Source organism: Adhaeribacter aerolatus, from assembly GCF_007991635.1.
Taxonomy (GTDB): Bacteria; Bacteroidota; Bacteroidia; order Cytophagales; family Hymenobacteraceae; genus Adhaeribacter; species Adhaeribacter aerolatus.
Map to the genome: position 1 here is coordinate 1 of NZ_BJYS01000016.1, position 115,343 is coordinate 115,343.

The window sequence follows — 115,343 nt, forward strand, 5'->3', positions numbered from 1 at the left end:
TTTTCTTAAAAAGTTGGTTATTTTATTTTTTAGCTGGTTTAGCTGCTTCGGTGGCAGGCTGGTGATGCGCATGGGTAGCCGCCGGTTGCGCTGGCGGGGCAACCTGGACAGCCGAAGTACCAGACCCTTTGGGCGCTACATCGGCAATAAACGAAATATGGGTATTACCGGTAACAGAGTTAGATACCACCGTAACTACTTTCTGGTTCTGGCCGGGCTTACCGGTACTGTTAAACTGGGCGGTTACAAAGCCGGTTTCACCGGGTGCCACCGAGGTTTTGGTCCAGTCCGGCGAGGTACAGCCGCAGGTAACCCGCACTTCCGAAATTAAAAGCGGCTGGTTACCGGTATTCCGGAATTTGTAGGTGTGCTTTACAATTTCACCCTCCTGAATCTTACCAAAATCAAATTTAGTTTCGGCAAACGTAAGCACCGGGCCATCGGTAACTATTTTCTGGTTAGCAGCCGGCGCCGGGCTTGGTGAGGTAGTCTGGGCCACGGCATCGGAAAATCCGAGAGACAAACTAAGCGCTAAAAGATATATTTTTTTCATGAGCGGTAATATTTTTAAATCAACTAAACAAATATATACAATATGGTTTTATGCCACCAAAATAAATAGAACAACTAATCTACTATTAATAGCGGGTTAAAGTTTAACAGGTACAGTTCTTCGGCCGAACGGGTAACTGCAGTATACAGCCAACGGGCAAAATCGGTGTTTACCATGTCTTCTTTTAAGAACCCGTGGTCTACAAAAACGGCTTTCCATTGGCCACCCTGGGCTTTGTGGCAGGTTAGCGCGTAAGCAAATTTTACCTGCAGCGCATTTAAATACGGATTTTTCCGTAATTGTTGCGATCGTTCGCGCTTGGTACCCAAATCCGAATAATCTTTGAGTACTTCTTCGTACAGCTTTTTATTTTTATCGGCGGGCAAGGCGGGCGCTTCGGTGTACAGGGTATCGAGCAATATTTTCACTTCCATTTCGGGTTCATCCGGGTAATCTACAAACCGGATCATGACATCGGCAAACCGGAAATCGTACATATCTTCGTAGCGCACAATTTTGGTTATTTCCACAAAATCGCCGTTGGCCATAAACCCGATAGAAGAATCTGCGGGTACCCAATAGTAATTGTTTTTCACAATCATTAAATAATCGCCTACGCCAATTTCGTCTTCGGCAAAAAATATTTGCCGCCTGATGTGCTGGTTGTATAAATTGGCGTTTTTATTTGAGCGACAAATAACCGTGGTGTTTTCTATCCCAAACTTGTCGTAAGCGTAGCGCAGGCCATCTTCCAGCTTTTCGCCGGTCATGCGGTAAATATCTTTGTAAGCCCGGGTATGAAATTGCAACGCCGGTTCTTTCTGGCGTAACTGCTCGCGCAAATTGGTGGCATTCATTAATATACCCGATTCCTGCGCCTGCCGCATTACCTGGCGCAACTCTAACTCCTGCACGTTACACCGGAAATTATTAGACAAATAAGCTGCTTCTAACGACGGACTAATGGACTGGTTTACCGGCGGCAACTGGGCAGTATCGCCAATTAAAATCAATTTGTTGTTTTTACGTTCAAAAACGTAGCTGATTAAATCCTGCAGCAATCCGCTGTCGCCAAAAGATTTTTCATCCGAAATCATCGACGACTCATCCACTATAAAAACCGTATCAGCCAGTTTGTTGGGTTGCCGGTTAAACACCAGGCCATCGGAGAAAGCATTCGCCGCTTGCCGATAAATTTTTTTATGAATGGTAGACGCCGGTAATCGCGTATACGACGACATGACTTTAGCCGCCCGGCCGGTAGGTGCCAGCAGCACGTATTTGTAGCCAAAACTATTCAGAATTTTCACCAGCGCCCGTACAACGGTGGTTTTACCGGTACCGGCAAAACCTTTCAGCAGAAATACTTCGCGGTTGTTGGTTTTACCCGAAATAAATAAATCTAATTTTTTAAAAAGAGCCGCCTGGTCGGGCGTGGGCTCAAACGGAAAGTTTTTTAACAGGGCTTCTTCGGGTCGCATTAAAGTACGTTTTACGTAGTGCGTTTTACGTTTTAGAAAATTCGCTTTAAGCCATACGTTTTAAGTTATTCAGCTATATTTTGCGTAATATATGCGGCGCATTTAAACGATAGTAATACCTATAATGCCAACTGTAACCCATACAACTTACATTACACAGCCTATAACGTATCACGTAAAACGTATCACCTACAATGGAGCGGGGTAAATGGTGGCCATGGTTGTAGTGGCTTTGGCAATTAAAACCGGCTCCTCCTCCCCTTTTTTACAATAGATTTCGGCTTCACAAAAGTTCAATTGGCGGCCTTGTTTCAGAACATAGCCTTTAGCCAGCAATATATCACCTACCCCCGGGTTCAGGTAGCTTACTTTTAACTCTACGGTAACCACATGGTGGCCTTTGGGCACTAAACTAACCGCAGCAAAACCCGCCACAATATCGGCCAGGGTAGCCGTAAGCCCGCCGTGCACAAAACCCTTGTGTTGCTTGTGTTCTTCCTGTAAAGTTAGTTCGCCTTCTATTCTTCCTTCTGCTATATTTGTAACCCGAAAGCCAATAAACTTCATAAAAGTCTGGCGTTCGAGTTTTTCCAGAATCGTATTTTTAAAATCCGGGTTCAGGGTTTTTATCATCAGGTAAAACTAAGCAGAGAACATTTTGGATACAAACGAATCAGGTTACCCACCCGCCCACTACACCGGAAAATTGCGCGTGCGGGTTTGCGGTATTTTGCTACAGGATAAGAAAATATTATTGGTGCGGCATCAGGGGATTGCGGGCCAATATAACTTATGGTCGCCGCCCGGAGGTGGTTTATCTTACGGCGAAAAAATAACTGATTGCCTGGTGCGGGAATTTGGGGAAGAGACCGGTTTGGCAGTAAAGCCCAGAAGGTTTTTATTTATGCACGAATACCTGAAAGCGCCTTTGCACGCCCTGGAGTTATTTTTTGAAGTAGAAGTTATGGATGGTGCCTTAAAAGTTGGTTCGGATCCGGAATTAGAAACAGATGCCCAGCTTATTAGCGAGGTAACTTTTAAAACGCTGGCTGAAATAAGAAGCGACAGCACCGCCCAGCCCCACCAAATTTTTGAAGATTTAATTGATTTGGATGATTTGTTTATGCCGCAGCACCGCTTTATGAAATAAAAATTCTTTAACCGGAATAAAACTCAGCAGAGAACCAGTTATTATTTTTTATTAACCACAAAAATCATTTATTCAGCCTTTAGAAAAAAGCTTTGGTAAAAGAAAATAATCATTACCGGCAGGTTGTAAAAATAACGGACGAGTCTTTTGACCCGCAACAGCTTCATGCCTATAACCTTTATATTTCGTATGGCCGCGACCGGGTGCGCGTTGGCGTGGTGGATACCGACCGCAATAAATTTATTTCGCTGGAAGATTATCAGGTAAGCCATATTTATACTCCGTTGCAAGGGGCACAGGTTTTTAACGAAGTATTTTCCGGACATCCTTATGTATTTAGCCCCGATTGGCACCAGATAAAACTAGCCGTAAACAACCACAATTTTACTTTTATTCCGGATACCCTTTTTGAAGCCGATGCGGCCGCCGACTACCTTAGCCTGAACTGCGATTTTGATGCGGACCACGAAAAAATATTTACTTATAAACACACCAGCATCGAAGCCGTCAATATTTTTTCGGCAGATAAATACCTGACCCAAATCTGGGAGCGGCAATTACCCGGCAAAGAATTAAAATACCTGCACCTTACCTGCCCTTTAATTGCCAGCCTGCTGCATTACGGCGAAAGAACTTCTGAAAAAAGATTGTATGCCTATGTGCAAAATAAAAGCCTCTGCCTGCTGATAATGCAGGAAGGAAAGTTGGAATTCTGTAATTTATTCCAATGCAGCACGCCGGAAGATTTTCTTTACTTTTTTGTATTGGTAATGCAGGAGCAAAAATTAAATCCGGAACACGACCGGGTTACCTTATGGGGCGATTTGGAGCATGATTCAGCCTTGTTCACGTTGCTGCGCAGCTACATCCGGAATGTACAGTTTGGTTCGCGGCCACCCGACGTCAGTTATAGCTACAAAATAGAAGACTTATTCCAACACCACTACCTCGATGTTTTCGGCATGCATTTTTGTTGAGGAAGGAGTTAGTTATCAGTTATTAGTTATTAATCAGGGTACGGTTATGCCGGGTTTCTTAAGGTTTCTCATTATTTTAGCTTCCACATTTTTTCTAGCGTTCTCTAAAAACTTACTCCTAATTACTAATAACTTAAAATGAAACGCATCGCTATTTTTCCAGGGTCTTTTGATCCGTTTACCAATGGCCATTATGATATAGTAAAGCGTGGTATCGGATTGTTCGACCAGATAATTATTTCGATTGGGAACAACAGCACGAAGAAGCGTTATTTGCCCGTGGAGCAGATGGTGGAAATTATAGAAGATATTTTTAAAGATGAGAAGAAGGTATCGGCGCAAGCTTATAAAGGTTTAACCGCCGACTTTGCGAGAACGGTAGGCGCTAATTTCCTGTTAAGGGGCTTACGCAACACCACTGATTTTGAGTACGAAAATACCATTGCCCAGGCTAACCGGCACCTGAACAAAGATTTGGAAACGGTGTTTTTAATTACTTCCCCGCACCTGGCCGCAATTAGTTCCACCATTATCCGGGAAATTCATTCGTACGGAGGAAATGTAGATGATTTTATACCTTTCCGGATTTCGCCGCCCGCAGATAAGAACGAATCACAAACGCTATAGAAGAATAAGCTTCGGGCAGCACCGCTTCTACTTCTTCCGGCGTCATAAACTTTACTTCTTCAATAAACTCTTCGGCCTGGGGCTTCATCAGCGTATCGTCGGTGCATTGCATCACGTACCAATTGGTACGCTTTAATATTTTGTTGCCCTTGTAAGCGTAGGAATGCCAGGTTTTAGGTAATTTATCCATTACCTGCACTTTAATATTACACTCCTCCTCTACCTCGCGCACGGCCCCTTCTTTCGGAATTTCTTTTTTGTTTAGCTTACCTTTCGGTAAATCCCACATGCCCAACCGGTAAATCATCAGAATTTTACCATCCTTTATAACCAGTCCGCCGGCTGCTTTCACAATCTTAAACTGGTCTTTCAGGTGCTGAATTAATCGTTTCTTTTTATCGGTAACGAGTGTTAAAGATTTTAATTTTTTCATCTTTTTCACTTCCATTAGCCGCACAATCCGATCAACGATGGCATCATTTACATTGCGTATTAATACATCGCCCACGAGCGATTTAGACGTAAATGACTGTCCCTCATCCAGAATTAAGTCATAGTGGTGTTTGTAAACTTTTTCACCGGCTTTCTTCAGGATTAAAGGAATGTCATTAATGAAGACGTTCATCAGAATTTTTACTTAAAGAGATTACAAATCAAAAAAAATAAATCGGAAACAAAAATGTCCAAGTATAAAAAAGGCAAAATTATTATTACGTACCTTCGCGCCATGCAAAAGTCTAATACAGCCCTGCAAATAGCCGCGTACTTATTAGAAACCGGCGCTATTAAACTTCGCCCCGAAACCCCTTTTACCTGGAGTTCCGGCTGGTTTTCACCTATTTACTGCGATAATCGGGTAACCTTGTCTTACCCCGCTATACGTAGTTTTATTAAAACCGCTCTATCCGAAGAAATACGGATGCACTTTCCGGAAGCCGAAGCTATTGGCGGCGTAGCTACTGCGGGCATTGCCCAGGGAGCTTTGGTAGCCGATTTACTGGAACTGCCTTACATTTATGTACGTCCGGAGCCTAAAAGCCACGGCATGGGTAATCAGATAGAAGGCCGCCTGCTACCCGATCAGAAAGTAGTGCTCGTAGAAGATTTAATATCTACGGGCAGTAGTTCTTTAAAAGCAGCCAGTGCAGTAAATATGGCCGGCGGCAACGTAATTGGTATGGCCGCTATTTTTACTTACGGTTTCGAGAAAGCCACCCAGAATTTTATAGACGCCAATATTCCCCTGGTTTGCCTGAGCAATTATCAAAGCCTGCTGGGCATTGCGCTAGAGCAAGGTTACATTAAAACCGAAATGCTGGATACCCTGAGCAGTTGGCGCAAAGCCCCCGACAAGTGGAAAAAATAAACAGTTTTCAATAATCAGTTAACAGTTATCAGTAAACAGTTAGGCGTAAACATGGTAGCTAATTGGTATATTCCATTCTTAATTTCATTTACCAAATATAAAAGTGTTTATTACTATTATTTATTCTAATTAAAACCATTTTCTGCTAACTGTTCACTAATAACTGTTAACTGATTACTGGTCACTGTAAATGAAGATTGGATTAATTTCGGACACCCATAGTTATCTGGATGAACAGATTCTACGGCACTTGCAGGATTGTGATGAAATCTGGCACGCGGGAGATTTTGGTTCGATAGAAGTTTCAGAAACATTGGCGGCTGTGGCGCCGCTCCGGGGCGTTTACGGCAACATAGACGATCAGCAAATCCGAATAGCACATCCGAAAATACAAAGGTTTACCGTAGCCGGGTTATCGGTCCTGATGACGCACATTGGAGGCTACCCCGGTAAATATCACCCGGATATCCGCCCGGTTATTAAAGCTAATCCGCCGCAATTATTTATTACCGGCCACTCCCATATTCTGAAAATTATGCCGGATAAAATCCTGAATAATTTGCTGCACATAAATCCGGGAGCAGCCGGCCGTCATGGCTTTCATACCGTCCGGACTATGGTAAAATTTAATATAGATGCCAGCAAAATAGAGCAGTTGCAAGTAATAGAATTAGGTAAACGAACTGGATAAGCACAAAAAAAGTGTGCCGGTAAACGGGCACACTTACTAATATTTTTACACAACAGGAATATTACGCTTAAAAAGCTTTAAAGCACATCAGATTAAAACACCCGCGCTTTTACAGCAGAAATTACTCAGCAGCTTCTTTATCGTCTTTTTTCAGAACGTCTTCTACTTTATCTTTCACAGCTTCTACCACATCGCTTACTTTGTCGGCAACGGTATGAGCCGCATTACTAACAGCTTCTTTTACACTCTCCACTACGCTGGTTGGTTCAGGAGCAGTTGTGGCCGCAGGGGCAGCCGAAGTTTTACCGAATTGGGCTTTCAGTTCTTCTACGTCTACGTTTTTAATTACCGGAGTAGCCAGCAATTGCTTAATTACGCGCTGCTTGTTATTGGCTCTTGCTATATTTTTTCTGTGTTTTCTTTTTAATCTTGTAACGGCCATTGCTCAAATTTTAAATTAGAACGCAAAAGTAAGGTTTTATTTTCAGATTCTCAAAACAATAAATCTTTTTCCGGCCAGATTACAGCCAAATATACTGTAGGGCACGCGTACTTTAGAACCTAATTAATAAATTTAATTTTACCCCTGCATATTCTTTCCTGCGAGGTGATTCTTTAGTTTAGTAATTTTGTAGCTCAAGTGGGGATAACCCCACGTAAGTGCAGCGTTATTTTAATTTGCAGTAAACCCAAAAATGATAAATATTGATTTAAGGAGCGATACCGTAACCCGGCCCACGCCCGAAATGCAAAACTATATGTTCCAGGCGCCGGTTGGTGACGATGTGTTTGAAGAAGATCCTACGGTAAATGAGCTGGAAGCTAAAACAGCCGCTTTGTTTGGCATGGAAGCCGGTCTTTTTTGTCCTTCCGGCACCATGACTAATCAGATTGCCATTAAAGCCCAAACCGAGCCATTAACTGAGATAATCTGCGATTATACAGCGCACATTTACCAGTACGAAGGGGGTGGCATTGCTTTTAACTCAGCCGCATCGGTTTATTTACTCCACGGCGAACGCGGTAAAATTACGCCCGAAATGGTGCAAGGCGCTATCCGGCCCGATAATATTCATTATCCGGTTACAAAAATGGTTTCGCTGGAAAATACTTCTAATAAAGGCGGCGGCGCTTTTTACACCTTGCCGGAGATTGCCGCCATATCGGCGGTGTGCAAAGAGAACAAACTAGCACTGCACCTGGATGGGGCCCGGGTCTTTAATGCCTTATTAGCTGCAGACGAATCGCCGCAGCCTTACAGCCAATATTTTACCAGTATTTCGGTTTGTTTATCGAAAGGCTTGGGTGCTCCGGTAGGATCGGTGCTGGTAGGGAGCAAAGATTTAATCCGGAAATCGCGCCGCATCCGAAAAGCCCTGGGCGGCGGTATGCGGCAGGCCGGTTTTTTGGCGGCCGCCGGCATTTACGCCCTCGACCACCATGTAAATCGCCTGGCTCAGGATCATGCCCGTGCCCGCCTGCTCCGCGATACGCTCCAGCATTGCCCTTACGTGGAGCATGTATTACCCGTAGAAACAAACATTGTTATTTTTAAATTGAAACCTTCTGCGAGTACCCAGACTTTTTTAGCAAAGCTAAAAGAACAAGGTATACTGGCGCTGGACTTTGGTCCACATCAAATCCGGTTTGTAACCCACCTCGATTTTACTGAAGCGATGACTGAAAGAACTTGTCAGGTTTTAAGAGAAATAAAGTTTTAGTTTTATCCTAGCTGAGAGAAGGGAATTGAAGGTAAATAAATGTTAAGCAACAATAGGGTTTAATCAGAATAAACACCGGTAATAATAGCTTTGGAGAGGCTAAGCCAGTAATTTTTATTTTGATATTACACCATGATGGCAGCTAAAAAATGAAAAATAATGGGAATATCCGCCGCGCCTGAATTACCATGGGAAGCTGTTTTACTTAAGGATAAGGTCCTGGCAAATATTGTCCGCAACAGCCCGGGAATAGAACAACTGCCCCACGAGGATATATATTTGAGTTTACTCAGTTCTATTATCAGTCAGCAATTATCTACCAAAGTAGCACGGGTTATTAAAAGCCGGTTTCTGGCGCTTTTCCCAGAAAACTATCCCGATCCGGCTTTGGTTTTGGCACAGCCCGACGGGGTACTGCGCAGCGTAGGCTTGTCTTTCCAGAAGTTAGGGTATATCCGCAATGTGGCGGCCTTTGCGCAGGCCGGCAATTTGCAATTCCCAATTATTTCAACCCTGGATGATGAGGCACTGATTAAACACCTTACTCAAATAAAAGGAGTCGGTCGCTGGACCGCCGAAATGATTCTGATGTTTACGCTGGTACGTCCGGATGTTTTTCCGGTAGATGATTTGGGAATTCAGAATGCAATGAAAAAGCATTACAACTTAAGCCAAACCGGCAAGACCTTACAGACCGAAATGATTAAGATTGCGGAGGCCTGGCGGCCATATCGTACCCTCGCCAGCCGTTACTTGTGGCAATCGCTGGATAATGGATAATAATTAAGCCACAACATTCTGGTTATAATTTATACCGAGATAGTTGTGGCTGATTATTTAAATTTTAGCTTTAGTAGCTACCAGGGCAATGGAAAGCCCCATTACGGCAATAATAGAGAAAGAAACCTGCAGACTGGTAGCGCCGGCCACTAAACCAATCAGCGGCGGGCCGAACAAAAAGCCTAAGAAGCCAATGGTAGAAACAGCCGCTAAAGCTACACCCGGCGACATAACCTTAGACTTACCGGCAGCGCTATAAACCAGCGGCACCACCGACGACACCCCGGCTCCTACTAAAAAGAAACCAATAATGGCGGCTACCATGTTCGGGAATAAAACCGCAATGGCTAAACCGGCCGCCGTAAGCAAACCACTTAATTGCAAAATCCGCTTCAGTCCATAACGGCGGGTCAGGCCGTCGGCTAAAAACCGGCTTAAAGCCATGGTACACATAAAAGCCGTATATCCAGCTCCAACCCAAGCTTTTTCGGCCAGCACTACTTTCTTAAAGTAAACGCCGCTCCAGTCAAACATCGCTCCTTCGCAAATCATCGAACAAAAAGCTATAATGCCCAGGTGGATTAACGATTTATCTGGTTTAACAAAAATAGATTGGTTTTCCTGCTTATTCGTATCCTCTCTAAGGAAATAACGGGAACTTAAGGCAATAACCGACCAGGCCAATATTAAAACCAGAATAAAATGCTGATACGGCACAATGCCGGTACCAATCATTATAGTGCCCAAAGCCGCCCCTAAAAAACCAGCCAGGCTCCAAACACCATGAAAAGAAGCCATGATTGATTTTTTGTACAAAGCCTCTACGCCAACGGCCTGGGTATTAATAGCTATGTTTACCATATTGCCCGCAAACCCAAACAAAAACAAACCGCCCATTAAAGCCACCGTTGTTTCGGCCAAGCCAAGCGTAATCAGAACAAGGTTATAAAGCATAGCGGCAATAATTACCACTATCCGGCTGCCGGCCCTGGAAATTAACCAACCCGAAAAGGGTAAAGAAACCATTAAACCAACTGGCAAGGCCAGCAAAACGCCACCTAAAGCAGAATCAGAAAGATTTAAAGTTTGCTGAATAGTAGGAATCCGGGAAGCCCAACTGGCAAAGGCCAACCCTTGAATAAAGAAAATGGCCGCTACGGCATAGCGGTACATTTTTTTAGGAATAACTCTTTCCGTAGCGGTAAAAGTTATATCGTTTAAATCCAGTGCTTTGTTTATTGCCATGTTAAAAATATTATTTGCAATTATTCGGCAAAATTAAAATTTTGTTGCAAATAATTAATTAATACAAATTATTATATACAAAATATTTATCAATATGCTTTATTTCTTAATTATCAGCTTATAATATTATATATGAAATTACTAATTAACGCCATTCTGTTTTCTGAATTATTCAGAACGATATCAGAAAATATAAATGCCTTTTTTCAATTTGGCAGGGCTTACGCAAATTATAGGAATGCCGAAAGGGTGCCACTAAGGTGGGCTTTCACCAGCTAATGGCAGGTCAGAAGGCGCGGCAAGGCAAAAGCAGCGTTCAAAGAAATTATCTTTCGTTCTTTTGGGTTGAACATTACCAGGGGAAAAAAATATTTCTCCTGGCCTAAAAAAGAAAAGACGAACAGAATTCCATCCGGTTAAAGAAAGGTTAATCGGTTAAGTTATAAGTAACAGAAATTCGGCCGGACTTACTTTACCTTACTGCGCTTAATCAGGTATCCCATCAACACCTTTTCGAAAGGCTCCTGAATATCTACCGGAATAAAATCTATTTTGTACTGCCCGCATTTTAATGCCAGTTCCTGCTTAAACTGTTGCATAGCCTGTAGATATTGGGTGCGTACCTGCGATGGCTGCAACTTTATTTCTTCGCCGGTTTCTATATCTACAAACACGTAGGGCCGGTCCGGAAAATTAAAATCTTCTTCGGTACTTTTATCGGTAACATGAAAAAGCAGCACTTCGTGGTTGCGGTGTTTCAAGTGCTGCAGGGCGGCGAGCAAACCCGAAGCATCTTCGTTGCGCCCCAGCATATCGCTAAAAATTATAACCAGCGACCGCTTCTGGATTTGTTGCGCTATCTGGTTGATAACGCCCGAAACATCGGTATCTTTACCCGGCGACGGTTTGGAAATTAAATTCTGCAAATGCAGCAATAACGTATGCACATGCGAAGTGGTAGACCGCACCGGGGTTTGGGCTTCAACTTTATCCGAGAAGGTTACCAGTCCAACCGCATCGCGTTGCCGTTGCAGCATGTTGGCAATTGCCGCCGCGCATAAAGCACTAAATGTAACCTTGCCATACGTTTCTACCGGATAAAACATCGACGGCGATATATCCAGCAGCAAATGACAGCGCAGGTTGGTTTCTTCTTCGTAGCGCTTTACAAACAATTTATCTGTCCGGGCAAATACTTTCCAATCGATATGGCGGGTACTTTCGCCGCTGTTATACAGGCGGTGTTCCGAAAACTCCACCGAAAAGCCGTGGTACGGCGATTGGTGCAAACCCGTGATGAAACCTTCCACTAATTGTTTGGCCAGAAATTCCAGATTTTCAAATTTCCGTACCGTTGCCAGATCAATAATGGTTTGTTTCATAATGAGATAAATAAAGGAGTTATAAGGAATTTTAAAAATAGAAAACTTACGTGAATTTAGGCACTTGCCAACAATTTACCTGAATAATAATTTAAGATTTAAACTTAAATATTATATTTGTTGAATATTTATAAAAGAGTAGAACGCATTGATTTTGTTTAATTAGGCATGCATACGTCTTTAACAAAAAATTAAATACAAATATTTTTATAAATCATCCAAAACCATTACTTTAGCCTTACAAATAATATAAGTAACCTATATAAAAGTGGAAGAGAACAACGAAAAAGCTGAGATTTATTCACAACGAATAAGAGCTGGGAAAAGGACGTATTTTTTTGATGTGAAGTCAACTCGCTCAAATGATTACTACCTGACGATCACGGAAAGTAAAAGAAAATTCAAAGACGAAACTTATTCGTACGAGAAACACAAAATTTTCCTTTACAAAGAAGATTTCGCAAAGTTCGTTGAAGCGCTCCAAAGTACCATCGACCACGTTAAATCTGAGCTTCTAACCGAAGATGTTCTGGCAGAACTGGAAAAACAATCCCAGGAACCTGCTACCCTCGACGATGAATTGAAGTGGGAATAGGTTAACCAACTAGTTGCTAAATTGTTTCAGCTCATGTAATACATGGGCTTTTTTTGTTTCTTTTTTATTCAATAGTTACCAGAGTTATATTTGCTTACCCCGCTATCAATATATTATTTTAAGTGATGCCTGACCTACTTCTGAATTTAAAATTTGTCTTACCTTTTCTGCTAATTATTAATGTATTAACCGTGCTTTTATACCGGAAGAACTTACGGTATATAAAAGGTCCGGTGATATTTTTTATTATACTTTTTGGCGTGTTTCTGGGGTACCGCTTTCTAATTTTTCCGGTGCAGCAAGAGAAAGTGCAGGCTAGTCGCCAGGCCGAAATACAAAAACAGAAATGGGATTATTTAAACGACCCGGAAAAAGATGCAGCCTTTGCGAAGCAGGAAATAAATTACCAGCAGAATAACCTGGCTTTGTTCCGGATAACCGGTTTGCAAGCAGCTTTTAGTGCTATTTTTTCCTGCCTTGGCTTATTTCTGGCACCAGATAAAAAGGTTCATGCCGGGTTTGCGATGGGCTTTTTCTTATTAGCATTTCTCTTCCTTACTTAGATTTTAAATCTCAGGCCGGCTGCCCACCAGCAAAGCCTTTTTATTTTCAGGCCACTATTTTCACAGATTATAAAGCAGGTAAGCATCCCAGCAAAATTGTGAGTATATTTGCACCCGATTTAACAGAATAAATAAACTTAAAATATTTTCATGGGACTACGCTGCGGAATTGTTGGCCTGCCTAACGTGGGTAAATCAACTTTGTTTAACGCTATATCCAGCGCCAAAGCCGAATCGGCTAATTATCCATTCTGTACCATTGAGCCAAACGTGGGCGTAGTAACTGTACCCGACGAGCGCCTGCAAGTATTAGAAGAACTGGTACACCCGGAGCGGGTACTGCCTACTATAATCGAATTTGTAGATATAGCCGGATTGGTGAAAGGTGCCAGCAAGGGCGAAGGTTTAGGTAATAAATTTCTGGCGAATATCCGGGAAGTAGATGCCATTATTCACGTGGTGCGCTGCTTCGACGACCCCAATATTGTGCACGTAGCCGGCGGCGTGGATCCGGTTTTCGATAAAGAAGTAATTGATACCGAGTTGCAATTAAAAGACCTGGAATCAATCGATAAAAAAATTGCGAAAGTAGAACGGACGGCCAAATCGGGTGATGCCAAAGCTAAAAAAGAATTTGCCTCGCTGCAAGCTTTTAAAAACCATCTCGAAAGCGGAAAAAATGCCCGTTCTTTACATGCATCAGAAGAAGATTTAGAAGCAGTAATCGATTTGCAATTGCTTACCCTGAAGCCTGTTATTTATGTTGCCAACGTAGACGAAGGCGCGATAAACACCGGAAATAAATTTGTAGATGCCTTAAAGGAATATATTAAAGACGAATACGCCCAGGTAGTAGTTATATCCGCCGCCATCGAAGCCCAGATTGCTGAATTGACCGACCCGGAAGAAAAGGAAATGTTTTTAGCCGAGTACGGTCTGCAGGAATCGGGTTTAAACCAGTTAATAAAAGCCTCTTATTCTTTACTCAACCTGATAACTTACTTTACAGCCGGCGTTAAAGAAGTACGCGCGTGGACCATTCAGAAAGGCTGGAAAGCACCCCAGGCGGCTGGTGTTATTCACTCCGATTTTGAAAAGGGCTTTATCCGGGCGGAGGTAATAAAATTACCGGATTATCAGGAATACAAATCAGAAGCAAAAATAAAAGAAGCCGGTAAAATGGCGGTTGAAGGGAAAGAATACGTGGTGCAGGACGGCGATATTATGCACTTCCGGTTTAACGTGTAAAAGTTAAATAATCTGAATAAAAAAGAGCGCTGAGTTTTCCCAGCGCTCTTTTTTTATTTTAATTACTACTCCAACGAGCAAAATACACCAGTTGCGATATTATTAACGGTACGAAGGTTATCTGCCATTAGCCTACATCCTTGGCTAACACTTAAACAATCAGGATTCCGGATCCGCTGGCTTAATCTTTTTAAGCTTAGGCTTCTTTTTCTTCGCAACGCCGGTAAGTTCTTCTAAATGAATGACTGCATCCCTGATCTTAGAAACCAGGGCTTTACCTTCGTCTAAACCCGTTACCGAGGCCAAGGTTACACCCAAGCCTACCGCTCCCAGCAACGATAAAAGAATACGATCATCTTTAATAACAGGCTTAACGGCCCGGTAAATTACCTGGTGCTTTTTCTTTTTTTTGCCTTTTCCCATGTGCAGCGAAGAAATAAATCTTATAAAGTTTAATTTATTACGCACCTCCCCTCCTATGGTTCCGGCTGACTTGGTACCTGTGTGCTGATTTACTCGCCGTCACCTTTATTTAACCCATTAGCACACAAGTATCTACCTGCATCAATTCATAAGTAGGTTATTACGCATAAAGTAAACCGCTTTAACTTTGTAGTGAATATTGCTGTAACCACTTCTCGGCTTTGCCTTTGTCATCGAAAACCTGAGCCTGGAAAGATTTTAGTTTTGCATAAAAAATAGAGGCACTAGAGTCGGCAAATGATTCAGGAGTGGTAATCATCGCGAAAAATTTTAAACCAGACCGGGCAGCCCGCGGTGCCCAATCGTTTAAAACCCAATCCAAAGAATGGTCCCAACTTCCTAAAATTAAACGGGTATCATTCAAAACACATTTATAGCCCGCTTTCTGAAGTGCTTGGGTATAAGCTATTGCTCCGGTTTTAATATTATCTTCTGTTAAATATCCCATCCAGTTTACATGTACCCATTTGTTTTTTTCATTAACATCTATGGTTAAAAAAACACGGCCAAAGGAATTTCTAAGCTCTTGCGTCATTATATATTGCTAACTCCAGTAAAATTAATAAAAAATAACTTCCGGCAATAACTTTCCGAACTTGAAATAAAGGAAAATTTATATTTTACATATCAAACAATTCCAATATAATTATTCTGCCATTCTGTCTTATTTAAATAGAACCTTCTAAAAAATATTCCTACTCAGGCGAAATTCCAAAAGTTTAATATTTTGATAAATATTTCATCCTTTTACCTAATCATTCATCTTAATTGGGCTACTTAATTATAGCCGAGCTAGTTGATAGGTACTTTCCACTTTTACTCTCGGCGCTTTTTTGCGTTTTCCTGCTTAAGCTTTAATTATTTAATCTAATTGGGTGCTGAAACTTTAATCGAAAAATTAAGTAATGAAAAAGCTGTTCCGGTTTAGGAACAAATAAAGGTTTATAAAAAAACCTTTTAACTAAATAAATGTGTCACTTTAACCCAATAGGACTATAAGTATGCTAGCAACAAATTACCGCGGTACGCAACGGATCCGCGTCAGTCAGAAACCTATGCCCGAAATAAAGCATCCGGAGGATGCTATTGTTAGGGTAACCCGCACCTGTATTTGCGGTTCCGACCTGCATTTATATAATGGCAATGTGCCGGATACCCGGGTCGGAATGACCTTTGGGCACGAATTTACCGGAGTTGTAGAAGAAGTTGGATCCGAAGTAACCAAAATAAAAGTTGGCGACCACGTGTTGGTACCTTTTAATATTGCCTGCGGCCGTTGCCATTTTTGTAAGCAAGGCTTATTCGGAAACTGCCATGAATCTAACACGCAGGCTTCAGCCGTTGGTGGTATTTTTGGTTATTCACATACTGCGGGCGGCCATGAAGGCGGCCAGGCCGAATACGTACGTGTGCCATACGCAAATGTGGGACCTACCGTTATTCCGGCGGGCATGGATCCGGATGATGCTGTTTTGTTAACCGATGTGGTACCAACCGGCTATCAGGCGGCCGAGATGGGTGGCATTCAGCCCGGCGATACCGTGGTAGTTTTTGGTGCGGGTCCGATAGGCATTATGGCTGCCAGGTGTGCCTGGTTATTTGGAGCCGGACGGGTTATCGTTATAGATAAAATAGATTACCGCCTTGAATTTGTAAAAAACTACGCTAACTGCGAAGCTTATAATTACGAAGAATTAGGTGACCCCGTGGTATTTATAAAGAAAACTACCGACTGGATGGGCGCTGATGTAGTAATAGATGCAGTTGGGGCAGAAGCAACGGGCAGCACAATGCAAAGCATTACCGGGCGTAAATTATTGCTGCAGGCCGGTTCGGCTACAGCCTTACACTGGGCTATCAATTCGGTGAAAAAAGGCGGCATTGTTTCTATTGTGGGTGTTTATGGCCCTACTGATAACCTGGTGCCGATTGGTAATGTGGTAAACAAAGGTATTACCATTCGGGCTAACCAGGCTTCGGTAAAGCGCTTGCTACCCCGCCTGATCCAGCACGTGCAGAACGGCGTGTTGAACCCCAAAGCTTTAATTACGCACCGAATACCCTTAGAAGAAGCAGCCGATGGTTACCGGATTTTTTCTGACAAACTTGATAATTGCATTAAACCAGTTCTTATTCCGCCAAGAGCGAGAATGTAAACCAGGATAAATATGGAAAATACAACAAAAGATTATTCGCATATAAAAGGCTGGGGTATAGATGCCGACCCGGCAAACGACCCAACCTACCCCATGAAACCGCACCGTTCCGATGCAGAGCAAACCGGTTATTCGTGGGATCGGCCAACCCAACAGCCAGTTGATATTGAAGTGCTTAAATCTATTGAACGCCCGAACGTGAGCGCTGTTTTCGGCATTTCCAGCCCTCCAACCGGTTTAAGCGGCATGATTCGGCGGTTTGCTTTTAAATACAGCGAATCGAGTTATGGCCATTGGCTGCCTTTAATATTAGCTGACCGGGTTAATATAGTGGAAGGCGTTTTAGATGACTTGATGCACGGCCATGTTCCGAATATTTTTGCGGAAAAAGGCATGAAAGCAGAGTGGAAACACAACCCCAAAGGGCTTGTTCAGAAAATTGCGATTACCGCTCTTATAGTTACGGCTGCTGTTGTTTATGTAAAATCCAGAGAAGATAGTTCAGAGGATGATGATTAACCAGCAGATTTTACTTTTTAGACATTAAAAATTAGTAACTATAACACACCTGTAAAGCCGGCTTGAATTATTTAGCATATAGCTAATCATTTTCAACCTGCTTTACAGGTGTGTTTATTTTGGGCATTAAGGAATAATCTGGAATTTATTATAACACAAAATTATCAGATAAACAGCAGTTAATAATTATACCTGTTTTAACGAGATTCATTCTCCGCCGGTATTTTCATGAATTATTCTGTTCAGAAAGTCATTCTGAAACTTACCTTCGGGATCCAATTCGGATACCAATTTTCTAAAAGCCGACAGCTTTAGGTACCTGGAGTTTAATACCGATGCCGGCATGGTAAATAATTTACCCCAGTGCGGGCGCGCGTTAAAGGGTGCAAGTTCTTTTTCGATTAAAGGCAGCAATTGACTTACCGCCGGCCAATCTTGCTTCCAGGTAAAATGGATGGCTACAGTCGATTGGTTATAGCAAGGGCTCAGCCAGAGACTATCGGCGGCAATCGTGCGGATTTCGGAGACAAACAGGTACGGGCTAATTTGCTTACCTAAACGGGAAATAGCCTGAATGGCTTCTACTGCGTGGTGACTGGCCACGAAATATTCAGATTGCAGTTCCACACCACTGCTAGGAGTAAAACCCATTTTAAAATGAGGCAGCCGCTCGTACCAGGCTCCCGGAATGCCGAGCTGCTCGGTACAATTTTCGGCAGGTACGCCGGCAATCGGGTGCAGGTTTTCGGTAGCGGCAGTAGCGTCAAAGAATTCCTTCGGGGCTTCGTTAAGTTGTGTATCGGCTACTTTACTTTTTACCCAAACCTCCGTAAAATTCTCGTGCCGCCAATCGGTAAATAAACTGACGCTGTACCCAGCCGACACAATCTCCCGGAAGTTTTCCGTTAACTGCGTCAGGGGCAAATTTTCGTACACAGTTTGCTGCATCTGAAAGGCTGGTTCTAACGCTAAGGTTACTTTTGTAATTACCCCAATAGCTCCCAGGTTAACCACCACCCCATAAAACAAGGCGCCATCATTTTCCTTAGAGAAGGCTCGCACGCTGCCGTCGGCCAGAATCATTTCCAAAGCAATTACCGGCGTAGCCAGGTTACCATTATTTACCCCGGATCCGTGCGTAGCTGTAATGATTGAACCAGCTACCGAAATATGAGGCAAGGAAGCCAAATTAGGCAGCGCATAACCGTTCTTCGCCAGATACGGGGCCAGCTCGCCGTATTTAATGCCGCCTTCCACTGTAACCGTATGGGCCTGGGAATCTAAACTTACTACTTTATGCAATTCTTTGGTCGAAAGCAGAACGTCAGAGCTATCGGCTATCCGGTTGAAGCAATGCCGGGAGCCCAGCACTTTCAGCCTGGCGTGTTGTTTTACCAAGGCCTGTACCTCCTCCACCGTTTGCGGGAAATATATCTTATTCGTACTAAAAGTTATATTCCCGGCCCAGTTAAGAATACTATAATCCGACATTTCTTCGGAAACTGATGATAGAATACTTTCGGCCGACGCAGTCGCGTTTAAATTTTGATGGGGTTTATTATTCATCCTAAACGTTAATTAAGTTGGAAGAGGTCAAGGGCTCCACTATGAAAAAGATTATGGTTTTAGATTCCAGCATAAGAAGATAAATATTCATCTTCGCTTCGCATCTGGATCTCTTACGTTAGATAATTCTATGCGGCGCCTCATTTCTGCCGTTAATAATCTGCTTTTAAATTTATATAACATTCATAAAAGGTAGAACTCTTCCTTAAGCCTGGTAGTTGCGGTGTGCTTTAACCCGCAACCGGCTGATCAGTTCACAAAGCGTAGGTAGCTACCGGAGCAATACGCATTGGGGCAATAATGAATATAGTTACTTTTATGGTACCAGCTTCTTAAAAAATGGCAGTAATTCCTGGGCTAGCTTAGCATGGTCTTCTACATTGGGGTGCCCCGAACAACCACTGGCTTGCATGGGCTGAAAAAAATGTAAAGCAACCGGTTTAGCCCTTGAATTTACAGCATCAATATTTCTTTTTACGGCGGTCAGGCAATTTTGCAGGGTCTCGCGGCTTTTACCGTTTAGCATGGGGCTGCTCAATAGAGCAATTTGCGCTTTCGGGTATTTACTTTTAACCTGTTGTACAAACTTTATGTAACTGTTCACAAAGGTTGCACTATCAAAAGGCAGCCGCGCTTCTTTACCATCGCCCCCGCTAAAATCGTTGGTACCCAAGGCAATGCTAACTACCTGGGGTGTAAGCGTGTTAAAATCCCAGCGTTGCGGATTATTTGCCCGGAAATCTACTTGCTCATACACCTGCGGCATGGTTGGCCCATTGGAGTTCCAGTTGCGGTAAACGCCAATGCCGCTCACGCTGCTTAATACAAAGTTTACGCCTAACGCCCGGGCCACACGGGGTCCGTAGGCCATATAAGCGTTGTGCTGGTCGTGGTAAACGCCCGTACCGCAGGGCACTTCGGCTGGGTCGGCAGCGGCTCCGCAAGTGATGCTGTTGCCAATAAATTCAATTAAGGGCGCAGCGGGCTTCCGAAGCGGTTTAACTTTATGACCGGTAATTTTCGAAATTAATATAGGACCGGTATAGGCTTCGGTGGCCTTATACACCCAAACCGTATGTTTGCCCGCCGCTGGTGCGGTTAGCCGAATAGGTAATTTTGCTTTGCCTTCAAGGCGAATTCTTTTCTGATATACCCCATCCAGTTCGTACTGCAAATAATTATGGCCGTTAACATCCGGGATGGACGCAAATACCTGGCATTCGGCTCCTTCAAAACTAAATCCGAAATGCACAGCCGAACTGATCATTTCCAATTGCTGCTCCGGGTTCCGTACATCCCGCCCGTAAGGTTGCAAAGCAGTCGCAGATAAATTATCTTCTTTGGAGGTATTAATATTTAAGGTAGCGCAACTCAGGTAGAAAAAGCTAAGCGCCAGCATCAGTGAATTGATTTGTTTAAGCATACAGAAATAATAAAACCTTTAAAGATAGTGCCTGATTTCAAACATTTTTGGACCTCTCCAGCAAAATCAGCGAATCTTAACCGGAAAATTTAAACTCTAAAACTTACTCTACCTGGCCTGCTAATTTCCAGAAATTTACAACATCCTATACAACAGGTGAACACCAGGATTAGCAGGATAAATTCAGGCATTAATCCTTAAACTTCTGCCCTTCAGGCAATATTTTTTTATAGTTTTAAAGAGGTTGAGCACTTTTGTTGCGCCATCAAAAACAAACTCTGAATACTTTTAAAACTATTTGGTACCAGATAAATAGAAGTGCCAGGCCGGCCAAATAATTATGGACACTACGGTTTTCTGCCGGTTTAATGCAACCATCACATCTACCCCAATGTAAATATTAACTTAAAGCTGGAAGCTATAAACAAATAAATATCAGCACCCTATTTCTGTAAAAATGAAAAGCGCTGCTGCTTCAGATATCCCACTTGAAGCAACAGCGCTTTCCTTTTTAGTATTTGTAATAATCTGGAATTAAGTTTTACGGCAAAGGCAATCTGTTTGGGTCACGAAGTTATTTCTTCCGGTTAAGGCCGATAAATTAATAAGCGATTATATTCTTAATAAATTGCAATTTATTTGGTGATTTAATACATGTATTTAGCACTTTCTGTATTAAAGAGGAACATATTCAAGCTAAATAATCAAGCATATAGCTGAACCATTTTTTCCGAAAGCAGTTACAACCGATTTGCATTCAGATTATTGTACTGAATTTAATTTTTATTTCTATTTGTTTAGCCCTAGTTTTGCGCCTCCTAAAAAGACGCATTAACTAAGATATATATTTAATGATAAAACGAAGTAAAGGCCTGGCTGCCCTAATCGTACTCTCTTTCCTCATTTTTATTTCGGCCGCCCAAGTTCCCGATTTAGATATTACCAGTGTTCTTTCTAAAATCAACTCAACCGATAAGCAGCCGGCCGCTCCGCCGGTGCCAGTGACCGAAATTATACCGCCTGCCCCCATTGTGTACGGCATTCCTACCGATTCTTTAGAAATTGTAGAAGAGGTGGTGGCGCGCGGCGAAACTGTTTCCAGCATACTCAGCGCCTATAATATTTCGCCGGTTACCATTAATAACCTGGCCCAAAAAGCAAAAGGGGTATTTAACTTAAAGCGCATTCAGCCCAAGCGCAATTATATTTTACTGCACTCCCGCGACTCGGCGCAAACGGCGCAATATTTTATTTATGAACCCAACGAGCGGGAATATATTATTTACGACCTGCGCGACAGCCTGGCGGTTACCCGCCACAAGCGCGAAATGCAGATAACAGAGCGGGAACTGGCCGGCGAAATTAAAGGCTCGTTGTACGAGTCGGTGCTGGTGGCCGGCGGCTCGGCGCAACTCGTAGACCGGTTGGCCGACATTTATGCCTGGCGTATGAACCTGAACTACCTGCAGCCAGGCGATAAGTTTAAACTTATTTTTGAGGAGAAAAGCATAAACGGCAGCGTAATAGGCTACGGTGCTTTAAAGGCTGCTTTTTTAGAGCATAATGGCCAGCCCCTTTACGCCATTGCCTTCGACCAGGGCAAAGGCACCACTTACTACGACCAGGACGGTAAAAGCTTTAAAAAAGCATTTCTGAAAGAACCCCTGGAATATTCGCGGGTAAGTTCGCGGTACACGATGCGGCGGTTTCACCCGGTGCAAAAAAGGTTTAAAGCGCACCTCGGCACCGATTTTGCCGCTCCGCGGGGCACCCCAATCCGGAGCGTGGGCGAAGGCGTAGTGGTGGAATCGGCATATAACCGCGGCAACGGTTATTTTGTAAAAATAAAGCACAACAAAACGTACACTACCCAATACCTGCACCTGTCCAGGTTTGCCAAAGGCATTCGCAAGGGTAAAACGGTACTGCAAGGTCAAACCATCGGTTACGTAGGCAGCACGGGGCTGAGCACTGGTCCGCACCTTTGCTACCGCCTCTGGAAGAACGGCAAACAGGTAGATGCTTTAAAAGTTAAACTGCCGCTGGCGGAGCCGGTAAACCGGAAAAACAAAGAAGCCTTTTTAGCTGCCAAAGAAGAAATTATAAAGCGGATGGAAGCGCTGGATTTAAGCCAGCCCAATCAACAAATGCTGGCCGCTGATAAAACCCAGGTGGATAAGAAGAGTTAACAAAGCAGATCCCTTTAAGCTCATGCATGTGCCAATTAACAAACATGAATCATCCCGAACTTTAAAAAGCTGCAATTGAGAGCTGGATGGGGCATTTTTGTTGTAAAAAAAGGTGCTTCTTTGCTCTATTTTCTTAGGCTTTATAAGCCTACTGTGTGGGAAATAACGATTCAGATGATTCATTTACTGGGAAGAATAAGCCCAATAGCCTCCATTTAGAAGACCTTACGGGTAAGTGTTAGCATGAGAAAAGCGCTCTGGAAGTAACTCAGGGCGCTTTTCTGTTTTTTCTTCCCTTTACAAAAATTCGGGATGATTCCTCTTTCTATTTTAAAATATAAGTAATTTAAAATATTGCGTAGATTTAAATAAGCATAGGCAGGATCCTCCTTAAAGTTATCTTTGTTTTACTTCTTTTAACCGGTTCAGTAGCTTTACTTTATAAGACTGATACCGTATAAACTCAATGGGGCTTTCTTCGTTTTCGAGCAGATGTTCCAGGTAAAAGAGACAATCTTGTACTTCTTCCAGACTCAACTCTGTTACATCCAAATCTTCAAAAATAGTAAACTCCAATCCTTGCATGTAGAATAATGCTTCCAAAATTGATGAATCTTAAATATATAATTATTACAATATTATTAGGGTACAAATTTAAAGAATTCTTTTATTCCGGCCTATAGCTAAGTCGTTTCAGTCTCTAAAATAATTGTAAAATATTGTGATGTAGGGAGTATATTTTTTTCGTCAGGCCAAAACTTAAATTAAAGTCAGGTTATAAGCGTTTAATATGATATAAATCAGCCGCCTAGACAGATTAACTTGGTATAATTAATCAGCAATTATTCTTTTTCCATTCGTTTTTTTGCTTCAATACACCACAGCCATTCATCAGTGAAAGTTTTGGCTCGCCTTTCCGTACCAGCTTTATCCGTGGGGTTACCTTCTGGGTCAAAGCTTTCCTGCACTTTCGGTACCGGGAACATGGCCGGTACTACCCAGGCCCTTATTTTCCAGAGGATAAACTGCAACGAAGTAATTACCTGGGTGCCCCCGAAACTACCGTCCGAAACCGTAGCAATGGCAATTGGCTTCCGGCGCCATTCTTCGTAAAGGAGATCCACCACGTTTTTCAGGCTGGCCGGGTAGCCCCCGTTATACTCGGGCGTAACCATTAAAATGCCATCGGCTTGCTGGATTTTTCCAGTAAAATCCAGCACCTGCTGCGTTGGATTTTGCTGATATTTCAGGCGCTCTTCAAAAACCGGGAAATTGTATTCCTGTAAATCCAGTAATTCGACGGTACCCAGCTTATGCTCCCGGATGTAAGTCTGAAAAAACAAAGCTACTCTTCTGGAATTATTATTCGTCCGGACACTGGCAGAAATCACGGCAAGATGTGGCATATAGTTTTTGGTTAATTTAAGTATTTAAACATTTATGGCTTACGCAGAAGGATGTTAGTGAGATGGCCAGGCGGGTATAAACAGAAAGGTATTGCCTGGTAGCCGTGTTATAGGTAACGCCATACTTACGATAGAGGCTAAGACTTTTGTATTAAGTGAACATGGCTCCTTCCTGCTGATGCCACTACGTCGTTACAATGTGGCGATGCTAAACTAATATTTAGTAGAACCCAGCTATTAAGAAGATTTTTTTTTAATAGCCGCCATTAACTTTCTTGCAAAACATTCTTTTAATATATATACCATTTATTTAAAGCGATCTACATATTTGAACTTAAACCAGGAATTTAGCCGCCTAATTATTTAAAGTTACATTAAATTAATTTATTACCTGATTCGTTAGCGCTATTGCTTCCTCGTCTTCGTATTGTCGGAGTAAGGTTTGCAGCTTTGCTTTTAAGTCGGCCGTAATTTTTTCGTATTGTGATTGACCGTACAAATTATTCATTTCGTGGGGGTCTTTTTGCAAGTCGTACAGTTCCCAGGCGTTTACCCGTTTGTAAAACCGGATGAGCTTGTACCGGTTTGTTTTAATCCCAAAGTGCGGCGATACGGCATGCTCGCCGTTTTCGTAATAATGATAATAGATGGCATCCCGGCCTTTCGCAGGCTTATTCCGAAACAAAGGCAGCATAGATTTGCCCTGCACCGCCGGGGGTATTTTCACGCCGGCCGCTTCGAGCAGCGTAGGCGCAATATCTAAATTTAGAACCAGATGGTCCGAAACAGTGCCGGGCTTAATAACACCGGGGTATCGCATCACCATAGGGTTCCGGAAAGATTCTTCGTACATAAACCGTTTGTCGAACCAGCCGTGTTCGCCCATAAAAAAGCCTTGGTCCGATAAATATATTACAATGGTATTGTCGGTTAGCTTGTGCTGGTCCAGGTAATCGAGGGTGCGGCCAATATTGCGGTCTAAAGAGGCGGCGGTACTTAAATAATCGCGCATATAGCGCTGGTATTTCCACTCGGTTAAAGCTTTGCCAGATAAATGGCGGGCTAATAAATCGGCTTCAATGGGTTGGTAATACTGGTCAAATTTTTGGCGCTGCGCCGGATTCATGCGGCTAATGGTAGGTTCTTCCTTTTTAATGAAGGAAAGCATTTTTAAATCATAAGCCATCTGCATGGTTTTTTCGACAGACATATCCTGCACGCGAGCTGCCTCCCGGTGGTGGTACTGGTCGTAGAAAGTAGCCGGCAACGGAAAATTCACCTTATCAAACTTACCTAAGTCGTTAATATCCGGTATCCAGGTGCGGTGCGTGGCTTTGTGCCCGATTACGAGGCAGAAAGGTTTATTCTTATTCCGGCCATCGAGCCAGGCTTCAGCTTCCGCCGAAATAATATTGGTCACGTACCCCTCAGTGCGCTGGGTAGTGCCGTTCATGGTCAAAAAATCGGGATTATAATATTGCCCCTGGCCCGGTAATATTTTCCAGTAATCAAAGCCTTGCGGCTGGGTTTCGAGGTGCCATTTACCTATCCAGGCGGTTTGGTAACCACCTGCTCCCAATTGTTTTATAAAAGTGTACTGGCTGCCATCAAAACGTGAATTTTCGTTATCGCGGAAGCCATTTTTATGACTGTACTTGCCGGTAAGTAAAACGGCCCGGCTGGGCCCGCAGATGGAGTTGGTAACGTAAGCTTTTTTAAACAACACCCCTTCCCGGGCAATGCGGTCGATATGGGGTGTTTGCATGAGTTTACTGCCATACGCACTAATGGCCTGAAAAGCATGGTCATCGGAAATGATAATAACAATATTGGGTTTTTGCCGGGCTTCTGCCTGCCAAGCTCCCAAAAGGGAAAAAAATAAGAAAGCGAATCTTGCTTTGTAATTCATTTTAGGAATGAATATCAGCATGTTGTTTTATTAAGTTAAATTAAAACTTTATATTCTTGCGTGATAGCAAGGCTGTTTATTCTGCTACTGCTACACCCGCATTTTTCAGGCTATTAAAACCTTCCGATACGTTAATGACCTGCTTAAAACCCATTTGCTGCATTAATTTTGCCGCTTTGCTGCTGCGCCCACCCACCGCACAATATACCAGGTAAGGCCGGTTCTTATCCAGCTTGGCCAGTTGAGCCGCAAAATCCGGATGGTTAAAATTTAAGTTCAAAGCATTTTTTAAGTGTCCACCGGCATATTCGGTTGGTGTTCGTACATCCAGCACGGTAACTTTGGCGTTTTGGGCCAGCACCGCTTTAGCACCCTGGCTATCTACTGTCTGGTAGTTCGCAACCGGCTTTTGCAGCAGAGCCGGCACCGGGGCTGCACCTACGGTAGCAGGCAGACTAGTTAGGCCCAGGATAAAAAAAGAGAAAATAAAAAAGCAGGTCTTTTTCATGATTAAGCAAATGGAAATAAAAATATTGCTGCAAAATAAGCTTTATGTTCGTATTTCAAACGCTACAAGATAAACTCTCACCGTCCTTTAAAACCAATGAGATTTGTTATATTACTGCTTGTCCTAAATTTAGAAACTTATTAGGCCTGTATAGTAAAACTATTAATTCAAGAGATGCTTTCAGCAATACTAAGGGGGTTTAATTTATATGTCCTAATCGTAGCTCTAAATGCGGACGGTTCAAAACGCTTGGAAAAATATTGAGTGGGACTTTCAGGTCGTAGATTACTTCCTTTGTTAACTCAAAAGCTACTTCTAAACCGATGGTACCGGCTCCTAATCCGCCGCCACCTATATATTTTTAATAGCATTCCGGCGTTTGTCGCCAATGCCGATGCAGTCTACGATGAGGCCGCTGGGTTTGTGGCTGAACCCGGTATTTTAAATTTGCTACTAAATGCTGACTCAAGTGTGCTTACGCTACACCTTTGCGCTATCGTCAGAATATTACTCCTTCTTTTGGCTTTACTTCTCCAACTCTTCGGTATAAATTGCCCGCTCGGCTGATTTTTGGATCTGGCCTGCTTTATAATATACATCATCCAGGTCTCTTTGCCAGACCATACGGGAAGAGGTCACGGCAATGAGGGTATAGGTGGTAGTGATGCCGGGTAAATGCAGGATTACCTTTTTCGTTTTCTCCTCTCTTACCACGGAGTAAGTACCCTGCGCGGTAGTTCCATCCGGATATTTAACCCGAACCATCGTACCGTCAAAATCATATACGTTACCTTTTTCAGTCGCAATCTCCTGCTCATGGACCAAATGGCTATCCACGATGTATTGTATCTGTATCCGGCCACTCTTCCAGCTGCCTTTTATCGAATCATGCCGTTGACCAGCAACTTGCTGCTTCTCCGGATTACCTAACCCTGCTAACCAAAACAAGAGCGGAAAATAGATAAGTGTTTTCATAACTTGGCAGCAACGTATCCTTTTCTATTTATAATACGAATTGTTAATGTACCCACCCAACGAGCAGCAGAAGAATGAGCGGTATATTGCCCTCCCTTTTCTGTCTTCCCTTTCAATATTGCTAAATTTAATTTCACCTTGCCGGTCTAACCAAATATATTTATTTATAGCACTTTATTCTTCAATCTTAAATACTCCTTACCTGATAATGGTTCCTGGCAAGGTATTAAATTCTTTTTTCTTGGGCGAAACAAGTTTAACATCGGCTCCCAGGCTAACCTTACCCAACTTCCAGCCAGAATTTTCTCTGAACACAGATTTTTGTACACGATAGATTTTTTATTTACACTAACCTGTTTTTTATAACCCAGGAATTTTGAAAAAAAGCAATAAATATAAAGTATTAATTAAAGTAAAAAAGTATAAATAAATTAAAATCAATAATTTATCAAGTCATTAATTCTAACCACTCGTATAGATAAGTAGATTGTACCTTATTAAATATTATGAAAGCCAAGGCCTTTTTATTACCGCTACTTATGGGAGTATTGATGCTTCTTACTACCCAAAGTTTTGCGCAAACGACCACTACCAACCAAGACCAAAATTGGGATAAGCAAACCAAAGCCGCGCAAGACAAACAAAGACTTGATGACGCAAAGGACCTGAAAAGAGAAAGTAAAGCTGCCGCCAGGGAAACCCAGGCTAAGGCCAAAGAAGCAGATAGAATAGAAGATGATGCCTCGGATGCTGCCAAACAGGCTAAACAAGCAGTCAGAACTGAAGTAAAGGCGCAAAGAACCCGCGAAAATGCTGATAAGCAAGCGAAGAAAGCCGCCAGAGCTTCTGAAAAAGCCAATAACAATTAATTTTTTCTCTCCGTGAATTTCAATAAAACTATGAGTAAAATTGGCCCCAGTAATGGGGCTTTTTTATTAGATAGTAATAATAAAACGAAACCCTTAAAGCACAACAACTCCGATTCGTATTGGCCTTAAATAAAGATTACTAAAGGCAGGATCTATTAAGAATCAACATGAGTAATGCATTTTAAGCAGAATTGGACAGCCCCCGGGAAATAATAAATGCTCTCTCCTACCAATTGCTTCTAATTTTAAGAAAAGGAACAAAATCAGGCTAATCTAAGCCCCGGTAGTGCCATTATAAACCAACTACTATTTTCTTCTACTTTACGACCGATTCGAGTACCCGGGCAATGGCTTGCAATAACTCTATGTCTATTCTCGCGCCTTTCTCCAACTGCGCCTGGTCCAGAACCGCGCGGTAATTCCGTTCTTCGTCGGGTTCAAACATAATGAACTGCCCATCTATATCTACCTGTATTTTGTGGGTATAACCGGTCATGAGCACCTGGGCCGGAAAAACTAACTCCTCACCTCTGTAGGTAACGGGTATTTCTAAAACAGCATCCGAAGCAGCCATGTATTAAATTTTTTGGTTGAAAATATGGGAAAATAAAAAACCACTTACAGCTAGTATGCCATAAGTGGTTTTAAAGGAGCCCCCAGCCGGGATCGAACCAGCGACCTACTGATTACAAGTCAGTTGCTCTACCAGCTGAGCTATGGAGGCAATTACTGGTGTGCTTATTCTTTCAAAGCGGTAGCAAAATTAGTACTTAGTTTTAATTATGCAAACACCAGTACCGGTAATCTTTAATATTTTTTTAATTAGCTGATAATCAAAAATAAAATTTTAACTATTCCGGAAAGCATAGAGCTGCCGCTGTAATACCTGGATGCGTTGATCGGCTTCGGCAATGCGGACCTGGTACTCTTCGCGCAGCTTTTCGGCATTTTTACTCCGCCCAAAAAACTCTATATTGGTTTTTAAGGTCCGGATATCATTTTCCAGGTTCGAAATATCGCGACGGATAGCCTGCTCCTTCTGCTGAATGCGGTGCTGGGCATCGGGTCCCTGCTTAAAGCGGGTTACTTGCAACTCGGCTATAACGGCAACTTTCTCTTCGTTAGTTAAATCTACAATCGAGTTCACAAATTTTTCGAGTAAATCGAAATAGCGGTCATCGAGCTTGCCGGTGCCTTTGTTCGAAGGCAAGCCGAGCCACCGGTTCCGGAGCATTTCGTATTCTTCGTAAGAGCCCGGCTCGGTGTTTAGCGAGGTAATGCGGCTGGCCAGTTCCTCGAAATAAGTTTGCTTTATCTGCGAAGCCTGGTTTAATTCGTTTTCGCGCTGCTGCACCTGATTTTGTTTGCGGTCGAAGAACTCGTTACAAGCCGAACGGAAGCGCTGCCAGAGTTTATCGGAATATTTATCGGGAACCCGGCCAATGGTCTTCCATTTTTTCTGAAGCTGAATCAGCTTTTCTTTCGTTTCATCCCAGTCGGTGCTGTCGCGCAGGGCTTCGGCTTGCTCGCATAACTCGGTTTTTAGCCGCAGGTTCTGCATTTTCTGCTCGTCCAGGTTTTTAAAGAAAGCGTTTTTGTGGTTGAAAAAAGCTTTGTAGCTGCTCCAGAACCGCTTGTTTATTTCATCGGCCCGCTCTTTGGGTACTAAACCTACGGCATCCCATTCTTCTTTCAGTTTCTGAATTTCGTCGGTTTTGTCGCGCCAATCGTTAATACGGTCGGTGTTAAAATTCTGGAAAGCTTCCATGCGCTCCAGCAAAGCGGTTTTCTTCACCAGGTTTTCCTGCTCATGCGCCTTTCTTTCCGAAATAAATTCCTTTTTGCGGGCATGCACTTTTTCTGAAGCCTGAATAAACCGCTCCCAAATTACATCGCGCTGATCGTTGGGTACCGGGCCCACGTTTTTCCATTCTTCGTGCAACTTGCGCAGTTCTTGCAGGGCCGTATTTATCGAAGGCTGGTCTACCAAGCTTTCGGCGCGTTCGCATAACTGAACTTTGTGTTGCAGATTGCGCCGGCGGTCGAGTTCTTTCAGCTCGTAAAAAATGCTGCGGTTGTTGTAGAAAATATCCAGCAAGGCGTGGTAAGAATTCCAGAGCTGTTTCGAATCAGCGGCGGGTACCGGGCCAATGGCTTTCCACTCGTTTTGGATCTGGCGTATTTTATCACCACTGCTTTTGGTTTCCGGCGATTCTACCAGTTCGCGTAACTCGTCCAGCAGTTCTTGTTTGCGTTTGGCGTTCTTAACTTTTTGTTCTTCGTCCTGGCGTTGTTCGCGGCTGCGGTTTTCCCGGAACTGCGCGTAGGCTTTTTCTAATTCCTGGTGTTCAAAACCCAGCTGGTAATCAAAATCGTCGCTGCTGCCGCCATCGGCTACAAAACGGTCCAGTGCTTCGGTTTTTTCAACACTAAGTTTGGTTTCGTACAACCGGTACAATTCGTATATCTGCCGGGCTTCCGGCCGGCCGGCCGATTTTAGCATCTGCTTTAATTTTTGCCGCAAATCAGCTAAGCTTAAAGTGCTGTAATCAGTTTCAGATATTTCGCTGTGATGGTCGTCCTGATGGTCCTCGTCCAGGAGCATTTCGTGTTCCCGGGGAACGCTTCTGCCTTCGGATGTAGTACTACCCGCACCCATTAGAAGCGCCGATGTAGCTGCTTCAGGCGAAGCAATTGCCAAATTATCGCTTAAATCAGGGTCTGTGGCCGGAATTACACCCGCCGTACTTAAACTTTCGGGCGCAATTCTTTCCGGACCACTGCCAGTTTCGGTTACAGATTCTGTTTCGGCTGCAAGTGGCATGACTTCGTTTGTGGCCAAATCCGGATTAATACTTTCCTGGGCCGCCAGCTCATCTGTCTGTATATTTTGTGCTTCCGGAGCCGGATTATTTTCCAGAAAATTATCAGGCGAGGCCGTTGGTGCTATCGCGTTAGCAGAACTAGTAAGGTTTGATTCTGTCGGATTTACCGGGGCAGAAACTACCGGAGCAGAAGAATCGTTAAGGGGCGTCGGTACAAGCGGATCAGCCGGATTATTTCCTTCTTCTGTTCCGCTGGTACCGACCACCGGTACCGCCGGCGTAGGCGGTATTACCTCGTGCATGGCTACGGCCCCGCCCATTACATTGCCCGAGCTATTCAGATCTTCGTCCGACCGGGTCTGGCCTTCGTTTTTCCGGGCATTTAATTCCGCTAATCTTCTTTCCAGAATACGCTGCGGATTTTCGGCAGCATCGCCTGCCTGGTTATCCGTGGTATTATTTGTAGTGTCCACCATAATATTATTCTTATGTCGTTAGTAATCCGGCTTAATTAGTTTAAGCTAGGGTCTATGGGGTAATTGGCCAGTACTTTGTATTTGCCGCCCATTTGTTTCAGAATCTCGCGCCAGAGCGTATCCTGGTTCAAATTAAATAAATTATCTGTTGCTTTATTATTAACTATCCAAACATTATTTTCAATTTCTTCTTCCAACTGCCCCGGCGACCAGCCCGAATAACCTAAAAAAAACCGGATATCGTCGGCAGCAATTGAACCAATTGAAAGTAAGTATTTTAATTTTTCGTAATCGCCTCCCCAATATACACTATTTCCCAACGCAATTGCTTCTTCCAGTTCTTCCAGTTGGTGTATGTAATGCAGGGTGTTGTACTGCATGGGGCCGCCAATATTTAACTCCATGTCGGTATTATACTGTTCAATGTCCAGCACATCCGATAATTTTAAATTCGATTTCCGGTTTAACACCAGCCCAAAAGAGCCTTCTTCGTCGTGCCGGCAAATTAATACCACGGTCCGTTCAAAATTCGGATCTCCCATAAAAGGTTCGGAGATCAGAATAGTGCCACTTCTAATTTTTTTCATTTTAGCATATATTTTAAATGCTGCCCGAATTATAGCCTGTAAAATTTTTAGATTCGATTTAAGTACCGAATCTTTTTAATCATCTTACTTAAGTACGCAACTTCTTATATAATTCGTATAAAATTTAGTTTCGTTTTTTGTTTTCTACTTTAGTTAGCTGCTTTAAGTTATCAGAATTGACCTGGTACAGCACATTCTTCCGGGGCAACTTAATCGTTAAACCAGTATACAGGAAAACAAAACAGAATTCTCTATATTTCGGCGTCCAAACTTTTATCTTATGTCCGAAAAATTAAACCTGGCCGCTATCCGTAAAAATTATTCTTTACAGGGTTTAACCGAAGAGTTGGTACTTTCCGACCCTTTTGCCCAATTTAATAAATGGATGCAGGAAGCCCTGGCCGCCCAGGTAGAAGAGCCTACTGCTATGGTGCTTTCTACGGTAGATGCAGCCGGTCAGCCTTCGTCCCGGGTAGTATTGTTAAAGGCAGTGGAAGAAAATAAATTTATTTTCTTTTCGAACTACAACAGCCGCAAAGGCAAAGAAATGGCCCTAACCGGAAAAGTAGCCCTTACCTTTTTCTGGCCGGCATTGGAAAGACAAATTCGGATTGAGGGGCAGGTAACACAGGTGCAACCCGCATTATCGGATGAATATTTTGCCAGCCGGCCCCGCGGCAGTCAGATTGGCGCCTGGGCTTCGCCACAAAGCCAGACTATTGGCAACCGGCAGGAACTGGAAAAAGCTACCACCGCTATTCAGGAAAAATTTGGCGAAAACGAGCCCATTCCCCGGCCACCGCACTGGGGTGGGTTTGGCGTGTCGCCTACCTACATCGAGTTCTGGCAAGGCCGGCCCAACCGCCTCCACGACCGTCTGGCCTTTACCCGCCCTACCCCTGAAAAAAATTGGGTATTAACCCGGCTGGCTCCCTGAGTACTGCTGCTTTTGTTTTCCTCCGCAGTAAGTCTGGTGCTTTAGAAAGTTTTACCGCTAACAGTTAATTTCCTGATGCTGCAAGGAAACGGTTTGAAGTTAATTCCGAGGGACTTAAACATTGGTAACCTGCTTTTTCCGGGCAAACCGCTGGGCGATAATGCTGGCAAAAATAAGTTGCAGGGCATGGTAAATCATAATGGGCAGCAGCACCAAGCCCGCCATAGCCGCATCCGGAAATATTACTTTAGACATAACCGTACCGTGCACCAACGATTTTTTAGAACCGCAAAACAAAGCGGTAATCTGGTTTTCGCGGTTTAAGTTTAACGCCCGGCCAGCGGCGTAAACCAAAGCCATTACCAGAAAGAAGAACAACGCGAGGACTAAACCTAGTAGCAATATATCGGCGGTATTGAAATCCCTGAATAAATTACGTGCAAAAGATTCGCAAAACGAGTTAAAAACAATTATCAAAATAATAACCTGGTCGAAAAGGCGCAGTTTCTGCCGATGATTTTCCGCAAAATATCCGAAACGCTGGTGCAAGCCAATGCCGAGGGTCACCGGTAGTAATACTTGTAAGATAAGCTTACCGAATATAGATCCGAAATCGAAAGTACCGGTACTGGCCTGCAGGAACCAGCCCATCCAGAGTGGGGTTATAAAAACACCTAATAAACTGGAAATACTGGCATTAAAGATAGCCGCGGGTAAATTACCGCCGGCAATCGAAACCATCACTACCGACGACGAAACTGTAGACGGCAAAGCCGCCAGGTAAAAAGCGCCCAGCCATAATATTTCGGGTACTTGGGTTTGCCAAAGGCCTTGGGCAATCAATATTAAAACCGGAAATAAAACGAATGTCGTGCCCTGAATTAATAAATGTAAATGCCAGTTGCTTAATCCAACGCGTAGTTTCTCCGGACTTAAGCGCAATCCATAAAAGAAAAAGATGAGGGCAACGCCATAGGTAGAAATAGTTTCTAAGGGCAGCGGCCCACCCGATTTGCCTAAACCCGGCCATAAATAAGCCAAGATAATTAAACCAAGTAAAGAAAGTAAAAACCCATCCAATCCCACCCGGGCGGCTAAATCTTTAAATTTGGTGTTAATACTTACGTTCCTGGTTTCTTTTGTCACTTTTAATTTTGGTTGCTAATACTGTTAATTTTTGCCGGGTATTGGCTGTTCTCCTGGCAAAGGCATCCTCTAATACGAGCTCAAATTAAAAGCTATTAGCAACCGCCAAAAAAAGTTACCAATATTTATTATTTGCTTTTAAAAATACTATTGCCTCTGGAGAAAATTAAATTCTAAATTTTCTCCGGAGGCAATAGTATTAAAAGTTTTTTTTCAATAAACTACCTTAACAATTTAACCTTTCGCCAATACCTTGAACTTTATTTCACGGGTCAATCAACTATCTTTATTAATTTTCTTTAAACAACATTCGGTACTATATAGGGTGCGCGGTAAGGGCGGCTCAGCATGAGGTTAGCTGTATTGTCGTTTATAAATTGCTCTTTTACCGGGTCGAAATTTAAGCTGCGGCCCAGGCGGTACGAAATATTAGCCAGGTGCGCCAGGCCTGAAGCCAGGTGGCCGGTTTCGATGGGGCCGTGCAGCAGTTTTTTATCGCGGGCACGAACGGCATCAATGAAGTTCTGGAAATGGTCGCCGCCCGCATTGCCCGCAGGGCCTGGGGTGCGTTCTTTTCCCAAAAAGGTTTTAAAATCGTTGTAGCCGTTTACCACCATGTACCCTTTATCGCCGTAAAAAAAGTTACCAATTTCCACGCCATCTTCTTTATTCGTCATCCACGGACGCACCTCAAACTGAATCATTTTACCTTGTTTGGGATAATGAAAAGTAGAAGTTAAAACCTCCGGTGTTTCCTTGCAGTCTTTCCAGAGGAATTTGCCGCCGGTAGAAGAAATTACCTCGGGCAAACCTACGTCCAGGCCCCACAAACATAAATCGGTTTCGTGCACACCCTGGTTGCCAATATCGCCGTTGCCGTAGTTCCAGAACCAATGCCAGTTATAATGCACATAATTTTTACTGAAAGGTTTTTCTTCGGCCGGTCCCTGCCATAAATCCCAATTTAAATCCGCCGGTGCCGCCGAAACACCCTGGTCCCCGATATCGGGGCGCCATTTAAAGACCACGCCGCGCGCCATGTACACGTTGCCTATCAGACCGTTGCGCAGGTGCTGAATGGCCTCCCGGATGGCTACCGAACTGCGCAACTGCACGCCATGTTGTACAATGCGGTTATATTTATCTGCGGCCTCAATAATTTTGCGGCCTTCAAATAAATTATGCGAAGCTGGTTTTTCCAGGTAAACATCTTTACCGGCCTGGCAAGCCCAAATGGTAGCTAAAGCGTGCCAGTGATTGGGTGTGGCAATGCTTACGGCATCAATATTTTTATCATCAAACACCCGGCGCAAGTCCTGCTCCATTTTAACTTTTTTGCCGTACTTCTTCTCAAAATCCTTCGCGCCCTCCTGTAATACTTTTTTATCTACATCGCAAAGCGTAGCCACTTCTACATTCTGGAGTTTCTTAAAACCCGTAATATGGTCTTTTCCCCGGCTGTTAAAACCGATCACCCCTACCCGGATGCGGTCGTTGGCCCCAAAGGCACTGGCCGGAATAATGGTGGGCATGGCTAATACGGCTAAAGAACCGGTGGTGGCCGCTTTCAGGAATGTGCGGCGGGAAAGGACGGAGTTTTTCATCTGCTGGTAATTAATTATAAGTGGTGGACAAAAGGTTGGATTGGGTAAGATAGAAATTTTTACTTCCTTATTAAAGATTTCCCAATATTTTATCTGCTCTTTAATGCCCCTAATCAGTAAAGAAACGAGCGTTTATCAGGATGCAGCCGCTGGGCTCAGATAGTCCGGTTTCTCAATGTCCGGTTAAAAGGCTTTTCCGGAAAATATATTTGGACCAACTTACAAAGCCGGAAAGTTCAGTTGTAAATCTGTAAATACCGGTTTATAGAACGGTCAAAAGCAGCGCGGGCATCCTGTGCAATGTGGGGTTCAAAAGCACCGTAGATTTTTTCGAAGGCAAAACCAGCCAAGGAATCACGGATACCTATAATTTGGTGTTTTGCCAGTGGAATCAGATTGGGGTAACTGTACATAAACGAAACAGACTTACGATCCATAGCTACCTGCACCGGATCTCCGGATAACAGAATACCCTTTCCTTCGGCTCCGGCCGGCCAATGCAATACACAAGCCCCCGGAAAATGGCCACCACAATTGATTATTTTTATACCGTCCCACAAGTCCAGGTAAGTGCCTTCCCAAAGCCTGATTACCGGATCAGGACGTTGTATCCATTGTTGATCAGAGGCATGGATATAAATTGGAATATGGCCGAACGCGCGGCTCCACTCTACTACAGTGGCATAATAATGCGGATGTGAAACACCAATGGCCTGTATGCCGCCCAGTTCCTCTATTTGTTGCTGGGTTGCTTCGTCTAATAGGGTAATGCAATCCCAGAGAATATTACCCGAAGGGCTTTGCAGCAAATAAGCTTTCTGACCAATTGCAAACTTGGGTTCGGTCTGGAGCCGGTATAATTGGGGCTCTACACCGTAAATTTTATTCTTGTAATCTTTCTGAAGCGCTTCCAACGTAGTCCATTGCTGACCATTCCAATTAACGTACTGGCGGTCGTCTTCGCAAATCATACAGTGGCTGGGTTCGCTTTCGGTAGCGGCTTTTTGTACCCCGCAGGTGGTACAAATAAAATTGGTTTGCATTATTTTATTCCGGCTAAATAATAGCCTTAAATAAAACCATATATCTTAGTTTTCAAAGTATTCAGCCGGTGCAAATTACTCCTGAGCCAAATACTTTAGATAATCTATTTTTATCCTCTAAGTCATACTATACTCTTAAACACCAAACATTTTACCCTGCGCCAGACAATCGGCCAATTGCAGATACAAGCTTTTTATTTTTTCCGGCGTGGGTGCCGGTCCCAAGGCGCGCAGTAAACGATCCGATAAATTCCCTTTGTGCAATATTACTTCTAAGGCCGATTTAACTTCCGGTGGAAAAGCCACTGTGCTTAAGGTTTCCGAAAACAAATGCTGCCAGATTTCACCGGCCGTATAAGCCGGCTTAGCGTTCAGGTTAAATAAACTGCAGTAAGTTTTATTTTTAATTTCTGCCGATTGCCCCTGCTTTACCACATCCAAAAAAATAAGTAATAAGTCGTCTTCTGACCATTTTTGCTGTGTTCCCCAGGAACACCATTTTTCTGAAACTAATAATTTTAACACCGCCACCACCAACTGTAAAATGGCCAAATCAGCCAAAGGACACTCCTGGTTATCAATTATCCGGATTTCGATGGCTTGCCGCTCAAACCGGGCAATGGCACCCCGGGAATTTAAATATTCATCCTGTAATATTCCGTCCGGATCGTAAGGGGCGATATCCTGATAAACGCGGTTTAAAATGATGCTTTCATAATCCGCTTTGGTGAAAACGGCCTCCGGAATAATTTTACCGGCAATGGAAGGAATGCGGGCCTGGTTTTGCCGGTAAACTTCCAGCCGCGTATCGGCAAAATGGGTTATTTTTCCGTCCATAGCGGGCGAGGCTGCGCTCAGGGCCGGAATAAGGGGCAGCAATATCCGGATAGCTGCATGCAGGCGGCCAAATTCAATATCGTCTGCAAAAGGCAGGTTCAGGTGGGTACTCTGGAGGTTAGACCAACCATGTCCCCGGCAATCGAAAATACGATTATAGGCTTCGTAAACCGCATTGTACTCGTGCGGCCAGAGCTGGGTATCGGTAAACGGGTTCATCAGCGGATGCATACCGGTGGGCAGGAGCCTGGCCTGATGCCGTTCCAATAATTTATTAATGTGGGTAACGTGCTCCTGAAAAAAGACCGGTAAATCTGCCAAATTTTCGGCCGGGCCATTGGTTTTCAGTTCAATTACGTGCAGGACCAGTTCGTTAGACCAGGCAATTTTGGCAAATTCCACATCTGACACATAAGCTCCTACTTCGTCGTAAATTACTTTATCGGTAATGGGTTTAACAGCCAGTGTTTGGGAATCTACAATCATGTATTCCAGTTCCACGCCGTACCCCTCGAATAAATGCAGTTTAGGTGCCGGACTCATTTTTACTTACCTTTTTAGCATCCAACCTTCTTTTTATGCTTTTCATGATGGCCAGGTACAAATCTTTTTTAAGAACCTGATCTTCCCACCCATGGTCGATACTGGGGTTATCGTTCACTTCTATTACATAAGCTTTATCGCCGATTACTTTCAAATCCACGCCGTATAATCCATCGCCAATTAAATTTGCCGCTTTCAGGGCGGTGTGCATTACAAAGAACGGCACTTGTTCCATGGGCAATGTTTCTACGGTGCCGGTCGTGTCATTCTTTTTACCGTCCCAGTTATAAATCTGCCAATGATCTTTGGCCATAAAATATTTGCAGGCGTAAAGCGGCTGTTTATCCAGAATGCCAATGCGCCAATCGTATTCGGTGGGCATAAACTCCTGCCCGATGATGAGTTCGGAAGTTAGCAGCATTTGGCTTAACTGCTCTTGCAGGCTTTCTTCGTCTTTTACTTTTACAACCCCCTGCGAAAAAGAGCTGTCTGGCCGTTTTAAAACGCAGGGTAGCCCTAACTCCGGTGTCACCTGGCACCGGTTGTCTTTATGAATAATCATGGTTTTGGGAATCGGCACTTTGGCCTTGGCCAGTAATTCCGCGAGGTAAACTTTGTTCGTGCAACGTAAAATGGAGGTGGCATCATCAATCGAAACCAGACCGTCGGCTTCGGCACGGCGGGCAAACCGGTAGGTATGGTGGTTTACCGAAGTGGTTTCCCGGATAAACAAAGCATCAAACTCGGCCAGCCGGCGGTAATCGTCTTTTGAAATCAGCTCCACGTAAAAACCCAGCGATTCGGCAGCACTCACAAATAATTCCATGGCCCGCCGGTTCGAAGGCGGGGCCTGTTCGGCCGGGTTAACCAAAATAGCCAAATCATAAACGGAGCGGGAGGCGCGCACGCCCGAAAAACGGTTTTTGGCAAAGTAGGCCTTGGCAAATTTTACCACGTACCGCTGGTGTTCGTCGGGCACTTCGTTTAACGGTATAGGCTGAATACTCTGCAGAATCCATTCTTTGTTATACACAAACTGGGCCCGCAGCAATGGTGCCTGAAAGAGCGTATGCAGCTGCTTGCTCAGCTTTTCGTATTGTTTCGCCACATTCTGCCCAAAATAAATGCTGAGCGTAAAATTACGCGATTTCAGCCGTGATAAACTCTTCTGGATTAATTCGTTCAACTCCTCGGTAATGGCCCGCACAATGGTTTGGGACTTTAGATCCTGGATGGTGGTGACGTTGGGGATAGCTTTGTGCCCCCGGGCTTCGGCCAGCAACGACACGTAATACCCGGTACTCTGGTATTTATACGAACGGCATAAATTAAAAATACGGGCATTTTTTATTTCGGTAAAGGAAGAATCGGTCAGGTACGTTTTAGCCAAAACCACTTCCACTTCGTCAATAGTATTGTACTCCCAGTCTTCGGGATTATTGACCACTACAATCTTGCGCATGTTATCTTTCTAAGGATATTCGGGTGGTTCAATGACTAGTAAATTTGCATCGTAAGTTACTATGCCCAGCATAATGGCATTTAAAAGGCGGCTTATTTTTACTTCGTAATAATTATTCTGAAAAAAAGGGTTTTCCTGGTAAGGGTCGGCCACAATAATATGTTTTTCGTCCTGACTCAGGCCGCACAGAACCACAAAATGGCCCAGGGGGTAACCTCTGATATCATCGTAAATACTTTCGTTACGCTCGTTAACCCGTTCGCGGGCACAATTATAAAGGTAAGTAGCACTCAAGCCCGTCAGGACCGGCACCCCTTGTTTAAAGTAATTTTTTAGCAGCGATAAGGTTAGGTCGGCGTATTTCATTTCACCGCCCATTTCCAGAAATTCGATGTAAGCTTTGGTAGCATTATGGAGTTTCGGATCTTTTTTGTGTAGCAATTGTTCTTGTAGATTCCGGATGGTTTGGTGATTATCCGGATGCAAAAACCAGGTAGGATCAAAAACCTGAAGATTATAGGAATAAATTTTAGCTTTATAACCTCTTTTGAGCGCATGAATGCCCAGGTAAACGGCCAGCGTCCCGCCATCTTCCAGAAAAGAAACTTCCCCAATTACCTGTTCCAGGGTAATATCATCGTCGAAGTACCGGTAAACCGCATGCAGGCTGGTAGGCCCGCAGGTAGAATCGTCGGGTTGGGTTAATATTTTTAACTTGTTCAGTAATTTAACCGGTAGCACAGGTTCCTTAATTGTCTTTTCAGTACAGTATGCGATATATACGTAGGCAACAATTTTAGTTTGGCTTTACTTTTATAAACCCGAAATATTATTTACGCTTGCAATACTGATTAGGTCTAAGAACAAAAGAGAAATTGCCTTGCCTGCTGAGACCGGTTAAAGCCTGAACAAGGCTATAAGCATAACAGGACCGTAATGGCGTTTTCCTCTTTAAGTCACAAAGGTATAACGGATTAGCCGGTACTATAAAGCAATTGCGGACAGCAATAGAACAAAGGGCGGCGAATATTCCCCCAAAGCCCAACCATTCAGGTGGTATAATGCCAACGAGCTACCGGGAATTAAATAGCCAAAAAAAGAATAAAATTTAAACCCAAGTGTTTAAATTGGCCCGGCACCAGACTGCGCGAACTAAAGGCTTATAAATATTAGAGAAGATCGGTGGTGTTGTAGTTACAGGATGTTTCTACTCATAATCATAGTTATCTGAGAAATCTTTAAAAAGGTTATCCTAAACACCCAAACTTCTAGTTACTTACTACTAACCAACAATTACTAAAAGCAAACAGCTAAAAAATGGCTGAAATAAGACCCTTAAAAGGCTGGCGATACCAGGCAGCGCTGGAACCCGATATAAATGAACTTACCTCTCCCCTGTTCGATGTAGTTTCGGAAAAGCAGCGGCAGACCCTTTACCGACAGCCATACAACAGTATTCATTTATCGGTACCGGCCGGACCGAACCCCGCCGACCGGGCGGCGGCCTTACTGTCCGAATGGAAAAAAAATGAAGTGTTGCAGCAGGATGTTTTGCCCGCTATTTACGTGTATTACCAATATTTTACCTTGCCCGGCAGCCATCAGGAATATTGCCGAAAAGGCTTTATGTGCCATATTTGGGCTTATGATTGGGCCGAAAAAATAATGCTGCGCCACGAAAACACTTTGCCCGGGTCAGTTAACGACCGCCTGGAACTGCTGGATAAAACAAAAATGCAAACCAGTGCTACCCACGGCCTTTACACCGATCCGCACTGCAGCCTCGAAAAATACCTGGATGAAAGCATGCAAGCGCCGTTGTACGAAACCGAAGATTACCAGGGCGCCCGCGATGTGCTTGCGGTTATTCAGGATCTGCGGGTAATCCGGGAGTTTATGCGGGTGTTGGCCGATAAGCAAGTATTGCTGGCCGACGGGCATCACCGGTACGAAAGCTCTTTAACTTACCGGCAAAAAATGACGTCGCAAAATCCAAACCATACGGGCCGGGAAGCTTACAACTACCATTTTATTTATCTGACCAATACCGAAAATGAGGACTTAAAAATATTGCCTACCCACCGGGTTTTAACTGGTTTACCTTTCACGGACGAAGCGTTTCTGCAAAAGTTAACAACAGATTTTATTATAATACCCGTAGAAGATGCGTTTGCGCTGAACGAAATAATTGCGGGTAAAAAATGGGCTTTTGGTTTGTACCTGGGCGGGCGGGCTTTTAAAATCAGGCTAAAACCCGAAAAGTTTCCGGAACTGGACTGGAATATGCCACCGGTGGTAAAAGACTTGGATTTAACCGTACTCCATTATTTTGTGTTTGAACGGATTATGGGTATCCGGCGCAACCACCAGCGTAATTTCTCGGACCTGCAATACAACCGAAATTTTGCGCAGTGCTTAACCCTGGTAGATACCAGTCAGGCCAGGGCCGCTTTTATAACCAACGAAGTAACCATGAACGAGGTAAAACAGGTATGTTACAGCGGAGCCGTGATGCCGCCCAAGTCTACCTTTTTTTACCCAAAAGTAATTACCGGCTTTTTATTTAGCTCTATCGAACAACATGAATTCGAATCGGAAATTGATTCTTGCTTCCAACTCGCCCCGCCGCAAAGAACTGCTGGGTCAGCTGGGTTTAACATTTGAGGTAAAAGTAAAAGAGGTGGCCGAGGATTATCCCGAACATCTGCAACGCGCGCAAGTGGCCGAATACCTGGCCAATCACAAAGCGGAAGCTTACCGGGCTGACTTACAGGACGAAATTTTAATTACGGCCGATACCATCGTTTGCCTGGATAATTTAGTTTTAAACAAACCGGCCGATGAAGCCGAAGCCTGCCGGATGCTGCGCCAGCTTTCGGGCAAGGTGCACGAGGTAATTACGGGTGTTTGCCTGCTCAGCCAGGAGAAAAAAGACTTATTCCACGACATTACCCAAGTGCATTTCCGGTCGTTATCAGAAGCCGAAATCAGCTATTATGTGCAAAACTATCAGCCTTACGACAAAGCTGGCGCTTATGGAGCGCAGGAATGGATGGGTATGGTGGCCATAGACCGGATAGAAGGTTCTTACTTTAACGTGATGGGTTTACCGGTGCATTTGTTATATGCCCGGCTGGAAAAGTTTACAGGCTAAAAATCCTGGCCAAGTTTCCTTACACTGCAACTGGTTGGTATTATTATGCATTTAACTCAATATTAGCCGGTTAAAAAATGCTGCAACAGCAGATAGTCAAACATTTTGTGTGGTTTATGAATATTATAAAGCGCACCGGGCAAGGAAAAATGCCACCGGTTCCCGGCGCGCTTTATAATATTACCGCCGGATTCTTATCTTCTTCCAGAAAGTAGCATCTGAAGTTTTTACTTCAATGGAATACAAACCCGGATTTAGTTTACCAATATCCAGGGTGTGGGTCATTCCGGCTGCCGCCGGCAAAATAGAGCTGGCGTATAAAACTTTACCGGCGGTATTCTTTACCTGCAAAAATCCTGTTTCGGTTAATAATTGGTCGAACTGGAGCTGGAAGGTGCCGGTTTTTTTATTGGGTTGTACTTTAATGCCTGAGAGCGTAGATGCTTCGTGGAACCGGTATTTGGGGTTATCTTTTCCAGCCACAGTTGGTTTATCATTTCCGCCAATCGACTGAAAAGCCCAGGTATTTCCTGCTGAAAATAATAACGCCACTACCAAACCAAAACAGGCAAACAGTTGGGGTACTCTCATAATCTTAAATTTTAGGGTGAATATTGCTGGTACTGGTTAAGGCATAAACCAAATTCATTCCAATTATGAGATTTTTGCCATAAATTTTAGATTAACTTTAAGCCTGCTTAAGGAGTAAAACTATACCTGCTTTAAAACTACATTATTAAACCTAAACAATGGAATACAGAAGATTTGGCCGTACCAACTGGGAAGTAAGCGAAATTGGCTATGGCATGTGGGGACTGGCCGGCTGGACCGGCTCGGAAGCCTCGGAATACGAACGGGCCCTGGATTTATCGGTAGAACAGGGCTGCAACTTTTTTGATACGGCGTGGGGGTACGGCGCCGGCAAAAGTGAGGAAGTGCTGGGCCAGTTGCAGAAGCGTCACCCCGAAAAAAAATTATACCTGGCCACTAAAATTCCGCCTAAAAACTTTAAATGGCCCTCTAAAGCCGATTACAAACTGGAAGATTGTTTTCCGGCCGACCACATAAAAGAATATACCGAAAAAAGCCTGAAGAACTTAGGCGTTGAAACCATTGATTTGCAGCAATTTCATGTGTGGGAAGATAGCTGGGCTAATGACGAGCGCTGGCAACGCGCGGTAGAAGATTTAAAACGCGAAGGTAAAATTCGGGCGATGGGCGTAAGTGTAAACCGTTGGGAACCAAATAACTGCCTGCGTACGCTTGAAACCGGTCTCATTGATGCGGTGCAGGTAATATACAACATTTTCGACCAGGCGCCGGAAGACTTATTATTCCCAGCCTGCGAACGGCTGGATATTGGCATAATTGCCCGCGTACCTTTTGACGAAGGAACCTTAACCGGCACCCTCACGAAAGAAACTACCTTTCCGGCCGATGATTGGCGCAGCACTTATTTCGTGCCCGAAAACCTAAACGCCAGCGTAGACCATGCCGATGCTTTGAAACCTTTAATTCCGGTTGGCATGAATTTGCCCGAACTGGCTTTGCGCTTTATTCTGGCTAATAAAACCGTCGGCACCATTATACCAGGCATGCGCAAAGTCCGGAATGTGGAAGCCAATATGCGGGTAAGCGACGGCAACAATTTATCCGAAGAACTATTGGCCCAGTTAAAAGTGCACCGCTGGGACCGCCAGCCTACCGAATGGTCGCAGTAGGAATATAGGTTGAAGGTTAGGAGTTAAATCTCAACTGTCATTCGGGAGGAACCTATTTAGCAGCACGCTAATAAGTTTCTACCTGAATGGCAGAAATGCGTTCTAATCGCTAACAATATTATGGTTATTATTTAACATTATAATTTCACTTTGCCCTGCTAATAACCTTCGGCCCAGCCGGCCCGGCGGTTATCAGCTTCGGCTTCGTACCAGTCAGTTTCGGGGTTTATTAATATCGAATGCGCATCGCCCAGAAAATCTACCTCCGTAATCACATGGCCCTTGGCCGCAAGTTCTTCTACGGTGGCTTTATCCCAGCGGTCCTTCTCCAGGTAAACTGTATCGGGCATCCAGTGGTGGCTTAAACGGGGTAACTCCAAGGCTTGGCGTAGCGGTAAATTATACAAGGTAGTATTCAGAATAATCTGTAAAACCGTATTTAAGATGGTGCGCCCACCCGGCGAACCGGTTACCAGAAATGGTTTACCTTCTTTCAATACCAGCGTGGGAGTCATGGAACTAAGCATCCGCTTACGCGGTGCAATTCCGTTGGGATTGGCCGGGGTAATTCCCTGAAAGTTTGCTTGCCTGGGATTGATGTTAAAATCGTGCATTTCGCAATTCAGCAGAAATCCCAAATCTTTTACTACCGCTTTGGAGCCAAAGGCTTCTTCCAGCGTAACAGTAGTAGAAACCATATTGCCATCCTTGTCAACCACCGAAAAATGCGTGGTTTCCATATTTTCGTTGTGTACCAGCACTTTGTCGGATAATCTTTCGCTGGGAGTAGCGCGCTCCAAATCAATTTTGGCGGCAATGTTTTTTGCGTAAGCTTCGGATAATAATTTATCTATGGGTACCTCTACAAAATCTGTATCACCTAAATAGGTGGTACGGTCTAAGAAGGTGTAACGCATGGTTTGGATGAGCAGGTGCAGGTTCTGCGGCGCTAACGGAATTTGGGTATCGAGTTTAAAGTTTTTCAGCACATTTAGCATTTGCTGCACCGCAATACCACCGGAGGAGGGCAAAGGCATACCAATAATTTCATAACCCGCAAAAGTCCCTTTTACGGGTTTCCTGATTTTTGCTTCGTAGGTTTTTAAATCGGCCAGACTGATAATACCGCCATTCGCCTGCATATCGGCTACCAATTTTTCGGCTAGTTTGCCTTCGTAAAATGCTTTGGCGCCGCCTTGGGCTATTTCCCGGAGGGTTTGGGCTAAATCAGGCTGCACGAATAAATCTTTTCTGGTATATGGCCTACCATCGGGTTTAAAAAAGATCCGGACAGATTCGGGAAAACGCGCTAAATCCTTCTGATTTTTAACAAGGCTGGCTGCATCGTATTTATTCAGGTAAATTCCGTTTTGCGCCAGGTTAATAGCAGGTTGCAACAAAGTAGCCCAGGGTAAAGAGCCATATTTTTGCCAGGCCATTTCCAGCCCTTTTACCGTGCCTGGTACTGCCGCTACCAAATAACCAAAGTTACTCTTTATATAATCTACGGAGCCGTCGGTATTCAAAAACATTTCGGGAGTTGCCAAAGCGGGCGCCATCTCCCGAAAATCTATCGCGACTTCTTCGCCGGAAATTAAACGAATAAGCATAAACCCGCCCCCGCCTATATTACCGGCAAAAGGGTGCGTAACGGCCAGGACAAACGCGGTTGCTATCGCTGCATCCACGGCATTCCCTCCCTTTCTAAGCACCTCCACTCCTGCTTGGGAGGCGTATTTGTCAATCGAAACAACCGCTCCTTGGTGGGCTTTAACCGATAGTTGCTGCACTATTATATTTTATCAAACCTTTAACCTGAAGGCTCACCAGAGAATATACATTTAAAAAGAATATTAGAATAAAGCGAAAATCTATGAGCCCTTCCAATAACTAATAATTTATAACTTATAACTTTCAACTAATTACTTACCAGCCTTTAACAACACCCGCCACCATCATAAAAATAAGTTGATTCGGAAATAAAAATATCGTTACGGCCCAAGGCAGCTAAAGCTTTCGCGGTTTTGTCGCAAACGGCTAATGGCTGATTCTGCAGCAAGGTGTGGCCTTTACCATCATCAAAAAGCACCTCGTTGCCGAAGTAAATAGCTGTTTTGCCGGTAAATACACAAGGACCATCGGCCGGCATCGGGTCTTTGATGGCACAAACTTCTACACTTTGTATAAATATCAACTCATTGGTGTCGTATTGACCGGGAGCCAGAACCCGGTACGGCCGCCTGGCCCGGATTTCTACCGTTCCAAACCCTACCTCCGTAATCATTTGAATATAGGTTTGCAACGGCATGGCACCGCTCAGGCAGAGCGCCCGCAGCTTTTCATCGTTCTTCAGGTTCTCCGGCATTTCGGTTTCGCAGATAGGGTCCGACAACACCAAACGGCCGTGTGGTTTTAACACGCGGTACATTTCGCCTAATGCTTTTTTCAGGTCTTCGGCTTTAAAAATATTAAACAGGCAGTTCTGGGCCGCCACATCAATCACTTCATCTGCTACGGGCAGGTTCAGCGCGTCGCCTTTGCGCAGTTCTACAAAATCCGCTTTAAACCAAGGGTTTTCGGCTTCGGCTTGTATAAAATTATTCCGGTTGGCAGCCAGCATTTCGTCTACCACATCTACCCCAATAATGGCCTGGGGCTTGCGGCTAAAGTAAGCAAACTGTAAAAGCTCCATGCCTCCGCCTACACCTACATATAATATATTAGGGCTATTTATTAAATCGCGCGGATGTACGGTACTACCGCAGCCGTAATTCATTTCCTGCATGATACGGGGAATCCTTAAACCCGGCAATTGCCAAACGGGCGTGGTGGTACAGCATAAACCTACATCGGGCGTAAGCGCCGCTTTTTTATATACATCTTTGGTAATTTCTAAATAAGAATCCATTAGGGTGGTTAGCGTTTATATAATTATTTGTTTTTAGAAGAGCCTGAAAATTATTTGGCAGAAATACCTATATAATTTATTCGTTCAGGTTCCAGTTGTAATCGAGGTAAGTTATGCTGGCATTTGGCCGCAATTTAAAGCTGGCATATTTATTAATAAAATCTACGAGGTTGCCTTGTTTGGTAAAATCATCTTTAAACCAACTAAAAATAGAAGACAATTGCGCTTTGGCCGGCGTTATTTTATTCCGGGATGGATCATTGATAAAATCTTTGGCCTGCGCCTCCAGTTGCTGCTCCACCCGGGCAACCACAAAGGCTTCGTTTAATAATTTAGGGCAGGAAACCGAAGCACACACAATGGCAAAATGAATCCGGGGCTCGTTAAAATTTTTCCGCAGAATATCGTGCTCAATATTATTCAGGTCGTAGGTATTCCGGCCTATCCGGATAAACTTAATATCCCAGGGGGTATTTACAAAGGGTATTTTAATAATACTGCCAATATCTTTAATGCTTTTAAGTGGGTAATGGCGGATAATTAACTGTATAGTAAAGGCATTATAGGCATTTATCCAGTAAGCCAATTGGTCGTTCTTACTCCAGTTTTTCTGGGGCGGATTAGCGCTTAACTGCTTTAGGTAAACATTTAGTTGAGTACTGTCTTTGATAAAACCTTTATAGTTTACGTTGCCGGCGGTATTAACATGTTGTTTTAGCAGCCGGGTAAAAGCTTCGTGCGAAACAGGTGTTTGAGCAGCTAATTTGGTTTGTACGGCAACATATATTAAAAGAAGGAGCACTATTTTTTTCATTCAGAATGGATTTGAATATTCTTTAATCTATTTAGGTTTAGGGGATTAAACCAGGTTCTCCATTTGCCAGGCTTCTGGCTAGCTGCGCATTATTGTCTGGTTCAAGGTTTATCTTTTTTCTGCTATTATTCCTTCTTAACTGTTAGTTGCAGGTAATGTTTTATTTAAGTGAATGATGCTTCCTATTTTTAATAGCTGCAAATTGCTTTCTCATAAAATAATCTTTTTAACTCCAACTGTTAAATCACAACCAAACTAATCCGAATATAGTAAATTTACCATTACTTAAATCTACTGCGGAATTTCTGATAAAAAGGCTACTTATTTACATTTTTCATTTTAACTTTGAACAGAAATAAAAAATGAGCCAGCCTCTTTAGCTGCAAAAATTTATTCGTCAACTGAAAAACATGCGAACAATACAATTTAGAGAAGCCCTGCGCGAAGCCATGTCGGAAGAGATGCGTCGGGATGAGCGGGTATTCCTGATGGGAGAAGAAGTGGCAGAATACAATGGTGCCTACAAAGTAAGCCAGGGTATGCTGGATGAATTTGGCGCGGAACGGGTAATCGATACGCCAATCGCCGAATTAGGCTTTGCCGGTATTGGTGTGGGTGCGGCCATGAACGGCTTACGCCCTATCATCGAATTCATGACCTTTAACTTCTCGCTGGTAGCTATTGACCAGGTAATTAACTCCGCGGCCAAAATAATGTCCATGTCCGGTGGCCAGTACTCGGCGCCCATGGTATTCCGGGGCCCTACCGGTAGCGCCGGTATGTTATCGTCGCAGCACTCTCAAAACTTTGAAAACTGGTATGCCAACTGTCCTGGTTTAAAAGTAGTGGTTCCGAGTAATCCGTACGATGCCAAAGGCTTGCTTAAGTCTTGTATCCGCGACGAAGATCCGGTTATCTTTATGGAATCGGAGCAAATGTACGGCGACAAAGGCGAAGTGCCGGAAGAAGAATATTTAATTCCGATTGGGCTTGCCGATGTAAAACGACCTGGTAAAGACGTGACCATTGTTTCATTCGGGAAAATCATGAAAGTGGCGCTGGCGGCCGCCGAACAACTCGAAAAAGAAAATATTTCGTGTGAAGTAATCGACTTACGTACCGTTCGTCCGATAGATTACAAAACTGTACTGGAATCGGTTAAGAAAACCAACCGCCTGGTGGTGGTAGAAGAAGCCTGGCCTTTAGCCTCCATTTCTTCCGAAATAGCCTTTAACGTACAGCATAACGCCTTCGATTACCTGGATGCCCCGGTGAAACGCGTTACCTGCCGCGATGTGCCATTGCCTTATGCCCCAACTTTAATCGAGGCCTCGTTGCCCAACGTAGAAAGAACGGTAAAAGCCGTAAAATCGGTTTTATATAAAAAATAAACTTTTATTTCTTTCAGAACACTTCTAAAAAGAAAGGCTGCCTAATCATTGGGCAGCCTTTCTTTTAAGGAATAATTTTAGGGCAACTGGAACTGGTTCTTTAATAAGCATTTTTATCACCTTTAACCGTTTTAAATAAGGTGAGGAATATTATTTTTATATCCAGCCAAAAGGTCCAGTGCTCTACGTAGAAAATATCCATTTTAATGCGGCCTTTCATCTGGTGCGGCTCCGAGGTTTCGCCCCGGTATCCCATAACCTGTGCCAAACCAGTTACGCCCGGTTTAATTAAGTGCCGCGACATGTACCGGTCTATCAGGCTGCGGTAATCTTCGTTTAATTTTATGGGGTGCGGCCGGGGCCCTACCACCGACATATCACCAACCAATACATTAAAGAATTGCGGCAATTCATCAATACTGCTCTTTCTTAGAAAACGGCCCAACCGAGTTATCCGATCATCATTTTTAGTAGCCTGTTTCACTTCTGCATCTTCGTTAAGCCGCATACTCCTAAACTTTAAACAATCAAAAGGCTGATTTCCCTGGCCGTTACGCTTTTGAATAAAAAACACCGGACCCGGTGAATCTAATTTTATTAATATAGCAACCAGCGGCACTAACCAGGAGAGCAGGAAAATAATGATGGCAGAAGAAAAGACAATGTCGAATACCCTTTTTATAAACTGATTTAGTAAATCGTCCAGCGGAATAGGACGCAAAATCATGATAGGTAGTAAATCGTAAAAATCGATGCGCATCTGGCGGGCCTGAATCAGATTGGATTCCGGTAAAAATTTAAGTCTAATTAGATTTTCTTCCGAGAAATCTATTAATCTGGTTACCTGATGGGCACTCAACTCATAAGGGGAGCAATATATTTCGTGAACCTCCTCTTTCAGCACATACCTTTCTATATCATCAACTCTACCCAGTACCTTATGGCCATTCTTCGGATTATCATCAAAGAACCCTAAAAAGCGGTAGCCATTATCCGGATACATTTCAAAAAATTTTTTCAACTGGATGGGCCCTTTGCCATAACCCGCAATTACTACCTTTTTGTAATTGCCACCTTTAGAGCGATAATATTTTAACAAGTAAGTTAAACCTACCCGCCAGCTGGCACTCAGAAAAGTAAGAAAGATGTAAGAATAAGTAAGAAAACTACGGGAATAAAAGCCGTTTTTCGTAATGTTTAAGGTAGCTTCTACTACCAGAATAAATAATACCACCTGTTTTATCAGGTTGTTAATAATATGAGTAATACGGGTTACCCGCTTTATATTATAAGAATTTAATATAGAGGCAGAAGTAATCCAGGCAAAGTTAAAGTATAAAAGTAAAGTGAGGCTACCAGAATCGAGAAAGCCTTGAAAACTACCATACTTAAGGAGGTAACTAGCTGAAGCGGCCGTATTTAATAAAAGTAAATCACCAATGGTATTAATAACTTTTATATATTTCTCGTTCTGCCCAGGCATTAAAGTTTCTAGCTAATTCCGCAACAAATTTAACAAATAATAACCGCCGGTAAATACTAGTTATAAATTAAAAGCTGCCGTTAAGGGCTGGTTGTGCTTATCCCGGAATTTATCTGATACAAAAAGGCGGATAGCCTTTATAAAGTTAGTTTCATCGAACCGAAGCGCATTCTTCCGAATAAATTCCGGATCAAATTGCGCATATATTTTCTCCATGGTTTCAATGGCATCCATTAAGCTCTCAGAATTCTGCTCTTCAAAAAACATGGCAGTGCTTCTTTTAGGATTTCCTTCATAAGGAATCATGGTATTAAGTACCCCTCCTTGTCCGAAAGCTATTACCGGCCTTCCGGAAGCATTGGCTTCCAGTGGCGTAATACCAAAATCTTCGTATTGCGGAAATACCAGTGCTTTGCACCCTGCGTATAATTCTCTCAGCTCTGTTACCGATAATCCGTTTTTAAAAATAATATTGTCTTTGGCGGCAGCTTTCAGTTCGGCCTCTTTCGTGCCTTTACCCACAATAATTAACTTATAACCTAAATGGTTAAAAGCCTCAATTGCTAAATCTACCCGCTTGTAGTACTCCAAACGGGTAACCATCAGGTAATAATCCTGCACGTTCTCGACCACCTGAAAATTATCAGCAACCACTGGCGGGAAAATAACCGGAATATGATTTTTGTAATCGTATTTTTCTTTAATTTTTTGGCTTGTTTCAGCGGTGTTGGCGATAAAATAATCCGTCCGCTGAGCAGCCTGATAGTCAATTAATTTCAGGCATTTAATCATAGCCTTTAAAACCATTTTTTTAAGGCCGTGTGTGTGTAAATATTCTGAATAAGACTCTGGAAACCAGGCTAACCGGAAAGGTTGATGACAATAATTAATTACAATAGCCTTGGGCGAAACCTTTACATATTTTGCACAATAAGTAGATGAAACAAGAACCACTTCATATTCAGTAACATCCAGTTGCTTCATAGCCATAACACCCAATGGGAAAAATAGCTTTTTCATCTGATGCTCATCTTTCACTAAGCGCTGGTACCAGGATGTATGAACAACACACCCTTTAAAATCAGGATAAGTATCTTCGGGACTATAGCACAAGGTAAAAATGGGCGCTTCCGGAAAAGCATAGTGAAAACAACGGGCCACCTGCTCTGCTCCTCCCCGCCGCATTAAATCATCGTGCACAATGGCTAGTTTCATGCAAAGAATATAAAAAATATAAATAACTCATTTTTCTGGCCCTAGCTTAAATCTAATTACAGATTAAATAGGCTAATTTGTAGTAAGTCTACTAACCCGAGCAAAAAATTAGATCTTGTTCTGGAGGTTACGTTGGTATTGCAGCGATTCTACATCTTTTGTATCTTCCTCATTTCTGTTTTGAACCAGCGGGGCAGCCAATAGAGCGTTGAAAAAAGCGTAAAAAATTACTCCTTTTTGCCGGTTCAATATCGATTCGGTAATGCAGGCAAATGTAAATATTAAAAGGAAGTACATGTAAAGTAAATGCGTTCTCTTTATTGCCAATACCAACGGAAAAGTAAGAGTTAGCAAAAGCAGAACTAAACCTACTAAACCATGGCGTGTCATTTCTTCTAAAAACTCGTTATGTAAGTTGTAGTTATACAAGTGCCCCCAGAACTTTTTATCCTGGTAGCAAGCTTGTAAAAGAGGTTTTACATCGCCCGTACCAACTCCTTGCAGCCAGGCTTGATTGGCATCTAAAATATCAAAAGCGCAGGACCACTGAATTAAACGAGGAGTAAAAGGATGATGTACGCCTCGCAACAGCAATATTTCAGTAACCTTCTGACGCGTAGCCGGCAGGCTTAATACACCACTGAAACCAATGAAAGCAATAATCAAAATTAAAATTAAAGCCCGATAATTTTTAGTTTGAATTGTAAATAATAGCATTTGCAGGCCTAATAAAACGAATGAAATAAATAAAGCCATTCGTGCTCCAAGAAATATTAAAACAATATACAGCCCAATTACCAACAGAATAAAACCACTACGCATGATTTTATTTAGTATTTGCCAATTTTTATTTAATAAAAAGGTTAAACTTATTATGGAAAATACCAAATAAAGTCCGGAGTAAGCATGGTGCAAATCAATAATATCATCAATCGCTTCGGTGAGTTGGGGTACCTTAGAAAGGTCGCCGAAAGAAAGTTTTAATTTTATTAACGCTAAAGTTAGTAGTCCAAGGCAACTTAAACCAAAAGAGCCTACCAAGGCTAATAATTGTTTACTTTTTAAGGCAGGCAAAGACAATATCAGAAAAGGCAATAAAATCAACCCTGCTTTCTTTTCTAATTTTGTTAGGGCATCCTGCACATCGGTGCTATATAAAATTCCCAGAAACTGAATAAGATATACAGCAGAAAATATCCAGAAAAATTTATTTTTAAATACAGCCTTGATTTTGATGAAGAGGTTTCCGGTAAAAAACCAGAATACCAGCAACAAACCAATTGCCATATTATTTAGCGTTACATGCAGCGGTATTGTAATTGCAATGAAAACCAGCAGAATGAAATAAGTTTTTTCCTGATATTTTTTAAGAAACATAGCGGTTAAACTAAACTGTGTTGGGTGTAATATTTACTTGTTTCTTTTGGTAGTTTACAAAAACATAATAAAGAGATAGCGCCAGGACAAACGGTAAAGCATTAGAGGGGGCAGTGATTCGGTGTTCGGTAAAGCTCATAACCGTTAAATTGAAGAAAGAAACCAACAGGAAATCCCTAACAGTGGGTTCCTGACCGTTTCTTAATAAAAATTTATAAACTGAGTACCAAAAAAGGATAAACAAAACCAAACCAATTATTCCTTGTTCGCCTAAAAAATGAAGAAAGGAATGGTGCGCATGGGAGTCGTTGTATACTTTTTCTTTTTGCTTGTTTGTACTAAAAACTCCAGGTATCGGGTCGTTAAAAACAAAGGGCACGTCGTTTAATGAGCCGAATCCCGTACCAACTAAAGGAGAATGGAAAAAGCAATCAACAGCCCTCGGCCAGGTTTCATACATTCTTACCAGCACATTGTTGTACTTAGTAGAAACAAAGCCATAGTGCTGCTGAACAAAAATTTCGTAATTTCTATAAATATTGGCATCCCGGCTGTTCATAATATGTTTCTTATAAACCGGATAGGTATCTATCAGAATATAAATCTGAATTGCCGACAAGGCTACTAACAGGCAGGCTATTAGGTATGATTTTCTGAAATAGATTAAGAACAGGCAACTGAGACCCACTACCAAACCCAGAATAGATCCACGGGAATAGGTTGCATAAAGAAAAACAATGTTTAAAAACAGAATGATAAGGTTTTTATAGGATTTCTTCTCCAGAAAGTAAATAAAAGCCAAAGAGGTAACTATACTATAATACCCACCTGCACCATTTGTAGATAAAAATAAACCGGAAAATGCATCTTTTCGCTGCAGAACATTGATGCTATAAACAATAAGGTTAACTCCGGTGGATAGATACAGGAAATAACGGAATAGCTTATTAATGTTGAATTTAAGGCTCAGAAAAGGTAAAACCAACAGCGGTAAATACGAAATAAAAAAATTGCCATCGTAGCGGTAAAACCCGAATTGAGTAAAAGATGCAGGATGGTATAACAAAGTACTAATACCGGCAAATAAAAAAAATAAGAGTAGCCAGAAAACGGTTTTAGGTAAATACCGGCGATTTATTAATATAAAAGGAAAAAGTAAAGCCGCCACCAGCGATGGTAAAGGACTAATAAATAAAATATTAGTCATGGTGCCGAATAAACCTAAAATAGAAGCAGCAATAATTAATTGTCTTTGCATAAAATAATTTATAGCAGGATATTAATTATACCGGCTAAATTTTCGGCAGAGCGTTGCCAGCTAAAATCTTTGGCTCTGGCAAAACCTTTCAAAATTAGCTCTTTTCTGCGTTCTTCGTTTTCCGATAGCAATTTTATTGCAGCCGCAATTGTTGTTGAATCCAAAGGGTTCACATACAGGCTGGCATCGGCGCAAACTTCTGGTAAACTGGACGTTTCCGAAACCACTGTAGGGCAACCACATTGCATGGCCTCTAAAGGTGGAATACCAAAGCCCTCAAATAAAGAAGGATAAACAAACATTAAGGCATTATGGTAAATTCCGGCCAGTTCAGCATCAGGCACATAGCCCGTAAAAATAATATCAGGGTCTTCCTGTAATAATTCTTTCAAACCCGGATTGTTAAAAACTTTAGATCCTGCCCCCACAATTACTAATTTGGTTCCGGACAAATTAGCTTGTTTAAATCCTTTTATTAAGTTGTTTAAGTTCTTTCGCGGTTCAAGCGACGACACGGCTAAAATATAGCGTCCATACTTATTTTTATCCATTCCTAAACCATTGCCGGCAAAAACTTCTGAAACGGAATTATAAACAACATCTATCTTTTGCGCCGGAATATTCAGGATGGATTGAAGAGAAGTCTTCGAAAATTGGCTTACGGTAAGCACCTTTTTGGATCTTCGGGCAATCTGTGGTAAAAGACCTCTATAGAATAAAGCGAATGACCTAGAAAACCATTGCGGATTTATAAATACAGCCAAATCATGAATACAAACAACTTTATTTGAATAATAAACTGGAGCGGTATTACACAAATTTAAAAGTAACGGGTTACCTAATTTGTGTAAATACAGCGGCAATTCTAATTGCTCCCAAAAATGGCTCGAAAGTTTTCCATATATTTCCACCTTTAGCTCTTTTGCTAACTCTTTATGCCGAATATTAGGTGGGGCCACCAAACGAATATTTGGGATTAAGTTTATTAGAAGGCGGCAGATTTCAATTGCAAACCGCTGCACGCCGGTTATAGGCTGGGTTAAGAATCTGGCATTTACAATAATATACCTGTTCTGGAAATTATTGTCCATATAAAACGAGGGAAAGCACTACTGCAAAATAGTACAAAGTACTGGTGTAGAAAGTTGAGATTTTATTTATCTGGGGGAAAGGAATTCTATTATTGTTTATCTTTGTAAGCAACCGTTAGTAAATTACTCGTGTAAATACCACCACTTGTGCCACCGTTTGCCACTAATAAGAAGGCTTTTAATAATGGATTAAGAATTCCTGACCAAATTATCCGGCGAATCAGACTTGTAATACCCGTTACCAATGGCGGCAATGCAAAATGATCAAAGTATTTAAATCCAGCCATTCGCAAAATCTGAGACATACTATCAACCGAGAAAGCCCTTATATGTGTAACATCACCGTGGTAAGGTGGGGTTAGAGGCGCTAAACCATTAGGAACGTGAATAATAAAACGACCCTTACTTAATAAACTGGCGTGAATTTTTTTGAGCAAAATTATGGCATAACTTAATTCTAAATGTTCAAGAACATCCATCAAAATAATAACATCATACTTTCTTCCATTATCTAAAAACTCAATAGCATCTGCCAGATAAACATTTTTCAGCCCAAGGGTTTGTTGCGCATACATAACCTGTTCTTTGCTTATGTCAATGCCGGTAATGTTGTTATAACCCAAATCAACAATAGTTTTTGTATAACGACCGTAACCACAACCAATTTCTAAAATTTGGATATTCTTATCGCTACCTAAATGTTTCAAAAAATTCTTTTTGAAATATTTAGCACTCCATTTTGTTAATTCTACTTCATTTACACCAGATAAAACAGATGTAGAAGTATAATTTTCATATACATCGATATCCATTATATAAGTACTTTTAAAAATGGCATAGGTAAAATCTTTATTTCTTGCTTCTGAAAAAACGTATAACCAACTCGTTTGGTCTTTTTTAATTAAACAATACGCCTACATTGGGTTTAAATAAACAGATAATGGTTCTGCTAACCTTATTTTACAACCATAAAACCAGACCCTGAATAAGGTGTAAATATAAGTGCTTTGGTTTCGTGGCACAAATATTTAAAATGCAAGGAATCATTTTACCAGATATAATATTCAGTTATTCAGTTTTTTTGATTTTAATATAAAGCAGACACATTATTAGACAGTTGGCTTAGCATATACTTATTTAAATCCAATAATATTTTCTTTCGCTCATAACATTTAACTCTCATAAAGCCTAATTCCACGTATTTACTCCTTTGATAAATAATCCGGTTTATTGCTGCAATCCAATCTTCACTATGCCAGGTTTTTACTGTTTCACCTGCCCCCTCCACTACCTCTATCATGGCAGAATTATGAGGTGATACAACCGGACATCCACAGGCCATTGCTTCCAGTTGGGGCATGCCAAAACCTTCATTAAGCGATGTAGAAACATAAACGGTGGCCAGAGAGTATAACTTAACCAGCGTATCCGTAGATACAAAACCTGCAAAGGTAACTCTATCTTTTGGAAACCCAGGCGCTTCTACCACCTCTTCAATTTTAGTTTCTCCCCAGCCTTTGGCACCTATAACCAATAAAGAAAAACCCATTGCAGCCAATTCCGGCAGTAGCGAAAGCAAGAACGATAAATTTTTACGAGGTTCTAGGGTACCAACAAACAGAATAAAATTATCCTGTAAATTGTAATTTGTTTTTAGTTCTTGTTGCTCCGTTAAAGTTAAGCTAGCCGGCTTAAAAATATTGGTATTGATGAAGAAGCCCGTGAAAATAGCTTTACTTTTTTTTTCAGGAAAATATTGTGCTATTCCGTTTGCGGTATATTTGGAATTGGACCAGAGCAAATCGGCCGATTTTATAGACCAATCATGCAGTATTTCAAAGATTAAACGGTTTGTAAATGACATAGTATTTTTATACTGTTTAAATACCATATCGTGCACGGTAATCATCGTTTTTACTTTCTTCGGCAGTCTTGGCGGAAGTAAGAACGCCGGAGCCCAATAAAGATCCGGGTTTATTTCTTTTATAAGTTTATTAACCTTGAAAAGCAACCATAAAATAGAAATATTATTTAAAAATGGCAGTGGGCTAATAATTATCTGCAAATTAAGTTTCTTGTTAATTAATTCTAATAACGCCGGATGAAATGGTTCATTTGAAAGTAAATAAAATTGCCAGCTTGGATTTTCAGAAGCCAAGCCATTTATAGCCGAAACGATAAAATTAGGAATACCTGACGGAGATTTTCTAAGAGCTCTGCAATCAATAGCTATTTTCATAGCTACTTAAAACTTAGTTTTATTTTTCAAAAGTATCATCAGTTTAGAACGTTCTGAAAGAAGGCATTCTTATTTAATAGAAGGCCACGAATCAGATTAAAAATTTATAAAAGCCTGTCGGTAATAATCTAAAATAAATTAATCTTAAGTTCTGATACCTAAGGCATAATCTTTTTAATTCTGTTTTTAACCCTTCTTAATAAAGTGGGTGGATTAAAGACCTTAGTATTAGTATATTGATCAGCCTCGTTTGCAAATTCGAACTTGCCCGGATGGACAATTTCTACTATACTTCCAGTAGGCATATTGGCCAGAATATCATCTTCGTTGGCAGTATGTGTAGAATTTTTACCAAAACCTATATTCGATATTAAGTTTTCGTTCGGTATAATGCAAAAACTATGGTTTACCAAGTTAGCGTATGCCCATTGATAGTCCCAGGTATTTGCACCTTTATAAATTTTCTTAAGGTTCTTTACCCAATTTTTTTGAACGATTTTATCCTCGAAAATTCCGGCAATTTTATTTTCCTTTAGAAAATCAGGCAATGACTGCATATTTACATCGTATAACTGCCAGGCCCGCCGCCAACTCGCCCAACCCCAAACATGAGCCAACCTGGAATAATAATAAGAAGCTTCTCCTATTTTCTTACCAAACTGAAAATTGCTACCCCCAATATGCATAACCCGGCTATCGTGGCGGTAATATTCCAAAAGTTCCTGACTAAACCAGAAGAAGCTCTGGTCCGGCAAACAGTCATCTTCTAATATAATTCCTTCTTCCACTTGGGAGAAAAACCAGTCAATGGCAGAACTAACCGCATTCCGACACCCTAAATTACTATCCCGAAATAAAGTAGATACGTTGCAATCCCAATTCACCTGCTTTATTATTTCTCTGGTGGCCAGGCATTTCGTCATTTCTCCTTCTACCAAAAGGCGTGGACCATCCGCAGCAACATACAAGTTTTTCGGTTTAATTTTTTTTATAGCATCAAATACCTTTTGCGTAGTATCTGGCCGGTTAAAAATTAAAAATAATATAGGGGTATTAAACTCTGTTGACATTGTATAATTTGTACCGGTAATGTCTTAATGGTTCAGCAAATTTAACTAATTATAATAAACATTATTGTGATAAGTTTTGCTAAAAGCCTTTTTTAGATGGTGCAGCCCGCAGGTATTAAGCTTATTTGGAATTTAAGTTGTTTTACTAATTAAAAATTTTTCTTAATTACCTGAACCCCTTCCTTCTTTGATCTACCAAATCTGTACGGTTTACCACGCGAGAAATAGGCTAAAAATACTTTGCTGTTGCTAACCGTTTCTTCCAAGGGGTATTCCTGCTCTAAGGCCGCCCTAAAACTTTAGCCCGGCAGAAATTATTTTACTATCAAGTATTCAAGTCCTAATTATTTCACCAAACCTTTACCCGAGTTAATTACCGGCAACGGTTACTTGCAGGGAAAGGTTCCTGTTCTGTTTCCAGGTCATTTGGCCGTACTAAAAAATATTGGCACTAATATTATAGTAGCTTATTTTGGTAAAGGCTGGAAATAAATAGTGCGTTATCCCCTAAAGGCCGTTTATTATATAGTGTTATGTCCAGGTAACTTTTGCCGCTACCCCATTATTATTCTAAGCCATAGTGGCTTGGCTAAAAAGGAGGCTTTAATCTGGAAAAAAAGGATATATGAATACCTACTTTGCCAATAATCAATATAAACCACTTCAAGTGAGGGATTCTCTAAAGCATCTCTTTTATATATAGTTAAACTAAATGCCTGACAGTTGCCGTTTTACTTCTCCCCTATCCCCTTCAAAATTTATGGCTATATCCTGTTTTAACTACTATATTTGTTAAAATTAATAAGTATTTGGTACCTAAACAACGTATTAAATGATTGCTGAGCGGTTAAAAAAATTATTAAAAGGTAAAAATAGATTTTCTAATTTAGGTGAGGAAGCAATAATTTCTGATTTTTTAAAACAATTAGACCATAAAAAAATTGCCGTAGATATAGCTGCAAATGACGGTGTTTTTATGTCTAATACTTACCATTTGTATAATTCGGGTTATGGAGGTTTAGCGGTAGAGTGTGACGATAAGGCTTTTGCCTCGCTGGCTCATTCTTATATGAATTTTAAAAATGTTTCATTAAGTAAAGCTTACGTTTACCCCGATAATGTCGTTAACTTGCTTCAGGGGTACGAAATACCTTATGATTTTGGCTTTCTAAGTTTTGACATTGATGGGTATGATTATTACGTACTTAAAGCTTTACTTCAAACTTACAGACCTACCCTTATCTGCGCTGAAATAAATGAAAAAATTCCTTATCCTTTAAAATTTACCGTTAAGTATAGCCGTGACTACGTATGGGAAGCCAACCATTTTTATGGGCAATCTATTGGCCAACTGTACCTTTTATGCGAAGAATTTGATTATGACTTAATACAAGTTCACTATAATAATGCTTTTCTGGTACCTAAAGAAAAAAATAAGAGCTTTAAGAAACTGGAACCTGGTCAGGCTTACCAGGAGGGTTATGTAAATAAACCCGATAGAACTACCAAATTCCCCTATAATAAAGATGTTGATGCTTTATTAGATATGAGTCCGGAAAAGGCATTAGATTTTATTAATGAGTACTTTAAGCAATATAAAGGTAAATACGAAGCGCATCTTTAAGATGCGCTTTTTTATATACAAACTTATTCGGGTTAACAGCCTCCAATATTAAGCTTACCCTTATCAGCTTTCTTATTATACTTACATCTTACCTACAAAAAGTCTTTTTTATAGAAGGGTACGCTTACAAACTATTAAATGGGCAAGGCCATTCATTCCTAATGGGCTACCTGCCTGATTTATCTTTTTCTAAAATAAATAAATACATCTCTAAGTATCAGAACCTGCACCAATGCTTTGGTTTGCATAATAAAAACCGGATATGTTTTACGACTGAGTAAACTGAAAAAATAAGAGGCAACAAATTGCGAAATAAGAGTGGCAAATGCAGCCCCCAAGCCGCCATAAGCTGGAATTAAATAAAAGTTTAGTCCCACATTAATTAAAGCTCCGGCCAGCGTTCGGTAAAAAACATACTTTTGCAAACCTTCTACTACAAACCAATTTCCAGAAGCAAATCCCAGAAAAACAAAAACACTCGTCCAGGTATGGACGGCTAAAATAGGAGCAGCTTCAGCATATTCAGCTCCATATAGAAAGGTTATAATATAGGAAGCAGAAAACGAAATAATTACGGCAGTTATAATTCCTAAAAAGGCCATTATTTTAAAAGACTGCTCCAGCTTTCTGAGGTAATTTTCTTGATTTACTTCCTTTAGTTTTATTAAGGAGGGAAGAATAGAGTTAGTAATAACTGAAGGAATAAAATACCAGGCTTCAGACAACCTGACAGCAGCCGAAAATATACCAACAGCTTTATCACTAATAATACTTCCTAACATTATCTGGTCGGTTCGCATATAAATCAGAACAACCATTACTGCCAAGGCTAAAGGATAACTATCGAGAAAAAGCTTTTTTACAACTGGAAATTTTATTTTCCACCTGGTAACTAAACCATTGCTTTGCTTATACACCAGTATAAAAAATGTAGCCGTAAATAATAATTCGAGCGAATTAGCCAGGACAAATAAAACAAGGGGGCCTTTTAAAATTAAAATAGCTATTTTAAAGATAGCCGATATAATAAAAGCAGCAACCCGGGAATAAACAACAAACTTGGATTGTAGGGTTGATTGAAAATAGAAATCTATTACGTCAAAAGACTGAAACAATAGGCCTCCTGCTGTTATTAAAACCAATATAAGCGTTAATGGCTCACCCGGCCTCAAAATTAATATTGTAAGAAGAGATAATACAAAAGCTAACCCGCCTCCTACTAATTTAAGAATAAATGCTGCTCCTAAAACTTCTTCCTTGGCCTGTTCTTTAACTAAGTTTTTAACGACAATACTATCCAGGCCTAACGAAGAAAATATACTAAAAAGGGCTACAAAGGCAATAACATAATTCCATAATCCAAAATCCTGAGCACCTAAATACCTGGCTATTAATACGGTCAGAACAAAGTTTAACCCAACTCTTAGTACTTTATCTAAAAATAACCAGCTTATATTGGATAGTACTTTCTTTAAATTTTCCTTTCCTTCTAATTTGCCTTTTAGATTATAATAAAGTTTTGAAACCACAGAGTATTAAATTTTGCGCAAATTAGCATAAAAACTAATTCTTTAAGGCTTGTTCGGCTTCAATCTGTTTATTTAAAAAAATTAAGCTGTATTCATTCCATTACTTTTCAAAAGAGAAAAGCTTTTAATCTATATTTATCCTTACCATTAAAATAACTTTATAACAGATTAAAATTTTTATTGAAAGAAAGGGTTTAAAAGTTATAAATTTGCCTCCCAGATTTCTCTATGCATGAATAACCCAGAAATTAACAACTCTAAAAGAAATAATTCTTCAGAAGAAGAAATTGATTTAAATAAATTATTCAATTCGGTCGGAAAAGGAATTTCCAATTTCTTCAAAGGTCTTTTTCGGGTATTTTTCTTATTCCTGGATACCGTTACTGCTAACCTTAAAATTATTGGCTTATTAATAATAATAGGGGGAATTTTAGGTTTAGCCTATACTTTTATAGCCAGACCATATTATGAATCACGGATGACTTTAGGGTCTGTATATTACCGCGGACAGTTTATAAATAACTCAATTCTGAGTCTGGATTTACTTTGCAAAGAAAAGAATTTCAATGCGATAGCAAATATTTTACAAATTCCAAAGCCCAAAGCCGCTAACTTAAAAAGTATTCAAATAGAACCTATCGTTTCGCCGAGTACGCAATTACTGATAGACCTTTACAAAGAAACAGAAGGCAACAAACGTCGCCTCGATTCCCTGATTCTCAGTACAGAAGATACCACTTTTCAAATTAAGGTTCAGGTTTTTGATACTACTGCCTTAAATGGGCTAGATACCTCCATTGTAAATTATATACTAAAAAATAAATTTGTTAAAAAGCGGATCGAAATTGAAAGAGTTAATCTCAAAAGTCGCAAAGCTAAACTGATAAAAGAATCTGCGAGTCTGGATACTTTAAAACGCAGTATAGCCTTAAGTTATCGCATGCCAGCGGCCGGACGTTCGGGTACCAACAATGTTATTTTAGATGATAAAGGTACCAATCCGATTGATATATACCGGGAGGATTTACGCTTTTATGATCAAATTATTAAGATAGACAGATTATTATATATCAATTCTGAACTAGAAATTATTGATCCTTTTATTGCTTATGGTAAGTCTGTAAATGGAAGTAAAGTTAAAAACACCTTAATTGGCTTGTTAGCTGGACTTATTTTAGCGCTTCTGTTGATAATTGCTAAAGTTATTAATACCGGCCTTACCAAAATGAAATTAATATTAAAAAGGGAAGATAATTTATAAATACTGGTTTTACCGGGTGATTAAACAATAAAAAACCAGTTGTTGTTGCTCTGAGCAGTCCGGTAAGAGATTAGTTGAATTTTAAATTAATTCTAAAAAATTCAAATTATATCTTTTTAAAATGAGACCAGCCCTTAAAAGTTGTTTACAGGTCCTGTTAAGCTTGCCGCAGAATTTAATAAAACAGATGTCCTTATTTTATTAAATGCACCAGACTTGGATAACTGAAGCGCGTAAACCAATTTTACAACCTTTAAAGAGGCTTGTTCCTACCTTTTTACCTGATTATCCCCCGGTTAATAGCGTACCGCACCAAGGCCGCCGTGTTTCTGGCCTGGGTTTTTTCGATGATGCGCTGCCGGTGCGAGTCGATGGTTCTTTTGCTGGTGAATAATTTATCGGCTATTTCGGCGTTGGTAAAGCCTTCGGTAATCAGTTTTAATACCTCCAGTTCCCTTTTAGACAGTTCTATCAATTCTGCCGGTTCGTAGTTGGCGGTGTTTTCGGTAAGTGAGGGTTTATTTTTCCGAAGCAGGTTTAAGGTAATTTCAGCTGAAATATAATTCTGGCCTTTGGCTATCGTCTGCACGGCGTGAACTAACTCTTCTTTACTAATATTCTTTAAGATATAGCCCTGAACCCCCATCTCCATCATTTTATTTATGTAATCCTCATTCTCGAACATGGTTAAGGTAAGCACTTTTACAGAGGTAAAATTCTGTAGAATGTGCTGCGCTGTTTCGAACCCATCCATCTCCGGCATTTTAATATCCATCAATACTACATCTACCGGGGTTGTTTCCAATAAATTAATCAGTTGTACGCCATTTTCAGCCTCACCTACAATCGAAATAGAAGGTTCGTCTTTCAGCAGCGATTGCAATCCGGTACGAATTAACCTGTGATCGTCAACTATAATTACTTTAATCATAAAGAATCAGGCTCTGGCAAGTTTATTAGGGCTGCAATAATAAAAAGATATTTTAATAGAAGTTAAATAATTAAGTACCCTGAAAGCTAAAATCAATCATCTGGTTTCGGAAAGCGCTGGAAATCAAGAAATATAAAAGCGAATGGGTATAAGTACGCGAATGTTTTCAGTATTTAAACCTACAAAATATTAAGGTTTAAGATTTAACTTTAAGATATAAAATGTGATTTAGTTTATTGTATTAGCATTAGTATCTGACCGGAACCTTAAATTTGCAAAATGAAAATATTAACCCGGAAAAACGGAGAAAGCTATATCATAAAACTTTGTGGCGAACTGGATGCCAGCACCGCTGAACCTGTAGAAAAAGTACTCGATGAAATTGTTTTGACGGAACCCGCCCAGATACAGATTGATTGCAAAGAATTAAAATACATCTCTTCGCGGGGATTGGGAGTTTTTATTTCACGCTTCCAGGAAATAAAAGATAAGCAAATCGACTTTTATTTATTTAACATGAGCGAACCGATTCTTTATGTATTTCGGGTGCTTGGCCTGGAAGAACTAATGGACTTAAGAGCCGAAAACACCGTTAAAACCTAAAGTCGCCATTATTCTATATTTCCATTTCAATTACCCGATTCCTACAATTTCCTTTTTCACTATTTTCCCGATAAACAGGAAATTAGTAACTACCTAAACGGCACAAGACTTTCTTTCGCTTTACATTCTCTCTAAATTGACAGGCTAGAGCTATATGGACCGATAATATCTAAAAATCCAAAGTAACATTAATTAAGCTGCTCTATGAAGTAGCCAGCGTAAGCCGCGCCAGATATTGGTCATTTTCACCTTCGGCCATAAACTCGCAGTTGTAACCGGCTTGTCCGGCATAGTCTTTTAAAATCGGGTATTCGATATAAAGCCACTGAAATGGCTGCCCTTTTTTGTTTTTATACGCCATCTGGTACGTAACTACCCCATGATACTCTCCATTTAAATCCAGGTTCAGGGCCCCTTCTTCGTCGTAATACATGTACGTAATGTCCGAGGAGTCGAGGATTACCTGACCGCCGGGATTTAGATTGTTTTTCAGCCGCTCCAGAAAATCGACCAGGCCTTCCGGCGAGTTTACCAGTCCAATACCGTTCATCAGCATTAAAACAGTATCAAAACGTTCGGTTCCCAGGTGAAAAATATCGCTGTGTACCACCTGGTGCACGCCCCGCTTTTTCATCACCGAACAGGCCCCTTTCGAAATATCAAAAGCTGTAATGTCAAAACCTTTTTGCTGCAAATACAAACTGTGGCTGCCCGCACCGGCTCCTAAATCGGCTATTTTACCCCGGCAATTAGCCAAAGCTATTTTTTCCAGTTCGGGCATTTGCTCCGGGCTGCGGAAAAAGTAGGCCGCCAGCAGCACATCCGGTTCGGCAATATCAGAATACACCCGGATGATCGCCTCCTGCTCCCCGGCCAGGTAATCCTGCAAGGCATGGCCAATAATATCTGCTCCGGATTTCATAAGTAGTTCACGTTGTTTTAATTATATAAAAGCTTTTTGGTATAAACCTGTGTTTTTGCAGATTTAAGTTCCCGCTGAATAAATTTAGTGCGGCAAATTACTATTTTAACAGTTTAATTCTTTCTAATTTTAAAGTTCAGGCTTTAAGCTACGCTAATCCAGCCCTGATTCGTATGAAAATAATTACAAAAATATATTTGAGCATCGGATTTATATTACTTGTTTTTGTATTTGTTACCGTAGCTTATTTTATACAATCGAACAAAGTAGATAACGCAATTGATGAGGTACTGCTTTCCACCGAAATAATTCAAGCCAACAGCAATTTACAGAAAGCCGTTTTAGATGCACAAGCTGGTATGAGGGGCTATTTATTATCCGGAAAAGAAAATTACGTAGAACCTTACTACGCCGGCGTAGCCGAATACCTGATAGAACTTAATATTTTAAGAAAGTTAAACCAGTCTAAACCAGCCAACATTGGCTACCTGAACCAGATAGACCAGCAATTTAACAACTGGAACGACTCTATTGCCAGCCCTTTAATAGAGGCCAAACGCAACGTAAACGCCGGCCCAAAAGCCCAGCAAGAATACAACCGCCTTTATTATAAAACTTATACCCGCGAAGAAGGCAAAACCAGAATAGACAGAATCCGGTATTTTACTGACTTAATTGAAAAAGTAGAAACCAGGAATAAGAAAGCCCTGGTTGGTAAGTTGAAAACTTCGCAAAATTTAACCGACCTTTTAAGTCTTGGGTTAACCGTGCTGGCAGTAATAATTGGCATTGCTACGGCTTTATTGCTGGGTAAAACCATTAAAAAAAGAATCTTAAGTATGCAAAAGCTGGCCAGCAACCTGGCCCGGGGCAATTTTGAGATGAAGCTCACCGACCATGATCACGATGAGTTAAGCAGCTTATCGGCGGATATGAATGTAATGGCTCAGAAACTGCAGAATAGTTTTGCGCACCTGAAAAAAATGAACCAGGAGCTCGACCAGTTCGCTTATGTAGTTTCGCATGACCTGAAAGCGCCATTGCGGGCTATTAATAACCTGGCCGAGTGGATAGACGAAGATATTGGCGAAACTACTCCTGAAATCCGGAAAAACCTCTCGCTGATGCGTGGCCGGGTACATCGTCTCGAAAACCTTATTAACGGTATTCTGGCTTATTCGCGCATTGGCCGGACCAAAATAGAACAAAACACGTTCGACCTGCGCGAATTACTCCAGGAAATTACTGAATCGCTGGCGCCGCTGCCTAACCAAAAAATTATTATTCCAACGGAGCCCTTGCAAATACAAACCGAAAAAATATTGCTGCAGCAGGTGTTGGTAAATTTAATCAGCAACGGGCTTAAGTATAATAATAAACCCAATGCTGAGGTAAGCGTAAGCGCCGAACTAAACGGTAAAAATTATTTAATTCGTGTGGCCGACAACGGGCCCGGTATTCCACCGGAATACCACGAAAAAATATTCGGGGTTTTTCAAACGATTGAAGCGCGCGACACCATTGAAAGTACCGGCATTGGCCTGGCTATCGTAAAAAAAATAATTGAAGAAAAGCATGGCGCTATTCGCGTTGATTCGGAGCCGGGCCAGGGCACCACTTTTTCGTTTACCTGGCCCCTATCGCAACCGGTAGTGCTTGCTCCCATTTAAATTAGCTTAAACCATGAACGAAGATGCGCTGGCACAATGCCAAAACGAGTTGTCCCAGGAAAAAAAACAATTCGAAGAATTTATTTACCTGGTTTCGCACGATTTAAACGCCCCTATCCGCGCTATTTCTAACCTCTCGGTCTGGATTGCCGAAGACCTGGGCAACGACATTCCGGCCGATGTAAAGCAGCATATAAATTTATTACAGGCCCGTACGCAGCTACTAGAAAGAATGTTAGGCGCCATTTTAACCCTTTCGCGGGTGGCGCGCACCGATCTGGAAATTGGATACGTTGAGCTGCTGCCTTTTTTAGAGAAATTAAGTAATCCGTTCCGGAAAGAGCAGGTAAGCGTAAGCATCCAAATCCGTTCAGTTGTGCCCGGCTTAATCACTTACTACCAAAAACTGCAAACAGTTTTATCAGAATTAATTACGAACGCCATTCTTCACACCGATAAGGAAAAAGTAAATATTGCGGTGGTGGTAACGCAAACCGGCGAGTTCTTAAAATTTGAAATAATAGATAACGGCCCGGGTTTACCAGCCGATGTAAGCGAAAGAATATTCTCGCTTTTTTACACCGCTAAAGGCAAAGAAGGAAACCAAAATATTGGAGCGGGATTAACCATAGCAAAAAAAATTGCAAATTTCGTAGGAGGTCAATTAGCCGTAGATATTCCTCCGGAAGGCCTGGGTTGCAGTTTTGTGCTGTATTGGCCTAGAAAAGAACCAGAAAAAGTATAAATTTGCCACATGAACGAAGAAAAGCTGATAAATATATTGCTCGTCGAAGACGACGAAGTAGATATCATGAATGTCCAACGGGCCTTCCGCAAAAATAATATCAACAATCCGTTGTTTATTGCCCGCAACGGTCTGGAAGCCTTAGAAATGTTACGGGGCGACAAAATACCTAAACCCCACGTAATTATCCTGGACATTAACATGCCTAAAATGAATGGCCTGGAATTCTTGCAAGAGATGCGTTCCGACGAAAACCTGAAACGTATCAGCGTTTTTGTGATGACAACTTCTAACGAGGACAGCGACAAAATAAATGCTTATAACCTGAATGTTGCCGGTTATATTCTTAAACCATTATCGTTCGAAAAATTTATTTCGTCTATGTCTACGCTTAACAGTTATTGGAAACTTTGCGAGAGACCCTCTTTATAAAAGCTAAAAAAGGGGAATAGATAAATTGCGTAAACTCAACCCATCATTTTGAACGCAGCTATAATTTAGCTAAAATAACTGCTGACTCGGTTGATGATACTATTAAACATGTTGAAAATAATGCTTTTTGGCTTACAAATAAGTGTTTTCGTTTGAGTAAATAAGCTTTTCAGTTATAAGATAAAAGCCGGGTACATTTTTAAAATATACTCGTGCGGCGTTTCAGACCGGCTAATGGCGGTTGACAATACACTGCAACGGCAATTATCACCTGGGTAATTATACCTGGCATAAGACCTGGTTTTAATCAACAGTTAAAACTAATTTCCCCTAACCAACTTTATTTGCTATAATGCCTGATACTGTAATTAAATTACTTATTGTTGATGATGACCTGGTAGACCGATTGACTATCCAGCGGTCGCTGGCCAAAGCCAATATCTCAACGGTAATTGATATGGCCGAAAAAGGCAGTCAGGGTCTTTCTTTTCTAAAGGAAAATAAATACGATTGCATTTTTATCGATTACCTGCTGCCCGATACCAATGGCGTGAACTTACTCCGGGAGATTAGATCGCAGGGCATAGATACTCCTATTATTATTGTTACTTCTCACGGCGATGAGCGGGTAGCCGTAGATGCCATCCGGAGCGGGGCCTCGGAGTATATTTCCAAGAATATGCTAACGCCCGATGGTATATCGTATAGTTTACGAACTGCTATAAAACTGGCCGGGATTGAACGGGAAAGAAAAGCCGCGGAAGCTGCTTTGCTGCAAAGCGAAAACCGCCTTCGCGAAGCCCAAAAATTAGCCAAACTGGGCCATTGGGAATTTGATACCAAAACGAATAAAATAAAATGGTCCGAAGAGATATTTAGCATTTTTGAACTGGAAGATCAAACCGAACCTACTTATGAAGAATTCCTGAAATTAATTTCACCCAGCGATTTGCAAAGATGGCAAGAGGTATTTGAATACGCCACTAAAAACAAAATTGCTTACCAGTCTGATTACCGGATAGTTACAGCCAATAAAAAATTAAAATACATAGCCACCAACGGTACGCCGGTGCTAGACCAGAATGGAGAATTAACCAGCATGGTAGGTACGCTGCAGGATATTTCGGACCGGATTAGCACCCAAAGAGCTTTACAGGAAAGCGAAGAACGTTACCGGATGCTCATCGAAACCATGAACGAGGGCGTGGTACACGTAGATAACAGCCAGCGAATTTTGTTTGCCAACCAACGCTTCTGCGAATTAATGGACTACAAAAGAGAAGAAGTTGAGGGAAATCCAATTTATATCTTTACCCCGGACGAGCAAAACAAGAAAATTTTAGAAGAAAAAAACGCTCAGCGTCAGCATAATATTTCGGATCATTACGAAATTCAGCTTACCCGCAAAGATGGCCAGTTAATATATTTTTGGGTGGGTGCTAATCCTTTGTTAAGCCCCGATGGCACTATTATAGGCTCGCTGGGAACTTTTACGGATATTACCGAAAGAAAAAAAATAGAAGAGGCGTTAGCATTCCGTGAGAAACTGCTCAGTACCCTGTTCGAAAATGCCCAGAGTTTTATCTGCACCCACCGTTTAGATGGCACTATTCTGTCGGTTAACAAAGCCGGGGCTGAGATCCTGGGCATACCTCCGGCTAGTTTAGAAGGCCGCAACCTGGCCGAGTTTATGGAAAAACGGCAGGTTGGTCAGTTTAACAAATATTTGCGCAGCATCCGGGAAAATAAACAGGATAGCGGCCTTTTTCCTTTTCATAACCAGCAAAATAATACCTGGCACTACCTACTCTACCGCAATGTTTTGTATCAGGAATCCGACAGAGAAGAATATGTAATTGTAACCGCTCAGGATATAACCGAGCGCATTCATTTTGAGAATGAATTAACCAATGCCAAACTGGTTGCCGAAAAGTCGGTTAAAGTGAAAGAACTCTTCCTGGCCAATATGAGCCACGAAATACGCACTCCCATGAACGGGATTATTGGCCTGACGGCCGTTTTGTTAAAAATGGTGCAGGACGAGGAGCAAAAAAATTTTCTGCAGGCTATACAATCCTCGGCCGATAAACTGCTGGTAATTATAAACGATATTTTGGATTTCTCGAAAATAGATTCGGGTAAGATAGAGTTTGAAGAAACTGATTTTAACCCCCAGGCTTTATTACGCGAAAGTGTGCAACTATTTGAAGTACAGGCCCTGACTAGAAAAAATAAAATATCTACCCATATTGGGGCTTCGGTTCCGGAATTTATAATAGGCGACTCGGGGAAATTGGCTCAGGTGCTGAATAACCTCCTTGGGAATGCTGTAAAATTCACCGAAAACGGCGAAATAAGCGTAACAGCCGATGTAGTCGCAGAAGAAGAAAATACGGTATGGCTCCAGTTTTCGGTAAAAGATACCGGTATTGGTATTCCGGAAGATAAGCAAAGCGCTATTTTTGAAAGTTTCACGCAAGGTAGCAACGATACCAGCCGGAAATACGGCGGTACCGGCCTGGGACTGGCCATTTCAAAACAGTTTGTAGAACTACAGGGCGGCTTTATTGAAGTACAAAGCAAATTACACCAAGGCAGTACTTTTCGTTTCCGGCTACCTTTTAAGAAAACCGAGAACCATGATTTGCCTGCTGAACCGGTTAAAAACGACGGACCGGCTTTCCTTAGCGCCGAGTTGGGCTCCCTGCGGATGCTGCTGGCCGAGGATAACGAAATAAACCAGCTACTAGTTAAAAAAGTGGTAAGTGATTGGGGATTTATGCTGGATATTGCCGAAGATGGCCGGCAAGCCTTAGAATTGTTTAACCAAAATACGTACGACCTGATTCTGATGGATATGCAAATGCCCGAAATGGACGGCTTTGAGGCAATATACCATATTCGTAAAAGCGAAGCGCCGGCCAATGCTATACCAATTATTGCTTTAACTGCCCATGCCTCGCCCCACGAAATACAGAAATGCCTGCAGGCCGGGGCCGACGCTTACGTATGCAAACCTTTTAAACCCGATAATTTACTACAGGAAGTTGCCACCCTCTTACTCCGGAATCCTGATTTCAAACCGGTTTTTCCGGAAAGTAACCCCGGGAGAAACAGCCGGGAGCATATTAATCTGGCCCTCTTAACCGAAATGGCCAGCGGCGACACCAATTTTATTCAGGATATTATTACCATGTTTATTCAGCAAACGCCGGGCAATTTAGAGCGTTTGTTTAACCTGGCAAAAGCAGAGAACTGGTCCGAAGTAAAATCTCTGGCGCATAGAATGAAATCGTCGGTTGTTTTAATTGGCAATAAAGAACTGGAGAATATATGCCAGGATATCCAGCAACATGCCCTTGATTCTACGCAAACTCATTTAATTCTTCCCATGATTATGCGGGCGAAAGTCATTTGTGAAAAAGCCGCCGAGGAACTGACATTAGCGCTACAGATAATTAAGTAAATAGGGAAAACCTATATCACCTCATTATTTTTCTAGCTTTTGATAATCAACAACTTATTAAATTATCATCTTTATCTAAAAAACTTTTATTTATCGGTGTATCAAAGACTGTCAGGTAAAATGTAACTGTACTAAATATTAGGTATAAGATGGTGGCTTTAATAATTTAGAACCTTTCAATAGAAATTTGGTACTGGTAGTACTAGGTTTTATTTGTGGTATGGAAAATACAGAGGCGTTTATGCGGGAAGCCATCCGGCTTTCAATTGAAAAAATGCAGGCCGGTATGGGAGGGCCTTTTGGTGCGGTAGTTGTCCGGAATGGCGAAATTATTGCGCGGGGCTATAACCAGGTTACTTCTTCTAACGATCCTACGGCGCACGCCGAAGTAGATGCTATCCGGAAGGCTTGTGCCGCCTTAGGTACTTACCAGCTAACCGATTGCGAATTGTATACCAGTTGCGAGCCTTGCCCCATGTGTTTAGGCGCTATTTACTGGGCGCGTCCCCGCCGGGTATATTATGCCAACACCAAATACGATGCTGCCCAATTTGGCTTCGACGATCAGTTTATTTACAACGAGATAGCTGTTCCTTTAGAACATCGTTCTATTCCGATGCAGCAAATGCTCCGCCAGGAGGCGCAAGTAGCTTTCCAGGAATGGCAAAAGAAAATGGATCGGCAGGATTTAAATTAACTTTAAAAGAAAATCAGATTAAATATATAAGATAGGATGCAATAACAATTTTAAACCCTATTATAAGAGAATAATTCGCAATTAGAAAAAGAATAAATTAGGAATTGAATTAAAAAAGCCGTGATCATATTCTGACCACGGCTTTTTTATTTAAGCTTTTATTTAGAAAGGTTTATTACCGGCCAAATGATTTCATTTTAGATAAAGCGCCGCCTTTTCCTGTCATTTTATTCATGTTCTTCATCATTTTGCGCATGTCGTTAAACTGCTTCATCAGGTTATTTACCTGCTGAATAGTAGTACCGCTGCCTTTGGCAATCCGGTTCCGGCGGCTGCCGCTGATCATGTCGGGGTTGGCCCGTTCTTCTTTCGTCATAGATTTAATAATAGCCTCAATGGGTTTAAAGGCATTTTCATCAATCTCTACATCCTTCATGGCTTTACCAATGCCCGGTATCATGCTCACCAGGTCTTTAATATCGCCCATTTTCTTAATTTGCTCCAGTTGCGACAAGAAGTCGTCGAAGTTAAACTGGTTTTTCCTGATTTTCTGGTTAATCCGGCGGGCCTCTTCTTCGTCGAAGCTTTGCTGCGCCCGTTCTACCAGCGAGATAACGTCGCCCATACCCAAAATACGCTGGGCCATCCGGTCCGGATAAAACAAGTCCAGGGCTTCCATTTTCTCACCGGTACTGATAAACTTAATTGGTTTTTCTACCACCGCCCGGATCGAAAGCGCTGCCCCACCCCGGCTGTCGCCATCGAGTTTGGTCAGCACCACCCCGTCGAAATTGATGCGCTCGTTAAAGGTTTTGGCTGTATTTACCGCATCCTGACCCGTCATTGAGTCTACCACAAACAACGTTTCGGTGGGCTTTATGGCGTTCTTGATGTCGGCAATCTCGCGCATCATAGCCTCATCCACGGCCAAACGGCCGGCGGTATCAATAATAACTACCTTTTTATTATTTCTTTTGGCAAACTCAATAGCATTCTGGGCAATCTGAACCGGGTTTTTATTATCTGTTTCGCTGTAAACCTCCACGCCTACTTGCTCAGCCAACACTTTTACCTGGTCAATCGCCGCTGGACGGTACACATCGCAGGCCGCAATTAAAACACTGCGGTTTTGTTTTTTCAGGAAGTTGGCCAGCTTACCGGTAAAAGTGGTTTTACCCGAACCTTGTAAACCCGCAATCAAAATTACAGCCGGATCGCCCTTTAAAACAATATCCTGCTTCTCCCCGCCCATTAATTGGGTCAGCTCTTCGTGCACAATTTTAACCATTAATTGGCCCGGCGATACGGCAATTAAAACGTCGCGGCCCATGGCCTCGTCTTTAATTTTATCCGTAACCGTTTTGGCCACTTTGTAGTTTACGTCGGCATCTACCAACGCGCGCCGCACCTCTTTTATGGTTTGGGCAACGTTAATTTCGGTGATACTGCCCTGACCTTTCAGGGTTTTAAACGCTCTGTCTAATTTATTACTTAAATTATCAAACATATATTTTCAATGGCTAAAGAATTACAAAAATACGTAAATTTTGGGAAACCAAGGGATAATTTTGTTAAAAGCTACGTATATTGACCACTTGATTATTTTAGCATTTACTAACTAAATAACCTTTCTGGCTTGGCTGCTGTTCCCGATAACGAAAAAATTCAGGTTCTGTTTATTACGTATTACTGGCCTCCTTCGGGTGGCGCCGGTGTGCAGCGTTGCCTTAAATTTGTAAAGAACCTGCCAGCCTATAATATTATTCCTACGGTGGTTACCGTTTCGGAAAAAGGGGCCTCCTACCAGGTGCTGGACGAAAGCCTGGCCGCCGATATTCCAACGGGTACCAGGGTAATCCGCACCTCTACGAACGAGCCTTTTGAATATTATAAAAAACTGACCGGTAAAAAAGAAATTCCGTACGGCGGTTTTGCCAATGAACAAAAAGGCAGCCTGGTGCAAAAGTTTTTTAAGTTTTTACGCGGAAATTTATTTATTCCGGATGCTCGGGTGGGCTGGAATAAATTTGCGCTGAAAGACTGCGCTGATTTACTCGCCAAAGAAAAATTTGCCGCCATTATTACTACCAGTCCGCCCCATTCTACCCAGTTAATTGGCCTGGAACTGCAACAGAAATTTAAAATCAAATGGATTGCCGACCTGCGTGACCCTTGGACCGATATTTATTACTACAAAGATTTACAGCATACAACAGTTGCTAAAAAAATAGACCAGAACTACGAGCGCGCTGTCATTCAAAAGGCTGATGCTTTGCTGGTGACCAGCACCGATACCAAACGGTTGTTTCTGGCTAAAGCTCCGGAAGTAGAAAGCGCTAAAATTAGTGTAATCCCGAACGGTTACGACGAAGAAGACTTTACTTTACCCTCGGCCCCGCCCCCGGATGCTTTTGTAATTACCTACACCGGCACCTTAACGGAAATTTACAACATAGAAGCATTTTTAAAAGCGCTGGCTAAAATTACCACCGTTCACCCGGATATTCCATTTCAATTGCGTTTTGTGGGCAAAGTTTCTGCGGAAGTAAAAGCCCAAATCGAAGATGCCGGCTTACAGCACCTCACGCACCTGATTCCGTTTGTCCCGCATTCCGAATCAGTAAAATACCTTCTCTCTTCTACTATTCTGTTAATGGGTATTCCGGATGTAGAAAATAATTACTGTATTTTGCCCGGTAAATTGTTCGAGTACCTGGCAGCCAATAAACCAATTGTCTGTATTGGTCCCATTCACAGCGATGCCGACCATATTATAGATGAATGCGGCGCCGGCCGGGTGTTTCATTATGCCGCCTTCGATTTAATTTACGATCATCTGGACCAGCTAAGCCACGCTTGGAAAATTAACCACAACCTTGATTTACCTTTTGTAAATTACCAGCGTTATTCCCGTTTTAACTTAACCGGCGAATTAGCTAAAATTATCCGGGACTAAATATTGGCTAAGCCAGAATCAGTTTTTCCTAAAACCGCATTTAATAATTGATTTAAAGCTTGCGAGTCGATGCGGAAGTCCTGTTTGGTGTTGCCGGTGCTACCCAGTAAATAATGGTATTTAAAACCTAAGGCTTTGCAAATCATAAAATAATGCGAACGCACCAGGTCGGCAGGATGCAGTTCAATAATCGTCGCCTGCTGGCTAAATAAAATATTGGTTAAACCCGCACCATGCACACCTACAATTATTTCGGCATTGTAAAAAAGCTGTACCTGCTCCCTGTAAGACAAATCTTCTGCATATATAATATTAAAATTATAGTTTTTTAATATTTTTATAATAGCTTCCTCCGAAAGTATCCGCCTTTTAGAGGCCTTGCTCCGGCTAACGTAAATCCGGTTTTTTACCGGCTGGCTTTTTACCCCATAGCCTTGCCAGATACCTTCGCGCATAAAATGGAGCACCTCCGGCGGCAAAAAACCACTGTAATGATTGCTGAGAAAAGTAGGTAAAATAAACGTTGGTAAATGCCATTTCTGACTTTTAGAAATTCTTTGCAGGGAGAGCAAAGGATTGTTTTGCAACAGAAAACTTAACGTTTCCTGCTGAAAAACCGGCAGATTGACCGGGATAATTAAAATCGTGGGTTCCACTAGGGTTTGTAAAATTGCATAGAGGCGAGGCAGGCAATCCAGAAACCAATGGTAATTACTTTGTTCGGCCCAGGGCAAATGCATCAGCGAAGTAAAGCGGCCGCTTTTGTGGTTTGGCAACATCAAAGCCGGGCTCCGGAAAGCCGGTGATTTGGTAAGACGTAACTGGTCGAAAACCGATTCTTTGATTACCTTTTGTTCTTTAACCAATGCCCCCGAATTGCCCAGAAATGTTACATCAGCCAAAGAAATGACCGAAATTTCCTTTTGCCGGTAACCGCGAGAGTAATCCGTTTCATAACCAAAAGAAGCAGCACAAAGATTCAGGAATTCTTTTTCCGGCTGGCTAAACTCCACCCAATAGCCCGGCCGGATTATTCTTTTATGCGGGTGCTGGTACACCGAAGTAAACGAGTAATAATAGTTAAGCCAGTTACTAATATGCCGGTAAATAGTTTTTAACCACATGCGCTTGCCCAAAGGTGCCGGTAAATATACAGGTTGCCACTGATGGCTTGCAAAAGTACTGCTAGAAAATATGTAACTTGCCGCCCGTTAAAAGTAACAGGTTGCAACCGCTTTTAAATTTAAAGCAGCCTTTTTAAATAGCAAAGAATGGATTTAGATCTGAATAATACTTCTATCCTGGTTACCGGTGGCACCGGGTCGTTCGGCAAGCGATTTGTACGCACTATTCTGGAGCAGTACCCCAACGTAAAAAGGTTGGTTATTTACTCACGCGACGAGCTGAAGCAATTTGAAATGGCCCAACAGTTTTCGCCAACGAAATATAAAGCTATCCGGTATTTTATAGGCGATGTGCGCGATGGTGAACGCCTGCGCCGGGCCTGCGAAAATATTGATGTAATTGTGCACGCCGCCGCCTTAAAGCAGGTACCTGCCGCGGAATATAACCCAATGGAGTGCATTAAAACGAATATTTTCGGGGCTGAAAATGTAATAAATGCGGCCCTGGACTGCGGTGTTAAAAAGGTAGTAGCGCTGTCTACAGACAAAGCAGCCGCTCCAATAAACCTGTACGGCGCCACCAAACTATGTTCCGATAAATTATTTGTAGCCGCCAACAACATGAAAGGCAGCCGCGACCTGGCTTTTTCGGTGGTCCGGTACGGTAACGTAATTGGTTCCCGGGGTTCGGTAGTCCCCTTCTTTTTAAATAAACGGAACGAAGGCGTATTACCCATCACCCACCCCGACATGACCCGTTTTAATATTTCGTTGGATGAAGGCGTTGATTTGGTTTTACATGCTTTGCAGCATGCCTGGGGCGGCGAAATATTTGTACCCAAAATTCCATCTTTTAAAATAACCGATTTAGCCGAAGCAATTGCCCCCAACGCCAAACTCGAAGTAGTAGGCATCCGTCCGGGAGAAAAACTGCACGAAGAAATGATTACCGAAACTGATTCGTATAGCACGGTAGAGCTAAATAAATATTTTGTGATTCTGCCGGCCACGCCCAACAAATGGACCGCTGATGAATTTATCAGCGCCTTTAACGGGAAAATGGTAGAACCGGGCTTCCGTTATAATTCTCAAACCAATAAAGAATGGCTGAACCCGGCAGAATTACAGGAATTAATCCGGCTGCACGTAGACCCCACCTTTTCGGTTTAAAGTCAAAATAATTATGAAGCCCATTCCTTACGGCCGCCAGCACATTACCGATGCGGATATCCAAGCCGTAGTAGAAACCCTGCAATCGGATTTCCTGACCCAAGGGCCGAAAGTAGCAGAGTTTGAGAAAGCTTTTGCCGAATACATAGGGGCAGATTACGCTGTAGCGGTGGCTAACGGCACCGCAGCCCTGCATTTATGTGCCTTGGCTTTAGGCGTTACGGCCGGCACCCGGGTTATTACCACCCCTATTACCTTTGCGGCTTCGGCCAACTGCATTAAATATGCGGACGGTGAAATCTATTTTGCTGATGTAGACCCCGAAACGGCTTTGATGGATATTCAAAAAGTAAAAGCGCTGATCGAAAGTAAACCCAAAGGTTATTTTTCCGGCCTTATTCCGGTTGATTTTGCCGGCTACCCGGTAGATTTGGAAGCATTCCGGGCATTAGCCAACCAGCATAACCTCTGGATAATAGAAGATGCCTGCCATGCGCCAGGGGGCTATTTTGTAGATACAGCCGGTCAGGCCCAAAGATGCGGCAACGGCCAATTTGCCGATTTGGCCATATTTTCGTTTCATCCGGTAAAGCATATTGCCACCGGCGAGGGTGGAATGATAACTACTAACCGGCGAGATTTATACGAAAAACTTTTGCTCCTCCGAACCCACGGCATTACCAAAAACCCCGAACAACTGCACCAAAACCACGGCGGCTGGTACTACGAAATGCAGGAACTGGGCTATAATTATCGTATGCCCGACATGCTGACGGCTTTAGGCATTTCGCAATTAAAACGAGCCGATGCCGGTTTACAACGCCGAAAAGAAATAGCCCACCAGTATGACACTGCTTTTTTCACGCATCCGCAGATTAAAATTTTAAACCCGGCGGTGTACCGTAATACCGAACCGGGAAAAGAAATATTACACGCGTACCACCTGTATGTTATTCTGGTAGAGGACCGTAAAGGCTTGTACGATTATTTAAAAGCCAACCAGATTTATGCGCAGGTACATTATATTCCGGTGCATACCATGCCGTATTACCAAAATTTGGGTTTCAAACAGGGCGACTATCCGGTGGCGGAAGGTTACTACGAAAAATGTCTGAGTTTACCGATGTTCCCGGGTTTGCAGCCTACCGAACAGGATTTTGTAATCGCTAAAGTACTGGAATTTATAGGCCGATGAGCAACCCGTTAAATATTGGCATTATTTCGCAGGCCCGCGTAACGAGCACCCGTTTGCCGGGCAAAGTATTGCTCCCGATTGGCGGTAAACCGGTGTTGCAGTATCATTTGGAGCGATTACAAAAAAGTAATTTACCCGTTTTTATTGCTACCACCACCAATGCCTCCGACGAACCAATTGTTGCTTTCGCGCAGGCACAGCATATCCCAGTTTACCGGGGCGATGAACAAAATGTACTGAGCCGCTATTACGAATGCGCCCGCCAAAACAATTTAGCTATTATCATTCGGGTTACTTCTGATTGTCCGTTGATAGATGGCGATTTAATCTCTGCGGCGGTACAAAATTATAGCCTAGCCCTGGATAAAAACTTATATTATTCTAACTGTTTGGTTCGTACCTTTCCGCGCGGCTTCGATTTCGAAATTTTTTCTTTCGCGTTGCTGGAGGAAGCGTATTATAAGGCCACGCGGCCAGCCGAATTGGAGCACGTAACACCTTATATTAATCAGAATCAATCCGGGCAGGTCCGACTGGGTCATTTTACCCAGCCTGAAGACAAAAGCCAGTACCGGATTACGTTGGATACGCCCGAAGATTTCGAACTCATCCGGATTCTGATTGAGCAGTACCAAGCGCAAAATCTATCGGCAGCCGAAATAATTAAGTTATTGGATGCACACCCGGAGCTGGTTCGCATTAATGCCCAGGTAGAGCAGAAAAAGTTATAAATTTATTTTAAGCTAATTTGAGACAACAGAAACGCATTATATTCCGGGCCGATGGCAATGCTCATATTGGTTTGGGGCACCTGACCCGCTCTTTAGCCTTAGCCACCATGCTAACAGAAGAGAATACGTGCGTTTTTATTACCCAGGCTCCCGCTTCCGAATTTATAACTTCACTGGAAAAAGCTGGAATAGGTATTATCCCCCTGCCTGTTACCCCGGACTACAAACAGGAAGCAAGCAGTTTGGCTAATATGCTAAAACCAACCGATGTGGTTGTGCTGGATGGCTACGTTTTTGATACGTATTACCAGCGAACACTAAGAAGTAAAGTAAATAAAATCCTTTGCCTTGATGATATTCATGCTTTTCCATTTTTGGCAGATGCTATTATTAATCCGGCAGGCGGTATAACCCCCAATAATTACCAGGCCGAAACTTACACCCATTTTTTTCTCGGTCCTGGTTATGCCCTGCTACGGGAACCTTTTTTAGAAGCAGCAACACAAACCCGGGACATTAAGAAAATTCAAAATATTCTTTTGAACATGGGTGGGGCAGACCCGGAAAATCAAACTTTGCACCTGCTTCAATCAGTACTCCGAAACCAAAAAAATTTAAACGTACAAGTTGTGGTTGGAGCGGCTTACCGGTATTATAACGAATTGCAGAAATACGTCCAGCAGTATTCTAACATTTCGGTACACCAGAATTTGGATGCTGAAGCTATGTGCGCCTTAATGAAAAACTGTGAGGCGGCTATTCTACCACCCAGTTCGGTGGCATACGAATGGTGCTCAATTTCGGGATTGCTGTTTGTGCACCAGATAGCCGATAACCAAAAAGATTTAGCGGCTTTTTTAACGCAACAGGGCTTAGCCTTACCTTTAAACCAGTTGGAAGAAGTTCTGGCCGACCCGGATAGAACCGAAATCATTACGCAGCAGATAAACCAACAACGGCGTTTTTTTGATGGCAAAAGTAAAACCCGGTTAAAACGGATTTTTTCGGACCTGATTATTTTGGATTCACTGCAATTAAGAATAGCCGAGACTAATGATATGCAGCAATTATTCCGATGGGCCAATGACCCGACCGTTCGGCAACATTCCTTTAACCCCGCTCCTATTCCGCTCGAAATACACGAACGGTGGTTTAACGGTAAATTAAACAGTCCGGATTGTCTGCTTTTGATTGCCCTGGTGGATGAGGTACCCGCCGGAATGATTCGGTTTGATATCAAAGCAAGCGAGGCAACCATTAGTTACCTCCTGGATAAAAATTTCCGGGGTAAAGGTTTAGGCTCCTGGTTGCTGACCGCCGGAGGAGTAAAATTGCAAGCGCTAAGGCCCGAAATCAGGTATATTATTGGCCATGTGCAGGTGTCAAACCTAGCTTCCGTCGTTTCCTTCCGTAAAGCCGGCTTTACCGAAACAGAGACTATTCCGGCAGCAGAACCCAACAGCTTGATTTTTGGCAAAGAATTAAATTAGCTTAATTTTGCTTCTACGGGCGGGCAACCCAAAATCCAGGAATTTTATACATGAATATCATCAATATTGGTAATTACCAGGTTGGCATAGGGCAGCAGCCTTTTATTATTGCCGAAATGTCGGGCAACCACAACCAGTCGCTGGAAAAAGCATTGGCCATAGTGGATGCAGCGGCAGAAGCGGGTGCGCACGCCTTAAAGCTGCAAACCTACACCCCCGATACCATGACCATTGCCGGCGCCCACACCATTCAGGACGAGGGCTCGTTGTGGCAAGGCCGGGAATTATACGATTTGTATAAAGAAGCTTATACCCCCTGGGAATGGCACCAAGCCATATTTGATCGGGCTACCCAGCAAGGCATGGTGGCCTTTAGCTCGCCTTTCGACGAAACAGCTGTTGATTTCCTGGAAAGTTTGGCGGTGCCCTGTTACAAAATTGCATCCTTTGAAAATACCGATCTGCCCTTGCTGAAAAAAGTGGCCGCCACCGGCAAACCCGTTATTATGTCTACAGGCGTAGCCACCCTGGCCGATATTGACGAAGGCGTAAGAACGTTGCAAGAACATGGGTGTAATCAGTTAATATTATTGAAATGTACCAGCACTTATCCCGCCTCACCCGAAAACACTAATCTGCGCACCATTCCGCACCTGGCCCAATTGTTTAACCTGCCGGTTGGGTTATCGGACCATACCATGGGCGTGGGTGCCTCGGTAGCCGCGGTGGCTTTGGGCGCTTGTGTAATCGAAAAGCATTTTACCTTAAGCCGGGCCGAAGGTGGCGTAGATGCAGCTTTCTCGCTGGAACCCTACGAACTTAAATTGCTGGTAACGGAAGCCGAACGGGCTTTTTTGGCCTTAGGAAAAATTCAATACGGTGTTCAAAAAGCCGAACAGAAAAGTCGTTTGTTTAAAAGGTCGGTTTATGTGGCGGCGGATATTAAAGCCGGCGATAATTTTTCGAAAGAAAATTTGCGGGTTATCCGGCCAGGCAATGGCTTAGCGCCCAAATATTACGAAGAAGTACTGGGTAAAGTAGCCAAAACCGACCTGAAAGCCGGCACACCCTTAACCTGGGATTTGCTTTAATATGTTCCGGAAGCTGGTAGGGGTTTATGCGAATATTTTGCACCTGCGTTTCACCGATGCTTTTGCCAAACTACCGCCCGCTACGCTCCAAGCTATTTCGCCGAATACCCTCCTGGGGCGGCTCACGCATATTTTGCTTTACATCGGCGGGCGCCTAGTTCTGAATATTTTTTTGCCCCTGCGCAACCCCGAAGATATTAAGGGAAAAATCTGGCTGTATGTGGTTAGTAAAAACAATTACGAATCGCTGCAATTTTTACGGGAAAAGCTGCCGGACAGCGTGTTTGTAGCCGGCCAAAACAAAGAAATTGGTATTTACAACCCAAAAGTAAACCGCCTCTCTACCCGTTCAAAGCTATTATATTATTATAAATTTCTGCCTTTGCTATGGGGGTTGAACCGCCTAAAAGGCAAAAGAGCGCTGCGTTTTTTTGATTTAATTTTCGTAGCTACGGGTTATTACGAGCTATCGCGCCGGTACCTACAAAAATATAAACCAACGGCCATTATTTTCGCCAACGACCACAACACCGACCCCCGCGCCCTACTTCTTGCCGCTAATGAACTAAGTATTCCAACCATTTACATCCAGCACGCGAGTGTCAGTACCAGTTTTCCGCCGTTGCAGTTTAGCTTAAGTTTACTCGAAGGCCAGGATGCACTGGATAAATACCGGCAATGCGGCCCCATAACCGGCGAAGTTAAACTGATTGGTATGCCCAAAGCAGATAAATACCTCCATGATAAAAATTTAAGTTCTTCTATCCGCCGCGTTGGAGTTGCCGCTAATATTATTGATGAAATCGCACCCATCCGGGATTTGTTAGCAGACCTATCCCGGGAATTCCCGGATATTATTTTCACCCTCCGGCCGCACCCCGGCGATAAAAGAGATTTTAGTTTCATAAAGGACATTAAGAATAATGTACGCTTCTCAGATGGCAAAAAGGAACAAGCCTTTGATTTCCTGAAACAGCAGGACGCCCTCATCGCGGCTGACTCCTCTATTCACCTGGAAGCTACCATGCTTAATATTCTCTGCTTCTACTACCGGTTTAACACTACCGAATTTATTCCGGATTATTACGGATATGTGAAACAAGGCCTAGTTGAGCAAGCTAATGATGCTAACCATTTAATGAGACTGCTGCACCAATATCGAAACCATCGGCCCCTGGTTTATGAACGGGCCCGCTACTACAACGCCGTTCTGGGTACCGAATACGAAGGCAGAAGCCATGAATTGGCTGTTAAATATATTCAAGAGCATTTAAAGGCGTAAATCCAGACTAGGAGTTTACCGGCTTTAAATCTTTTTGTAAGACCTATTATCTCCATATTTAAAATATTAAACTGCTACTAATTACTTACCTATTCAAGTATAATAATCACTTTTTAAAAACCATATTCCCTTACAAAGGAGCTACTTGAACCTTGTTTTTCCGGGCTAAAATTACCTGTTCCGATAAAAATCTAAGGAACTCTCCGGAAAATAGCGAAATTTGCGCCGGCTAATTTTTTCACCAGCTTTTGCATGGGCATTATTAAACGTCAGGGAATCCAGAATACCGTAATTTCTTACGCGGGAGTAATTATTGGGTACATTAATACTGTTTTGCTGTTACCCAGAATTCTGGATGAAGAGTTGGTAGGCCTGACGCGGCTGTTGCTGACTATTGCTGTTTTATATGCGCAATTTTCGGCTTTGGGTTTTGCCAATGCAGGTGTTAAATTTTTTCCTTATTTCCGCGACAAAGCCAACCAGCACAACAACTTTCTGGTATTTTTTCTGGGCATACCGCTTGTCGGGTTTCTCGCTATTTCTCTCCTTTTCTTTCTTTTTCGGGATGTAATTATAAATTATTACATCAAAGAATCGCCTTTAATTATAAATTACTATTATTATATTATTCCGCTCGGTTTTTTTACCCTGCTGTTTAATTTATTTAATGCCTATCTTACTTCGCTTTATAAAACCGTAGTTCCTTCTTTTATTCAGGACTTCTTTCTGCGGATTTCAATAACCTTAACCATTCTGGGTTACTCGTGGGGATTATACAACTTCGAGGTTTTCCTGCTACTGTTTGTGGTGGCAAACTGTTCCACGGCTTTGTGCCTGCTGGTATATATTACCTGGCTGAAACAGTTATTTATTCGCCCGGAACTAACCGCTTTAAAAGAAAAGCCGCTGAAATCAATGGTGCGCTACGGCCTGTTTGCCTTATTAGGCAATATTTCCAGCACCATTATTATCTCTATCGATACCATGATGATTGGGCACTACCTGGGCTTAGGCGAAGTGGGTATCTATACTACGGCCGCGTATATTGCCAGTGTTATCCTCATTCCGGGCCGATCATTATACAAAATTGCGCTGCCCCAGATTGCAGATTTCTGGAAAACGGAAAATACCGTGGCGCTCGCTAAGCTTTATAAGCAGGTAACCCGCATGAACCTGGTTATCGGGTGTTTACTCTTTATAGGTATTTGGGCAAATATAGAGAATATGTTTGCCTTACTGCCCCCGCAGTATAGCCAGGGGCGTTACGTCATCTTGTTTCTGGGTTTGGCCCGCCTCTTCGATTTAGCAACCGGTATCAATGGCCACATCTTAATTACTTCTTACCGGTACCGTTCTGATTTAATCCTGAATATTCTTTTATCTGTTCTGACCATTTTCAGCAACTTGTTGTTTATTCCGGCTTACGGCATAGAAGGCGCCGCCTTGGCCACCATGCTTTCCTATGTGCTGATTAATCTGTTAAGGTTAATATTGGTTTGGTTTTGGTTCCGGATGCAGCCTTTCGATAAAACATCGCTGCAAATTATTTCCTTGGCAGCGGTGAGTTATTTAGCCGGAGTTGCGCTGCCTTATTTATTTAACACACCGGTAGATATTGCCATTCGCTCGGCCCTGATTACCCTTATTTACGGAGCGGGCATCTTATTTCTGAACCTGGCACCCGAGCTAACCAAAAAGCTCCAATCGATGTTGTTAAATAACAAATAATATTTTAAAAAATAATTTCACCCCGGCTTATTCCTCTTGCGTAAAATACGCAACCGTAACCCTTGTGCACTACAACCGTTACAGGCAAGAGTCATTTTAAAAATTAGTTAAAGGAGGATAAACTGATGAAAAAACTAATGAAGCTGTTACCAGCCGTTCTGATGGCAGGGTTGGTAAACGTATACGCAATTAATGCGGCTACTCTGGAAAAGGTACCTGTAAATAAAGCTAAAGATTTTACTTCTGTTCTGCAGGATACTACCACAAACAAAGCCCGGGCTAAAAAAGGAGCCAAAGAAGTTGGCAGTGGCGCCAAAGAAGTAGGTAAAGGCACCAAAGATTTAGCCGTTAGCGGAGCCAAAGCCACCGGAAAAGGTGCGAAGAAAGCTGGTAAAGCGGTTAAACATACTGCCAAAAAAGGAGCCGAAAAAGTAGATAAGGCCGTAGATTAAAAAACAGCCAGTGAGCTATTTACTGGTTTTCACGTCTAAAAAGTCTTACCCTAAATTTACGGGTAAGACTTTTTTTTACGAACCTGTTTTGAATATAAACAGAGTAATTTATACCATATATTCAAATTCAGCAGAACCGGCCATATATGAAGTAAATACAATTTTTAACTTTATAAGTTCCAGGTTCAAAAATCCTTTCATTTCGTATATAAATTACGTATTTACAGATTGTTGGCAGTTGCAACAATACCTAACCAAAAGCGTAAATATTAAGCTGCATAAAGCAGAATTGTTTAAATATAATGACGGACCGAAAATATGAAAAAGCTAATAAATATTTACGCTTTATATTACCTGTTACTGGGGAGCCTGGTTGTTACCGGCATAAGTTGTTCCTCTACCAAAAGGCAACAAATATCTGCCGCCAGCGAAGAAGCCTTCATCGATTTTAAAAGCTATGTAGCCAGTGTAGAAAATTCAGTGAACAGCGAAGCCGATGATGCAGCCGATAAATGGCGGGAAACTACTGCGCGGGTTGAAACTACCTATAAAGAAAAAGAAAACAAGCTGGAGCAATTTGCTGATAATTGGTCTGATGAGCGGAAAGCCGAGGTTGCTTCTTTAAAAACCAGGTACAAAACTTTCCGGGAAAGACAAGAAAGTGAACGCGAAGCGCGCTTAGCCAACAAAGCCCAAATGTCTGCTACATCTGCCAACGGCGGGGTGGCCGCTGATTTTAATACGACTGATATTAGTTCTATGCCGGCCACCAGCGTTCGGGTAGCTTTCGAAAATTTTGTCAGCCGCTTGCAAGCGAACAAAGACAGCTACACCAAAGAAGACTGGCAAACAATTAATAATTTCTACGCAGCCTTAGAAGCTCGCCGGGAGGCGGTAGAAGACCAGTTAACCGATAATGACAAATACGAAATAGCCAAAGCCAAAACAAAATATGCCGCTATCAAAGGTACCAGCCTGGCTGCTCCACACGTAAAAGAAGCTGCTTCGGATATTAAAGAAGCTACTAAAAACGGAGCAAAAAAAGTAGGCAACGCGGCCGAAAAAGTTGGTTCGGAGGTGAAATCCGGCACCAAAAAAGCCGTTAAGAAAGTAGACCAAAAACTGGATTAATACGACTATAATTACAAGCTAATAAAAAAGCCTTTTCTGAAGTGAAAAGGCTTTTTTATTAGCTAAATACAGCTTCAGAATCCCTGGTTATCAGTTAATGCAAAATTATGTCTGGCAGAATCCAGTACCTGACCGTTTTCGCATTTAAGTACCCGCTTGGGATAGCGTTGAATAATATGGTGGTTGTGGGTAGCCATTAACACTGCGGTTCCGGAATTATTAATTTCCAGAAAAATCTGCATAATGCCTTCGGCCACTTCGGGGTCCAGGTTACCGGTTGGCTCATCGGCCAGTAAAATAACCGGCTCGTTTAACAAAGCACGGGCAATTACAATTCGTTGCTGTTCGCCACCCGATAATTGGTGCGGCATTTTTGCGCCGGCAGCTCCCATGCCTACCCGCATCAACACCTCCGAAATCCGGTTCTTCATTTTCGACTTTTCTTTCCAGCCGGTAGCTTTCAGCACAAAAGTCAGGTTGTCGTTAACGTTCCGGTCGGTGAGCAGTTGAAAGTCCTGGAAAACAATACCAATTTTGCGGCGCAGGTACGGAATCTGGTCTCTGGAAATCTTGAATATTTTAAAACCGGCCACCAGGGCCAAACCGCTGCGCAATGTTAAATCGGCGTAAAGCGTTTTGAGCAAAGAGCTTTTTCCGCTGCCGGTTCTTCCAACCAGATAAACAAATTCGCCTTTTTCTATCTCAAAATTTACCTGGTTCAGTACGGTATGCACATCCTGGTAAATAATTACATCTCGTAACGTTACTACCGGCGAAGAAGAAAATTCCATGCTGTTAAATTTCCAGTTTCTGCAATTTACCAAACTCCAGATTCTGAATTACTTCGGCCAGCGCTTCTTCTTTCCCGGCCAAACCATAGCGCTCAATATTTTTTAGCGGCCGGTCGGCCCGAAAATAAGCAATGAGCACAAAATGCTCATCGCGCAACTGGATGTAATCCGGAATTTTGGCTTTGCCTTTAACTTTTATGATGTACATTTATTTTAATTACGAATTAAAAGTTATGAATTAGAAATTATAAATACTTCTTTAAAACAGGGAAATAGTTTTGAAGCATTTATAATTTCTAATTTTTAATTCATAATTACCCTAAATGTTTACTTTTTTGTGGTCGGCTAAGAATTTGGCTAAACCACTATCGGTTAAAGGGTGGTTTAATAATGAAGTAATTACGTTTAACGGACAGGTAACCACATCGGCTCCTATTTCGGCGCATTGCAGTAAATGCATCACGTGGCGCACTGAAGCTGCTAAAACTTCAGTCTGGAAGCCGTAATTATCGTAAATCTGTACAATCTGCTGAATTAACTGTAAACCATCGGTTCCTACATCGTCTAAACGACCCACAAACGGCGATACATAAGTAGCACCTGCTTTTGCCGCTAATAAAGCTTGTCCGGCAGAAAATATTAAAGTACAGTTGGTACGGATGCCTTTGTCGGAGAAGTATTTTATCGCCTTCACGCCATCCTTAATCATCGGCACTTTAACTACAATATTATTATGCAGTTCAGCTAAAGCTTCCCCTTCCCGGATAATGCCTTCGTAATCTACGGCAATCACTTCGGCGCTGATATCGCCATCTACAATTTCGCAAATGGCTTTGTAGTGGGCCATTACATTATCGTGGCCGCTGATACCTTCTTTCGCCATCAGCGATGGGTTGGTGGTAACACCATCTAAAACACCTAAATCGTGCGCTTCCTGAATCTCTTTAAGGTTGGCAGTATCGATAAAAAATTTCATACAAAAAGTTTTATAGGTTCAAACCACAAAGCTAAGGTATAACTTGGGTTTTAAAAGAATTAAACGGGAGAAATTGTCGGGAGGATTCGTTGGGGTATGGGCAAAAAAAAGTGGCAAACCGAGTATCGCGCCGCTCAACCATCTACCCTTGCTTCCTTCCGGACCTGGGGGAGTTCAACAGGAGCTGGCCGTACCGATTTGCCGATGCAAAATTAGCAAATATTTTAAACCTGCCAAAATTATTCTGTATAATATTTTGTTACCCTCCTGCCAGGGCTGCGCTTACTAACTCTATTAAAAATATTATTCAGCTTTAGTATCTCCGGCAAAGTGGTAAAATAAATAATATCTTTGCCCCTCTATTTTATTAACCTATATGATTTCAGTTGACTCGGTTTCGGTAGAATTTAATGGTTCGGCCCTTTTTAAAGACATTGCCTTTAACATTAACGAAAATGACCGCATTGCCCTCATGGGTAAAAACGGAGCCGGAAAATCTACTCTATTAAAAATTATTGCGGGCGTTAGTAAACCTACCCGCGGAAAAGTATCAGCTCCTAAAGATGCGGTAATAGCTTATTTGCCTCAGCATTTACTTACCGAAGACAACAGCACGGTGTTTGAGGAAGCCTCCAAAGCCTTTTCTAAAATTCTGGACATGAAAAAGCAGATGGATGCGCTGAATGCCCAGTTAGAAACCCGTACGGATTACGAATCGGAAGAATATTACACCATTATTGAGCAGGTGTCGGAGCTGAGCGAAAAATATTATTCCATTGAAGAAATAAACTTTGATGCCGAAGTAGAGAAAACCTTGAAAGGCTTAGGCTTTTCGCGGGATGATTTTAACCGCCCAACTACCGAATTTAGCGGCGGCTGGCGCATGCGCATTGAGCTGGCCAAAATATTACTGCAGCAACCCGATTTGATTTTACTGGATGAGCCCACGAACCATTTGGATATTGAATCTATTCAGTGGCTGGAAGATTTTCTGGTAAATAATGCCAAGGCGGTAATTGTAATCTCGCACGATAAAACCTTTGTCGATAATATTACCAACCGCACCATTGAGGTAACCATGGGCCGGATTTACGATTATAAAGTTACCTACACCCAATATTTACAACTGCGGAGAGAACGCCGCGAGCAGCAGCAAAAACAATACGACGACCAGCAGAAAGAAATTGCCGACATCCAAGGCTTTATCGATCGCTTTAAAGGCACTTATTCTAAAACCTTGCAAGTACAATCGCGGGTAAAAATGCTGGAGAAAATGGAACTGATTGAGGTGGACGAAGTAGACACCTCCGCTCTGAACCTGAAATTCCCGCCCGCCCCGCGTTCCGGCAATTACCCGGTGATTGCCGAAGAACTTACGAAAAGATACGGCGACTATACGGTATTTAAAGATGCTTCTTTGGTAATTGAACGCGGCCAGAAAGTAGCTTTCGTGGGTAAAAACGGCGAAGGAAAATCGACGCTGGTAAAAGCCATTATGAACGAGATTGATTATGACGGCAAGCTGCAGTTAGGCCATAACTGTATGATTGGCTACTTTGCCCAGAACCAGGCCTCTTTGCTCGACGAAGAACTCACCATTTTCCAAACCATCGACCAGATTGCTGTAGGCGAAATCCGGACGAAGATTAAAGATATTCTGGGGGCATTCATGTTCAGCGGAGATGCCGTTGAGAAGAAAGTTAAAATGCTTTCGGGCGGTGAAAAAACCCGCTTGGCCATGATTAAACTGTTGTTGCAACCCGTAAACCTGCTGATTCTGGATGAACCGACGAACCATTTGGATATTAAAACCAAAGATATTCTGAAAGATGCCCTAAAAGCCTTTGACGGCACTTTAATTTTAGTATCGCACGACCGGGATTTTCTAGATGGTCTAGCCGAAAAAGTTTTTGAGTTCGGCAATAAACGCATTAAAGAACACTTCGAAGACATTAACGGCTTTCTGCGCAACAAAAAAATGGATAACCTGCGCGAAATCGAAAGAACCGTAGCCAAGTAATATTTAAACCATTATTCCCTGTAATTCCGGAATACCACTTATATAGAGCCTGTCTCTAATGAGTGGTATTTTTCTTTCAGGCGCAGTAATAATTTTCGCCAAAAGGCAATCGTCGCAAAAGAATCGGGTAAATCCTTTAATCTGCGGAAAACTGTGTTTAATTTTGCGCATGCCAGAGAAAATTATCATCCTCGATTTTGGCTCGCAATATACCCAGTTAATTGCCCGCCGGGTACGCGAGCTTAATGTTTACTGCGAAATTTATCCTTATAATAAACTACCGGAACTCACCCCGGATGTAAAGGGACTTATTTTATCGGGCAGCCCCTGCTCGGTGCGCGATACCGACCATCCCAATCCGGAACTAAGCGGTTACCGGGGCCAGGTACCGGTTTTAGGGGTTTGTTACGGCGCCCAGTTATTAGCCCACGAAAATGGCGGCGAAGTATTGCCTTCTACCATCCGGGAATATGGCCGCGCGCTTCTGGCCGAGGTACACGCCACCAACCGGCTGATGAAAGAGATCACCATCGGTTCCCAGGTTTGGATGTCGCACGGCGATACCATTAAGCACATACCAGCTAATTTCGAAATTATTGCCAGCACCGACTCCGTGGCGGTAGCGGCTTACAAAATAGCCGATGAAGAAACTTACGGCATTCAGTTTCACCCCGAAGTAACCCACTCTGTTGAGGGTAAAACCGTATTGCGGAACTTTGTGGTGCATATCTGCGGCTGCTCCCAGGACTGGACCCCGGATCAGTTTGTCGAAACTACGGTAGCCGACTTGCAAAATCAGTTGGGGAACGATAAAGTTGTGCTGGGTTTATCCGGCGGGGTAGATTCTTCGGTAGCCGCCATGCTCATTCACCAGGCTATTGGCAAAAACCTGTACTGTATTTTCGTAGATAACGGCCTGCTCCGGAAAGATGAGTTCGAAACCGTGCTTGACTCCTACCGCCACATGGGCTTAAACGTGAAAGGCGTAGATGCCCGCGATCGGTTTTACAGTGCTTTGGCCGGTATTTCCGACCCCGAGTTAAAGCGCAAAGCCATTGGCCGCGTATTTATAGAAGTATTCGACGACGAAGCCCACCAGCTTACCGATGTAAAATGGCTGGCGCAGGGTACTATTTACCCCGATGTGATTGAATCGGTATCGGTAAAAGGGCCATCCGCAACCATTAAATCGCACCACAATGTGGGTGGCTTACCCGATTTTATGAAACTAAAAGTAGTGGAGCCGCTGAAAGCTTTGTTTAAAGATGAGGTGCGTTTAGTAGGTAAAACGCTGAAAATAGATGATCTGATTCTGACCCGCCACCCATTCCCGGGCCCAGGATTAGCTATCCGGATTATCGGCGACATTACCCCGCAAAAAGTAGCCGTACTCCAGGAAGTAGATCATATATTTATTTCTAACTTACGTAAGTCAGGTTTATACGATCAGGTTTGGCAAGCCGGCGCTATTTTATTACCCATTCAGACGGTAGGCGTAATGGGCGACGAACGAACCTACGAAAACGTGGTTAGCCTGCGGGCTGTTACCAGCGTAGATGGCATGACGGCCGACTGGGCGCATTTACCGTATGAGTTTTTAGCAAATGTTTCGAACGAAATAATTAATAAAGTAAAAGGCGTTAACCGGGTAGTTTACGATATTAGCTCTAAGCCACCCGCCACCATCGAATGGGAATAAACATGAACCAATGCTATTTCTTAAAAGCCAGGCTGGTGCTCTACTGGCTGGCTTTTTTGTTCTTACCCTTATCTGTTTCGGCGCAATCGGCAGCGGAACTGGACACCCGTTTGGCAAACGGCCGGTTGCTACTGGACCAGCAAAAATACGAGTTGGCTATGGCCGAATTTGTACCGGTAGTAAATGCGCCCAAGAACTACCGGAATTTACCCGAGGCACTTTACTTTTATAGTGTTGCTGCCCTAAACGCCAAGCGGGTCCGGGAAGCGGGCGGCCGCATTGATCAGCTATTGCAGCAATTTCCGTCGTGGGAAAACCTGGATGAAGCACGTTATGTAGGTGCCGCCATTGCGTTTGAGCAAAAAGATTACGCCAAAGCTTTGGCTTTGCTCAACGACATTAAAGCGAAAGAATTTGATGATGATAAAGCTAAAATAAAGGGTTTATACTTGCCCCGCATAATCGAAAAGGAGGCTTTTACCCGACTTTACCAGCAAAACCCCGATGATCGGGAACTGGCTACTGCTTACGCCGATAAACTGGCTGGTGGCTGGTATACCGAAGCCGATAAAGAAACCTTAGAGAATATTGTTTCGAAATTTAAACTTGATAAAAAAAAATATTCGGGTAAAGCATTAGCCAGCGGCCGTAAAACCCAGTATAACGTGGCGGTACTGCTGCCTTTTGGCTTAAACGAGCCTAACAGCGCCCAGGCATTGCGCAAAAACCAATTTGTAACTGATTTATACGCCGGTATGCAAATGGCCAAAGATTCATTGGCCCGGAACAACATTAATTTAAATTTATTCTCCTACGATGCGCCCGCCGATACCAACCAGGTAAAGAAAGTGCTGAGCTTACCCGAAATGGCTAATATGGATTTGATTATTGGGCCGGTGTATAAATCGGCGAATAAAATAATATCCCGGTTTGCCCAGCAGCACCAGATTATTGCCGTAAATCCACTTTCGGATGATATTAGCTTGATTCGGAACAACCCTTACCTGTATTTATTTCAACCTTCCATAGCTACCCAGGCCCGCAAAAGCGCCAACTTTGCTTACGATAATTTCGGGCCTAATGGCGCCGTTATCATTTACAGCAATACCGAAGACGGAATGGAATATGCGCGGGTATACCGGGCAGAATTTGAAAAAAGAGGCGGCAAAGTTCTGTTGTCCAAAGCGGTTAGCCCCTCGAGCACCGCTTCCGGTTTATACTCAGGAGTCGATTTTACCAAAGTAGGTCACCTGATGATAGCTTCTAACAGTATGCCGGTAGCGGTAAATACCATGAGTACCCTCGAACGGCTTCCGGGCAAAATTCCGGTTATCACGTTTGCCTCCTGGCTGGATATCAGCCAAATGAGTTTGGACCAACTGGATAATCAGGAAATCTATTTTTTAAATCCGAAGTTTGTAGATACCTCTTTGCCGGCGGTGCGGGAGTTTAAGAAAGATTACAAAGCCCGTTACCACATTCCGCCTTCGGTTTATGCCTATACCGGCTTCGATTTGCTTTATTATTTCGGCAATATTCTGGCGCGGCATGGCTCCCACTTCAACAGTACCCTGGCAGCCGAAGGGCCTATTTCAGGGGCTTTTTTCCAGGGAATTGGCTACAACGCTGAGCGCGACAACCAATATATTCCCTTTTTAAAACTGGATAACCTACAGATAAATGTTGTTAATCCGGTTTTTAAATAATATTATTTTAATTAATAAATGAGCGAAAGAACAAATTCCAGTAGTCTTAAATTATTTCAGCGGGCCCAGGAACTTATTCCCGGGGGAGTTAATTCGCCGGTCCGTGCGTTTAAAGCCGTTGGCGGTAATCCGGTTTTTATGAAATCGGCCAAGGGCGCTTTTCTGTACGACGAAGATGACAACGAATATATTGATTTAATAAATTCCTGGGGCCCGATGATTCTGGGCCATGCCTGCGAAATGGTACAGGAAGCAGTTAAGGAAGTGCTACCGCATTCCTTTTCGTATGGCGCCCCCACCCGCCGCGAGGTAGAAATGGCCGAACTGATCATCAGTATGGTGCCGTCTATTGAAAAGGTGCGGATGGTAAATTCAGGTACCGAAGCCACCATGTCGGCGATACGGGTGGCGCGAGGCTTTACCGGCCGCGACAAAATTATTAAATTCGAAGGCTGCTACCACGGCCACGGCGATTCTTTTCTGATTTCGGCAGGCAGCGGAGCCGTTACGTTGGGCGTACCCGATAGCCCCGGCGTTACCAAAGGAGTGGCGCAGGATACTATTACCATTCCTTACAATAATTTAGAAGCCGTAAAGCAGGCCGTAGAAGCGGCACCCGGACAAATTGCTGCTATTATTATTGAGCCAGTAGTGGGCAATATGGGGCTGGTAGTACCGGTAGCCGGCTTTCTGGAAGGTTTGCGGGAAATTTGCACCAAAGAAAATATTGTGCTCATTTTCGACGAGGTGATGACCGGCTTCCGGTTAGCAAAAGGCGGTGCCCAGGAACGATTTGGCGTTATGCCCGATATGACTACCTTGGGTAAAATTATTGGGGGTGGTTTTCCGGTGGGTGCTTACGGCGGCCGGAAAGATATTATGGATGCAGTAGCCCCGGCCGGCCCGGTTTACCAGGCAGGCACCTTATCAGGCAACCCGGTGGCCATGGCAGCCGGTTTAACCATGCTTCGTTATTTAAACGAACACGATGAGGTTTACGCTTACCTCGAAAATATTTCGGATAAACTGGTACATGGCATGCGCGAAAACCTGGATAAATTGGGACTGAATTATACCATTAACCAGGTTGGTTCTATGTTTAGCATCTTTTTTACCCGCCAACCAGTCACCGATTTCGATTCGGCTAAAAAATCGGACCTGAAGCTGTTCGGGCAATATTTTAACCACATGCTACAGCGTGGCATCTACCTGGCTCCTTCTCAGTTTGAAACCCTGTTTATCTCCACGGCCATTACCGACGAATTAGCTGATAAATATTTAAAAGCAAATTTCGAATCGTTGCAGGCAATTAAAAATTCCCGCTAAAGCTTCTTTAACAGGAAACAGGTAAAAAAAAGCTCCGCGTATCCGGAGCTTTTTTAATTGGTTTATCCAGCGAATGTCATTTCCTCCGGTAAAAAAATCACCGAATATTAGTAGCAACATGCTGATTTGATAATTACTATTTATTTATAATTTTACATAAGATACTAGCTGCCCCCATGATTTTAACAGATAAAGAAATATTAAACCAGATTGCCGAAGGTAATATTGTTATAGAGCCTTTTAACCGGTCTTTTCTGGGAACCAACTCTTACGATGTACATTTAGGCAAATATTTGGCTACTTACAAAGACCCCGTAATTGATGCGCGTAAACACAACGAGATTGCTGTTTTCGAAATACCCGACGAAGGATTTGTGTTGCAGCCCGGCACATTGTATTTGGGTGTAACCCAGGAGTACACCGAATCACACGCCCATGTGCCTTTTCTGGAAGGTAAATCCAGCGTAGGCCGGCTGGGAATAGATATTCATGCCACCGCCGGTAAAGGCGATGTGGGTTTCTGCAACACCTGGACTTTAGAAATTTCGGTTACCCAACAGGTTCGGGTTTACTTTGGAATGCCAATTGGCCAGCTCATTTATTTTGAAGTAAAAGGCGAAATCGAAAATTTATACAATAAAAAATCATCGGCCAAATACAATGAGCGGACTATAAAGCCCGTTGAATCAATGATGTGGAAAAACAATTGGTAAGTATATTTTTAAGTATAACCTCCAAAATTTTACATTTTTACTTTTAATCTTGTAGATATTCAGCGCTTAGTTTTCGTATAATATGGGTAAGTGGCAACTTTTTTAACCGGATAGATGTTAAAAAATAACCAATAATGTACTGAACCTAAACTATGATAAAGATATGAAAAAGATAATTGTAATGTCGTGCCTGGTTTTTGCTTCGGCGTTTAGTGCCATTGCCCAGGATAATAAAGGTACGGCTACCGAACGAGCCAACCGCCTTACCGACCGGATGATTCAGGAACTGAAGCTGAACAACTTCCAGGCTAACCGTTTACGGGCTATTAACCAGGAGAAGGTTAATAAGATGATGGACATTGAACAGAAATTCGCCGGCAACGATGCCCTGGTAGATAAAAACTGTTTGGGTGTTTGTAAGGAGCGCGACCAGGAGCTGGAAAGCTTTTTAAGCACAGACCAGTACAGCGCTTATTATGGTGCCAGAAGTAAATATTATAGATACGATAAAGATTTTGCCGCGCAGATTGGTGCTTTACCTACTTTAGCCGGCAAACAAAAAAAACCGGTTTTACCCGTAGGCGAAAGCAAAGTGGTTCCGGTGAACAAAACAGCCGCCGTTATTACGGCTGATGAGGGTTCCCGGTAGTCTCTAGCGCTTTACTTAGCTGCAAAACAAAGGCCTCACTTTCGATAAAGTGAGGCCTTTGTTTTACTTATACGCCGCTTATCTTTAGTGTGTATTATTTTGGTTGTTGTTGCCCCTCTTCATCCAGGTGTTTGCTAATGTCCTGGCAAAGTGCCCGAATTTTGCCGGCTATCACTTCGTCGCCGGTAGCTGTTAAAAGGGTTTGAGCCATCGAGCCCAGGGTATCCAGATAAAAATGTTTCATTTCGTCTACGGGCATGTCTTTCGTCCAAAGGTCCATTTTCATGGTGCCGTCCTGGTTGCGGTCCCAAAGGGCAATATTAATGGCTTTGGCAAAATGAATTTGTTCACCGGCATCGGTAGCCCGCCAGCTGATGGCTTCTGGAATATTATTATTATCGAGGGCTACGCTGAAATATATTTCTGATTTTTTCATGGCGAATTAAAATATTTCCGCAAAGGTAAAGCAATTGACGGGGAATACCAGTAGTACGATAACAAAAAAGGGGAGCACCTCCCCTTTTCTGCAACTAAATTGTTTGTATGGTTATACGTAATTATTCAGCATTACCGGCATTACCAGCATCAGAATATTCTCGTTATCGTCGTTAGAAGTAGGCATCAGCAAGCCGGCGCGGTTAGGAGTCGAAAGTTCCAATGAAATCTCGTCCGAATCAATATTATTCAGCATCTCGATCAGGAAGCGGGCGTTAAAGCCAATCTCCATATCTTCCCCGTCGTACTGGCACGAAAGCCGCTCGTTCGCTTCGTTCGAGAAATCCAGATCCTCGGCCGAAACATGCAACTCGCTGCCCGCGATACGCAAACGGACCTGGTGCGTGGTTTTGTTTGAATAAATCGAAATACGTTTAATGGAACTTAATAAATCGTAACGATCAATTACCAGCTTGTTTGGATTCTGCGCCGGAATAACATTTTCGTAATCCGGATAACGCTCGTCTATTAAACGGCAAACCATCCGGATATTTTCAAAGCTGAAGAAGGCATTGGAAGTATTAAATTCAACCCGCACCGTGGTAGGCTCGGCCGGCAAAGTAGATTTTAATAAGGTAAAGGCTTTGCGCGGAATAATAATAGAAGCCGTATTGCCGGTAGCCACATCGAAGCGGCGATACCGCAGTAGCCGGTGACCATCGGTGGCGACAAACGTAATATTATTATCGTTTAGCTGCACAAAAATACCGGTCATGGCGGGCCGCAATTCGTCGGTACTAACAGCAAAAATGGTTTTGTTAATAGCCCGGGCCAGCATGTTGGAGGGCACCTCAATAGAATTATTGCTTTTAACCACCGGTACTCGCGGGAAATCGGTGGCGTTTTCGCCCGATAATTTGTAGCGTCCGTTAGCTGAGCTTAATTCAATAGTATAGGTTTCTTCGTCGATGGTAAATGTAACCGGCTGATCGGGTAAATTCTTCAGCGTATCGAGCAAAATTCGGGCGGGGGCGGCTATCCGGCCATTTTCTTTCGCTTCCACGTGCATCTCGGTTATCATCGAGGTTTCCAGGTCGCTGGCCGTAATGGTTAAGGTCCCTTCGTTTATTTCGAAAAGAAAATTTTCCAGAATGGGCACTACCGGGTTAGACGAGATAACGCCATTAATGCTCTGAAGCTGTTTTAATAAGGCCGAAGACGATACAATAAATTTCATTCCGAACAGTCGTTTATATTTTAAATTAATCTATTACAGGGAATTATTAACTAAACCGCAGGGGCCAGTAAGCAACCACTCTTTCGCCGCTATTTTGATGAAGCAAATTAGGTTAATTTACCTAATATTGAAAAAAAACTTTCAGAAAATCTATTTGCTTACCAAAGCTAATACCGGGCATATTTCCGCTTGCGCAGGTAATATCGCACCACGCCAAAGCCCACCAGCAAAACCAAAGGCAACACCAGGTTTATTAATTGCCACTTTTGTTTTTCTTCTTTAGCCTTAACCCTATCTAAAGGCCGCAGCACAATTTCTTTCGACCGCAACGATACCAAATTGGTTTCGTCGAGTAAATAAGCTACGGCATTCACGGCAAAATCTTTGTTTGCGTAAGTCGCACCGGTGTACCGGTCAAAGCCTAAGCGATACGGCTGGTTGGTTTTAGGATTGACTTCATTCCGGATTAAATCGCCATCTGCTACTACCACGAGCCGCGTAGGCTTACCTTGCTCCTGCAGCTTAACATTTGTAATACCAGGTGGTAAAGGCCGATTGGTAAACACCGATCGGAATGTTCCTTCCAGTAAGTAGCCTAAAACCTGCGGGCCTGCGTTAAACTCTTCGGGCTTTGGTGGTACCCGGGCTTCGTTTAAATTGATGCTGGCCGGCATTTGCACCACCCGCGAGTAAGGAGAAGTAGCAATTAACGGGGTCTTTTTAATGTTCCGAGCCCGAACCGAATCGATATTACTCACAAATTTTCCGTACAAGGCATCCAGGTTCCGTGTAATGGGGTGCTGGTTAAAACCATTAATGATGGGGAAATAACGCCAGTTCATGAGTTGGGTTTGCGGCTGATTGCCCAGCATACCCACTATCATGGGTATCTGACCCGCATTAATATCCTGCACAAGATTACCGTTTAGCCGCACGCCGTAGGTAAATAGTAAATCCTGCAGGTTCACATCCAGCGGAAGGGCCACCGTACCTTCCGTCCGAATACTGTCGAGGGCAATATTTACCGGGTCGATGAAGAATAAAGCTTTGCCCCCGCCTACTATAAATTGATCGAGCTTAAATTTTTCGGCTTCGGAATATTTGAGTAAGGGTTTGGCAATGACAATGGCATCAAGGGCTTTTAAATCGGGCACCTTCGTTAAATCTACCCGGAAGACATCGTAATTTTTCTGAAGCGTGGTAATAATGTCGGCGGTTTCCAGCATACTTAGCTCGCCGTGGCCCTCAATAAAGCCAATGCGCTTGCGCTGGGTTTGGGTAAGCTGCCGGATTGCCGAGGCCAGTTCAAACTCCAGCCCTTCTATCGATTGGTTTAACTGTTCATCGGGCGGCGCGGCCTGGTTGCCTTTCAGAAAAGTAACCGGTACTTCTTTTCCTTTGCAGGAAACAATGCCCCCTGGAAATATTAATTTTTCTACGGTTTTATCGCCTTCGGCCGAAACCAGGTTGGTGGGCTGCAAACCTTTAGCGGCTAACTGCTGGTAATATTTACTGCGCCGCTCCGGGTCGGTATTGCTACTCGGGTCGATAAAATTAAACTGTACCCGGTCATCAGAATAAACCCGGAATTCTTCTAAGGTTTCGCGTACGGAATTTTGCAGTCGTTTAAAGCGGGCCGGGAAATCACCATCCAGGTACACGTCTACCGTTATATCGTCTTTTAAATTAGATAGCAGTTGCTTCGTAACAGGCGCAATCGAATATCGTTTATCTTCGGTTAGGTCTAGCCGGAAATAGGTATTCGCTAATAAAATATTCAGCAGTAAAACAATGCCGATGGCGGCAAGAAACCAGTAAATATCTTTTTTCTTCCGGGATGAAGTAGTTGTGCTGGTTGCTTTTTCCTCTACCATTTCCGGCTCTCCAACACCAATTTAGTTCCTAACAGCAACAACAAAATCACGCTTAAAAAATACAAAATATCCCGCGAATCGATTAAGCCCTTACTTAAAGCATTATAATGAAAGTCGATGCCTAAATAGCTGATTATGTATTCCGTATCGCCGCCCATCTGCACCGAGGCAATATAATCAAAACCAATATATACCAGGAAGCACAGGAACACCGCCAGAATAAAAGAAACAATCTGGTTTTCGGTGATAGCCGAAGAAAAAACGCCGATAGCAGTAAAAATAGCAGCCAGAAAAATCAGTCCGATGTAAGAGCCCGTTACCGCTGCCGAATCAATATTGCCGACCGGATTACCCAATGAGTAAACGCTGTAATAATACAATAGGGTTGGTACCAGGGCTAATAAAACCAGGAACAAACAGGCAAAATATTTACCCAGAATTAACTGCATATCGGTGATAGGTTTGGTTAGCAGTAACTCCAGGGTACCAGCCTTTTTTTCTTCGGAAAAGCTGCGCATGGTAACGGCCGGAATCAAAAACAGGAAAACCCAGGGCGCCATGCTGAATAGAGTTTGCATATCGGCGTAACCGTACTCCAGCACGCTGGTCTCGGGAAAAACCCACATAAATAAACCTATTGCTACCAGGAACACCCCGATAACAATATAGGCAATGATAGAATTAAGAAAACTGTTTATCTCTTTTTGCAGAATCGCAAACATGGTTTGGCTAATTATGAATTAAAAATTATGAATTAGAAATGTACAGTTAGTATGATTTTAAAAGGTCCAAAAACCTAATTCATAATTTCTAATTTTTAATTTATTTACTGGTTAGTTGTTTAAATATTTGTTCTAAAGAGTTCTCTTCCTGGCGTAAGCCAACGAGGCTCCACTGCTGATTACCGGCCAGCGTAAAAATAGCCGAACGAACATCCTGGCCAGGCTGCGAATGAATCCGGTATCTGTTATTGGGTAAACTGTCGATGGCAATAATGGCGGGGATGGTCGAAAACAAAGTTGTATCAATGGGGCTTTCGAATTCCGCAATGGTTAAGACTTCATTTTTATTCAGGTTTTCCAGGGCACCTACTTCTGCATCGGCCACCACGGCACCTTTGTTTATAATTACCACCCGGTCGCAAATGGCGGTAACTTCCTGCATAATGTGGGTTGAGAAAATAACGGTTTTCTCCCGGCCAATATTTTTAATTAAAGCCCTGATTTCGCTTAACTGATTGGGGTCCAAACCAGTAGTAGGCTCATCCAGAATCAATACTTCCGGATCATGAATCAGCGCCTGGGCCAAACCAACGCGCTGCCGGTAACCTTTCGATAAAGAACCAATTTTTTTACCCTGCTCGGCCGTTAAGCCGCACAAGCTTACCATTTCGGAAATCCGGTTCTTTAATGCACTTCCTTTGAGGCCATTCACCGAACCCGCAAATTCCAGGTATTCTTTCACGTACATGTCCAGGTAAAGCGGGTTATGTTCCGGCAAATAGCCCACCTGGCGTCTTACGTTTATCGGTTCTGCCACCACATCATAGCCATTTACCAGAATAGTGCCTTCGGAGGGCGGCAAATAACAGGTGGCTATTTTCATGGTGGTAGATTTACCTGCCCCATTAGGTCCCAAAAAACCCAGTATTTGCCCTTTGTTTACTTTAAAAGAAATATTATCTACGGCACGCTGGCTACCAAATATTTTGGTAAGATTCTTTACTTCTACCGACATTCAATATTTTTCGGGATACATTCTGTTGTAAAAACGTGCAAAGATAAAGATAAATTATTTGGATGCCTGCGGTTTTCCTTTGGGCCGTAAGGGCCGCACTTCAATATCTATGTGGTGGTAGTTGGGCGGCGACTGCAGCACGTGCAAAATAGTAGAAGCAATATCTTCGGGCTGCATCATGTTTTCGGGCGCGGTGCTATTCTGGAAATCACTAAAAAAATTGGTATTAACCGAGCCCGGATAAATACAGGAAACTTTTACGCCAAACTCCCGCACCTCTTTGTAAAGCGACTGGGACATGCCCCGCACGGCAAACTTGGTAGCGCAATAACCAGATGCTTTCTCCACTCCGTTCAGGCCCGCCAACGAGACAATATTGATGATATGCCCTTCTTCTTGCTTTTTCATCTCGGGCAATACTACTCTGGTGCAGTAAAACAGGCCGTGCACATTGGTATCGAACATCAGGTGCCAATCTTCTACCGATTGCTCTTCAAACAAACCCTGTTTACCTAAACCGGCATTATTTACTAAAACAGAAACTGGTCTGCCGGCCCGCTCCACCGTTTCCTGGTAAGCTCTCTCCACAGCAGCCTGTTTGCGCACATCCACTTCGGCAAAAGAAAAATTAGGATGCTTTATGGGTCCGGGACGCCGGCCCCAACCTACCACAAAAGCCCCTTTTTCTAACAATACTTGGGCGGTGGCTAATCCTATGCCGGAGCTTACGCCGGTTATTACTATTAGTTTATTTTCCAGATTCATCGTTTTAGGTTTTATTAGTACTCCTTCTTCAATCCTCCAAACAACTAAAATGCTAATGAAGGAAGGTTATTTAAAGTACTTTTTAAATTAAATCCAATCTAATTACTTTTAATATTGCTTATTGTAAATCAATCAATTATAAACTAACACCTAGTGCGTTAATTCAACTCTCAATATCCCCTAATTGGGGTCGAATCAGGATTTCTTCTACTACGGTACCGGCCGACATGCCGTAGGCGCTGCTTACTGCACAGGCCACGTCCTCGCTCTTCATAAATCGTTCCGGAGGCAAATCTACGCCTTCCCAACTGGCCGTTAAGGTAGCTCCCGGTAAAATGGCAGTTACTTTTACATCGTGTTTTTTCAACTCTTCCCGTAATACTTTGGTCAGGCCGTATAAAGCAAATTTAGCCACACAGTAAGACCCGCCATTGGTATAAGGTGTAATGCTCGCCGTAGAACACATCATAAATATATGGCCGGATTTTCTTTTCATCATATCCTCTACCAGGCCTTTGGTTATCCGGTAAGCGCTGAGCAAATGGTTCTCCAGCATAAATGGCAAGGCAGTACTATCCTCTTCGGTAATTTTACCCGGAATAAAAACGCCGGCATTATTTACCAGAACATCAATCTTTACTTTTAAAGATTTTACATATTTAATAAAGGCTTCTACGGCCAGCGGATCTCCTATGTCGGTGGTCAGGTAAAAAACTTTAGAAAAGGTATATTTTTGCTCAATTTCGAGTTTAAGCGCTTTTAAATCCCGCTCCGTTCTGGCACAGGTAATAATATGAAAGCCATCCGCTGCAAATTTTTCGATAATTGCCCGGCCAATGCCTTTCGTGCCGCCTGTGACCAATATATATTTTTCCATATTAGTTAGGTTGTTTCTAGAATTTCGCCGTAATATAGTCATAACAAAATAGACACCGATATTTTAGTTATTTCGTACACCCCCTTTATGAAAACCTTAGGCAGATTTTTACTTTTCCTGAATACGCTGGTACGCCGGGGCGAATCTTTCCGGATTTTATTTAACCGAACCATAGATGAGGCAATTTTAATTGGCATCAACTCAGTGGTTATTGTGGCTATTGTTTCTACGTTTATAGGGGCGGTAACCTGCGTGCAGATTTCTTATAACTTAACCAATGCTTTAATTCCGCGTTCTACCATTGGCTTTATGGTACGGGAAATGACCATCCTGGAGTTGGCCCCAACCATCACATCTATTGTACTGGCCGGCAAAGTAGGCTCCAATATTGCCGGCGGGCTGGGTACCATGCGCATTACCGAACAGATAGATGCGCTGGAAGTAATGGGCATCAATTCGGCTTCTTACCTGGTTTTGCCCAAAATAATTGCCTCCTTATTAATGTTTCCGTTGCTGGTTATTGTGGCCATGACCCTCTCAATTCTGGGTGGTTATGTTGCAGGTAGTTTGTCTGGTGCTTTATCGGCGCAGGAATACGTAGAAGGTTTGCGTAGTGAGTTTATTCCTTACAATATTGTTTTTGCCTTGATTAAATCTTTTGTTTTTGCCTTTTTAATATCTTCTATATCATCTTATTTGGGTTATCATACAAAAGGCGGGGCTTTGGAAGTGGGTGCAGCAAGTACCAAGGCAGTTACCAACAGTATTATTGCCGTTTTAATTGCTGATTTTGTTTGTGCGTATGTTTTATTATAAACCGCATTTTTTACTAATTATAACCAGCAGTTATTTAAGGAGTTAATATTTAAAACCGGTAAATTTACGTACCTGACTTTTTTATTTGCTAAAGCAAATTATTAAAAATTGAAATGATTGAAATTCATAATATACAAAAATCCTTTAGTGGTGTAAAAGTACTCAATGGCATTTCGGGAATTTTTGAATCGGGTAAAACCAACCTGCTTTTAGGTGCCAGCGGTACCGGTAAAAGTGTGTTGCTGCAGTGCATTGTGGGCCTGATAAAGCCCGATTTGGGCAGCATTACCTACGATGGCAAAGTTTTTACGAACAACAAGCTCGATTTGAAACAAGAGATTCGTCGTAAAATCGGGATGCTTTTCCAGGGCAGTGCGTTGTTCGATTCGATGAACGTAGAAGAAAATGTGGAGTTTCCCTTACGCATGCTTACCCCCATGTCCAAGGAAGAACGGCGGGAGCGGGTTGAATTTTGTTTGAAGCGGGTAGGTCTGGAAAATGCCGGGAAAAAAATGCCTTCAGAAATAAGCGGCGGGATGAAAAAACGGGTGGGTATTGCCCGCGCTATTGCGCCCAACTCCCGTTATTTATTTTGCGACGAACCTAACTCGGGCCTCGACCCATTAACCGCCATAAAAATAGACGAACTGATTTATGAGTTGACGAAAGAATACGATATTACCACCGTTATTGTCACCCACGACATGAACTCGGTAATGGAAATCGGCGATAATATTATGTTTCTGCACAAAGGCAACAAACTTTGGGAAGGCGGCCGGGAAGAAATAATGGATACTAAAGTACCGGAGTTAAGAGAATTTATATTTGCCAGTAGTTTAATGCGGGCGGCCAAAAAAGTAGACGAGGAATTAGGTTCGCTGGACGAATTATCTACCATCCAAAACGGCAGGGAGCCGGAAGGAGAAAAGCCGCAGGAATAAAAAAAGCCTGTATTTATGCTTTAGATAAAATACAGGCTTCCAATATATTATGAAATCAATTCTAAACTAATAATTACTTTATATTTATAGCAGTTATTAGTGAAAACTTATTGCATTAAACTTAATAGTTTAAGATTAATTCCGTTTATTCAGTTCATCCCGGATTTTAGCCGCTCTTTCGTAATCTTCTTTTTCCAGCGCATCTTCCAGCAATTTATTCAGTTCATCAACCGAAACGTCCCGCAGGTTGCTGCGGCTTTCACCGCTCACCATCGAACTCGGCGTAGTTTCTATTTCATCGGTTTCTTCATCATCGTCCTCCTCTAAATCGCTCAAAATAATACCCGCTTCCGATAACACGCTTTCTACCGTATAGATGGGCACGCCAAACCGCAGGCCAATGGCAATTGCATCCGAGGGCCGGGCATCTAAGTCAAACTGACGCTCGCCGTCGGAGCAAACAATTTTAGAGTAAAACACCCCTTCTTTTAAATCCGATATTAGCACTTCCAACACATTCACGTGCAAGTGCTGGGCGAAAGATTTAAATAAATCGTGGGTTAACGGCCGGTTAGGACTAATTTTCTCGATTTGGATAGCAATTGACTGCGCCTCGAACATCCCAATAATAATAGGTAACCGACGGTTGCCATCTTTCTCGCCGAGCACCAGCGCAAAAGAACCGGTTTGTGATTGACTTGATGACAAGCCTAGTATTTCTAACTGAATTTTCTTCACTGTATAAGTTCTATTGATTCAAAGCTTTTGCTGCTTCTGTTAATTTTGGTAAAACGTCAGCAACATCCCCTATTATGCCATAATCAGCCGCCTTAAAAAAGGGTGCTTCCGGATCTTTGTTAATAACGACAATTACTTTAGAAGAGTTAACGCCCGCCAAATGCTGAATGGCGCCGGAAATGCCAGCCGCAATATACAAATTAGGGCTAATGGTAGTGCCGGTTTGGCCTACGTGCTCGTGGTGCGGTCGCCAACCCACATCGGCTACTGGTTTAGAGCAAGCTGTAGCCGCACCTAAGGCATCGGCCAGGTTTTCTATTAAATGCCAGTTTTCCGGCCCGCGCATACCGCGTCCACCCGACACCACTACTTCAGCTTCGGTTAAAAGCACTTTTCCGGTAGTACGAATGGTTTCCTGCGGTGCCCCCGCCAGGTCAGCTTCCGAAAAAGCTAGCGAAATAGGTTCAATTTCGGCCGTGCCCTCCTGCTCCAGCACCTCAAAAGTATTTTTCTTAATGGCAATAATTTTCCGCTCGGCGGTCAGGTTAACATCGGCAAACGCTTTACCGGAAAAAACGCCCCGGCGTACGGTAAAGGTATTGCCGGAAATTTCGGGTAAAGAAACCACGTTGGTCGCCAGGCTGCCATTTAACCGGATAGCCAAGCGCGCACCCACCGCCGTGCCAATATTGCTGTTAGCTAAAATAATAACCGTAGCCCCACTGGTTTCCGCAGCCTGGGCAATAACTTTAGCGTAGGCAGTGGGCACAAAGTTTTTTACCTCCGGCTGATTACTATAATACACCTTCTGAATGCCTTGCTGCCCCAGAGTGCCCAATGCATCCGGATTAATATCGCCAATAGCAACGGCTACGGCGATAGTACTTAAAGCCTGCGCTACCTGTGCTCCATAGGAAGCTACTTCCAGTGCCGATTTTTTAACCTGCCCTTCGGCACATTCTATTAAAACTAATACCGCCATCGTCTTTAAATTACTTTCGCTTCGTTTCTTAACAACCGGATTAATTCGCCCGCGTTGGCCGGATCAATCAGTTTTACGCCTGATTTTTTTTCGGGAAGGCTATAGCTTTCGTACACAGTGCCGGATTCGGCATTTACCGGCGGAACTACTTTTAAGGGTTTGGTACGGGCGGTCATAATACCGCGCATATTGGGTATGCGGGGTTCGGCCATGGGTTGTTGGCAACTGGCCACCAGCGGCAGGTTAACCGTAATTATTTCTTTTCCGCCTTCAATTTCCCGCTCCAGGGTAGCCGCTGTACCATTCACATCCAGTTTAATGGCCGGTACAATGGCAGGCAGGCTTAATAACTCGGCTACCATGCCGTGCACCTGAAAACCATTATAGTCCACCGACTCTTTCCCCATCAATATTAAATCGTAATTACCTTCCTGGGCGTAGTGCGCAATTTGCCGGGCCACAAACAAGGCATCGGCCGGTTTGGCATCTACCCGAATGGCTTCATCAGCCCCGATTGCTAAGGCTTTTCTAATATTCGCATCGGAATCAGCTTCGCCTACATTTATTACCGTAACCGTTCCGCCCTGCGCTTCCTTTAGTTCAATGGCCCGGGTTAAAGCGTATTCGTCGTAAGGATTTATAACAAATTGTACCCCGGCGGTATTTAAATTTTTATTATCAGGCGTAAAAGTAATTTTGGTAGTGGTATCCGGAACGTTACTTATGCAAACTAGTATCCTCATCCTTGAAATATTACGTTATACCTATAAATTTGGGCGAAGTTAAATAATTTTATATCAAATAGAAATGACACCTACCCGTTTAGAGCAACTTTTAGAATTTTATAAAGAAGATCCTTCCGACGCTTTTACCATCTATGCTTTAGCCACCGAATACCTGAAAATAGATACCCAGAAATCAAAAGAATATTACGAGTTGCTGCTGGCCGAGCACCCGAACTACGTGGGGACTTACTACCATGCTGCCAAACTGTACGATGAATTGGGCCAAAAGGATGAGGCCGAAAAGGTTTATAAAAAAGGGATGCAAATCAGCCGGCAGGAAGGCAATATGCACGCTTTTTCGGAATTACAGCAAGCTTACAACAAATTTATGGGCCTGGATTACGAAGATGATTAATTATCTTCTACCCTGCTTTTCTCCTCCGTTAGCTTTAGAAATTCAATTTTTTAAGATTTTCACCAAGCCTCCACCAATAGTTATTCGGCTGAAGGCGGAATTCTGGTAGGCGTATCTGCACCCGAAATAATGCTGGTTGCCCCTTTAGCAATGGCTTTAATAATTTGCGTCATGCTGCTGATATTCAGGCTCTCGAATTCGTCGTCTACGGAGTGGTATAATTTATCGGTGTCTATTTTGTCGGAGGAGAGGCTATGCGCCGGTACCCCCAACCGGGCCAGCGTGGCATTATCGGAACGATAAAATAAATTTTGCTGGGTATACGGGTCTGGGTGGAACTGGTAAGGGCTGCCCGCCAGATTCTTTTGCATAATTGTTCCCAAATCGGAACGCTCGAACCCCGTGATAAATCCGGCATTTTTGCCGAACTGCGATTCTTTGCCAATCATTTCGATGTTAAACATGGCCGATATTTTAAGCGGGTCTAGTTGCTTCGAAAAATATTGCGACCCAAAGCCGCCTACTTCTTCGGCGGTAAAAGCCACAAATATTAAGGTGCGCTCGTTGTTCTTCTGCTTTTTAAAATGTCTGGCCAGGGTAATCACGGCCGTAGTGCCCGAAGCATCATCGTCGGCTCCATTCGCTATTGAATCGCCGTTTACCGCCGTTAGTATTCCTATATGGTCGTAGTGAGCCGAAATTATTACGTATTCTTCTTTTCTGGATTTTCCTGGCAGCACTCCTACCACGTTATTTAGTTTCTGTTCGGTAATCCTGTTTTTAACCGATATGTTAAAATTATTTACTTCGGGTAATTCCGTTAATACAAATACAACCCCTGTGTTTTGCTTTTGCAGTTTAATATTCGAGCGTTGCAGGTAATTCTGGTATCTTTTAAAAATAGCGGCATGGCTGGGATGTACCAGTACCAAAAGATTTTGATCCTGGTTTAAATATTTACCGGCTTCGGCTACAAAATTGGCGGTAGCCGGAATTAGCACCTGCTTAATCGTAGCGTTAGTCGGTGTCCAGTTAAGTTCTTCCTGCGAAACACTTAGGATAACCCCTTCGTTGGGAATTTCCTGTTCGTTCAGTAATATTTTTTGACTAAGTGGCTGAATCTGGTAGGTGGTAAAGGTCTGCTCGTAGGAACTTAAACCGGGCAAAAATTCTAAACCTATTTTTTTAAACTCCTTCTGTATAAAGTTACTTGCCTTCTGAATACCAGGCGTAAATACTTGCCGCCCCTGCATATCATCAGCCGATAAAGTCCGGACAATACGGGCCACTTCTTTTTCTTTGATTTTTATTTTCTGGGCGGTTACCGGCAACCAAAAACCTAACGAAACCCCCAGAATTATATAAAATTTCTGCCTCATTATTTTAATATTATTTAAATTGAAATTCTCACTCCGCCCATCAAAACGGAGTTCATAAATATCGCATTCGTCTGTGCAATTACGTAATTTTATACAAAATATGGTTTGTAAGGGGTAAAGAAAAGGCAACCTGCAAAAGCTAGCAGCTTGAAATGGTTAAGACCCGAAACTTTGCTATAAAGAAAAACATTAAAAATAAACCGATACATTTCTACAGAATAGCACGTTATCAAAACGGCTATTAATAAGTATATTATTTATTTCAAATGCCAAATCTTTTTTCTCTCAAAAAATAAGCTAAGGTGCATCAAAATTGCGTATACGCTCCACTAAGTTTTAATCCTTATGAAAAAACTATTAAGTACTTGTTTATTCTTATGCCTGAGCCTGGCCTACACTTTTGGTCAATCGGCTCATAAACATTCGGCCGATCATAGTTGCTGTACCAACCCCTACCAGGCCCCTACGGCTTTTGCCATGCTTACGCACGATAAGCAATTCGTGAGCGGCCACGCCTCGCCGCTACCCTACGTACACGTGAGTGCGGTGGGCAAAATGATTACCTTTAGCACGCCCGATGGTAAAACCGGTCGCGCCTACGAACTTAAACCCGCTAAAAAATCGAATAAGTATTTGTTTGTATTCCAGGAATGGTGGGGCCTGAACGACCATATTAAGAAAGAAGCCGAAAGTTATTTTAATGATTTAGGCGAAGTAAATGTGCTTGCGCTGGATTTATACGACGGCAAAGTAGCCACCAACGCCGAAGAAGCCGTTAAACTGGTACAAGCAGTAGATCCGCAACGGGCCGAAGCTATTATAAATGGAGCCCGGGAATATGCGGGTAAAAAAGCCGAGATTGCCAATATAGGTTGGTGTTTCGGCGGGGGCTGGTCTTTGCAGTCGGCGATAATTAATGGCAAGCAAACGGTGGGTTGTGTTATGTTCTACGGCATGCCCGAAAAAAATGTAGCGCGCTTAAAAATGCTCAACTCCGATGTGCTGGGCTTTTTTGCGGGACGAGAGAAAAATATTAACCCCGAAGTGGTAAAGGAATTTGAAACTAATATGAAGGCGGCCGGTAAAAAAATAAGAACCCGCATTTACGATGCCGAGCACGCTTTTGCTAACCCGAGTAACCCAAACTATCACCAGAAATTTGCCGCCGAAACCCACCGGTTAGCAGCCAGTTACTTACGCGATCGTTTCGACTTAAAAGAGCAGTTTAATCTAAAAAATAATTAAAAGCAGGTTATATTTTATAGTAAAATAAAAGAGGAGGCTAAACCAATTGGAGCCTCCTCTTCTGTTTTATTCGGATTTCTGATTAAATCTTTACTTTTATTTAACCCAGTTGCTCCCGCAACGCATAAGCAGCCCGCAGCTTCTTTACCAACCGCTCCGATTCCGCAAAGTTTAAAGTTTGGGCACCATCCGAGGCCGCCTCTTCTGGTTTTTCGTGGGTTTCATAAATAATACCATCCGCACCCGCCATAACTGCAGCCAATGCCATGGGTTCAATATATTCCCGAATACCTATACCATGCGACGGATCTACTATTACCGGCAGATGGGTTTTATCTTTTAAGATCGGAACAGCATTTAAATCCAATGTATTGCGGCTGGCCGTTTCGTACGTTCGGATACCGCGTTCGCATAAAATCAGCTTTTCATTCCCGCCCGAAAAAACGTACTCTGCCGAATACAGCAGTTCATCAATAGTACCCGATATACCCCGCTTGATCATCACCGGTTTATCTACTTTCCCCAATTCATCTAATAAATTAAAGTTTTGGGTATTGCGGGCGCCCACCTGAAAAATATCCACGTAATCCAGCATCGGGGCAATCTGTGAAACCTGCATTACTTCGGTAATAATTTTAATCCCGTTTTCGCGGCACATGCGGTAAAACAGTTTCAGGCCATCTATACCCAAACCCCGGAAAGAATACGGTGAACTCCGGGGCTTAAACACCCCACCCCGCATAATGCGAATATCATTGGCCTTTAAATGATCTATCGTTTTCTGGATCTGCGTTTCGTCTTCGATAGAGCAAGGTCCAGCCATAATGGCAAAATTGCCTTGCTTTATTTGCAGCCCGTCGCCCAAATCAACTACCGAAGGATTAACTTTCCACTTCCGCGAAACCAGTTTAAAGTCATCGGAAACCCGGTGCAAATCTTTAATGCCGGGCATGTGGCCAACAGTCCGGATATCGAATTCGCTTTTGCCAATGCCGATCAAATAATTGCAGCACTGGGTTTTAACCTCCGTTGCCTTGTATTTAGCTGACTTTAACTTTGAAATAATAGCCGCTTTTTCCTGCTCGGTTACGCCTTCTTTTAATTGGATAATCATTTTATTAGCTATTGGCTTTTAGGAATTAGTTAACAGGGTTTAGTAATTAGTTTTTGAGTGAAACAAAATATAAATCGTTTCAATTTAATTAGCTTAAAAACAATAATTTAAATAACAAACCCTAAACTAAATTTATACTCAAATAATTATTAAGCTGATACGGGTTCCTGGGCTTTTACTTCCTGGATAAAGTCTCGGATATTTTGTTCCAGGCTTTCTTTCTGCTGGATTACTTTAATAAAAGCGCTACCAATAATGGCCCCTTCGGCGTATTTACAAGCCAACTGAAAAGAAGACCGGTCAGAAATACCAAAGCCAATCAATTTTGGATTTTTCAGGTTCAGTTGCTGGATGCGCTGGAAATATTGCAGTTGTTTGGCATCGCCGCCCACTTTATTACCGGTGGTACTCGCCGACGAAACCAGGTAAATAAACGAATTGGTTAAGGCATCGATTTTCCGGATGCGTTCTTCGCTGGTTTGCGGCGTAACCAGGAAAATAACACTCAGGTTATATTTCCGGAACAAAGGCTCGTATTCTTCTTCGTACTCGTGGAGCGGCATATCCGGCAAAATCAGCCCGTCTACTCCTACCCGCGCTGCTTCCTGGCAAAACTTTTCTATCCCAAACTGCAGCACCGGGTTCAGGTAGCCCATCAGAATAATAGGTAAATTTACCTGTTGCTTTACTTCCGCCAACTGACTGAATAACTTTTTGATAGACATACCATTACGCAAAGCTACTGTATTACTTTGTTGAATAGTAGGTCCATCAGCTAACGGGTCAGAATAAGGCATGCCAATTTCCACAATATCGGCCCCGGCCGCTTCCAACGTTTTCAGCACAACGCCGGTACTTTCCAGTTCTGGAAAACCAGCGGTAAAATATACATTCAGGAGATTCTCCCGCTTCTCCCGGAACAAGTTAACTAATCTATTCTCCATGAGGTTTTTCGATGTCTTCTAAGTAATTAATAATAGTTGCCAGATCTTTATCGCCGCGGCCCGAGAGGTTTAACACCACCACATCTGTTGGTTTCAGCTCCATTTTATTTAAGGCAGATAAAGCATGCGCTGATTCTATGGCCGGAATAATGCCTTCGAGCCGGCTAAGCAATACCACGCTCTGCATAGATTCATCGTCGGTGATGCTGTAGAACTTGGCCCGGCCGGTTTCCCACAAATGCGCGTGCAAGGGGCCTATACCCGGGTAATCCAGGCCAGCCGATATAGAATGGGGCTCTACAATCTGGCCGTCTTCGGTTTGCATGAGCAAGGTTTTACTGCCGTGAATAACACCCAGCGTACCCAACACCGAAGTAGCAGCCGAAAAACCGGTATCTACGCCGTGGCCAGCCGCTTCCACGGCCACTAATTTTACTTCCGGCTCGTTCAGGTAATGGTAAAAAGCACCGGCCGCATTGCTGCCGCCCCCTACGCAGGCTACCACATAATCCGGGTTAGAACGGCCTTCTTTTTCCTGCAACTGTTGCTTTATCTCTTCACTGATAACGGCCTGAAAACGAGCTACCATATCGGGGTAAGGATGTGGCCCTACTACCGACCCAATAATATAGTGCGTATCTTCCGGATTACTGATCCAATCCCGGATAGCTTCGTTGGTAGCATCTTTTAAAGTCTGGCTGCCGGATGTTACGGGTACGACCGTAGCACCCAGCAATTGCATCCGGGCCACGTTTGGTTTCTGGCGCTCTGTATCAATCTTGCCCATGTATACCACGCACTCCAAACCGGCCAAAGCACAAACGGTAGCCGTAGCCACGCCGTGCTGGCCGGCGCCGGTCTCGGCAATAATCCGGGTTTTTCCCAACCGCTTCGCCAGTAAAATTTGGCCGACCGTATTATTTATTTTATGCGCGCCGGTGTGCGCCAGGTCTTCGCGCTTCAGGTAAATTTTGGCGTTATACTTTTCGGAAAGCCGCTGCGCGTAATACAATGGCGTTGGTCTGCCTACATAATCTCGCAGTAAGCTTTGCAGTTCCTCCTGAAAGGACGGCTCGTAAATAATTTCCAGGTACTTCTGCCGCAGCTCCTCTACATTTGGGTACAGCATTTCGGGAATATATGCGCCCCCGTAATTGCCGTAATAGCCGCGCTCATCAACTGAATATTTCATCTCTTTTGTTTTTTATTTCTTTACGCTTGCCTGATTTTGCCGAAAAAGGCCTGCACTTTGGCACTGTCTTTCAGGGCCGGGCTTAATTCAAATCGGCTGTTAATATCTATGCCTTTTAACAATGGTAATTCCAGTCTTTTAATCTGGTCTACATGCGCCAGGTCAATTCCCCCACTCAGGAAAAAAGGTGTTTCACCCTGGTAATTTTTCAATATATCCCAATTGAACCGCACCCCATTTCCGCCGTAATCATT

Annotated in this window: 107 protein-coding genes, 1 tRNA gene and 1 other RNA gene (1 of these 109 running past the window's edge); 47 read left to right on the forward strand and 62 right to left on the reverse strand. The window is 42.8% G+C overall.

Going from position 1 to position 115,343, the window contains the following annotated elements; translation table 11 throughout:
* Positions 1-22: 22 nt before the first annotated feature.
* The 3 genes from AAE02nite_RS11265 to AAE02nite_RS11275 form a co-directional block, all read right to left on the reverse strand.
* Entirely contained in the window at positions 23-553 is a 531-nt protein-coding gene (locus tag AAE02nite_RS11265) for a DUF1573 domain-containing protein (RefSeq protein WP_146897840.1), read from the reverse strand.
* Positions 554-627: 74 nt separating this feature from the next.
* A complete protein-coding gene (locus AAE02nite_RS11270; RefSeq protein WP_146897841.1) occupies positions 628-2,034 on the reverse strand; it encodes an ATP-dependent DNA helicase in 1,407 nt (468 codons plus the stop codon).
* Positions 2,035-2,223: 189 nt separating this feature from the next.
* Positions 2,224-2,667 (reverse strand): PaaI family thioesterase, encoded by a 444-nt coding sequence (locus AAE02nite_RS11275; protein WP_146897842.1) that lies wholly within the window; start codon positions 2,665-2,667, stop codon positions 2,224-2,226.
* A 25-nt stretch (positions 2,668-2,692) separates the two neighbouring features.
* Between AAE02nite_RS11275 and AAE02nite_RS11280 the strand changes: the two genes are divergently transcribed.
* The 3 genes from AAE02nite_RS11280 to coaD all read left to right on the forward strand — a co-directional run bounded on the left by AAE02nite_RS11280 (position 2,693) and on the right by coaD (position 4,788).
* Positions 2,693-3,184, forward strand: a complete 492-nt coding sequence (locus tag AAE02nite_RS11280; RefSeq protein ID WP_146897843.1) for an NUDIX domain-containing protein — start codon at positions 2,693-2,695, stop codon at positions 3,182-3,184.
* 92 nt (positions 3,185-3,276) lie between these two features.
* On the forward strand, positions 3,277-4,161 hold the full coding sequence (locus AAE02nite_RS11285; RefSeq protein WP_146897844.1) for a DUF3822 family protein: 885 nt from the start codon (positions 3,277-3,279) through the stop codon (positions 4,159-4,161).
* A 138-nt stretch (positions 4,162-4,299) separates the two neighbouring features.
* The gene (coaD, locus tag AAE02nite_RS11290) at positions 4,300-4,788 is read left to right on the forward strand and encodes a pantetheine-phosphate adenylyltransferase (protein WP_146897845.1); all 489 of its coding nucleotides are present in this window, start codon (positions 4,300-4,302) and stop codon (positions 4,786-4,788) included.
* Here the strand turns inward: coaD and AAE02nite_RS11295 are convergent.
* The gene (locus AAE02nite_RS11295) at positions 4,733-5,413 is read right to left on the reverse strand and encodes an NUDIX hydrolase (RefSeq protein WP_146897846.1); all 681 of its coding nucleotides are present in this window, start codon (positions 5,411-5,413) and stop codon (positions 4,733-4,735) included. The two genes, coaD and AAE02nite_RS11295, sit on opposite strands and share 56 nt — an antisense overlap.
* Before the next feature lie 102 nt (positions 5,414-5,515).
* Here AAE02nite_RS11295 and pyrE point away from each other — a divergent pair, with 102 nt between their 5' ends.
* Positions 5,516-6,154, forward strand: coding sequence for an orotate phosphoribosyltransferase (pyrE, locus tag AAE02nite_RS11300; protein ID WP_146897969.1), 639 nt, complete (start codon positions 5,516-5,518; stop codon positions 6,152-6,154).
* 190 nt (positions 6,155-6,344) lie between these two features.
* On the forward strand, positions 6,345-6,845 hold the full coding sequence (locus AAE02nite_RS11305; protein ID WP_146897847.1) for a metallophosphoesterase family protein: 501 nt from the start codon (positions 6,345-6,347) through the stop codon (positions 6,843-6,845).
* Positions 6,846-6,966: 121 nt separating this feature from the next.
* On the opposite strand, the gene AAE02nite_RS11310 is transcribed toward AAE02nite_RS11305, so the two are convergent.
* Positions 6,967-7,287 (reverse strand): hypothetical protein, encoded by a 321-nt coding sequence (locus AAE02nite_RS11310; RefSeq protein WP_146897848.1) that lies wholly within the window; start codon positions 7,285-7,287, stop codon positions 6,967-6,969.
* A gap of 253 nt (positions 7,288-7,540) precedes the next feature.
* Between AAE02nite_RS11310 and AAE02nite_RS11315 the strand changes: the two genes are divergently transcribed.
* Both AAE02nite_RS11315 and AAE02nite_RS11320 read left to right on the forward strand, forming a co-directional pair.
* A complete protein-coding gene (locus AAE02nite_RS11315; protein ID WP_174761945.1) occupies positions 7,541-8,566 on the forward strand; it encodes a threonine aldolase family protein in 1,026 nt (341 codons plus the stop codon).
* 159 nt (positions 8,567-8,725) lie between these two features.
* Positions 8,726-9,346: a DNA-3-methyladenine glycosylase family protein gene (locus AAE02nite_RS11320; RefSeq protein WP_146897849.1), complete on the forward strand. Its 621-nt coding sequence runs from the start codon at positions 8,726-8,728 to the stop codon at positions 9,344-9,346.
* Positions 9,347-9,403: 57 nt separating this feature from the next.
* Here the strand turns inward: AAE02nite_RS11320 and AAE02nite_RS11325 are convergent, their stop codons facing one another.
* On the reverse strand, positions 9,404-10,591 hold the full coding sequence (locus AAE02nite_RS11325; RefSeq protein WP_146897850.1) for an MFS transporter: 1,188 nt from the start codon (positions 10,589-10,591) through the stop codon (positions 9,404-9,406).
* A 467-nt stretch (positions 10,592-11,058) separates the two neighbouring features.
* The gene (locus AAE02nite_RS11330; RefSeq protein ID WP_146897851.1) at positions 11,059-11,973 is read right to left on the reverse strand and encodes a DUF58 domain-containing protein; all 915 of its coding nucleotides are present in this window, start codon (positions 11,971-11,973) and stop codon (positions 11,059-11,061) included.
* 268 nt (positions 11,974-12,241) lie between these two features.
* Between AAE02nite_RS11330 and AAE02nite_RS11335 the strand changes: the two genes are divergently transcribed.
* The 3 genes from AAE02nite_RS11335 (at position 12,242) to ychF (ending at position 14,379) form a co-directional block, all read left to right on the forward strand.
* Positions 12,242-12,568, forward strand: coding sequence for a DUF3276 family protein (locus tag AAE02nite_RS11335; RefSeq protein ID WP_146897852.1), 327 nt, complete (start codon positions 12,242-12,244; stop codon positions 12,566-12,568).
* 125 nt (positions 12,569-12,693) lie between these two features.
* On the forward strand, positions 12,694-13,131 hold the full coding sequence (locus AAE02nite_RS11340) for a hypothetical protein (protein WP_146897853.1): 438 nt from the start codon (positions 12,694-12,696) through the stop codon (positions 13,129-13,131).
* A 150-nt stretch (positions 13,132-13,281) separates the two neighbouring features.
* The gene (gene ychF / locus AAE02nite_RS11345; RefSeq protein WP_146897854.1) at positions 13,282-14,379 is read left to right on the forward strand and encodes a redox-regulated ATPase YchF; all 1,098 of its coding nucleotides are present in this window, start codon (positions 13,282-13,284) and stop codon (positions 14,377-14,379) included.
* Positions 14,380-14,538: 159 nt separating this feature from the next.
* Here ychF and AAE02nite_RS11350 read toward each other — a convergent pair whose 3' ends face one another.
* Both AAE02nite_RS11350 and AAE02nite_RS11355 read right to left on the reverse strand, forming a co-directional pair.
* Positions 14,539-14,847 carry a hypothetical protein gene (locus AAE02nite_RS11350; RefSeq protein WP_146897855.1) on the reverse strand — a complete coding sequence of 103 codons (309 nt, stop codon included), beginning with the start codon at positions 14,845-14,847 and terminating at the stop codon, positions 14,539-14,541.
* A 136-nt stretch (positions 14,848-14,983) separates the two neighbouring features.
* A complete protein-coding gene (locus AAE02nite_RS11355) occupies positions 14,984-15,397 on the reverse strand; it encodes an STAS/SEC14 domain-containing protein (RefSeq protein WP_146897856.1) in 414 nt (137 codons plus the stop codon).
* A 466-nt stretch (positions 15,398-15,863) separates the two neighbouring features.
* Here AAE02nite_RS11355 and AAE02nite_RS11360 point away from each other — a divergent pair, with 466 nt between their 5' ends.
* Together AAE02nite_RS11360 and AAE02nite_RS11365 are read left to right on the forward strand one after the other, a co-directional pair.
* Positions 15,864-17,018, forward strand: a complete 1,155-nt coding sequence (locus AAE02nite_RS11360) for a zinc-dependent alcohol dehydrogenase (RefSeq protein WP_146897857.1) — start codon at positions 15,864-15,866, stop codon at positions 17,016-17,018.
* A 12-nt stretch (positions 17,019-17,030) separates the two neighbouring features.
* Complete coding sequence (locus AAE02nite_RS11365; RefSeq protein ID WP_146897858.1) at positions 17,031-17,537, forward strand: hypothetical protein; 507 nt, start codon at positions 17,031-17,033, stop codon at positions 17,535-17,537.
* Positions 17,538-17,744: 207 nt separating this feature from the next.
* On the opposite strand, the gene AAE02nite_RS11370 is transcribed toward AAE02nite_RS11365, so the two are convergent.
* Positions 17,745-19,103, reverse strand: coding sequence for an FAD-binding protein (locus tag AAE02nite_RS11370; protein WP_146897859.1), 1,359 nt, complete (start codon positions 19,101-19,103; stop codon positions 17,745-17,747).
* 316 nt (positions 19,104-19,419) lie between these two features.
* Positions 19,420-20,526, reverse strand: a complete 1,107-nt coding sequence (locus tag AAE02nite_RS11375; RefSeq protein ID WP_146897860.1) for an SGNH/GDSL hydrolase family protein — start codon at positions 20,524-20,526, stop codon at positions 19,420-19,422.
* An 851-nt stretch (positions 20,527-21,377) separates the two neighbouring features.
* Here AAE02nite_RS11375 and AAE02nite_RS11380 point away from each other — a divergent pair.
* The gene (locus AAE02nite_RS11380) at positions 21,378-22,715 is read left to right on the forward strand and encodes a peptidoglycan DD-metalloendopeptidase family protein (protein ID WP_146897861.1); all 1,338 of its coding nucleotides are present in this window, start codon (positions 21,378-21,380) and stop codon (positions 22,713-22,715) included.
* Positions 22,716-23,111: 396 nt separating this feature from the next.
* Here AAE02nite_RS11380 and AAE02nite_RS11385 read toward each other — a convergent pair whose 3' ends face one another.
* The 5 genes from AAE02nite_RS11385 to AAE02nite_RS11405 all read right to left on the reverse strand — a co-directional run bounded on the left by AAE02nite_RS11385 (position 23,112) and on the right by AAE02nite_RS11405 (position 27,513).
* Positions 23,112-23,318 carry a hypothetical protein gene (locus AAE02nite_RS11385; RefSeq protein WP_146897862.1) on the reverse strand — a complete coding sequence of 69 codons (207 nt, stop codon included), beginning with the start codon at positions 23,316-23,318 and terminating at the stop codon, positions 23,112-23,114.
* A gap of 239 nt (positions 23,319-23,557) precedes the next feature.
* Entirely contained in the window at positions 23,558-24,121 is a 564-nt protein-coding gene (locus tag AAE02nite_RS11390) for an NADPH-dependent FMN reductase (RefSeq protein WP_146897863.1), read from the reverse strand.
* 379 nt (positions 24,122-24,500) lie between these two features.
* Complete coding sequence (locus AAE02nite_RS11395; protein WP_146897864.1) at positions 24,501-26,051, reverse strand: sulfatase family protein; 1,551 nt, start codon at positions 26,049-26,051, stop codon at positions 24,501-24,503.
* Between the two features lie 55 nt (positions 26,052-26,106).
* Positions 26,107-26,538, reverse strand: a complete 432-nt coding sequence (locus AAE02nite_RS11400) for a rhodanese-like domain-containing protein (protein WP_146897865.1) — start codon at positions 26,536-26,538, stop codon at positions 26,107-26,109.
* A 525-nt stretch (positions 26,539-27,063) separates the two neighbouring features.
* Positions 27,064-27,513, reverse strand: a complete 450-nt coding sequence (locus tag AAE02nite_RS11405) for a hypothetical protein (protein ID WP_146897866.1) — start codon at positions 27,511-27,513, stop codon at positions 27,064-27,066.
* 506 nt (positions 27,514-28,019) lie between these two features.
* Between AAE02nite_RS11405 and AAE02nite_RS11410 the strand changes: the two genes are divergently transcribed.
* On the forward strand, positions 28,020-28,382 hold the full coding sequence (locus AAE02nite_RS11410) for a hypothetical protein (RefSeq protein WP_146897867.1): 363 nt from the start codon (positions 28,020-28,022) through the stop codon (positions 28,380-28,382).
* A 316-nt stretch (positions 28,383-28,698) separates the two neighbouring features.
* On the opposite strand, the gene AAE02nite_RS11415 is transcribed toward AAE02nite_RS11410, so the two are convergent.
* From AAE02nite_RS11415 to AAE02nite_RS11430, 4 genes are all read right to left on the reverse strand, one after another.
* Positions 28,699-28,956 carry a hypothetical protein gene (locus AAE02nite_RS11415; RefSeq protein WP_146897868.1) on the reverse strand — a complete coding sequence of 86 codons (258 nt, stop codon included), beginning with the start codon at positions 28,954-28,956 and terminating at the stop codon, positions 28,699-28,701.
* 77 nt (positions 28,957-29,033) lie between these two features.
* Positions 29,034-29,106: transfer RNA gene (locus AAE02nite_RS11420), tRNA-Thr, on the reverse strand.
* A 123-nt stretch (positions 29,107-29,229) separates the two neighbouring features.
* On the reverse strand, positions 29,230-31,683 hold the full coding sequence (locus AAE02nite_RS11425; RefSeq protein ID WP_146897869.1) for a DUF349 domain-containing protein: 2,454 nt from the start codon (positions 31,681-31,683) through the stop codon (positions 29,230-29,232).
* A gap of 35 nt (positions 31,684-31,718) precedes the next feature.
* Positions 31,719-32,270: a YqgE/AlgH family protein gene (locus tag AAE02nite_RS11430; protein ID WP_146897870.1), complete on the reverse strand. Its 552-nt coding sequence runs from the start codon at positions 32,268-32,270 to the stop codon at positions 31,719-31,721.
* A gap of 280 nt (positions 32,271-32,550) precedes the next feature.
* Between AAE02nite_RS11430 and pdxH the strand changes: the two genes are divergently transcribed.
* On the forward strand, positions 32,551-33,207 hold the full coding sequence (pdxH, locus tag AAE02nite_RS11435) for a pyridoxamine 5'-phosphate oxidase (protein ID WP_146897871.1): 657 nt from the start codon (positions 32,551-32,553) through the stop codon (positions 33,205-33,207).
* A 114-nt stretch (positions 33,208-33,321) separates the two neighbouring features.
* Here pdxH and AAE02nite_RS11440 read toward each other — a convergent pair whose 3' ends face one another.
* The 6 genes from AAE02nite_RS11440 to AAE02nite_RS11465 form a co-directional block, all read right to left on the reverse strand.
* The gene (locus tag AAE02nite_RS11440; protein ID WP_246150981.1) at positions 33,322-34,353 is read right to left on the reverse strand and encodes a bile acid:sodium symporter family protein; all 1,032 of its coding nucleotides are present in this window, start codon (positions 34,351-34,353) and stop codon (positions 33,322-33,324) included.
* A 299-nt stretch (positions 34,354-34,652) separates the two neighbouring features.
* The gene (locus AAE02nite_RS11445; protein WP_146897872.1) at positions 34,653-35,957 is read right to left on the reverse strand and encodes a Gfo/Idh/MocA family protein; all 1,305 of its coding nucleotides are present in this window, start codon (positions 35,955-35,957) and stop codon (positions 34,653-34,655) included.
* A gap of 236 nt (positions 35,958-36,193) precedes the next feature.
* Positions 36,194-37,000, reverse strand: coding sequence for an MBL fold metallo-hydrolase (locus AAE02nite_RS11450; RefSeq protein WP_146897873.1), 807 nt, complete (start codon positions 36,998-37,000; stop codon positions 36,194-36,196).
* Between the two features lie 135 nt (positions 37,001-37,135).
* A complete protein-coding gene (locus AAE02nite_RS11455) occupies positions 37,136-38,380 on the reverse strand; it encodes a carboxylate-amine ligase (RefSeq protein ID WP_146897874.1) in 1,245 nt (414 codons plus the stop codon).
* Positions 38,364-39,842 carry a RimK family ATP-grasp domain-containing protein gene (locus AAE02nite_RS11460; RefSeq protein WP_146897875.1) on the reverse strand — a complete coding sequence of 493 codons (1,479 nt, stop codon included), beginning with the start codon at positions 39,840-39,842 and terminating at the stop codon, positions 38,364-38,366. The genes AAE02nite_RS11455 and AAE02nite_RS11460 overlap by 17 nt, the downstream gene beginning before the upstream one ends.
* 9 nt (positions 39,843-39,851) lie before the next feature.
* The gene (locus AAE02nite_RS11465; protein WP_246150982.1) at positions 39,852-40,583 is read right to left on the reverse strand and encodes a C39 family peptidase; all 732 of its coding nucleotides are present in this window, start codon (positions 40,581-40,583) and stop codon (positions 39,852-39,854) included.
* 576 nt (positions 40,584-41,159) lie between these two features.
* Here AAE02nite_RS11465 and AAE02nite_RS11470 point away from each other — a divergent pair.
* Positions 41,160-42,506, forward strand: a complete 1,347-nt coding sequence (locus tag AAE02nite_RS11470) for a DUF1015 domain-containing protein (protein WP_146897876.1) — start codon at positions 41,160-41,162, stop codon at positions 42,504-42,506.
* Positions 42,424-42,996, forward strand: a complete 573-nt coding sequence (locus AAE02nite_RS11475) for a Maf-like protein (RefSeq protein ID WP_146897877.1) — start codon at positions 42,424-42,426, stop codon at positions 42,994-42,996. The genes AAE02nite_RS11470 and AAE02nite_RS11475 overlap by 83 nt, the downstream gene beginning before the upstream one ends.
* A gap of 180 nt (positions 42,997-43,176) precedes the next feature.
* Here the strand turns inward: AAE02nite_RS11475 and AAE02nite_RS11480 are convergent, their stop codons facing one another.
* Complete coding sequence (locus AAE02nite_RS11480; RefSeq protein ID WP_146897878.1) at positions 43,177-43,587, reverse strand: T9SS type A sorting domain-containing protein; 411 nt, start codon at positions 43,585-43,587, stop codon at positions 43,177-43,179.
* Positions 43,588-43,745: 158 nt separating this feature from the next.
* On the opposite strand from AAE02nite_RS11480, the gene AAE02nite_RS11485 reads away from it, so the two are divergent.
* On the forward strand, positions 43,746-44,717 hold the full coding sequence (locus tag AAE02nite_RS11485) for an aldo/keto reductase (protein ID WP_146897879.1): 972 nt from the start codon (positions 43,746-43,748) through the stop codon (positions 44,715-44,717).
* Positions 44,718-44,875: 158 nt separating this feature from the next.
* On the opposite strand, the gene ggt is transcribed toward AAE02nite_RS11485, so the two are convergent.
* The 3 genes from ggt to AAE02nite_RS11500 form a co-directional block, all read right to left on the reverse strand.
* Complete coding sequence (ggt, locus tag AAE02nite_RS11490; protein ID WP_170252582.1) at positions 44,876-46,507, reverse strand: gamma-glutamyltransferase; 1,632 nt, start codon at positions 46,505-46,507, stop codon at positions 44,876-44,878.
* A 146-nt stretch (positions 46,508-46,653) separates the two neighbouring features.
* Positions 46,654-47,625 carry an arsenosugar biosynthesis arsenite methyltransferase ArsM gene (gene arsM, locus AAE02nite_RS11495; protein ID WP_146897881.1) on the reverse strand — a complete coding sequence of 324 codons (972 nt, stop codon included), beginning with the start codon at positions 47,623-47,625 and terminating at the stop codon, positions 46,654-46,656.
* Between the two features lie 76 nt (positions 47,626-47,701).
* The gene (locus AAE02nite_RS11500) at positions 47,702-48,439 is read right to left on the reverse strand and encodes a DUF547 domain-containing protein (protein ID WP_146897882.1); all 738 of its coding nucleotides are present in this window, start codon (positions 48,437-48,439) and stop codon (positions 47,702-47,704) included.
* Between the two features lie 401 nt (positions 48,440-48,840).
* Here AAE02nite_RS11500 and AAE02nite_RS11505 point away from each other — a divergent pair, with 401 nt between their 5' ends.
* Positions 48,841-49,830 carry a pyruvate dehydrogenase complex E1 component subunit beta gene (locus AAE02nite_RS11505; RefSeq protein WP_262713460.1) on the forward strand — a complete coding sequence of 330 codons (990 nt, stop codon included), beginning with the start codon at positions 48,841-48,843 and terminating at the stop codon, positions 49,828-49,830.
* Positions 49,831-49,930: 100 nt separating this feature from the next.
* Here AAE02nite_RS11505 and AAE02nite_RS11510 read toward each other — a convergent pair whose 3' ends face one another.
* The 8 genes from AAE02nite_RS11510 to AAE02nite_RS11545 all read right to left on the reverse strand — a co-directional run bounded on the left by AAE02nite_RS11510 (position 49,931) and on the right by AAE02nite_RS11545 (position 59,563).
* The gene (locus AAE02nite_RS11510; protein ID WP_146897884.1) at positions 49,931-51,313 is read right to left on the reverse strand and encodes an undecaprenyl-phosphate glucose phosphotransferase; all 1,383 of its coding nucleotides are present in this window, start codon (positions 51,311-51,313) and stop codon (positions 49,931-49,933) included.
* A gap of 60 nt (positions 51,314-51,373) precedes the next feature.
* A complete protein-coding gene (locus tag AAE02nite_RS11515) occupies positions 51,374-52,528 on the reverse strand; it encodes a glycosyltransferase (RefSeq protein WP_246150984.1) in 1,155 nt (384 codons plus the stop codon).
* A 108-nt stretch (positions 52,529-52,636) separates the two neighbouring features.
* Positions 52,637-53,905 carry an O-antigen ligase family protein gene (locus AAE02nite_RS27020; RefSeq protein ID WP_371863465.1) on the reverse strand — a complete coding sequence of 423 codons (1,269 nt, stop codon included), beginning with the start codon at positions 53,903-53,905 and terminating at the stop codon, positions 52,637-52,639.
* Between the two features lie 10 nt (positions 53,906-53,915).
* Positions 53,916-55,163 carry an O-antigen ligase family protein gene (locus AAE02nite_RS11525; RefSeq protein ID WP_146897886.1) on the reverse strand — a complete coding sequence of 416 codons (1,248 nt, stop codon included), beginning with the start codon at positions 55,161-55,163 and terminating at the stop codon, positions 53,916-53,918.
* 8 nt (positions 55,164-55,171) lie between these two features.
* Positions 55,172-56,185 carry a glycosyltransferase family 4 protein gene (locus AAE02nite_RS11530; RefSeq protein ID WP_170252583.1) on the reverse strand — a complete coding sequence of 338 codons (1,014 nt, stop codon included), beginning with the start codon at positions 56,183-56,185 and terminating at the stop codon, positions 55,172-55,174.
* A gap of 158 nt (positions 56,186-56,343) precedes the next feature.
* Positions 56,344-57,066 carry a class I SAM-dependent methyltransferase gene (locus tag AAE02nite_RS11535; protein WP_146897888.1) on the reverse strand — a complete coding sequence of 241 codons (723 nt, stop codon included), beginning with the start codon at positions 57,064-57,066 and terminating at the stop codon, positions 56,344-56,346.
* 275 nt (positions 57,067-57,341) lie between these two features.
* The gene (locus tag AAE02nite_RS11540; RefSeq protein ID WP_146897889.1) at positions 57,342-58,493 is read right to left on the reverse strand and encodes a glycosyltransferase family 4 protein; all 1,152 of its coding nucleotides are present in this window, start codon (positions 58,491-58,493) and stop codon (positions 57,342-57,344) included.
* 158 nt (positions 58,494-58,651) lie between these two features.
* A complete protein-coding gene (locus AAE02nite_RS11545; protein WP_146897890.1) occupies positions 58,652-59,563 on the reverse strand; it encodes a nucleotide-diphospho-sugar transferase in 912 nt (303 codons plus the stop codon).
* 832 nt (positions 59,564-60,395) lie between these two features.
* On the opposite strand from AAE02nite_RS11545, the gene AAE02nite_RS11550 reads away from it, so the two are divergent.
* The gene (locus tag AAE02nite_RS11550; RefSeq protein WP_146897891.1) at positions 60,396-61,187 is read left to right on the forward strand and encodes a hypothetical protein; all 792 of its coding nucleotides are present in this window, start codon (positions 60,396-60,398) and stop codon (positions 61,185-61,187) included.
* A 179-nt stretch (positions 61,188-61,366) separates the two neighbouring features.
* Here the strand turns inward: AAE02nite_RS11550 and AAE02nite_RS11555 are convergent, their stop codons facing one another.
* Positions 61,367-62,716, reverse strand: coding sequence for a flippase (locus AAE02nite_RS11555; RefSeq protein WP_146897892.1), 1,350 nt, complete (start codon positions 62,714-62,716; stop codon positions 61,367-61,369).
* Positions 62,717-62,948: 232 nt separating this feature from the next.
* Between AAE02nite_RS11555 and AAE02nite_RS11560 the strand changes: the two genes are divergently transcribed.
* A complete protein-coding gene (locus AAE02nite_RS11560) occupies positions 62,949-63,977 on the forward strand; it encodes a Wzz/FepE/Etk N-terminal domain-containing protein (protein WP_146897893.1) in 1,029 nt (342 codons plus the stop codon).
* A gap of 277 nt (positions 63,978-64,254) precedes the next feature.
* On the opposite strand, the gene AAE02nite_RS11565 is transcribed toward AAE02nite_RS11560, so the two are convergent.
* On the reverse strand, positions 64,255-64,908 hold the full coding sequence (locus AAE02nite_RS11565) for a response regulator transcription factor (RefSeq protein WP_146897894.1): 654 nt from the start codon (positions 64,906-64,908) through the stop codon (positions 64,255-64,257).
* Positions 64,909-65,187: 279 nt separating this feature from the next.
* Here AAE02nite_RS11565 and AAE02nite_RS11570 point away from each other — a divergent pair, with 279 nt between their 5' ends.
* Complete coding sequence (locus tag AAE02nite_RS11570) at positions 65,188-65,511, forward strand: STAS domain-containing protein (protein WP_146897895.1); 324 nt, start codon at positions 65,188-65,190, stop codon at positions 65,509-65,511.
* Positions 65,512-65,713: 202 nt separating this feature from the next.
* Here AAE02nite_RS11570 and AAE02nite_RS11575 read toward each other — a convergent pair whose 3' ends face one another.
* On the reverse strand, positions 65,714-66,433 hold the full coding sequence (locus AAE02nite_RS11575; protein ID WP_146897896.1) for a class I SAM-dependent methyltransferase: 720 nt from the start codon (positions 66,431-66,433) through the stop codon (positions 65,714-65,716).
* A gap of 173 nt (positions 66,434-66,606) precedes the next feature.
* Between AAE02nite_RS11575 and AAE02nite_RS11580 the strand changes: the two genes are divergently transcribed.
* The 5 genes from AAE02nite_RS11580 to AAE02nite_RS11600 all read left to right on the forward strand — a co-directional run bounded on the left by AAE02nite_RS11580 (position 66,607) and on the right by AAE02nite_RS11600 (position 73,443).
* Positions 66,607-68,103, forward strand: coding sequence for a sensor histidine kinase (locus AAE02nite_RS11580; protein WP_146897897.1), 1,497 nt, complete (start codon positions 66,607-66,609; stop codon positions 68,101-68,103).
* A 13-nt stretch (positions 68,104-68,116) separates the two neighbouring features.
* A complete protein-coding gene (locus AAE02nite_RS11585; protein ID WP_146897898.1) occupies positions 68,117-68,848 on the forward strand; it encodes a sensor histidine kinase in 732 nt (243 codons plus the stop codon).
* A 9-nt stretch (positions 68,849-68,857) separates the two neighbouring features.
* Entirely contained in the window at positions 68,858-69,280 is a 423-nt protein-coding gene (locus tag AAE02nite_RS11590; protein WP_146897899.1) for a response regulator, read from the forward strand.
* Positions 69,281-69,632: 352 nt separating this feature from the next.
* Positions 69,633-72,746 (forward strand): response regulator, encoded by a 3,114-nt coding sequence (locus tag AAE02nite_RS11595; protein WP_146897900.1) that lies wholly within the window; start codon positions 69,633-69,635, stop codon positions 72,744-72,746.
* A gap of 220 nt (positions 72,747-72,966) precedes the next feature.
* Entirely contained in the window at positions 72,967-73,443 is a 477-nt protein-coding gene (locus AAE02nite_RS11600; protein ID WP_146897901.1) for a nucleoside deaminase, read from the forward strand.
* Positions 73,444-73,618: 175 nt separating this feature from the next.
* Here the strand turns inward: AAE02nite_RS11600 and ffh are convergent, their stop codons facing one another.
* Positions 73,619-74,950, reverse strand: a complete 1,332-nt coding sequence (gene ffh / locus AAE02nite_RS11605) for a signal recognition particle protein (RefSeq protein WP_146897902.1) — start codon at positions 74,948-74,950, stop codon at positions 73,619-73,621.
* A gap of 129 nt (positions 74,951-75,079) precedes the next feature.
* Between ffh and AAE02nite_RS11610 the strand changes: the two genes are divergently transcribed.
* On the forward strand, positions 75,080-76,399 hold the full coding sequence (locus AAE02nite_RS11610) for a glycosyltransferase family 4 protein (RefSeq protein ID WP_246150985.1): 1,320 nt from the start codon (positions 75,080-75,082) through the stop codon (positions 76,397-76,399).
* On the opposite strand, the gene AAE02nite_RS11615 is transcribed toward AAE02nite_RS11610, so the two are convergent.
* Positions 76,396-77,523, reverse strand: coding sequence for a glycosyltransferase family 61 protein (locus tag AAE02nite_RS11615; protein ID WP_146897903.1), 1,128 nt, complete (start codon positions 77,521-77,523; stop codon positions 76,396-76,398). The genes AAE02nite_RS11610 and AAE02nite_RS11615 overlap by 4 nt on opposite strands.
* 147 nt (positions 77,524-77,670) lie before the next feature.
* Here AAE02nite_RS11615 and pseB point away from each other — a divergent pair, with 147 nt between their 5' ends.
* The 9 genes from pseB to AAE02nite_RS11660 all read left to right on the forward strand — a co-directional run bounded on the left by pseB (position 77,671) and on the right by AAE02nite_RS11660 (position 87,793).
* Positions 77,671-78,693: a UDP-N-acetylglucosamine 4,6-dehydratase (inverting) gene (gene pseB / locus AAE02nite_RS11620; protein WP_146897904.1), complete on the forward strand. Its 1,023-nt coding sequence runs from the start codon at positions 77,671-77,673 to the stop codon at positions 78,691-78,693.
* A gap of 13 nt (positions 78,694-78,706) precedes the next feature.
* The gene (gene pseC / locus AAE02nite_RS11625; RefSeq protein WP_218033481.1) at positions 78,707-79,888 is read left to right on the forward strand and encodes a UDP-4-amino-4,6-dideoxy-N-acetyl-beta-L-altrosamine transaminase; all 1,182 of its coding nucleotides are present in this window, start codon (positions 78,707-78,709) and stop codon (positions 79,886-79,888) included.
* On the forward strand, positions 79,885-80,619 hold the full coding sequence (locus AAE02nite_RS11630; RefSeq protein ID WP_146897906.1) for a cytidylyltransferase domain-containing protein: 735 nt from the start codon (positions 79,885-79,887) through the stop codon (positions 80,617-80,619). Before pseC ends, AAE02nite_RS11630 begins: the two co-directional genes overlap by 4 nt.
* Before the next feature lie 17 nt (positions 80,620-80,636).
* Entirely contained in the window at positions 80,637-82,109 is a 1,473-nt protein-coding gene (pseG, locus tag AAE02nite_RS11635; protein ID WP_146897907.1) for a UDP-2,4-diacetamido-2,4,6-trideoxy-beta-L-altropyranose hydrolase, read from the forward strand.
* A 50-nt stretch (positions 82,110-82,159) separates the two neighbouring features.
* Positions 82,160-83,200, forward strand: a complete 1,041-nt coding sequence (pseI, locus tag AAE02nite_RS11640; protein WP_174761948.1) for a pseudaminic acid synthase — start codon at positions 82,160-82,162, stop codon at positions 83,198-83,200.
* 1 nt (position 83,201) lies between these two features.
* The gene (locus tag AAE02nite_RS11645) at positions 83,202-84,482 is read left to right on the forward strand and encodes a glycosyltransferase family protein (RefSeq protein WP_246150986.1); all 1,281 of its coding nucleotides are present in this window, start codon (positions 83,202-83,204) and stop codon (positions 84,480-84,482) included.
* Between the two features lie 252 nt (positions 84,483-84,734).
* A complete protein-coding gene (locus AAE02nite_RS11650) occupies positions 84,735-86,210 on the forward strand; it encodes a lipopolysaccharide biosynthesis protein (RefSeq protein WP_146897908.1) in 1,476 nt (491 codons plus the stop codon).
* 125 nt (positions 86,211-86,335) lie between these two features.
* On the forward strand, positions 86,336-86,662 hold the full coding sequence (locus AAE02nite_RS11655; protein ID WP_146897909.1) for a hypothetical protein: 327 nt from the start codon (positions 86,336-86,338) through the stop codon (positions 86,660-86,662).
* 318 nt (positions 86,663-86,980) lie between these two features.
* A complete protein-coding gene (locus AAE02nite_RS11660) occupies positions 86,981-87,793 on the forward strand; it encodes a DUF6565 domain-containing protein (protein WP_146897910.1) in 813 nt (270 codons plus the stop codon).
* Between the two features lie 74 nt (positions 87,794-87,867).
* Here the strand turns inward: AAE02nite_RS11660 and AAE02nite_RS11665 are convergent, their stop codons facing one another.
* The 4 genes from AAE02nite_RS11665 to ffs form a co-directional block, all read right to left on the reverse strand.
* Positions 87,868-88,584 (reverse strand): cell division ATP-binding protein FtsE, encoded by a 717-nt coding sequence (locus AAE02nite_RS11665; RefSeq protein ID WP_146897911.1) that lies wholly within the window; start codon positions 88,582-88,584, stop codon positions 87,868-87,870.
* 4 nt (positions 88,585-88,588) lie between these two features.
* Positions 88,589-88,792 carry a fructose-6-phosphate aldolase gene (locus AAE02nite_RS11670; RefSeq protein ID WP_146897912.1) on the reverse strand — a complete coding sequence of 68 codons (204 nt, stop codon included), beginning with the start codon at positions 88,790-88,792 and terminating at the stop codon, positions 88,589-88,591.
* Between the two features lie 111 nt (positions 88,793-88,903).
* A complete protein-coding gene (gene fsa / locus AAE02nite_RS11675; protein WP_146897913.1) occupies positions 88,904-89,560 on the reverse strand; it encodes a fructose-6-phosphate aldolase in 657 nt (218 codons plus the stop codon).
* A 106-nt stretch (positions 89,561-89,666) separates the two neighbouring features.
* An RNA gene (gene ffs, locus AAE02nite_RS11680) (signal recognition particle sRNA small type) lies at positions 89,667-89,766 on the reverse strand.
* Between the two features lie 170 nt (positions 89,767-89,936).
* Between ffs and AAE02nite_RS11685 the strand changes: the two genes are divergently transcribed.
* From AAE02nite_RS11685 to AAE02nite_RS11710, 6 genes are all read left to right on the forward strand, one after another.
* Positions 89,937-91,580: an ABC-F family ATP-binding cassette domain-containing protein gene (locus AAE02nite_RS11685; RefSeq protein ID WP_146897914.1), complete on the forward strand. Its 1,644-nt coding sequence runs from the start codon at positions 89,937-89,939 to the stop codon at positions 91,578-91,580.
* A gap of 169 nt (positions 91,581-91,749) precedes the next feature.
* On the forward strand, positions 91,750-93,279 hold the full coding sequence (gene guaA, locus AAE02nite_RS11690; protein WP_146897915.1) for a glutamine-hydrolyzing GMP synthase: 1,530 nt from the start codon (positions 91,750-91,752) through the stop codon (positions 93,277-93,279).
* Between the two features lie 2 nt (positions 93,280-93,281).
* Positions 93,282-94,985, forward strand: a complete 1,704-nt coding sequence (locus AAE02nite_RS11695) for an ABC transporter substrate-binding protein (RefSeq protein ID WP_170252584.1) — start codon at positions 93,282-93,284, stop codon at positions 94,983-94,985.
* Positions 94,986-95,003: 18 nt separating this feature from the next.
* Positions 95,004-96,311: a glutamate-1-semialdehyde 2,1-aminomutase gene (hemL, locus tag AAE02nite_RS11700; RefSeq protein ID WP_146897917.1), complete on the forward strand. Its 1,308-nt coding sequence runs from the start codon at positions 95,004-95,006 to the stop codon at positions 96,309-96,311.
* A gap of 176 nt (positions 96,312-96,487) precedes the next feature.
* Positions 96,488-97,024, forward strand: coding sequence for a dCTP deaminase (gene dcd, locus AAE02nite_RS11705; protein ID WP_146897918.1), 537 nt, complete (start codon positions 96,488-96,490; stop codon positions 97,022-97,024).
* Between the two features lie 163 nt (positions 97,025-97,187).
* Positions 97,188-97,673, forward strand: coding sequence for a DUF4890 domain-containing protein (locus AAE02nite_RS11710; protein ID WP_146897919.1), 486 nt, complete (start codon positions 97,188-97,190; stop codon positions 97,671-97,673).
* Between the two features lie 94 nt (positions 97,674-97,767).
* Here AAE02nite_RS11710 and gldC read toward each other — a convergent pair whose 3' ends face one another.
* The 7 genes from gldC to AAE02nite_RS11745 all read right to left on the reverse strand — a co-directional run bounded on the left by gldC (position 97,768) and on the right by AAE02nite_RS11745 (position 104,598).
* Entirely contained in the window at positions 97,768-98,109 is a 342-nt protein-coding gene (gene gldC, locus AAE02nite_RS11715) for a gliding motility protein GldC (protein ID WP_146897920.1), read from the reverse strand.
* Positions 98,110-98,220: 111 nt separating this feature from the next.
* Complete coding sequence (dnaN, locus tag AAE02nite_RS11720) at positions 98,221-99,345, reverse strand: DNA polymerase III subunit beta (RefSeq protein WP_146897921.1); 1,125 nt, start codon at positions 99,343-99,345, stop codon at positions 98,221-98,223.
* A gap of 167 nt (positions 99,346-99,512) precedes the next feature.
* A complete protein-coding gene (gene gldG / locus AAE02nite_RS11725) occupies positions 99,513-101,219 on the reverse strand; it encodes a gliding motility-associated ABC transporter substrate-binding protein GldG (protein ID WP_146897922.1) in 1,707 nt (568 codons plus the stop codon).
* Positions 101,213-101,941: a gliding motility-associated ABC transporter permease subunit GldF gene (gldF, locus tag AAE02nite_RS11730; RefSeq protein ID WP_146897923.1), complete on the reverse strand. Its 729-nt coding sequence runs from the start codon at positions 101,939-101,941 to the stop codon at positions 101,213-101,215. Before gldF ends, gldG begins: the two co-directional genes overlap by 7 nt.
* Positions 101,942-102,041: 100 nt before the next feature.
* Positions 102,042-102,956 carry a gliding motility-associated ABC transporter ATP-binding subunit GldA gene (gene gldA / locus AAE02nite_RS11735; protein WP_146897924.1) on the reverse strand — a complete coding sequence of 305 codons (915 nt, stop codon included), beginning with the start codon at positions 102,954-102,956 and terminating at the stop codon, positions 102,042-102,044.
* A 54-nt stretch (positions 102,957-103,010) separates the two neighbouring features.
* On the reverse strand, positions 103,011-103,721 hold the full coding sequence (locus AAE02nite_RS11740) for an SDR family oxidoreductase (RefSeq protein WP_146897925.1): 711 nt from the start codon (positions 103,719-103,721) through the stop codon (positions 103,011-103,013).
* 163 nt (positions 103,722-103,884) lie between these two features.
* Entirely contained in the window at positions 103,885-104,598 is a 714-nt protein-coding gene (locus tag AAE02nite_RS11745; RefSeq protein WP_146897926.1) for an SDR family oxidoreductase, read from the reverse strand.
* An 87-nt stretch (positions 104,599-104,685) separates the two neighbouring features.
* Here AAE02nite_RS11745 and AAE02nite_RS11750 point away from each other — a divergent pair, with 87 nt between their 5' ends.
* The gene (locus AAE02nite_RS11750; protein WP_146897927.1) at positions 104,686-105,414 is read left to right on the forward strand and encodes an MlaE family ABC transporter permease; all 729 of its coding nucleotides are present in this window, start codon (positions 104,686-104,688) and stop codon (positions 105,412-105,414) included.
* A 113-nt stretch (positions 105,415-105,527) separates the two neighbouring features.
* Entirely contained in the window at positions 105,528-106,355 is an 828-nt protein-coding gene (locus AAE02nite_RS11755; RefSeq protein WP_146897928.1) for an ABC transporter ATP-binding protein, read from the forward strand.
* 135 nt (positions 106,356-106,490) lie between these two features.
* Here the strand turns inward: AAE02nite_RS11755 and AAE02nite_RS11760 are convergent, their stop codons facing one another.
* The 3 genes from AAE02nite_RS11760 to AAE02nite_RS11770 are packed head-to-tail and all read right to left on the reverse strand — an operon-like array spanning position 106,491 to position 108,818.
* Positions 106,491-107,093 (reverse strand): bifunctional nuclease family protein, encoded by a 603-nt coding sequence (locus tag AAE02nite_RS11760; protein ID WP_146897929.1) that lies wholly within the window; start codon positions 107,091-107,093, stop codon positions 106,491-106,493.
* 10 nt (positions 107,094-107,103) lie between these two features.
* Positions 107,104-108,075: an electron transfer flavoprotein subunit alpha/FixB family protein gene (locus AAE02nite_RS11765; RefSeq protein ID WP_146897930.1), complete on the reverse strand. Its 972-nt coding sequence runs from the start codon at positions 108,073-108,075 to the stop codon at positions 107,104-107,106.
* Positions 108,076-108,080: 5 nt separating this feature from the next.
* A complete protein-coding gene (locus AAE02nite_RS11770; RefSeq protein WP_146897931.1) occupies positions 108,081-108,818 on the reverse strand; it encodes an electron transfer flavoprotein subunit beta/FixA family protein in 738 nt (245 codons plus the stop codon).
* Positions 108,819-108,882: 64 nt separating this feature from the next.
* Here AAE02nite_RS11770 and AAE02nite_RS11775 point away from each other — a divergent pair, with 64 nt between their 5' ends.
* Complete coding sequence (locus tag AAE02nite_RS11775) at positions 108,883-109,215, forward strand: tetratricopeptide repeat protein (protein WP_146897932.1); 333 nt, start codon at positions 108,883-108,885, stop codon at positions 109,213-109,215.
* A gap of 80 nt (positions 109,216-109,295) precedes the next feature.
* Here the strand turns inward: AAE02nite_RS11775 and AAE02nite_RS11780 are convergent, their stop codons facing one another.
* On the reverse strand, positions 109,296-110,594 hold the full coding sequence (locus AAE02nite_RS11780) for a M28 family metallopeptidase (RefSeq protein WP_146897933.1): 1,299 nt from the start codon (positions 110,592-110,594) through the stop codon (positions 109,296-109,298).
* Between the two features lie 345 nt (positions 110,595-110,939).
* Here AAE02nite_RS11780 and AAE02nite_RS11785 point away from each other — a divergent pair, with 345 nt between their 5' ends.
* Positions 110,940-111,839: a dienelactone hydrolase family protein gene (locus AAE02nite_RS11785; protein ID WP_146897934.1), complete on the forward strand. Its 900-nt coding sequence runs from the start codon at positions 110,940-110,942 to the stop codon at positions 111,837-111,839.
* 100 nt (positions 111,840-111,939) lie between these two features.
* On the opposite strand, the gene aroF is transcribed toward AAE02nite_RS11785, so the two are convergent.
* The 4 genes from aroF to AAE02nite_RS11805 form a co-directional block, all read right to left on the reverse strand.
* On the reverse strand, positions 111,940-112,953 hold the full coding sequence (gene aroF / locus AAE02nite_RS11790) for a 3-deoxy-7-phosphoheptulonate synthase (RefSeq protein WP_146897935.1): 1,014 nt from the start codon (positions 112,951-112,953) through the stop codon (positions 111,940-111,942).
* Positions 112,954-113,102: 149 nt separating this feature from the next.
* Complete coding sequence (trpA, locus tag AAE02nite_RS11795; RefSeq protein ID WP_146897936.1) at positions 113,103-113,897, reverse strand: tryptophan synthase subunit alpha; 795 nt, start codon at positions 113,895-113,897, stop codon at positions 113,103-113,105.
* Positions 113,887-115,089 carry a tryptophan synthase subunit beta gene (gene trpB / locus AAE02nite_RS11800; protein ID WP_146897937.1) on the reverse strand — a complete coding sequence of 401 codons (1,203 nt, stop codon included), beginning with the start codon at positions 115,087-115,089 and terminating at the stop codon, positions 113,887-113,889. The genes trpA and trpB overlap by 11 nt, the downstream gene beginning before the upstream one ends.
* A gap of 20 nt (positions 115,090-115,109) precedes the next feature.
* Positions 115,110-115,343, reverse strand: partial view of a phosphoribosylanthranilate isomerase gene (locus AAE02nite_RS11805; RefSeq protein ID WP_170252585.1) — the 3' end only. 441 nt of this gene lie beyond the right edge of the window; only the last 234 of its 675 coding nucleotides appear in the window; its start codon lies off the right edge, out of view — the gene reads right to left on this strand; it ends in the stop codon at positions 115,110-115,112.

Excerpts from the sequence above, each read along its gene's own strand:
- AAE02nite_RS11265 (WP_146897840.1), bottom strand. The coding sequence starts at position 553 with ATGAAAAAAATATATCTTTTAGCGCTTAGTTTGTCTCTCGGATTTTCC.
- AAE02nite_RS11270 (WP_146897841.1), bottom strand. The coding sequence starts at position 2,034 with ATGCGACCCGAAGAAGCCCTGTTAAAAAACTTTCCGTTTGAGCCCACG.
- AAE02nite_RS11275 (WP_146897842.1), bottom strand. The coding sequence starts at position 2,667 with ATGATAAAAACCCTGAACCCGGATTTTAAAAATACGATTCTGGAAAAA.
- coaD (WP_146897845.1), top strand. The coding sequence starts at position 4,300 with ATGAAACGCATCGCTATTTTTCCAGGGTCTTTTGATCCGTTTACCAAT.
- AAE02nite_RS11295 (WP_146897846.1), bottom strand. The coding sequence starts at position 5,413 with ATGAACGTCTTCATTAATGACATTCCTTTAATCCTGAAGAAAGCCGGT.
- pyrE (WP_146897969.1), top strand. The coding sequence starts at position 5,516 with ATGCAAAAGTCTAATACAGCCCTGCAAATAGCCGCGTACTTATTAGAA.
- AAE02nite_RS11305 (WP_146897847.1), top strand. The coding sequence starts at position 6,345 with ATGAAGATTGGATTAATTTCGGACACCCATAGTTATCTGGATGAACAG.
- AAE02nite_RS11310 (WP_146897848.1), bottom strand. The coding sequence starts at position 7,287 with ATGGCCGTTACAAGATTAAAAAGAAAACACAGAAAAAATATAGCAAGA.
- AAE02nite_RS11315 (WP_174761945.1), top strand. The coding sequence starts at position 7,541 with ATGATAAATATTGATTTAAGGAGCGATACCGTAACCCGGCCCACGCCC.
- AAE02nite_RS11320 (WP_146897849.1), top strand. The coding sequence starts at position 8,726 with ATGGGAATATCCGCCGCGCCTGAATTACCATGGGAAGCTGTTTTACTT.
- AAE02nite_RS11325 (WP_146897850.1), bottom strand. The coding sequence starts at position 10,591 with ATGGCAATAAACAAAGCACTGGATTTAAACGATATAACTTTTACCGCT.
- AAE02nite_RS11330 (WP_146897851.1), bottom strand. The coding sequence starts at position 11,973 with ATGAAACAAACCATTATTGATCTGGCAACGGTACGGAAATTTGAAAAT.
- AAE02nite_RS11340 (WP_146897853.1), top strand. The coding sequence starts at position 12,694 with ATGCCTGACCTACTTCTGAATTTAAAATTTGTCTTACCTTTTCTGCTA.
- ychF (WP_146897854.1), top strand. The coding sequence starts at position 13,282 with ATGGGACTACGCTGCGGAATTGTTGGCCTGCCTAACGTGGGTAAATCA.
- AAE02nite_RS11355 (WP_146897856.1), bottom strand. The coding sequence starts at position 15,397 with ATGACGCAAGAGCTTAGAAATTCCTTTGGCCGTGTTTTTTTAACCATA.
- AAE02nite_RS11360 (WP_146897857.1), top strand. The coding sequence starts at position 15,864 with ATGCTAGCAACAAATTACCGCGGTACGCAACGGATCCGCGTCAGTCAG.
- AAE02nite_RS11365 (WP_146897858.1), top strand. The coding sequence starts at position 17,031 with ATGGAAAATACAACAAAAGATTATTCGCATATAAAAGGCTGGGGTATA.
- AAE02nite_RS11370 (WP_146897859.1), bottom strand. The coding sequence starts at position 19,103 with ATGAATAATAAACCCCATCAAAATTTAAACGCGACTGCGTCGGCCGAA.
- AAE02nite_RS11375 (WP_146897860.1), bottom strand. The coding sequence starts at position 20,526 with ATGCTTAAACAAATCAATTCACTGATGCTGGCGCTTAGCTTTTTCTAC.
- AAE02nite_RS11380 (WP_146897861.1), top strand. The coding sequence starts at position 21,378 with ATGATAAAACGAAGTAAAGGCCTGGCTGCCCTAATCGTACTCTCTTTC.
- AAE02nite_RS11390 (WP_146897863.1), bottom strand. The coding sequence starts at position 24,121 with ATGCCACATCTTGCCGTGATTTCTGCCAGTGTCCGGACGAATAATAAT.
- AAE02nite_RS11395 (WP_146897864.1), bottom strand. The coding sequence starts at position 26,051 with ATGCTGATATTCATTCCTAAAATGAATTACAAAGCAAGATTCGCTTTC.
- AAE02nite_RS11400 (WP_146897865.1), bottom strand. The coding sequence starts at position 26,538 with ATGAAAAAGACCTGCTTTTTTATTTTCTCTTTTTTTATCCTGGGCCTA.
- AAE02nite_RS11405 (WP_146897866.1), bottom strand. The coding sequence starts at position 27,513 with ATGAAAACACTTATCTATTTTCCGCTCTTGTTTTGGTTAGCAGGGTTA.
- AAE02nite_RS11410 (WP_146897867.1), top strand. The coding sequence starts at position 28,020 with ATGAAAGCCAAGGCCTTTTTATTACCGCTACTTATGGGAGTATTGATG.
- AAE02nite_RS11415 (WP_146897868.1), bottom strand. The coding sequence starts at position 28,956 with ATGGCTGCTTCGGATGCTGTTTTAGAAATACCCGTTACCTACAGAGGT.
- AAE02nite_RS11425 (WP_146897869.1), bottom strand. The coding sequence starts at position 31,683 with ATGGTGGACACTACAAATAATACCACGGATAACCAGGCAGGCGATGCT.
- AAE02nite_RS11430 (WP_146897870.1), bottom strand. The coding sequence starts at position 32,270 with ATGAAAAAAATTAGAAGTGGCACTATTCTGATCTCCGAACCTTTTATG.
- pdxH (WP_146897871.1), top strand. The coding sequence starts at position 32,551 with ATGTCCGAAAAATTAAACCTGGCCGCTATCCGTAAAAATTATTCTTTA.
- AAE02nite_RS11445 (WP_146897872.1), bottom strand. The coding sequence starts at position 35,957 with ATGAAAAACTCCGTCCTTTCCCGCCGCACATTCCTGAAAGCGGCCACC.
- AAE02nite_RS11450 (WP_146897873.1), bottom strand. The coding sequence starts at position 37,000 with ATGCAAACCAATTTTATTTGTACCACCTGCGGGGTACAAAAAGCCGCT.
- AAE02nite_RS11455 (WP_146897874.1), bottom strand. The coding sequence starts at position 38,380 with ATGAGTCCGGCACCTAAACTGCATTTATTCGAGGGGTACGGCGTGGAA.
- AAE02nite_RS11460 (WP_146897875.1), bottom strand. The coding sequence starts at position 39,842 with ATGCGCAAGATTGTAGTGGTCAATAATCCCGAAGACTGGGAGTACAAT.
- AAE02nite_RS11470 (WP_146897876.1), top strand. The coding sequence starts at position 41,160 with ATGGCTGAAATAAGACCCTTAAAAGGCTGGCGATACCAGGCAGCGCTG.
- AAE02nite_RS11475 (WP_146897877.1), top strand. The coding sequence starts at position 42,424 with ATGAATTCGAATCGGAAATTGATTCTTGCTTCCAACTCGCCCCGCCGC.
- AAE02nite_RS11480 (WP_146897878.1), bottom strand. The coding sequence starts at position 43,587 with ATGAGAGTACCCCAACTGTTTGCCTGTTTTGGTTTGGTAGTGGCGTTA.
- AAE02nite_RS11485 (WP_146897879.1), top strand. The coding sequence starts at position 43,746 with ATGGAATACAGAAGATTTGGCCGTACCAACTGGGAAGTAAGCGAAATT.
- arsM (WP_146897881.1), bottom strand. The coding sequence starts at position 47,625 with ATGGATTCTTATTTAGAAATTACCAAAGATGTATATAAAAAAGCGGCG.
- AAE02nite_RS11500 (WP_146897882.1), bottom strand. The coding sequence starts at position 48,439 with ATGAAAAAAATAGTGCTCCTTCTTTTAATATATGTTGCCGTACAAACC.
- AAE02nite_RS11510 (WP_146897884.1), bottom strand. The coding sequence starts at position 51,313 with ATGCCTGGGCAGAACGAGAAATATATAAAAGTTATTAATACCATTGGT.
- AAE02nite_RS11515 (WP_246150984.1), bottom strand. The coding sequence starts at position 52,528 with ATGAAACTAGCCATTGTGCACGATGATTTAATGCGGCGGGGAGGAGCA.
- AAE02nite_RS27020 (WP_371863465.1), bottom strand. The coding sequence starts at position 53,905 with ATGTTTCTTAAAAAATATCAGGAAAAAACTTATTTCATTCTGCTGGTT.
- AAE02nite_RS11525 (WP_146897886.1), bottom strand. The coding sequence starts at position 55,163 with ATGCAAAGACAATTAATTATTGCTGCTTCTATTTTAGGTTTATTCGGC.
- AAE02nite_RS11535 (WP_146897888.1), bottom strand. The coding sequence starts at position 57,066 with ATGGATATCGATGTATATGAAAATTATACTTCTACATCTGTTTTATCT.
- AAE02nite_RS11540 (WP_146897889.1), bottom strand. The coding sequence starts at position 58,493 with ATGAAAATAGCTATTGATTGCAGAGCTCTTAGAAAATCTCCGTCAGGT.
- AAE02nite_RS11545 (WP_146897890.1), bottom strand. The coding sequence starts at position 59,563 with ATGTCAACAGAGTTTAATACCCCTATATTATTTTTAATTTTTAACCGG.
- AAE02nite_RS11550 (WP_146897891.1), top strand. The coding sequence starts at position 60,396 with ATGATTGCTGAGCGGTTAAAAAAATTATTAAAAGGTAAAAATAGATTT.
- AAE02nite_RS11560 (WP_146897893.1), top strand. The coding sequence starts at position 62,949 with ATGAATAACCCAGAAATTAACAACTCTAAAAGAAATAATTCTTCAGAA.
- AAE02nite_RS11565 (WP_146897894.1), bottom strand. The coding sequence starts at position 64,908 with ATGATTAAAGTAATTATAGTTGACGATCACAGGTTAATTCGTACCGGA.
- AAE02nite_RS11570 (WP_146897895.1), top strand. The coding sequence starts at position 65,188 with ATGAAAATATTAACCCGGAAAAACGGAGAAAGCTATATCATAAAACTT.
- AAE02nite_RS11575 (WP_146897896.1), bottom strand. The coding sequence starts at position 66,433 with ATGAAATCCGGAGCAGATATTATTGGCCATGCCTTGCAGGATTACCTG.
- AAE02nite_RS11580 (WP_146897897.1), top strand. The coding sequence starts at position 66,607 with ATGAAAATAATTACAAAAATATATTTGAGCATCGGATTTATATTACTT.
- AAE02nite_RS11585 (WP_146897898.1), top strand. The coding sequence starts at position 68,117 with ATGAACGAAGATGCGCTGGCACAATGCCAAAACGAGTTGTCCCAGGAA.
- AAE02nite_RS11590 (WP_146897899.1), top strand. The coding sequence starts at position 68,858 with ATGAACGAAGAAAAGCTGATAAATATATTGCTCGTCGAAGACGACGAA.
- AAE02nite_RS11595 (WP_146897900.1), top strand. The coding sequence starts at position 69,633 with ATGCCTGATACTGTAATTAAATTACTTATTGTTGATGATGACCTGGTA.
- AAE02nite_RS11600 (WP_146897901.1), top strand. The coding sequence starts at position 72,967 with ATGGAAAATACAGAGGCGTTTATGCGGGAAGCCATCCGGCTTTCAATT.
- ffh (WP_146897902.1), bottom strand. The coding sequence starts at position 74,950 with ATGTTTGATAATTTAAGTAATAAATTAGACAGAGCGTTTAAAACCCTG.
- AAE02nite_RS11615 (WP_146897903.1), bottom strand. The coding sequence starts at position 77,523 with ATGTGGTTAAAAACTATTTACCGGCATATTAGTAACTGGCTTAACTAT.
- pseB (WP_146897904.1), top strand. The coding sequence starts at position 77,671 with ATGGATTTAGATCTGAATAATACTTCTATCCTGGTTACCGGTGGCACC.
- pseC (WP_218033481.1), top strand. The coding sequence starts at position 78,707 with ATGAAGCCCATTCCTTACGGCCGCCAGCACATTACCGATGCGGATATC.
- AAE02nite_RS11630 (WP_146897906.1), top strand. The coding sequence starts at position 79,885 with ATGAGCAACCCGTTAAATATTGGCATTATTTCGCAGGCCCGCGTAACG.
- pseI (WP_174761948.1), top strand. The coding sequence starts at position 82,160 with ATGAATATCATCAATATTGGTAATTACCAGGTTGGCATAGGGCAGCAG.
- AAE02nite_RS11645 (WP_246150986.1), top strand. The coding sequence starts at position 83,202 with ATGTTCCGGAAGCTGGTAGGGGTTTATGCGAATATTTTGCACCTGCGT.
- AAE02nite_RS11650 (WP_146897908.1), top strand. The coding sequence starts at position 84,735 with ATGGGCATTATTAAACGTCAGGGAATCCAGAATACCGTAATTTCTTAC.
- AAE02nite_RS11655 (WP_146897909.1), top strand. The coding sequence starts at position 86,336 with ATGAAAAAACTAATGAAGCTGTTACCAGCCGTTCTGATGGCAGGGTTG.
- AAE02nite_RS11660 (WP_146897910.1), top strand. The coding sequence starts at position 86,981 with ATGAAAAAGCTAATAAATATTTACGCTTTATATTACCTGTTACTGGGG.
- AAE02nite_RS11665 (WP_146897911.1), bottom strand. The coding sequence starts at position 88,584 with ATGGAATTTTCTTCTTCGCCGGTAGTAACGTTACGAGATGTAATTATT.
- AAE02nite_RS11670 (WP_146897912.1), bottom strand. The coding sequence starts at position 88,792 with ATGTACATCATAAAAGTTAAAGGCAAAGCCAAAATTCCGGATTACATC.
- fsa (WP_146897913.1), bottom strand. The coding sequence starts at position 89,560 with ATGAAATTTTTTATCGATACTGCCAACCTTAAAGAGATTCAGGAAGCG.
- AAE02nite_RS11685 (WP_146897914.1), top strand. The coding sequence starts at position 89,937 with ATGATTTCAGTTGACTCGGTTTCGGTAGAATTTAATGGTTCGGCCCTT.
- guaA (WP_146897915.1), top strand. The coding sequence starts at position 91,750 with ATGCCAGAGAAAATTATCATCCTCGATTTTGGCTCGCAATATACCCAG.
- AAE02nite_RS11695 (WP_170252584.1), top strand. The coding sequence starts at position 93,282 with ATGAACCAATGCTATTTCTTAAAAGCCAGGCTGGTGCTCTACTGGCTG.
- hemL (WP_146897917.1), top strand. The coding sequence starts at position 95,004 with ATGAGCGAAAGAACAAATTCCAGTAGTCTTAAATTATTTCAGCGGGCC.
- dcd (WP_146897918.1), top strand. The coding sequence starts at position 96,488 with ATGATTTTAACAGATAAAGAAATATTAAACCAGATTGCCGAAGGTAAT.
- AAE02nite_RS11710 (WP_146897919.1), top strand. The coding sequence starts at position 97,188 with ATGAAAAAGATAATTGTAATGTCGTGCCTGGTTTTTGCTTCGGCGTTT.
- gldC (WP_146897920.1), bottom strand. The coding sequence starts at position 98,109 with ATGAAAAAATCAGAAATATATTTCAGCGTAGCCCTCGATAATAATAAT.
- dnaN (WP_146897921.1), bottom strand. The coding sequence starts at position 99,345 with ATGAAATTTATTGTATCGTCTTCGGCCTTATTAAAACAGCTTCAGAGC.
- gldG (WP_146897922.1), bottom strand. The coding sequence starts at position 101,219 with ATGGTAGAGGAAAAAGCAACCAGCACAACTACTTCATCCCGGAAGAAA.
- gldF (WP_146897923.1), bottom strand. The coding sequence starts at position 101,941 with ATGTTTGCGATTCTGCAAAAAGAGATAAACAGTTTTCTTAATTCTATC.
- gldA (WP_146897924.1), bottom strand. The coding sequence starts at position 102,956 with ATGTCGGTAGAAGTAAAGAATCTTACCAAAATATTTGGTAGCCAGCGT.
- AAE02nite_RS11740 (WP_146897925.1), bottom strand. The coding sequence starts at position 103,721 with ATGAATCTGGAAAATAAACTAATAGTAATAACCGGCGTAAGCTCCGGC.
- AAE02nite_RS11745 (WP_146897926.1), bottom strand. The coding sequence starts at position 104,598 with ATGGAAAAATATATATTGGTCACAGGCGGCACGAAAGGCATTGGCCGG.
- AAE02nite_RS11750 (WP_146897927.1), top strand. The coding sequence starts at position 104,686 with ATGAAAACCTTAGGCAGATTTTTACTTTTCCTGAATACGCTGGTACGC.
- AAE02nite_RS11755 (WP_146897928.1), top strand. The coding sequence starts at position 105,528 with ATGATTGAAATTCATAATATACAAAAATCCTTTAGTGGTGTAAAAGTA.
- AAE02nite_RS11765 (WP_146897930.1), bottom strand. The coding sequence starts at position 108,075 with ATGGCGGTATTAGTTTTAATAGAATGTGCCGAAGGGCAGGTTAAAAAA.
- AAE02nite_RS11770 (WP_146897931.1), bottom strand. The coding sequence starts at position 108,818 with ATGAGGATACTAGTTTGCATAAGTAACGTTCCGGATACCACTACCAAA.
- AAE02nite_RS11775 (WP_146897932.1), top strand. The coding sequence starts at position 108,883 with ATGACACCTACCCGTTTAGAGCAACTTTTAGAATTTTATAAAGAAGAT.
- AAE02nite_RS11780 (WP_146897933.1), bottom strand. The coding sequence starts at position 110,594 with ATGAGGCAGAAATTTTATATAATTCTGGGGGTTTCGTTAGGTTTTTGG.
- AAE02nite_RS11785 (WP_146897934.1), top strand. The coding sequence starts at position 110,940 with ATGAAAAAACTATTAAGTACTTGTTTATTCTTATGCCTGAGCCTGGCC.
- aroF (WP_146897935.1), bottom strand. The coding sequence starts at position 112,953 with ATGATTATCCAATTAAAAGAAGGCGTAACCGAGCAGGAAAAAGCGGCT.
- trpA (WP_146897936.1), bottom strand. The coding sequence starts at position 113,897 with ATGGAGAATAGATTAGTTAACTTGTTCCGGGAGAAGCGGGAGAATCTC.
- trpB (WP_146897937.1), bottom strand. The coding sequence starts at position 115,089 with ATGAAATATTCAGTTGATGAGCGCGGCTATTACGGCAATTACGGGGGC.